Source organism: Haloarchaeobius caseinilyticus (assembly GCF_051207395.1).
In the GTDB taxonomy this organism is placed as follows: Archaea; Halobacteriota; Halobacteria; order Halobacteriales; family Natrialbaceae; genus Haloarchaeobius.
The window spans coordinates 669249-781707 of sequence record NZ_JBPJZC010000003.1 but is presented as its reverse complement, the minus strand read 5'-3'; the positions used below and the strand labels follow the sequence as shown (position 1 = coordinate 781707).

Below are 112459 nucleotides of genomic sequence, written 5' to 3'. Positions count from 1 at the left end.
GTAGACGCGCTGGAGTTCGTGGACCAGCGCGGGCGAGCCGCCGGAGCCGGTGCCGCCGCCGAGGCCGGCGACGACGAAGACGGCCTCGGCCTGTGCCGTAATCTTCCCGTCGAGGCTGTCCATCACTTCGATGGCGTCGGTCTGCATCACTTCGGCACCGAGTTCGTTGTCACCGCCGACGCCGTGGCCTTTCACCCGGTCCTGGCCGACGAGCTGTGTCTCGATGTCGAGGTTCTGGAGGTCCGCCTGGGCCGTGTTCACCGCGAGTGCACCCTGCACCGCGTCGAAGCCCATGTTGTGGTCGAACTCGGCCAGCGCCTGGGTAATCTTCCCACCGGCCTGTCCGACACCAATCAGGACGACTTTCATATCCTCGTGTACCGTGGAGGCAGGGGTAAAACGTTCCGACTGAGTGTTTATATAGCCGGACGCGGCAACCCTCGACATGTCTGCAGAACTGGACGACAGGCTTCGGGCGGTCGAGCGCGCCATCGACGGGGCGAGCGCGGCAGCGGGTGGTCCCGCCGTGCAAACTGACGACCGAACCGCGGCGCTCGCCGACCGACTCGCCGAGGTCGAGACGACCGTCGCCGAACTCGACGCCGCCGTGCAAGCGTTACGCGGCTACGCTGGAAACGTCCGGCACGTCGACGAGCGCGTCGAGCAGCGGGCGGATTCGGCACTGGCTGTCGTGGAGTCGCTGGAGGAACGGGTCGAGGAACTGGAGGAGCAAGTCGAGAATCGGGCTGGTGATTCGGAGCCGACAGTAGACCGTGTCACTGGGGCCGACCGTCAGCACTGGCAGCGCCACGCTGGATGCGACGACCGCCAGCCAGCTCGCGACATGGACTGGCCGACGCCTGCACCGCCGCGGTATCGAGAACCGGACCACGACGACGACCGGAAACGGCCGGGACTCGTCGCGCGACTGCGTGACGTTATCTGAGTGGTGTGTTGCTGGTCGTGACGGTTGGAAGTCGTTCGGTGTTGGTCGCAGTTTCTGGAACCCGTCTCGGTACTCCTGCGCAGTTCACGACTCACGACTCGGTTGTCGCTGTTTCTGGTTTCGGGAAGCAGTTCAGGAATCACGACGGTACATGACCGCACCGCAACCTTCCACGCAACTCGCGTCCACGACCTCCCCATCCGACTCCTCACTCGCCTCACTTCGTTCGACTCGTTCGTCGTCCCTCGCGCGATTTCTGCTCGCGGGCTTCGCTTCGCTCAGCCACACGAGCCAGCGCGCGCCAGACCGATTGCGTCGGCGACAGTCGCCCCGGAACCTTCGACTCTCGACGCCCACCACGAGTTTAAATCCGAATACGCGGCCACCCTCGCCATGCTATCGTCACTGTTCGGCACAGCCGATACCGCGGACTGTGCCTGCACGACCCGCTTCGACGAGGGTCGCCTGTTCGTCGACGCGAGCGACTGCGATGGCGGTGACCTCGCAGTCGACGCCGATTGCCGCGCGACGACCATCGCGGCGCTGGAAGCCGCCGACGTGGAGAGCATCGTGGTCCGCGACGACGGCGTCGAACGGGCGTACGAGGACGACGCGGCCGCGTTGCTCGTCGCCGCCGGGCGCTTCGCCGCTGCGGTCGCGTACCACGACGAGGTGTTGGCCGAGCGGACCAGACACGACCCACTGCGGGCCGCGGCGGACGCGACCGCCCGCGCGCCACCGGTCGGCGACATCGTCGCGGAAACTGGGCTGGCACTGCTCGCCGAGCGCGCGACAGGGCAGGAGTACGAGTCAGTCCTGCGGCCGTTCGTCGCCCCGACGCTCGCCCGCTCGCGGGTCGCGACTGGCCTCCCGTCCGGGGCGACTCTCCGGACGACCCGCGAGACCGACACTGGCGCAACCGTCCGCGAGTACGACGACGCGACCGGCCGGCGGTGCTACCACCTCGAACCGGTCGAGGCGCGACTCGACGCTGACGCCCTCGCCACGCTGGCGGCGGCCTACGAGTACCTCGCGGCGGGCCGTGTCGACGGCGGCGAGCGCGCCGCCGGGAAGGCGGTTCGGGCAGTCGCCGGGGAGGACACACCGGTCGAGACGCTCACCGCAGTCCTGCGAAAACACACCGCGGGCTACGGCGTCCTCACGGACTGCTTTGCGGACCCCCACGTCTCGGACGTGGTTGCCTCTGCACCGGTCACGGAGACGCCGCTTCGCGTGACGGTCGACGGTGAAGCACTCCCGACGAACGTCCGACTCACGGCCGACGGCGCGGCTTCCCTCGCGTCGCGCTTCCGCCGCGAAAGTGGCCGGGCGTTCTCCCGTGCGAGTCCGACGCTCGATGCGACGGCCACCATCGCTGGCGACCCGGTCCGCGTCGCCGGCGTCGCCGAACCAGTCAGCGACGGCTACGGATTCGCCTTCCGCCGTAACGGGACCGACGCGTGGACCCTTCCGCGGCTGGTCGCGGTCGGGAGCCTCTCCGCCGACGCCGCGGCTTTGCTCTCGCTCGCGGTCGAGCGTGCGGCCGCAACCCTCGTCGCGGGGACCAGAGGCGCGGGTAAGACGACGACACTCGGCGCACTCCTGTGGGAACTCCCCGAATCGACCAGAACCGTCTGTATCGAGGACACGCCGGAGCTACCGGTCGCCGCGCTCCACGCTGGCAATCGGGACGTGCAGGCGCTGCGAACCACGACCGGTGACGGCCCGAGTATCTCCCCGGCGCAGGCACTCAGAACTGCGCTTCGACTCGGCGAAGGCGCACTCGTCGTCGGCGAGGTCCGGGGCGAGGAAGCCCGCGTGCTGTACGAAGCGATGCGCGTCGGCGCGAGCGGAAGCGCCGTCCTCGGCACCATCCACGGCGACGGCGGCGAAGACGTGCGAGAACGGGTCGTCGGCGACCTCGGCGTCCCCGAATCCTCGTTCGCCGCGACCGACCTCGTCGTGACCTGTCGCGCAGTCGAAGACGAGAATGGAACGACACGCCGCGTCGCCCGAATCGAGGAGGTCCGTGCGGGTCCTGACAGCGTCCACTTCGCACCGCTGTTCGAACTCGACGGAACTGGCCTCGCCGACACTGGCCGCATCGGCCGCGGCGAGAGCGAACTGCTCGCAAGTCTCTGCGAGCCGGGCGAATCCTACGCGAACCTGCGAGCGGAGCTAGCGACGCGAACCGACCGCATCGACGCGCTCGTCGCAGACGGGCGAACCGCTCCTGCGGACATCGCGAACGACAGCGGCGGTACTCCGGAGGCAATCTGGTGAGCCGTATCGGTCGCCTCTGCCAGGGCCTCGCCAGAGCGTACCCGTGGCCCGTCGAGGCCAGCGACGATCTCCGGCGCGCACTCGACTTCCTCGCCAGCGACATCGGCCCAGCATCGGTCGTCCGGGCGGGCTACGTCGCGGGTGGTCTCGTCGCGCTGCTCGCCACGCTCTGTGGGTCGGTCGTCTCACTCACCCCTGCGACCCTCGCCCTGCTCGCGCTCGCCACCGGACTCTTGACGACACACGCCGTCCACACCACGCCGACTGTCCTCGCCAGTGTCCGGCGCACGACCGCCCTCGGCGACGCACCGGACCTCGTGGGTCGTGCCGTCCTCCGACTCCACGTCGAGCCGACCGCCGAGGGTGCGGCCGCCTTCGCCGCACGGACCGGTGACGGCCCGCTCGCGGCGAGTCTCGGCCGACACGTCGAGGGTGCGGTCGGCCGTCCCGCAGCAGGCTTCGACTCCTTCGTCGCGGAGTGGGGGGCGTCGTTCCCGGCCATCCGCCGGTCGTGTAACCTCGTCGTGGCCGCAGCAGATGCTCCAGACGGCGAGCGCGCCCGAACACTCGACCGAGCGATGGCGGCCGTGCTTCGGGGCACCCGCGAGCGACTCGCGGCGTTCGCAGCCGGGATTCAGGGCCCAGCGACCGGCGTGTATGCCTTCGGCGTTCTCCTCCCGTTGGCACTCGTCGCGGTGCTCCCGGCGGCCCGCGTCGCCGGCGTGCCCGTCACAATCGGGACACTCGTCCTCGTCTACGACGTTGCCCTCCCAGCCGGGCTTCTCGCGGTCAGTGCGTGGCTGCTTACGCGCCGGCCCGTGGCGTTCCCGCCGCCCACGGTCACGCGCGAGCATCCCGACGTACCGAATCGACCGTGGCGCGCGCTCGGCGTCGGCGCAGTCGCAGGCGTCCTCGCGGCGGTGACGGTCCCGCTATTCGCACCGGGCTGGACCCGGTCGCTCGTGGTGCCCGCTGTCGCCGTCGGAGCGGCACTGTTGGTCTGGTTCCAGCCTATCGTGGCAGTCCGCGACCACGCCCGGGCGGTCGAGTCGAACCTCGTCGATGCGCTCTACCTCACCGGTCGCCGGGTTTCCGAGGGGGAGGCGGTCGAGGCGTCCGTCGCCCACGCTGCGAGCGAGGTCGCAGGTGCGACGGGGGACACGTTCGCGGCCGCGGCCCGACGACAGCGCCAGCTCCGTGTCGGCGTCCACGAAGCATTCCTCGGTGAGCACGGCGCGCTCGCGACCGTCCCGAGCCCCCGCGTCAGAAGCACCGCCGCGCTGCTGGCACTGGCCGCGAGCGAGGGCGCACCCGCGGGCCGTGCTATCGTTTCGATGGCCGACCACCTCGAAGACTTGCAGGCACTCGACCGCGAGTGTCGCCACGATCTGTCCCGCGTTACCGGGACGCTCCGGTCGACTGCGACGACGTTCGGGCCGCTGGTCGCGGGTGCGACGGTCGCACTGGCCGAGGGGATGGGAGGTCGGAGTGCCGGGTTCGCCGACCCTGCAGCGACCGGTTCGACGGCCCTGCCCATCCCAGAACTCGGCCTCGCCGTCGGGACGTACGTCCTGCTCCTCTCGGTCGTCCTGACCGTCCTCTCGACCGGCCTCCAGTACGGGTTCGACCGCGCGCTGCTCGGGGTTCGCGTCGGTCGGGCGCTCCCGACCGCTGCACTCGTCTACGTCGTCGCGTTCGTCGTGGCGGGAACGGTCGTGTGACGAGAGTGTGTCGTCGCGTGTGTGTCAGGGTCGGGTGGCCGAAAAACGTCCTTTGGCTTACACTATAAACCGACGGCGGTCGCAGCAATCGCATACGATGGCTGTCGACTCCGGCCTACTCGGTCTCCTCGTCGTGTTCGCGTGCGGATTCCTCGCGTTACTGTACGGACTCCGTGAACTGTCGGTCGCGGTCCGTCTTCACCGGGCCGATGCGACACCGATTGGCGGTGTTACACCGGACCAACGAGTCGAAATCGAAGGCACTGCTCGCCCGTCCGAGGAGCCAATCGAGGCACCGTTCAGCGGCGAGTCGACGCTGTACGGGGAGTGGCGCGTCAAGCAACGACACACCGACGAGGCCGGAACCGAGTGGGCGACCGAGCAGTACGAGTACGACGGTGTCCCGTTCCTCGTCGAAGACCAGAGCGGGACGGCGCTCGTCTACCCGGCCGGTGTCGACACGCGACTCACGGAGGACGTCGTCGCCGAGGTCTCGTCCAGTGACTCACCACCGGACCGCATCGAGCGCGCACTCGACGACCGCGGCTGGTCGTCGGAAGACGGCACGCTCGACTCGGTGACCGAAGCCTTCCAAGGGCCGCGTCGGTTCGTCGAGGCACGACTGGACGCCGACACGACGGCCTACGTCGTCGGGAAGGCGAGGGAACCAACCCACGACGAGCCGTCGAAAGTGCACACGGTGTTCGAGCCTGACGAGTCGCTGTTCGTCCTCTCGGACGAGGAGGAACCACAGGTGGTGCGACGTGTCCTCCGAGACAGTGCGATGCCGCTGTTCCTCGCACTCGTGATGCTCGGTGCCAGTGTGTTCATCGGCTTCGTGATGTACGGCTGACGCGGCTCGCGTTTCCCGTCGTTCTTCTTGCTGTCTCCGGATTCAAGTACGAGGACGCGGCCACCGTCGGCATGTTCGACGTTCCGATGGACGCGTGGTACTGCTGGCTCGGGGTGGCCGCCGTGGGGCTGGTCGTCGCCGGGGTCGCGGTAGAGTTACCGACGACCGCTCCACCCGACGCGACTGGGGTCGCTGCCACGGTCGACGCCGTGGCCGGTGCGACCTACCCGAGTACCGCCGAGCACCCAGTCGACGCCGACGCGGCGAGACTCGGGCCGCACCGACTCGGCCTGCGCAACGACGGCGGCACGGCCCACGCACGCTTCGCCTTCGCGCCGGTCGTCCCGGTCGGCGACGGCGGGCCGCTGGCCCGGGTCGCCACGGGAGCGCACCCACGGCAGGTGTTCGACTCACCCGCCGCGTTCCAGCGGGCGGCGGACCGTCGCATCGCCAGCGTCGGCGAGGACCCACGCTGGCGACCGGTCGACGGGAGAATCGTCGTGAGACAGGTCCACTGGGAGGGTGTCCGTGTCACGCTCGTCGTCGTGTAGGGCACAGACCGAGCCGACGGCTGCGCTCGCCGCCGTCCTCGCGGTCTGTCTCGGCCTGACACTGTATGCGGGAACGCTCACCAGCACGCTCCAGTCGTTTTCGCCCGGCGACGACGACACGCAAGTCGCCGAGTCGACGCTCGGCAGAGCCTACGCGACAGTCGCGCAGGACGGCGTCGTCGACCCTGACCGACTCTCGCAGGCGGCGACGGTCGGGCCGGCGGGTTATCACGTCGCGGTGCGACTGACAGCTGACAGTGAGCACTGGCGTGCCGGGCCAGCATCGCCGGAAGCTGTCGCCACGGCAGTCCGGCCGGTCAGCGTTCGCCTCGCACCGGGCGTCGTCGTGAGCGGGACGCTACGGGTGGAGGTGTGGACGTGACGAGGCGACGCGCGCAATCCGACCGCGGCGTCAGCACCGTCGTCGACGTGGCGCTCTGTCTGTTACTCGTCTCCGCGAGCGTGGTCGTGCTCGTCGGCGTTGGCGGCCCCACAGAACCGGTCGATACGACCGCTGCCGACCACGCGGCGACCCTGCTGACGGGGACGACTGCGACGGCGAACTACTCGCTCGCGCCGGGCGCACGACGCGCCGACCAGTCGCTCGTCCCGTTCCCACAGACTGCTGGAACGGCGTTCGACCGGACAGCACACGGGTCAGTCGCACAGTTGCTCGCCCGAGCCGCGGTCGCCAACGCGACGATTGCTGGAACGCCTATCTCACACGCAAGCGACGACTTCGAGGTGGCGGTGTCGAACGCGACAAGAGTCAGACTCGACCCCATTAGCCAGGACTGGCAGGTCGTCTCGCTGTGGCGACCGACGCCCGGCGACAGCGTTCGTGGGCAGATCACGGTCGGTGCTGACCCGCCGCCCCGAGCAGCCGTCTCCACCGCGGTCGTCCGCGTTCGTGTCGGCGACAGTCGTCGGGTCGGCACAGGCGACGCCAGCCACTCGTTCGACACACTCGCCGCGGAGACTGCAGCCGACACGCTCCGGGTCCTGTACCCACCGCAGCAGTCTCACCTTGCCTTACTCGGCGACTATCCGACGGACCGACTGACGACCTATCGCTATCGCCGGGTAGCGGGCCTGCTCGGCGTCGACCTCGCCGGGACGGTCGCCGAGGCTGACGCGGCCCGCGCGAATCAGCGACTCGCTCGTGGACTCGCTCCACGTCTCGCACCAACTCTGCGCGACCGATTCGACTCGCCCCGTACTGCTCGCGCTGCCGTGGACCGCCGCGTCGGAACCGTCCTCGTCGTCGTCAGGACGTGGTCGGCGTGAGGTCGCGAGACACCGTGGGACTCGCGGACGACGACCGGGCACGCGTCCCGTTCGCACTCGTCGGCGTCTTCCTGCTCGTGAGCAGTGCGGCACTCGCCACTACCCTCTCGACGCGGGAACCGGGCGGCGCGACACCCGACGCGGACCTCGCGGTCGAACGCGCCGGCAGCGCCATCGTCTCCGCACTCCGCGGTGCAGTCGACACCGCGGCCAGCAACGCTGGCACGAATCCTGTCCTCTCGCCCGCGAACACGTCTGTTGGCCGGGTGTTGAACGAGTCAACACCGTTCCGCGACGCCCTCAGACTCCGCGTGTACCGGCAGGCCAGTACTGCACTCGCCGATGTCGACGTTCGGGTCGGCGACGCTCGCGTAACCGCGAGCCTGCCACCGGTCGAGCCGAACCGCGCGGCCTTCACACTCCGGCGGGCGAAGCAGCGTGTCCACCTCTCGCGGACCGGTAACGGTTCGCTCGCGGTCCGCATCGACGACGTGACCGTCTCGGTTCGCCACGAGGGGCAGGTCGTCGCCCGCGAAACCCGGTCCGTCTCGTTCACTGCGGCGACCCCAGTCCTGCTCGTTCACGACCGCGTCTCGTCGTTCGAGACGCGACTGAACCGCGGGCCGACCGAAGGCCGTGGCTTCGGCCGACAGTTCGCGGCCCGGCTGTACGCGTGGGCGTGGGCTCGGGGCTACGTCCAGTACGCCGGGGCAGCGCCGAACGCGAACCAGACCGTCGAGAACGTCGTCTCGCCCGAATACGTCTCGCTGTCGGCGAACGAAGCCGTCCTCGCCACGCAACAGGGTGATTTCGGTCGGGCCGACGACGCGGGGAAGCGCGCGCTCGGTGCGGCCCGCCTCCAGTTACTCGCTGGCGAACTCGTGGGGCGTGCCCCAGTGAGCACGCCCGGCATCTCGCCGTCGACGTGGGTCGACCTCGTCCTCGGCGACCCCGACGGGACGATGGCGAACGCGGCAACCGAGGTACCAGCACCGGGCACGGCGGGTGTCACGCCCGAAGACCCGCTCACCATCGGTGTGAACGAGTCGGCCAGCGACGCCTACGCCGCGCTCCTCGACGGCGAGGGCAGCTGGACCATCGACGAAGTCCTCCGCGAGACGTACAGTGCAGACGTTCGGGTCGCCGCGACCGTTCGCGGGCAGGCTTCGATGCCGGACCTCCCGTCGGCTCCCGATGGGCCGGGCTGGCAGCGGCTCGGGACGCGGACCGACCGTGACTTCCGCGCCGTGGGCGGGGACGCAACCGTACCCCGGGGCGGTCGTCGCGAGCACCGACTCGACTCGTCGACGCGGGTGGTCCTCGTCACGACGACGCGAACCAGCCGGTGGGTTCGCTGGAACGACTCCCGGAAGACGACTTCCAGCGCGACCGGCCGCTACCGAGTCGGCCTCGCCGTGTTGGCAGAGCCAGCGCCCGCAGTTCCCGGTCCCAGTCGACCCATCGAGGACGCGTTCGAGCGGGCTGCAGACGGCTCGCTGGTCGAAATCCGCCAGCGAGCACTCGCCCGCTTCGACGACCGCGGCAGTCACGACGAACTGGCCCGGCGCGCGGTGCTGGGCACGCTCGACGAGCAGCGAACCCGGCTGTACGCCACGCCGCCACCGGGTGCCGAGTCGGTCGTCTACGACGGTCTCTCTACGCTCCGTGAGACGACCCGAAACGTGTCGGTCGAAACCGCCCGCGGCGACCTCGTCACCAGTGCGACCCCCGCGGCGGAACTCCGTGACCGAGTCCGAGACCGACGCTCAGCACTGGTCGACGCGCCGGCCCGGTACGACGGCCTCGTAGACCGGGCCCGAGTCGCGGTCCGAGCGGCCTACCTCGACCACCTCGACCAGACGCTCGCGGCACGGGCCGAGGGGACCCAGCGCGGCCGAGCCGGTCTCGGTGACGCCCTCTCGGCGGTTGGCCTGTCGCTCGACGGTCTGGGCGAGACGATGGCTGCGAGACAGCGAGTCGACCGACCCGAAACACGCGAGTTCGGCCACGGCGGCCCTGCGGGTCCAGTCGAACTCCGGGTCGATGCGGTGCCCTCGTACCTCGTGCTGAACGAGATTTCGACCGAGCAGGCGTCGTCGATTCGGACACCGGGCTACCACCCGCTGTCGACGCGGAACCTGAACGTCTTCACGGTTCCCTACGGCCAGGCCGCAGACGCGGTCACGAGCAGCGCGAACGAGGACGCGTCTCCAGACTCGGCGGCCCTGTCGGTCGCGGTCCCGAGCCTGTTCGCCATGGAGGCCGTGAGCCGGGAACTCGCGACCGTGAGCGCTCGCCAGCAGCGCGACCGGCTCGAACGGGCCGTCGGCGACTGTCTCGACGCGATTTCGGCGCGGGTCGCGGCTGACTTCGCCGCGGAGACGGCCCTCACCCGCGACGAGGCCGACGCCGCGGTCGCGGCCGGACTCGCACAGTGGCCGACGACGAGCCACCGGGCACGGGCGGTCGTGAACGGGTCGGCAGTCGACCCCATCGCCGCGGCGGCGGTCGCCCGGAGCGACGCGCTCGACACCCAGTGGGAGCGAGATGCGGCCGGACTCCGCGTGGAATCGTCGCTCCGGGACGCCCGCCGAATCGAGGCTGCCCGCGTCGACGAGGACGTGCTGGCCGATTCGATGCCCTTCCTCCGAGAGCAACAACAGAACGTCGTCGCTGCCGCCGGGACGACGCTCCTCGCCGAAACAGACCGGACCGCACGCCAGACCCGTTTCGACAACGAATCGATGCGGACGATGTTCGCCGGGGTCCCGGTCCTCCCATACTACTCGTGGGTCGCCACGGCGAACGTCTGGGTCGTCGAGGTTCGCGGGACCTACGCCCGATTCACCGTCCGTGCCGACCGCGGAACCCCGGCGGCACCCGGCGGCGAGTTCGTCTACTCGCGTGACGGCGAGGCGGTCCGGTTCGACGCCGACGGCGACGGGGCCGCGGAGCGAGTCGGCTATTCGGACCGCGTCAGTTTCGAGAATTCTGTCGGAGTGCTCGTCGTCGTCCCGCCCGGTCGAACCGGCGTCGGCGATGTGGATGGAACCATGGACGAGACATCCGCCGGCTGGGGCTGTCCGCCGCCGACGGTGTGGCCGCCGCGAGGGACAGACGCCTCCGACGCCTCCGACGCCTCCGACGCGACCGGATGCAGCAAGCCCTTGTATCGCCCGGTCTAAGCCCGCGCTATGTTCCACGAGCAGCGGATGGACGTGTCGGGGCTGTCGCCAGCCGACCTCGAAGCCGAGTACGCCGACGACCTCGCGGCGGTCGTCGAGTCGCAGGGAGTGGACGCGGTCGTCGACGCGACGGACCTCGACACGGAGACGGTCGAGACGCTCGCCGGCGGCGAGGTCCCTGCGGGACTCTCGCTGCAGGACGCCGCCGCGGTGCAGGCGCTGGCCGAGGGCGTCGCTGACGCCGACACCGTCGTCGAAATGGCGTGTGAACACCTCCTGCTCGGGATGACGACCGGCGTCATGGACATCGAAGCGGTCGCCACCGACCTCGACGACGGCCTCGACTTAGACCCGACCGAAGTCCAGCAGAAGATAGAGCGCCGTGCGCCGATGACGTTCCACGAATTCGTCCACATCCAGCACGTCATCGCCAGCCGCCAGCCGTAGGACTGCCACGTTTCTCCGCGCTTTCGGCAAAGACACACCGACAGCGGTAGCGATTTCCCGCCCACTCCCGAAGCCACGGCCATGCGCGTTGCGATACTCGGCTGTGGCTACGTCGGCATCGAACTCGGTCGCCAGCTAACCGATTCGGGACACGACGTGGTCGGGGTCAGACGCTCCGACGAGGGCTGTGCCGCCATCGAGGACGCCGGGTTCACGGCAGTACAGGCCGACTTGCTCGCCCCCGACAGCCTCGCCGACGTGCCAGACGCTGACGTGCTCGTCTACGCCGCCAGTAGCGGCGGCCGCGGGGCCGACGCCGCCCGACGGGTGTACGTCGACGGACTCGACACGGTGCTCGCGCACTTCGCCGAGCGTGACGACTCGCCCGACAGACTCGTCTACACCTCCAGCACGGGCGTCCACGGCGACCACGGCGGCGACTGGGTGGACGAAACTACGCCGCTCACGCCAAGCACGCCGAAGACCGAGGTACTGGCCGAAGCCGAAGCAGTCGCGCTCGGAGCCGGCGACATCTACGGCATCGACGGGACAGTCGCTCGCTACGCCGGACTGTACGGCCCCGACCGCTACCGGCTGGAGCGATACGTCGAGGGGCCAGTCACGGAGGGCTACCTGAACATGGTCCATCGGGACGACGCCGCCGGAGCCGTCCGCTACCTGCTCGAAACAGACCTCGCCCGTGGCGAGGCCGTCCTCGTCGTCGACGACGAACCCGTCTCGAAGTGGGAGTTCGCGGACTGGCTGGCCGAGCAGTGCGGTGAACCGGAACCGCCGAAACAGACTATCGAAGACCGACTCGCGGCGGGCGACCTCTCCGAGCCGGCCGAGCGCCGCCTACGGACCTCCAAGCGGTGTTCCAACGCAAAAATCCGTGGACTCGGCTACGAGTTCGCGTTCCCGACCTACCGAGAGGGCTACCGGGCTGCAGTCGACATGTATCGGCAGCGACAGGCCTGAACCAGTCTCGTCAGCGACAGTCTGTCGACCTGTATCAGCGGCTACAGGCCTGAGAGACTTGGGGAACCTTCTTACCAGTCCACCGTGACGAAGTGGATATGTGGCTGGCTGGCACGCTGTCAGTCGACCAACTTCAGCCCGACGACGTGGTGGAAACGGCGGCGAGCGACCCCCAGTTGCTCGCCGCAGTCGTCGTCGGACTCGTCGTGGTCGGCCTCGGACTGAAACTCGCACTCGGCTACCTGCGCCGACCGGCCGGTGCGAAGTTCGTCCGTTCATTGAAGAAGACCGACGAGGTTTCGGTGCTGTTGCACCCGAACCCCGATCCGGACGCGATGGCCTGCGGGATGGCCGTCGCCCGACTCTGTGAACACGCTGGCGTCGACGCGACGCTCCAGTTTCCCGGCGAGATTCGCCATCAGGAGAACCGCGCGTTCCGCACGGTCCTCGAACTCGACCTCGTCCACGTCGAGAGCGCGGCGGACCTCGTCGCCGACGACGTCATCCTCGTCGACCACAACACGGCGCGGGGCTTCCAGGGCGCGCAGGGTATCGAACCCTACGCTGTCGTCGACCACCACCCCGGAAACGGCACCGGCTTCGAGTATACTGACATCCGCACCGAGTTCGGGGCCTGTTCGACCATCCTCGCCGAGTACTTCGACGACCTCGATGCGGCGCTCGGGAACGGCAACGGCGGTGACGACTCGGTCGTCCTGCCCTCTCGCACGGCGACTGGGATGGTGTTCGGTATCCAGTCCGACACCAACCACCTCACGAAGGGCTGTTCCGCCGCCGAGTTCGAGGCGAGCAGCTACCTCTACCCGGCCGTGAACGAGGACTTGCTCGACCGAATCGCCAACCCGCAGGTCCCAGCCGAAGTGCTCCAGACGAAGGCGAAGGCCATCTACGAGTGCGACGTGGAGAGCCCCTTCGCCGTCTGTGACCTCGGTGCGGTCTCGAACGTCGACGCGATTCCACAGGCTGCGGACGAGTTGATGCACCTCGAAGGCGTCTCGGCCGTCGTCGTCTTCGGCGAGAAAGAGGGAACCATCCACCTCTCCGGTCGCGCCCGCGACGACCGTATCCACATGGGTGAGGCATTGCGGGCGGTGGTCGCCGACATCCCGATGGCCGAAGCCGGCGGCCACGCCCGGATGGGCGGCGGGCAACTCTCGAAAGACCACATGGAGGGCATCGGGCCGTCGGATGGCGTCTCTCGGGAAGAGTTCAAGCAGTTCCTGTTCGACGCGCTTGCAGAAGGAAGACAGTAATCGGTCTCAGTTTGCTTGTGTCGATTTTGCGTCGTCGTTTCCGGTAGCGGTGTGTTCGGTCTCGTGAGTACTGACCATCGTTCCACGAAGCAGTTCACTATCGCCGATGGAACATGACCGCAGCCACACCCTCCCCATCCGATTCCGCTCCTCACCTCACTCGCTTCGCTCGCTCGGTTTCGGTGCTCATCCCTCGCGCGACTTTGCGTTGCGGCCTTCGGCACGCAACTCGGCGCGCGCCAGACCGGTTGTGAGGCAACAGTCGAACCACTTTCTACACCACCTCGAACTCCGTAATTCCGTGTCGGTAACGGACCCCTTTTCTTCGAGACGCGCCAACGCGCTCGCATGGTGACGAGTACAGCGACGTGGGAGTACCGCGACGCGTACCACGAGTCGTTCGGCCGGACCTACTTCCGGCGCTTCGCCGACGGGCTGGTGTCGAGCATCGGCGTGGGGACCTACCTCGGCGACCCGACCGACGAGGTGGACGCGAACTACCACGACGCCATCGTCCGGGCGCTTTCGTCGGGCGTGAACGTCGTCGACACGGCCATCAACTACCGCTGCCAGCGCTCGGAGCGCGTCGTCGGCGAGGCGTTCCGCGACGCCGACGTGGCCCGCGAAGCGGTGCTCATCTCGACCAAGGGCGGGTTCGTCCCGTTCGACGGCTCGCGCCCGGAGAACCCCGGACAGTTCGTCCAGACCGAGTACGTCGATTCGGGCATCGTCGACCCCGACGACCTCGTGCGCGGGAGCCACTGCATCGCGCCGGGGTACATCGAAGACCAGTTAGACCGGTCGCTCGACAACCTCGACCTCGATTCCATCGACCTGTACTACGTCCACAACCCGGAAACGCAACTCGTAGAAAAGTCGCGCGAAGCCGTGTACGACCAACTCGAAGCCACCTTCGAGCGACTGGAGAAACGGGCCGCGATGGGCGACATCCAGCAGTACGGGCTGGCGACGTGGGAGTGCTTCCGCGTCCCGAAAGAGCACGACTCGTACCTCTCGCTGGCCGAAGTCGTCGCTCGTGCCCGCGCCGCGGCGAAGGAAGTCGGCAACGCGGCGACGCACTTCGGCGCGATTCAGTTGCCCTTCAACGTCCACATGGCCGACGCGTTCACCGTCGCCGCGCAGGAGTCGGCCGACGGGACGGTCAGCACGCTCGAACTGGCGCACAACGCTGGCCTGAACGTGTTCACCAGCGCGTCGATTCTCCAGGGCGACCTCACCGAGGAGTTGCCCGAAGACGTAGCCACGCGGCTAGAAGGCGAGAGCACGGTCCAGAAAGCCATCAACTTCGCACGCTCGGCACCCGGTGTGACGAGTTCGCTCGTCGGCATGAGCCGCGTCGAACACGTCGACGAGAACGTCGCTGCCGGGACGTACGACCCGATGGGGGCGGACGCGTTCGACGCGACGTTCGAGTAGGCGGCCACCACCGCCACGGCCGCGCCACCTCGCGGCCTCGTCGTCTCGTCGCAGCCTCGTCAGCGAATCTCTTTCCACTCGCCGCCGCAGTCGGGGCAGGCACGAACCGTCCCGATCTCGTCGGGGTCGTTCTTCGTCTTCAGATTCTTCCCACATTCCGCACACGTGAGTCGTTCGTAGGTGTCCTTCTCCAGCGACCCGTCTCGCAACGCCTTGCGCACCGATTTCATGGAGGCGGCTACGAAGGGGGAGGGGAAAAGTACCGGGGTGGGACTCGCAGGGAACAGACTGCTTCACCGACAGGTTCGCCGAATCGCGCGTCGGACCGTGTATCTGTCGGGCCGCCCGCAACTCTCCGCGTAAGTCCCTGCTATCGTACCCTGTCGTGTGCGAACACGCACTCGGCTGTGTTTCGGTTCGAAAGCTTTGAACGCCTCGCACGGGAAGTAGCGTTCGTGACGGCACAGACTCCCGACCGGACGCGTCCGACCGATGGCCGACTGGGCCTGTTCGGGTCGCTCTGTGCCATGGTGTTTCTCGTCAACCTCGCGCGGGTCGTCTTCGCGCCGCTGCTCGACCCGCTGGGTGCGGCCTTCGGCGTCACGTCGGAGGGCGCAGTCGGCCTCATCGCGACGCTCGCCTGGGTCGGCAGCGCGCTTCCGCGTATCCCGACCGGCTATCTGTTGACTCGCGTGTCGCGCCATCGCGTCGTCCTCGGCACTGGCGTCGTCCTGACGCTCTCGACCACGCTCACGGCCTTCGCCGGGTCGCTCACGCAGGTGTACCTCGGCGCGTTCTGTATGGGTCTGGCCAGTGGAGCGTACTTCATCGCGGCGAACCCCCTCGTGAGCGAGTTGTTCCCGCATCGAGTCGGCCGCGCTATCGGGGTGCACGGGATGTCGAGCCAACTCGCGGCAGTCGGGGCACCACTGTTCGTCGGACTACTACTGGTCCAGTCGTCCTGGCAGGTGCCGGGACTCGGCTCGTTCGCGTCGTGGCGCGTCGTGATGCTCTGTATCGCTGCCGTCGCCGCAGTGACGACCGTCGGCTTCTTTTTCATCGCGCGCCGGTCGACGATGCCCAGCGCGGGGCAGGCCGACCGTGACTTGCTCGCCGCGGCCCGCCGGCAGTGGCCCATCATCCTGACCGGCTTCGTCATCCTCGGTGGGACTGGTTTCGTGTGGAACGGACTGTTCAACCTCTACGTCCGGTACCTCTCGGTCGAGAAGGGACTGGCCGCGAGTCAGGGCCGGACGTTGCTCACGCTGGTCTTCCTCGCCGGGGTGCCCGCGTTCTTCTTCGCGGGGAACCTCGCAGACCGGCTACCCCACGTTCCACTGCTCCTCGCGCTACTGGGCGGGTTCACGACCTGTCTGCTCGTGTTGACCGCGGTGTCCGGCTTCGTTCCCATCCTCGTCGTCACGCTGGTGCTTGGCTACCTCATCCACAGCACGTTCCCCACGATGGACACGTTCCTGCTTGAATCGCTGCCGGACGAGAACCGGGCGTCGGCGTACGCACTTTACTCCGGGTCGATGATGATTTTCCAGGCGACCGGGAGCGTCACGGTCGGTGCACTCGTCGACTCGGGACTCGGCTACGACGTGGTCTATCGCGGGATGGCGCTCGTGCTGGTCGCCATCCTGTTCTGTCTGTTCGCGCTGTATCTGACCGACCGGTTGCCGACCGGTGCCGCGACTGGCGAGTACTGACTCGACGCCGATTCGGCAAGGCGCGCCCGAGTCGGGGTCGTTTTTAGGTTCCGGTCCTGACACCCGCCCGATGGAGTACGTCCAGGAGCGGGTCGCCACGCTCCACGACCTGACTGACCCGCGGCCGGACGCGCCGACGGAACGAGCGGCCGTCGTCGTCCCGATGACGGAGCGCGAGTACGCCGGACTGGCCGCAGAGCAGGTGCTCTCGACGTTGGCGCGCGTCGACCCCGCGTCGGTCATCGTCCCACTCCGCGCCCCGGCCGAGTGCGTGCCCGACTTCCGGACGTGGCTGGACTCGTTCGACCTCGACATCGACCTGCTGTGGTGTTCCGCGGATTCGGTCTCAGACCTCCTGCACGAACACGGACTGGAGAACGGCTTCGGCAAGGGTCGCGACGTGTGGCTCGCACTCGGTCTCGCAGCCAAGCGCGCGGACTACGTCGTCGTCCACGACGCCGACGCGAAGACGTACTCTGACGCACACGTCCCACGGCTGCTCGCGCCACTCGCGGATGACTTCTCGTTCACGAAGGGCTACTACGCCCGCGTCGAGAACGACCGCCTGTACGGGCGGCTGTTCCGGCTGTTCTACGCGCCGCTAGTCCGCGCGCTCGACGACGCGCACGACGCGGCGATTCTGGACTACCTCGACTCGTTCCGGTACGCACTCTCTGGCGAGTTCGCAATGACGGCCGACCTCGCCCGCCGAGTTCGGACCCAGCGCGCGTTCGGCCTCGAAGTCGGTCTCCTTTCCGACACCTTCGCGCAGGCTGGCTTCGCGGGCACCGCACAGGTCGACCTCGGGCGACACGAACACGATCACCGGTCGGTTTCGGGGCCGACCGGCCTCTCGGACATGGCTGGCGAAGTCGGGCAGGCGTTGTTCAACACGCTCGCCGACCACGGTGTCTCACCCGACTTCGAGGCGCTCCCCGACCGGTACCACGACGCGGCGACCGCCCTCGTCCGGCAGTACGCCGCCGACGCGCGGTTCAACGGTCTCGACTTCGACGCCGCAGGCGAGCGCGAGCAGGTGGCCGCCTACGCCGAGTCTGTCCGCCCGCCGACGGCCGACACGCGGCTTCCCCCGTGGACCGACGCACCGCTCTCGCCCGACGAGGTCGCCGACGCTGCCAGCGAGGCGCTGGAACGCGTCACCGAGTGACACAATCCGGTCGCGTGGTCTGTCTCGGTCGAATGAATCTTTAGGGGGGACGCCGTGGCACCCACCATGCGAGTCAGCGAGGACGAACTCGCCGGGGTGGTGGACCTGTTCGGTGGCCTGACGCGCGACGAACTGACACAGGCGCTCACCGAAGTGGCCTACCGTGCTGGCGACGATATCGAAGAAGAGACCGTCGAATCGGCGATTTCTGGGGCACTCGCGAGCTATCATCTCGTCGAATACTGCGACGACGACCGAACGCTCATCGTGGCCGGTCCCCGCGCCTTCCCGGAACAACCGGACCACGCCGAGGACCTGCCGCACATCATGGGTATCGACCCCCGCGACGTGGACCGCCAGTCGCTCGGCACCCTCGTCCGCCAGCGCATGGGCGACGAAGCCTCGGCGGCACTGGCCGGCGCGAACGAAGACCGAATGCACGAACTCGTCGACGTGAGCTACGACCTCGAAGCGTGGGCTCCCGTCGACTGTACCGCGGTCCGGTCGCGTATCGACGCGCGACTCTGAACCAGGCGCGACTTTTCTGGCGTTCTTCGAGGACGACGACCAGTGGAACGACCGGCATGGCGCGCGCTGGCGAGCGTGTCCGAGCGAAGCGAGGGCCGCGAGATGTGGTCGCGCGAGGGATGAGGACCGCAGGCCGAAGGCCGAGGACCGGAATCGGATGGGGAGGTTGTGGCGGCGGTGCTGTGCGGTGGCGGTCATGTACCGTCGTGATTCGTCGTCTGCTCGTCGAAGACAGGAACAGAAACGTCGATTCCCGGGTGAACAGAAATGACGACAGAAGAAACAGCAACCCACACGACCGATAGCGAAGAATTTACACGATGAAGCCGTACAGACGACCGATGGACCTGGGTCGCGTGAACGAGTTCACCCCACGCCCGATAGACGACCAGAAGCACGACGCAGGCGTGCTCATCCCCGTCATCGAGCGCGAGGACGGCTACTACCTGCTGTTCACCAAACGCGCGGACCACCTCGGCAAGCACCCGGGACAGATGAGTTTCCCCGGCGGGGGCAACGAACCCGGCGACGAGGACATCCGAGAGACGGCACTCCGCGAGGCGTACGAGGAAATCGGCCTGCACCCCGACGAAGTCGACCTCGTCGGCCGCCTCGACGACATCCGCACGATTACGGAGTACGCCGTCACGCCGTTCGTCGGCGTCGTTCCCGACCGCGAGTACGAGCGCAACGAGCGCGAAGTGGCGGAAGTCGCCGTGCTTCCGGTCTCGGCGCTGGTCGACCCGATAAACTACGAGTACGACCGGCGTGACCACCCGCACTACGGCGACATCGTCATCCACTACTTCCACGTCGACGGCTTCACGGTCTGGGGCGCGACCGGGCGCATCCTCGTCCAGTTCCTCGAACTGACGACGGACTGGCGCGCGCCGGAGCGTATCGACCGGCGAATCTGACTGTAGCGACGATTCCATGGCACGCAAAGGATGCGTGTTTTCGGCACTGCTGAACTAGCGGCGCGTATGGAGCGCGACGACTCGGCCGAAGAACGAAATCCGAAGGAAGCGCAGGTCGAACAGCACGAATTGGCCGAGGAAGCCGCCGAGTCGCTCCGTGAGTCGACAGCAGACCAGCCAGCGGTTCTGAGTGTCGCCATCGGCGCGAGCGGTCCAGTAGTCGATGGTTTTCGGACGTGGGAGATTCACGTCCGGGTCGATGCTGACGCGCCGACTACGGTGAGCCTCCCGGAAACTGTCGACACCGTCCCTGTCGTCGTCTCGGAGGGAATTCGCTGGCGGAAAGAGGACGCAGAACGTGGCCTACCGTTTCGGCGGACAGTCACAGTCACGGCTGTCGACGACACACCAGAGTCGGTCGAGGTCCGGTACGACCTCGGTGTCGGGAGAGACGAGATATCGAGAGACGGAACGGCGATACTCGAAGCACGAGTCACGAACCTCTCCGAGTCCGTTCGAGAGGTTCGGCTTCCCTACCCGAAAGGGTCGAGCGAATCGTCGGGACCGCCGGGTGTCTATCTGTATTCGACCAGCGTCCCTGACGCGCCGACGCGAGACTACGCCCCGCAGTGCATCGACTCGCCCGGCAGGCAAGCCAGTGACCACGGCTGGACGATGGAGATGATTCCCTCGATACGGCTAGCTCCCGGGGAGACACTGACCGACGAACTCGTGCTGAGGGAAAGTCGGACGATGAACGCGTGTTTCCCCGTCGGAACGTATCGGTTTGAACATCCCCAGCAAATCGACGGAACATCGTTTCAGTGGGATTTCACGGTCGAAATAACCGACTCGTCTGTGTAGCAACTTACCCACCAGTCACACCGCTTTCACCGGCGATACTTCGTTCCCTCCGACACCCTTATCCCGAATGCTGGCATTCCTACCAATACATGGTCGCGCAGACGATGGATCGAGTTCCACTCGCCCGAAATTAGACTGTTCTGTCTCTCGGTATCCGGAGGTGTCCACTCATGTTAACGAGCGGTGTCTCTCTCGCCAAGACAGGTCTCGACGGAGTCGCATTGAAGCCGAAAGAAGTCGACGTCGCGCAGGCGGCCCATCTGGGCTCTGACCTGCTGGTCGTCGACTACGAAGGTCGTGAGCATCTGCCCGACGCGTCGACCCTGCGGTCGCTCTCGAAAGAGTCGACCGTCATGGTGACGACGCCGGTTCGCGCCGACGGGTTCGACCCGCTCGGAGACTGTTCGCTGGCGGCGACGCTCCCTGAAGACGTGAGTCGCATCCTCGTCGCGGGGCACCCCGCGTATCTCACCGACGAGGAGAAGGGCCGGGCAATCGCGCCACGACTCGGCGAGGCCAGGAAGGCTGACGCAGACGCGTGGGTCGGCACCGAAGGCGTCGAACGACTCGCGATGGCGGTCGGCGGGACGCAGTTCGAACTGCTGTCGCGCTCGACCGACCGGGACATCCGGGCGCTGCGGGCGGCCGGCTTCGACGGCGAAGTCGCTATCTACGCCCCGACGGTCCTGACCGACGACGACGACGCGGTCCTCGACGCGGTCGGCGGCTACGTCTCGCGCCGGGGTGCGGTCGCGCGGGCGCTGCCCGACGGCTGTGCCACCGACGCGAGCGCAACCGGCCGCGCTCGTGAAGTCCTCCTGAAGGCGAGCACCGACTTCGCACTCGTCGGCGACACGAAGACGGTACGCGAGCGCGTCGCCGAACTGAAAGACCTCGGTGCAGACTTCGTGGTCGGCTATCCGGCACGCGGGCTGGACGAGTTCCGCTGAGTCGCACTGGCTGACGCGTTTTCACTTCTCGGACGAGCGTCGGTGGCAGTTGGTGACCGTTCGACAGAGCTGCTGTCGAGAAACCAATAATTAGGCCCACCAGACGCTATTGAAAGCAGGAATATCCTTGCATCCGGAATGTCGAGGGAGGGTTGGCCAGTAGGCTTTTGCTTCTGCTTTCAACAAATTGGGCCAGTGGATGCACTTCGCCTGTTCGTCGGCTCGCTCGCGACACTGTTCGGTTCCGTCACTGCGACACTCGCCATCGTCGCACAGCAACTGACACTTTACACCTCGCTGGAACTGTTCTTCGGTGCTGCGCTCGTCATCGTCGGGGCGGTCGTTCTGCGAGAGGGCGAGACGACGACGGAGTGAGACAACGGCCGCGAGAGACACGGCGAAGCATCGTGTAGTCTCGGCCGTTCTAGGCGAACCGTTTATCAGACCGCCGGGAGCACGCCCGGTATGGACATTTCACAGGAGACGACGACGACGTTCGCGGACGGCCTCGACGACGTGGAGGTCGCCTTACTTCCGGTCGGGAGCGTCGAACAGCACGGCCCGGCACTCCCGCTCGGGACCGACTTCATGGCGGCCGAAGCCGTCGCCGAGGAAGTCGCCGAACGCGAAGATGCACTCTTACTCCCCACACTCCCCGTCGGCGTGAGCGAACACCACCGACAGTTCCACGGCACGCTGTGGACCGACCCGGAGACGTTCGAGAACTACGTCGCTGACGTGCTGTCGAGCGTGGCCAGTCACGGCGTTCGGAAGGCGGTCATCGTGAACGGCCACGGGGGCAACGAAGACGCCATCACCCGAGTCGCGCGTCGGCTTCGGGGCGAGGAGACGATGTTCGCCGCGCCGTGGAACTGGTGGTCGGACCTCGGTGGACTGGAGGAGGCCATCTTCGGCGAGGCGGGCATCGCCCACGCCGACGAAGTGGAGACGAGCATGATGCTCCACCTGCAGGGCGACCACGTTCGCGAGGACGCACTGGAGGAGGCGGAGGAAGGCGCGGCCCCGTTCTGGGGCGAGACACAGAACGGCGCACAGGTGAGTTTCGACACGACCGACTTCTCCGAATCTGGTGTCGTCGGCAATCCGACGCACGGTTCTGCCGACGCCGGCGAGCGACTGTTCGAGCGGTCCGCGGAGGAACTCGGCTCGCTCGTCGACTGGCTCGGTGACCAGGCGTTCGAGGCGCTCATGCCGGAGGAGCACCGATGAGCGACGACACCGACCGGCCCGACGAGGCGCACCCGGAAGGCGAATCACTCCCAGAAGACGCTCCGGAGACGGTCGCCGTCGTCGGCGGCGGTGCGATCGGCACCACGGCCGCGTTCGACCTCGCCAGCGCAGGCGTCGACGTGACGCTGTTCGAAGCGGGTGACATCGGCGGCGAGTCGACCAGTAGCACCGGCCGCGCGGCCGGTGTCGTCTACGATGCTTTCGCGGAGGACATCGACGCGGACGTGGCCGACCGCGCGCTCGAACGCTTTCGCGCCTTCGACGGCGAAGGTGACTTCACCTTCACGCCGTGTCCGTACGTCTGGCTGGCTCGCGAGGGCGACGAGAAACGGGCGAACGCTATCCGCGAGCAAGTGTCGCGGATGCAGACGAACGGGCGAAACGTCGAACTCGCCGACTTCGACGCGCTCACTGAGGCCTACGACGACCTCGTGCTCTCCGACGTTGCGGTCGCCGCGGTCGCCCACGACGCGGGCTACGTCGACCCGGCGGCCTATCCGCCGCTGCTCGCAAAGAAAGCCGAAGACGCGGGGGCGACGATACGGACCGAGACGCCGGTCGCCGTCAGCACAGAGCCGACTGGTGTCGTCCCGAAGGACGTCGACGGCGCCGACATCGAGCAGTTCGACGCGGTTCTCGTCGCGGCCGGGGCGCACACGAAGCGACTCCTCGCGGGTGCCGGCATCGCCATCGCGATGAAGCCCTACCGAGTGCAGGCGCTGACCGCGACCGACGACCGCGACGTGCCGATGGTGTACGACGCGACTGCAGGCTTCTACTGTCGCCCACATCCGACCGGCCTACTCGCTGGGGACGGCACCGAGGAGGTCGAAGCCGACCCAGACGACTGGAACCCGGATGCGGACGACTGGTTCCGCGCCGACCTCGACGCTGGCCTCGCCGAACGAATCGGCTGTGAGCCGTCGGTCGAGCGAGCGTGGGCCGGGCTCTGTACCGCGACGCCCGACTACGACCCACTGCTCGGCGAGTTACGAGACGGGCTGTACGTCGCCACCGGGTTCCAGGGCCACGGATTCATGCGGTCACCCGCACTCGCGGAAGCAGTCGTCGCGGACATTCTCGGCGAGGGCGGCCTCGACCCGTTCGACCCGACCCGGTTCGACGGCGACGAGGAGTTCGACATCGTGGAAGGGATGGCCGTCGAGTGAGGATTCAGAGACAGAAGAGAGCGAGCGGAGCAGCGCGGGAGAAATCGGTGCGGGACGAAGCTGACGGGGAGGAAGCCTGTCGACCCTTACTCCGCCGACTCGTCGGCGACGCTGACCGATTCGGAATCGTCAGGTTCCGACTCTTCCGGTTCGGCGATGGTCACCGTGTCGCTTTCCGCCGCATCGGCCTCGTCGGGTTCGGCCTTCGGGATGCGAATCTCCAGCGTTCCGTTCTTGCGAAGCGTCGCGGTCGCCTCTTCGGCCGTGACGAGCGCGTCCTTCGGTAGGGTGGCGTGGCCGTCGAGGGCCATGCCGCGGCCGGGGATACGCATCTCGTAGTCCTCGTGGAACTTGCGGAAGCGGTCGATACGGACCTGTACGGCACCGTCGATGTAGCGCACCTGCACGTCAGACTGGGTCGCACCCGGGGCGTCGAAGACGACCAGATACGCGTCGTCGGATTCGAGGAGGTCGACTGGGATGGGTCGATTCTCCTGCATCTGACTCGACGCCCGGCCGATTTGCCGGAGGACCGTGTTGCTCACCGACTTGCCGAAGCCGCGAACGTTCATAACTCGATTTCCTCCAGCGAGTCGGCCGCACGACAGTACGGACAGGCGAAGTCGTCGACGCCCACGTCGTCCGGCATATCGTACGTGTAGTGTAGCTCGAACATGTCGAGCTCGCAGTCCTCACTCGTACACTTGACCTCCATCGTTGCGGGCATATACGGAGTAGTTCGACCGTGAGGGGGAAGGGGTTTTCGGGGGCGGAACGCTTTTCCTGCGAATCGTGCGCCCCTCTCGAATCACTGATGTGACCGATGGCCGAACTATCTGGGGGCCATTTACGTCTTCCAGCCGAACAAGGGACCGATGGACGATTCCAGGTCCGCGCTCTTCGTTGCCCTCCTGCTCTCTCTCGCGACGGTTTCTGCGCCGGTCGCCGCCGCTGACATCGGTAACTCCCGGTCCGAGCAGGACCGGACAACCCCCGCAACAGGGTCAGCCGGGTCGGCTGAGCACGCCGTCGAACGGACGCTCTCGGTGAACCTCACACCCAACGACCCGGGAACGGTCGAACTGACTGCCTCCTTCGAGGTCACGGACGACGCCTCCAGCCTCTTCGTGCAGCTGCCGACCAACGCGACGGTCGTCGAACGACGAGGGTTCTACGACAGCAGCGGGTCGTACGGACAGCGATGGGACGAACGGACTGACGACCCGTCCATCACCATCGCACTCGACGTGAATCAGGAAAGCGCGCAGTTCGGTGGCCACGACTTCTACGACGCCGGCGAGTGGGCACTCGTGCCGACGCGGTTCCCGGCGAAGTACTACACGAACCTCAGTACGGTCGTCCACACGTCGGACGAGGGCCGGTTCCCGACCACGTACACGACGCCGGGCGAGGGCGTCGTCAGCGACCGGATGGCCTACCTCGGTGCGCACCAGTCGCTCGAATTCACCAGCGACGGCCGGACGATGACGCTGGTGGTGCCCGAGACGACGCAGGTCGACACCGAGTCGGTGTCACAGTCACTCACGAACGCGATGGCGGCACTCGACGTATCCGAGGCCGAGGGTGACCTGCACGTGTTCGTCGCCCCCGACGCCATCAGACGCGGTGGCTTGCAGTGGGGCGACCACGACATGTGGGTCAACCACGAAGAACCGGTGAACGACGACGACAACCCGTGGGTTCACGAGTACATTCACAGCCGTCAGCAGTACACCACCTCGAACCGGATGGACTGGGTCGACGAAGGCAGCGCCGAGTACTTCGCGGCGCTGTTGACCCACCAGGACGACCGAATCGACTTCGACGAGTTCTACCGACACGTCTCGACGAACCGCGACGCCGACGCCACACTGAGTTCGAAGGCGACGTGGTCCACCGACGACGCGGAGTACACCAAGGGCCGACGCGTGCTCGCGGCCCTCGACGCGCAGATACGGCGAGACACCGCCGGGACGAAGTCACTCGAAGACGTGTTCTCTCGGTTGAACACCCGCAACGAACGCGTCACCGTCTCACGGTTCGCTGAGGCGGCCGTCGACGTGAGCGGAAACGCGTCGATGCGCCAGTGGGTCGACCGCTACGTGACCACGGAGGCCGTGCCGAGTGTCCCCGAGGACCCGACACTCTATACAGACGATGCCGCGCAGCGAGACTCCGATGGTGACGGCCTCTCTGACGAGCGGGAAGTCGAACTCGGATTGAACCCGAACGCGGTCGACACGGACGGGGACGGACTCGACGACAAGGTGGAAGTCGAGGGCGAGACGGATCCACTCGACGCCGACACGGACGGTGACGGGCTCCTCGACGGTGAAGACGACGCGCCGCTCACGCCCAACACGACGACGCCGCCGACCACGACGCAGCCACCAGCCACGACGCAGCCACCAGCCACGACGCAGCCACCAACCACAACGCCACCGACTGCGACGACTGCCCCACCAACTGCGACGGCGGCTCCGCCCACGACCACGTCGAGTCCATCCACGACCACGGCAAATCCGCCTACAGACACGACGGCCGCGCCGCCCACGACCACGGAGAGAAACCCTGCGACGACACCACCGACGGCCTCGACGCCACCGGCGGAGACGACGCGGCCGACTTCGGCGACCCCCTCGACTACGTCGACCGACCGGCCAACGACGACGACGGCGTCACCGGCTACTGGGACGGCTGGAGCGACGTCGACAGCACCGTCGTCGGAGACGACGTCTTCGGCTTCGCCGGGCACTGCCGCGACGACCTCGGCGCCTGCACCGGCTGCGACCGGGACGGTCCAGGCGGGGACGCAACAGTCTGTCGACTCGACGACAGCGGGTGGCAATCCCGACGCTGACGATGCGGACCAGAGCCCTGCGACGCTTCCCGGCTTCGGTACCGTCGCGTCCGCCCTCGCACTGGTGCTGACCGCGGGACTGTTGGCTCGCAGACGAATCTGAAGTCGAACACTGGAGCTCTTTTGTTGGTCGATGTGACAGCGACACAGACAACGACCTGAATATCGGCGACGCCCAATCTGTGAGCACCCATTTGGGGGGCTACTATGTCAGCAAGGACGTATCTGCGTATCGGGCACTGCGCCCCGGACGACTCACCCGTCGACGTCTTCGTCGACGGGCGAGTGGTCGCCGAGGCAGTCGAGTTCGGGACCATCAGCGACTACCTCGAACTCGAGACAGGACACCACGACGTGAATCTGATGCCGGTCGGGGGACAAGACGAGACACTACTGCGAACGGTCATCGATTTCGACGCAGGCAGTGAGTACACCGTCCTCGCACTCGGTGCAGCCGAAGACCCCGACTCGCTCGTGTTGCAGGACCGAAACGAGGTCCACTCCCGCGCGGGCCGGCTCCGCGTCGTCAACGTCTGCCTCGACGTTCCCGCAGTCGACGTCGGGTTCGACGGGGCGATGAAGTTCTCCAACCTGCCAGCCGGGACGGCGAGCGAGTACGCCAACTTCGGTGCAGACGACTACACGATGCAGGTCGTTCCCACCGACGCGGGAGAACTCCTCTTCGAGGTTCCCGACGTGCGTATCGAAGATGGGATGACTTACACTGCGTTCATCGTGGGTGAAGTGGCCACCGGGTCGTTCGACGTGGTCGTCACCCACGACCATCGGCCGACCGCGAAGATGGCCTGACCGCCCACGGGCGCTGGGTCCGACTCGGAGCCCAGCAGTCGAGGACGGCGCTGCGAGCCCACCCAGAGGCCTCCGAGGCGACCTGACACGCTCCCTGACGATTGTCTGAATACCGCGGACCGCCACTAGAACGACACCCACAGAGGGGAGTATACCATGACATCGACAACGAACGTACGCATCGGGCACTGCTCACCGGACGCGCCGGCCGTCGACATCCACATCGACGGCAAACCCGTCCTCCACGGCGTCGATTTCGGGACCGTCACCGAGTACATCGAAGTTCCGTCGGGAGAGCACAGCATCAACGTCGTCCCGGCCGGGAAGCCCGACCAGTCGGTCATCGAAAAGTCGCTCGACCTGACCGACGACCACGACTACACCGTCCTCGCTATCGGCTCGCTGGCGGACATCGACACGCTCGTGTTGAACGACACGAACGAGGCGGTCTCTGGCGACAACGCTCGCATCCGGTTCGTCCACGCCAGTCCGGACGCTCCCGAAGTCGACCTCGCCTTCGACGGCGATGCGGTGTTCAGGGAGGTGCCGTTCGGCCGCGCGAGTCCGTACGGCCCCGTCACCGCGGGAACGTACGACCTCTCGATTCGCCCAGCAGGGGAGTCCGAGTCGGTCATCGACGTGCCCGGCGCGCAATTAGAGCGCGGCAGTACGTACACCGCCTTCGCTATCGGCACCCTAGCCGACGATGCCGTCGACGTGCTGGTGACCAAGGACTCGCAGCCGGCCGCCAAAGTGGCGTGAGGCGTCGCGGCGTCGATTGCTCGCCACTCGTCGTCCACGCCCACGACCACTACCAGCGACCCCGCGCTACGCTACCCAGCGCTCCTGCCGGTCGGCCGGCTCCCGGCTGACTGGCTTTCGCACTCGTTTTACCGCTTCGGCGTTCACAATGGTGTATGACCGACCCCGCGAGTCTCGACGTGACCATCGTCGACGGCTACGTCGACGAGCCAGCGCACTTCGGGGTACCACCCTACATCTCGACCTATCCGCGCTACACCGCGGGTGCGCTGGTCGACGCGGGCGTCGACCCCGCAAACGTCACGTACCACACCATCGACGAACTGCGCGAGGAGCAGTCGCGCTGGCTCGACGTGGAACAGGCCGACCTCCTGTGCTACCTCGGCGGGATGACCGTCCCCGGCAAGTACGTCGGCGGGACGCCAGCCGAACCGGACGAGGTCAAGAAGTTGGCGTGGACCGCACAGGGGACGACCCTGATGGGCGGCCCCGTCAAGTTCGGCGTCGGCGACGAGAACGCCGGTGCGACCGAGACCGAGCGTGACGATTTGGACTACGACTTCGTCGCGAAAGGCGACGTGGAGGCGGCCGCGTTCGATCTCGTCAAGTCCGGTATGGAGGGGTTCAACAACCGGATGCGCGACAATCGGGAGATCGACCGCTGGGCCGCGAAGGGCGCGTTCGTCATCGAACAGCACCCGAACCACCCCGAGTACCTCATCTGCGAGATGGAGACGAGTCGGGGCTGTCCGTACCGATGTTCGTTCTGTACCGAACCGCTGTACGGGAACCCCTCTTTCAGAGCGCCCGACTCGGTCGTCGGCGAAGTGGAACAGCTCTACGAGCGCGGTGCGCGTCACTTCCGACTCGGGCGACAGGCCGACATTCTGGCCTACGGCGGCGACGGCGAGAAGCCGAATCCGGACGCCCTTCGGGAACTGTACGGCGGCATCCGCGAGGTCGCGCCCGACCTCGGCACGCTCCACCTCGACAACATGAACCCCATCACGGTCGTCGAGTGGCCCGAGTTATCGCGCGAAGGTATCCGCATCATCGCCAAACACAACACACCCGGTGACACCGCCGCGTTCGGTCTCGAATCCGCGGACCCGCGGGTGCAGGAGGCGAACAACCTGAACGTCACCGCCGAGGAGGCGTTTCAGGCGGTCAAAATCGTCAACGAGGAAGGCGGCTGGCGTCCCGGCGACGAACCCGGAACCGGCCCCTCCACCGGACCCGACGCCCCGAAGCGACTCCCGAAACTCCTGCCCGGCATCAACCTGCTGCACGGTCTCAAAGAAGAGCGCGAGGAGACGTTCCAGCACAACCTCGACTTCCTCCACCGCGTGTACGACGCCGGCCTGATGCTCCGCCGGGTGAACATTCGGCAGGTGATGACGTTTGCCGGCACCGACATGAACAGCGAGGGCGCACACATCGCCCACGACCACAAGCGCCTGTTCAAGCAGTACAAGACGCAGGTTCGCGAGGAGATAGATAACCCGCTGCTCCAGCGTCTCGCCCCGCCGGGCACCATCCTCCCGAACGTCCACCTGGAGTACCACGAGGAAGGCACGACGTTCGGCCGCCAACTCGGTACCTACCCGCTGCTCGTAGGGATTCCGGGCGAGCGCGAACTCGGAAAAACCGTCGACGTGGCCGTCGTCGACCACGGCTATCGCTCCGTGACTGGACTCGTCCACCCGCTCGACGTGAACGCCGCGTCGATGGACGAACTGACTGCGATTCCGGGCATCGGTCGCTCGACCGCTGGCGACATCGTCGTCGACCGCCCGTACGACTCGCATGGCGAGGTTCCGACCGATGTCGACCTCGGGCCGTTCGTCGCGACCGACTCACCGAGCGGCGCAGACTGAACGACCCGGCGATTTTTACCCACTACGGCGGCCGTCGGTAATCGCTTCCTGCTTTTCATCCCATGCTTCAGCGGAAATTTGAAGACAACTGCCTCACACCATTCGCGTAGAGGCTCACTGTGGAAATCTCTGATAAACTGCTGTGTCTGTTCAGTGCGAAGGTCGACTCGGACGGTGACTCGTTCACAATCGAAGTACCCCGACAGGAGATCGAGACGGGGTCGGTCGAGTCTGGCGAGACGTATCGCGTCGCGCTCATCGCACGGGAGGAAGAGGAGGAAACGTCGACGGAGACGGAGGCGACTACGACGACGGAGACGCCGTCGGAACCGCAACCGCCGGTCGAGACGGGCGAGACCCGCTACGTCGAAATCGAAGATATCGGGAAACAGGGTGACGGTATCGCGCGCGTCGAACGCGGCTACGTCATTATCGTCCCCGGTGCGGACGTCGGCGAGCGCGTCAAGGTCGAAATCACCGAGGTGAAGTCGAACTTCGCCGTCGGCGAGATAATCGAAGATACGTTCTAAGTTTTCTCTTCGACGCTCGGCCCGTCCGGTCGCTTCGCCCCGGTCGAGTCGCGACGGTCGTGGTGGCCGCCGTGGCGTCGACGGGAGCCGTCTCTCACTTCGGAGCGTCGGCGTACGACTTGCCCACGTGGGAAAATTGGCGAACACTGATAGTTCTCCACGAAAGACAGGTGATGTATGAATCGCCGAGCGGTGGTGCAATCGGTCGCTGGGCTGCTGACTGGCGTGACTGCGGGGTGCAGTGCCGTCTCTGACACCGAGCCCACGACCAGTTCGACAGAAGTAGCGACGGGTGCGAGCGGCAACGAGGCACCGTGGGCCCGTGAAGGGAACCCGGCGGATATCGTCGTCCAAAATCGGCTATCGACCGAAATAGCGGTTACACTGACACTGAGTGACCGACGGCGGGAGTTGCAGGTCCCTGCGAAGGACCGATGGATTTCGGACGATATCGTCCCCGACGGCGAGTCACCGGACGTTCGAATCCAGACCGACGCGGGTCACGACACGACCGTCGAGTGGCTCGCAGAGGAAGACAACCTCCACCTGCTGTACGTCCAAGTGAAAGAAGACCAGCTGGTGACCGACTTCAGCAGCAAAGACGACGACGTCCATCTCGGCACGACCACCAGTGGTTGACTCGGCCGGTTTCGCTTTGGCCACTCACTCGACGCTCGACCCGTCCGGCCGCTTCGCCCCTTCTGAGTCGTGGACGACCACCGGTTCGCCCGCCGCCGCGTCCGGGTCGTAGTTGTCTCGCACACCGATTGCTTCCTCCAGTTCTCGCACGGCCCGCTCTTTGAGCGCCGCAGCGAGTTCCTCGGCGTCCTCGCGCGAGATGTCGCGGCCGAGTCCCTCGCATTCGTGAGCGCGGACGATGCCGGACTCGTCGCCGGTTTCACCGGCTTCCCGTTGCGCTTCCAGCGCAACGCTGTCGACGACTTCGCCCATCGGCTGGCTGGTGCCCGAGAGGGCGACGCTGAAGGGGTACGTCTGGCAGATGAGCGGGCGCGAGCCGTGGACCGAACACGCGCCGACCCCGTCGTCGTCTTCGGTGTAGAACGAACAGTCGCCACAGGAATCGGTCTGGAGCGCCCACTCGAACGTCTCGCCCGTGACTTCGCCGTCGGCCGATTCGTCCAGTCCGTAGGGCATCGGCCGGGCCACGTCGCGCCAGTCGTACTCGTCGCTCGTCGCCTGCACGTCTCGGACTTCGTCGGGGAAGACGGTCGCCGTGTGCGGGTCGTCGGCCTCCGACGTACAGCAGGCACCACAACGTGTGCACTCGAAGCCGATGGTCTCGATGGCGTCCGCGAGTTCAGACGTGTCGAGGTCTTTTGCCCTCGCGAGTTCGGATTCGAGCGACTCCATGGCTCTGCGTGAGTGGTCGTCGCGGGAAAAGGTCTCGGTCGTGGTCGGGTCGTCTCTCGGTGTTCGTACTTCTCAGCGCGAGCGCCCGATTCCGTACTTGGTGACGCCGAGTACGACCAGGCCGACAGTCGCGAGGGCCGCAGTGACGACGACGGCGAGCACGTTCGTCGTCGACGGCTCTGGCCCGCTCGAAAGTGCGACGATGACGGCCGCCCAGATGAGGGCGATGCCGACCACGAGGTCGCTCCGGTGACTCCCGAACAGCGGTCCTTCGTGTCGTTTCATACCACTTTCACGACGGCCAAGACGAAGTAGTTACCCCGGCAGTGCGGGGCTCACGCCACCGGCACGAATCGGTCGCCCTTCCGGTCGACCCGGCCCGCGGCGACGAGTTTGTCGAGGTGACAGTCGACCGTCGCGCGGGCGAGGTCTTCGACGCCCGTGAGGTCCTTCTCGTAGGCGGCGTCGAGGATTTCGTCGAGGGTCGACGCCCCGCCCTCGACTGCGGCGAGGACTTTCGCCTCGCGGTCGAGTCGGTGGCGAATCAGTCGCTCGCACGTCTCGCGTGGGTCCTTGATGACGGGACCGTGACCGGGGCACAACTCTGCCGGGTCGCGTGCCCAGACTCGCCGGAGGCTGGTCAGGTACGACCGCATGTCACCGTCGGGACCGCCGACGACGACGCTGCCCTGGCCCATGGCGAGGTCGCCACAGAGAATCGAGTCGTCGGCGACGAAGGAGACGTGGTCGCGGGCGTGGCCCGGCGTGTCGAGAACGGTCACGTCCACGCCTGGAATCGTCGTCCCCTCGCGGAACGTTCGGTCGGGAGTGACGCCAGTCGCGGCTTCGAAATGGTCCTCGTGGCCGTAACGCGCCCAGACAGTCGCCCCGGTCCGTTTCGCGTAGTCTGCGACCGCGCCGACGTGGTCAGGGTGTGTGTGGGTCACGGCGATGTGGCGAACGTCGTGGGTCACGCAGGCCTCGTCGAGTCGTTCGTTGTCGTCGGACGGGTCGACGAGGAGCGCAGCGTCGGCGTCGCCGACGACGTAGGCGTTCGTCCGGCCCGTCGGTGCTCGGGTCGGTGTCGAGACGGCGAATCGCGTGACTGCGGTCATGCCGAACCAGACGAGGCCCCGGACCTAAAACGTCTGGTCGTGACTCGGAAGCGGAGAAAAACGGATGGAATCGAGGAGTCGAGGAGTCGAGTGGCGGCGTCCGTGGCTGTCGAACCCGCCGACAGAATCGCGTTCAGACGTTCAGCGAGTAGACTTGCTTGCGCGCGTCCTGGAAGCTGTAGCGCGAGGTTACGAGGCCAGCGTCCTCCAGCCGGTTGAGGGCGTAGCGGACGGTGCGGTCGGGCAGCAGGGACTCCTCGGCGAGCTGGCCCTGCGAGAGCGGTGATTCGGTCTCCAGAACCTTCGATACGAGCTTCGCGCTCGGCGGCAGCTCACGAAGGCGGTCGCGGTACTCGGAGTCGGAGAGGAGATCGTCGGCGTTCTCTGCGCGGTCGTCTGCGGTACTCATGCTCATACCAGTACGAACAGCCGAGGTCAGTGTTAAGGATTAGCTATATGGAGGATGGTACAGTCCAGATAATATTAGGTGTTAATATACCATGCTAGTATCTTGTTCGTTCGTGAGGTATCTCGCTTTTTACTCGTCGTCACCTACACTATCGTATGGAAGCCATCCCTGACTCCTACCACGACCTGTTCGAGAAGCAGACCTTCGCGCACTTCGCGACGATGATGCCGGACGGGACACCGCAGGTGACGCCGGTGTGGGTCGGCTACGACGACGAGACGGGCCACGTGCTGGTGAACACGGCACGCGGGCGGCAGAAAGAGCGCAACGTCACCGAGAATCCGAAGGTGGGCATCGAGATGACCGACCCCGACGACCCGTACCGGTTCCTCTCGATTCGCGGTGAGGTCGTCGAGGTCACTGAAGACGGTGCCGTCGAGCACATCGACGAGTTGACGAAGCGTTACATGGGACGGGACACGTACCCGAACCACGGCGAAGAGGGCGGACCGCGCGTCATCGTCCGGATTCGGCCCGACGACGTCGTCGGGAACTGACGCGCCGGCAGGCCGCGCACGACTTCTCTCGCGGTCGCTCACTCCGGTTTGACACAGGGGTCTCGGTAGTGCCCCATGCAGCAGTGACACTCCGGGCAGTGCACGAACAGGAACCCGTCACGTTCGTGTCGGACGAGGTCGTCGGTCGAGACGGTCGATTCACAGGAAGCACACGTCGGCATACTTGTGGTATGCTAGCATCGTACTACAACGTTACCACACCGGGACGACTCCAACATCGTTTTATCCCAGTGCGGGAGTACATCCGGACAGTGTGAAGGGTCAGGAGTGGTACCAGACCGACGAGGTCGCTGAGGAGTACGAAGCGAAGCGTTTCTCCCGCGGTGGACGACTCATCGACCGCCGGGAGAAGCGAGCGGTGCTGGACGCGCTCGAACCCGTCGAAGGGAAAGACATCCTCGAAATCGCCTGTGGGACGGGCCGGTTTACCGTCATGCTCGCCGAACGCGGCGCGGACATCATCGGTCTCGACATCTCCGCGCAGATGCTCCAGCAGGGTCGAAAGAAGGCCCAGGCCGCTGGAGTCAGTGAGAACCTGGAGTTCATGCGCGGCGACGCCGCGCGTCTCCCGTTCCCGGACGACCACTTCGATACGGTGATGGCGATGCGTTTCTTCCACCTCGCCGACACGCCCGCGTCGTTCCTCTCGGAGATGGCCAGAGTCTCGAAGAACCAAGTGTTCTTCGACACCTTCAATCGGTTCTCGACGCGCAGCATCTACAACTGGGCGCTGCCGATGGGGTCACGACTGTACTCTCGGTACGAGGTCGACTCACTCGTCGAGAAGGCCGGTCTCAGGATGGACCACGAGTCCCACGACTTCGTCCTCCCGTACGGGTTCTACCGAAAGATTCCGGGCAGCCTCGCGAGTTCGCTCCGCGGCATCGACAAGGAGATAATCGACGCACCCGGCTTAGAGCGACTTGCGTCCGTTTCCTACTGGGACACAAGAGTCGAATAGAATATAACTCTGCGTTCGGTCACACTGGCTTTTAAGTATCAGAACCGCAAGGAACGCCTATGGACGTCTCGGTCGTCGTCCCGACGCTCAACGGGCGCGAGGAACTCCACGCGGCACTCGACGCGCTAGCGGCGCATGCACCGTCGGCGGAGGTCGTCGTGGTCAATGGGCCCTCGTCGGACGGCACGACCGGGATGGTACGCGACCGTGACGACGTCGACGTGCTCGTCGAAATCAGCGAGCGAAACGTCAACGTCGCGCGAAACGCCGGATTCGAGGTCGCCACCGGCGAGACGGTCGCGTTCGTGAGTTACGACCTCGCAGTCGAACCGACGTGGTTCGACGGTGTCACAGCCTCAATCGACGACGGCGCGGCCGTCGCGACAGGTCCGACACATCGAACGGTGCGAGCGGGGATGACGACCGAAGTCGAGGAGGCTACTTCTATCAGTGGACGTGACGTGACGTACTTCAGTGGCCACAACGTCGCGTTCCGCCGCGGCGTGCTGGAAGACCTGGACGGCTTCGACGAGTACCTCCAGACCGGCGGTGCACGCGACGCCGCGCACCGTCTCGCCGCGCTCGACCACGACGTGACGTGGGCCAGCGAGATGAGCGTCTGCGGCGAGTACGAGACCGACGGTGGGCGCACCCTCGAAGACTGGGAGTGGAAGTACCGCGCACTCGCCTACCGGATGGCCAAGAACTACGGCGCGCGACCGACTGTCCTCCGGCGAACCGCACGACACGCCGGACTCGACGCGTTCGGGGCGATGAAGGACGTGGTTCGTGGGTCCCGGACGCCGACCTCGTGGCTCGGGAGCGGCCGCTCGGTGGCGAAAGGACTGGTCGTCGGCGCGAAGGACGGTCTCAGTGCGCGAAAGGCCGACCGGACCGACCGACGCAACCCGAACGGTGTGTCGACGCGACAGGACCGGGCGGTGTGTCGGTACGAACTTTGAGCGAATCAGACACTAGTTTTCGAGCGCGACGTCCGACGATAGCTCGGGGATGACCCGACAGGCGTTCTTCGAGAAAGCGCGTCGCAACTTGTCCTCTGATACGTCGAGCGTCAGCAGTTCCATCACGCCGACGTTCGGGTGGGCCGAGGGCGCACCGGAACCGAACAGGACGCGGTCCGGATGTTCGAGCAGCGCGCGCTCCAGTTGCTCGCGGAAGCGGACGAACGAGGTGTCGAGGTACGTCTCGTCGTGTGTCTCCAGCAGGTCGATAGCCCGGTCCATCAGGTCGCGGTCGAGCGGGTAGCCGCCGAAGTGCGAGAGGATGACCGGAAAGCCTCGGCCGAGCAGCGTCTCGGCGACAACGTCCGGTGGGAACGCTTGCCCGGCCCGGACGAGGACCGGGAGGCCCACCTCGGCGAGTTCGTCGACGACGGCCTCGTCGGGGAGTCCGTCCCGGAAGGGGTCGAGGACGAAGCCGTGAAATCGGTCGTCGTAGGCGTACTGTTCCACGTCGGCGGGAGAAGTGTGATTCGGCCCGCGCGAGGACGTAAAGTTCCGGAGTCGTGCGGTCGCACCCGCACCGGGGTCGCGTGGCCCGTTGATTCGAGCGAACGCGACGAACGGCCGCTCGACGCTCAGCCGAGCGACGGCGTTGTTCGCGGTGACGTAAGAATCCGCGCCCGAGTCGGGGAACACGACGGCGCGAACCACACCGGCCTGCTTCATCTCCCGTTCGAGGTTCTCCGGTGAGATGGCTCGGCCGCGAGTCGTCGCGTGCTCGTCGGGCGAGAGGCGCGCGTGGACGTCGACGACGCGGAACTGGTGTTCCAACTCCAGCATCGACGCCACGTTTCGGCTACGGGTATTTCTCGTTACCGGTCGCCGGACTGTCTCGTACGAATGGCAGAAAAAGTATGGTTGTTTTTGAAACTGTGCTATTCTGGCCCAAGAGAAGCTGTGGCTGGGAAATTTATATATACTCAGAAAATCATTATCTGGACGAGGTTTCCCCAGTATGTCGCAACAATTCGCACAGCGTAGCATGGGTGGTCAGCCGATGTTCATCCTCGCCGAGAGTTCACAGCGAACACACGGTCGAAACGCACAGACGTCGAACATCATGGCCGGGAAAGCGGTCGCCGAAGCGGTACGCACGACGCTCGGCCCCCGCGGCATGGACAAGATGCTCGTCGACACGTCGGGTGAGGTCGTCATCACGAACGACGGCGCGACCATCCTGAAGGAGATGGACATCGAGCACCCCGCCGCGCAGATGATCGTCGAAGTCGCGCAGTCGCAGGAAGAAGAGGTCGGCGACGGTACCACGACCGCCGCCGTCCTCGCCGGTCATCTCCTCGCGCAGGCGGAGGACATGCTCGAAAACGACGTGCACCCGACGACCATCGTCGAAGGCTACCACGAGGCCGCACAGATCGCCCTCGACGCCATCGACGAGATGGTCCTCGACGCGACGATGGACGACGAGACGCTCCACCAGGTCGCCGAGTCGACCCTGACGGGCAAGGGCACCGGCGGGCTCACCGCCGACCAGCTCGCGAAGACCGTCGTCGAGGCCATCCGCCACGTCGAAGGTGAGGAAGGCATCGAGCGTGACAACGTCCGCATCCACACGAAAGTCGGCGCGTCGTCGAACGCGACCGAACTCGTCGAGGGCATCATCATCGACGAGGAACCGGTCCACGACAGCATGCCCCGCCACGTCGAGGACGCGAACATCCTCGTCATCGACTTCGACCTCGAAGTCCGCAAGACCGACGTCGACACCCAGTACCGCATCGACTCCATCGAGCAGTTGAACGCCGCGATGGAAGCCGAGGAGACGGAACTGCGTGGCTACGCGAAGACCATCGCCGAGGCCGACGTGGACGTCGTCTTCACCACCGACGACATCGACAAGCGCGTCGCCTCGTTCCTCGCCAACGAAGGCGTGCTCGCGTTCGAGAAGCTCTCGAACGAGGACGCCCGCTCCATCGCCCGCGCGACCGGCGCGAAGCGCCTCGGCACACTCGACGGCCTCGACTCGGAGGACTTCGGCCACGCCGACGACATCCGCGTGAAGCGCGTCGGTGACGACGACCTGACGTTCATCGAGGGCGGCGCGGCCGCCCAGTCCGTCACCGTCTTCGTCCGCGGTGGCACCGAACACGTCGTCGACGAACTCGAACGCGCGCTCGACGACGCCCTCGACGTGGTCTCCGTCGCGGCCGAGTCCGAGGAAGTCGTCCTCGGCGCGGGTGCCGCAGAAATCGCCATCGCTGACGCGGTTCGCCGCGCCGCCTCCGGCATCGAAGGCCGCAAGCAACTCGCTGTCGAGGCGTTCGCCGACGCGGTCGACGTGCTCCCTCGCACCCTCGCGGAGAACACCGGCATGGACCCCATCGACGCGCTGGTCGCCCTGCGCGCCGCCTACGAGGGCGGTGACGTGATGGGCGTCATCAGCGAAGGCGAGACCGGGTCCATCGACGACCCGACCAAGTACGGCATCTTAGACCCCGCCGACGTGAAGCGCGAAGCCGTCGAGTCCGCGACGGAAGCCGCGACGATGATCATCCGCATCGACGACATCATCGCCGCGAAGTAACGCGGACCGCGACACACTGTCGGCTTCGGTAGCTGACGCACGCTTTTCGACTGTTGACGGACTTTCGGTTTTTTCAGTACCGCAGTTCCGCCGAGCGACGATTTCTCCGAGTACGGTTGCGTCTTCGGCGGCGACGGTTTTTGGAGAGAGGGCGGCGACGCTCGGCCCGGGTACGGTTGCGTCCCCGGCGACGACAGAATCTGACCGTGTCTCGGCGCTTATTCCGACATTTGGTCGTAGACACTGACGCTGCCCAGACCGACCCCACCGACGACGAAGACGCCGCCGAGTCCCAGCATCACGAGACTCCGTTCACACCAGACACAGCCGTTGTAACGTTCGTAGGTCAACGAACCGAGGTCGATGCGGGTCTTCTCCTCGCCGTACTCGTACAGCCCTTCGCCCCACAGAGCGTCGGTGTGAAGACGAGGACGAGGACGCCGAGGAGGACGAGCAGCGCGGCGGCGACGAGGTGACTCATGGTCCACGCCTCACGCGGTGTCGGCAAAAGTGTCAGGGCGACGGGAGCGACCAATCGTACCGCATCGCGGCCAGTCGCAGGCCGAGCGCGAGGACCACACAGGCGATGGTGGCGACCGGTTCAGGACCGCCGACCTCACGAACGACCCAGAACGCCGCGCCGCCGAACAGGGCACAGGTCGCGTAGAAGTCCTCGTGCAGTATCGACGGGACCTCCTGTGCGAGCAGGTCGCGGATTGCTCCACCGCCGGTGCCGGTCAGCGTCGCCGTGATGACGACGCCGAACGGCGACAGACCGACCTCGTAACCGACGAGCGCGCCGGTCGCGGCGAAGGCGGCGAGGCCGATGGCGTCGGGAATCGTGAGTAGGAGCGAGTCCGCGATGTCGCCTGCTTCGGCGCGAGTGAGCACGATGGCGACCGCGACACCCACCAGCGCGAGCGTCATGTCCGATTCTGCGGTCAGCGCGCCCGGAACACGTCCGACAAGCAGGTCACGGGTGATACCGCCGCCGAGGGCCGTGACGACGCCGAGCACCGAGACGCCGAGGTAGTCGAGGTCGCGCTCGACGCCTTTCGAGGCTCCCGCCACGGCGAAGGCGACGGTGCCGAGGGCGTTCATCGCAGCGAACGGCGTCAGCATCGCTCTATCTCGACGGTGTCGCCTGGTTCGAGCCCGAACGCCTCGTCGCCACGGCCGCGGTTCACGTCGCACTCGACGTAGCCGTGACTGCCGACCGTGACGAGTCGCTCGCCGGGCGATACGGCCGCGAACGTGTCTCCGACGGGCGTCTGCAGTCCGTTGACCGTCACCGCGTCCACGCCCGCGAGGAAGTCGCCGGGGACGTTCGTGATGACGTTGCCGAAGTCGTCGACGACGAGGACCTCTCCGTCGGCGCTGCCGTCGCTGACTGTGGCTTCAGGAAGGGTGCAGTCGACGAGTGAATCCGGGTCTGTCGGTGTCAAGTCGGCCAGTTTCCCTGCTCGCTGGACACCGTTTTCGTGAATCTCCGCGGCGGCCGGCGCGAACACGTCTCGCCCGTGGAACGTCGTGCTGTCTGCGGCTGAGTCGTCGATGACGAAGGCCGACACGTCGGCGTCGGCCGACGAAAGTGAGTCGCCGGGTGCAACTCCAGCTAATCGACGTGCGACAGGCACGACGACGCCGTTATCTGGTGCGACGAGTGCGTGGTCACCCACAGTGAGAACGACTGCGTCGCGGTCGGTCCCGACGCCGGGGTCGACGACGGCACAGTGGACGGCCGGGGGGAAGTACGGCAAGACCTCGCGGAGCCAGAATGCGGCGGCGCGAACGTCCTGTCGGGGGAAATCGTGCGCGATGTCCTCGATACGGGCGTCGGTCCGCGAACAGATGACGCCCTTCATCGCCGCCGGGTACGGCGACCCGAAGTCGGAAGCGAGCGTAATCACGGTCCCTAGTCGCCGTTGCTGTCCGAGGCGGAGACCTGTTGGATGCGCTCGATACCGTCGATTTCGCGGATGATTTCGACGGCGGGGTCCGGGATGAGACGCTCCCAGTCGTCGCCGTGAATCATGCGCTCTCTGACCTCTGTCCCTTCGAGCACGTCGCGGTTGAACATCGGCGACTGGCGCACCTCGATGCCCGCTTCGGAGAACAGACGGATGACGAGCGGGTTGTTCGAGTACGCCACGTCGAACGACGGCGACATCGACTGGACGTGGCTGACCCACACCGAGTTCCGGTCGAGGTCCTCGATGGGGACCGAGTACGTCGTCAGATCGAACTCTTGGAGCGACTTGGTCAGCATCATGATTCGCTCGCCGGCGGTGAACGGGTCGTGCGTCGTGTGGGAGTCACCCGCGCTCCCGATACCGAGGACGAGTTCGTCGACCTCCTCGGCGATGGTCTTCACCATGTTGTGGTGGCCGTTGTGGTACGGCTGGAACCGTCCGATGTAGAATCCCCGGGCCATGCGTACAAAATCTCTCGTATCATTTATAAGGGTGGCGAGATGGGGTGATTTCGGTTTTCGGGGTATACAGAGCTTCTATCGGCTGAATTGCGGTAGTGCGCGGCAGGTTGCAGAGGGGAGAAAGTATATCAGTCGCGCTGCCTTCGAATCAGGTAGCAATCCGATTCTATGAGCAACGACAGTGATACCACCGACGGAATCCCGGAGACGGACGAGCACGACGAGTCCGTCGAGGACGGGGGTTCCGAGTCAGGCGGGTCGCCGATACCCGAGGCACCCCGGGACGACCACCCGGGTGCTGGGCCGACGACGCCGGAGGAGGAATCGTCCTCCGAGGGCCTCGACCGACTCGGCAGTGACGTGCAAGTCGAGATTGGCGCAGAAATCGACGAAGACGTCGCGGAGGACGACCTCCTCGGCGGGTTGATGATCGAGTCCACGGACGAAATCGAAGTTCCGGACCGACTCGTCGACCAGGTCATCGGGCAGGACGAAGCCCGCGACATCGTGAAGAAGGCGGCCAAACAGCGCCGCCACGTCATGATGATCGGCTCCCCGGGTACCGGGAAGTCGATGCTGGCCAAAGCGATGTCCCAACTTCTCCCCAAGGAAGACCTCCAAGACATCCTCGTCTACCACAACCCCGACGACGGAAACGAACCGAAGGTTCGCACCGTCCCCGCCGGGAAGGGCGACCAGATCATCGAGGCGTACAAAGACGAGGCTCGAAAGCGCAACCAGATGCGCTCGTTCTTGATGCTCATCATCATGGCCGTCGTCCTCGTCTACGCCGTCGTCACGCAGGAACTCTTACTCGGTATCCTCGCGGCCGGTGTCGTCTACCTCGCCTTCCGTTACTCCGGTCGTTCGACCGACTCGATGATTCCGAACCTCATCGTGAACAACTCCGACCAGCAGACCGCGCCGTTCGAGGACGCGACCGGTGCCCACGCCGGTGCACTGCTGGGCGACGTCCGCCACGACCCGTTCCAGTCCGGTGGCATGGAGACGCCGAGCCACGACCGCGTGGAACCCGGTGCCATCCACAAGGCGAACAAGGGCGTGCTGTTCGTCGACGAGATCAACACCCTCGACATCCGGTCCCAGCAGAAGCTGATGACCGCGATTCAGGAGGGCGCGTTCTCGATTACGGGCCAGTCCGAGCGCTCCTCGGGTGCGATGGTCCAGACCGAGCCCGTCCCGTGTGACTTCATCATGGTCGCGGCCGGGAACCTCGACGCGATGGAGAACATGCACCCCGCGCTCCGCAGCCGTATCAAGGGCTACGGGTACGAGGTGTACATGGACGACACCATCGAAGACACCCCGGAGATGCGCCGCAAGTACGCGCGCTTCGTCGCACAGGAAGTCGAGAAGGACGGTCGTCTGCCGGACTTCACGCGCGACGCCATCGAGGAGATCATCCTCGAAGCCCGTCGCCGTGCTGGCCGGAAGGGCCACCTCACGCTCGAACTGCGTAACCTCGGTGGCCTCGTCCGCGTCTCGGGTGACATCGCCCGCGCCGAGGACAAGGACTTCACGACGCGTGAGGACGTGCTGCGCGCCAAGCGCCGCTCGCGCTCCATCGAACAGCAGCTCGCCGACGACTACATCGAACGCCGCAAGGACTACGAACTGACCGTCTCCTCCGGCGACGTGGTCGGCCGCGTCAATGGGCTCGCCGTCATGGGTGAGGACTCCGGTATCGTCCTCCCCGTCATGGCCGAGGTCGTGCCCGCACAGGGTCCCGGCGAGGTCATCGCCACGGGTAAGCTGCAAGACATCGCGCAGGAGGCAGTCCAGAACGTCTCCGCCATCATCAAGAAGTTCTCCGACGAGGACATCTCGAAGAAGGACATCCACATCCAGTTCGTGCAGGCTGGCCAGCAGGGTGTCGACGGGGACTCCGCGTCCATCACGGTCGCTACGGCGGTCATCTCCGCTCTCGAAAACGTCCCGGTCGAGCAGAACCTCGCCATGACCGGGTCACTCTCCGTCCGTGGTGACGTGCTCCCCGTCGGCGGTGTGACCCACAAGATCGAGGCCGCCGCGAAGGCCGGTCTGACGAAGGTCATCATCCCGAAGGCGAACGAGCAGGACGTGATGATCGAAGACGAGTACAAAGACCAGATCGAGATCATCCCGGTCAGCCACATCAGCGAGGTCCTCGAAGTCGCCCTCGCCGGCGAACCGGAGAAGGACTCGCTCGTGGACCGGCTCAAGTCCATCACTGGCTCCGCGCTCGAACACAACGTCGGGCGCGGGAGTGGTTCCCCGAGTCCGCAGTAGATGGCTACCTGGGCGGCCTTCGCGCTCGCCCCCGATGCTGTTCTCGTTTCTTCCGCGTTCAACGCACCAGCGTTCGCGTCGGTCGCGCTCGTTCTCTGTGGCTTCCTGTTACTACTCGCCCGGCAGACGACGACGGCAGTGACGACGACCGACCCGGCGTTGCCCGCACCGGCAGACCTCGACAGCGAGACGCGCGAGCAACTGCCCGACTACGACGACATCTACGCGGAGTGGCACGCGCTCTCGAACCAGTCGCTCTCTCCGGGGCTGTTGCTGGTGAACGTTGCGCTGACGCAGGGCCTGTTCCTCGCCGTCCTCGTCGGGGCAGCAGTCCTCGCGGGCGTCCCGCGGTCAGCACTCGGCGTGGACGCGTCGGGGCTGAGCACGCTGGCGCTCGCTATCGGCGTCGGTCTCGGTATCGTCCTCTACGTGGCGAATCAGGTCGGTGCGTCGATGACCGACCGACTGGGGCTCGCGGCCAACGACGAGTTGCGGTCGTCGCTCGCGCCGGAGTCGGCGCGTGGCTGGGCAATCCTCCTCCTCGGCGTGTTGCCCACCGTCGCGCTGTTCGAGGAGGTCATGTTCCGGGCTGCGCTGGTTGGGGTACTCGCGGTCGGCTTCGGCATCTCGCCGTGGCTGCTCGCGGTGGGGTCGTCGCTCGTGTTCGCGCTGGGACACGGCGTCCAAGGGCCTGCAGGAATCGTCGTCACCGGCACGCTCGGGTTCGTCCTCGCCGCGGCGTTCATCCTCACCGAGAGTCTGCTCGCCGTGGTCGTGGCGCACTACCTGGTCAACGCGCTGGAGTTCGTGGTCCACGAGTGGCTCGGCGTGGAGTGGACGTAGCCACGGACAACACAGCGCGAGTCAGAGTTCTTCGACCGACCGGAGACGCTGTTCGACCTCGGGCGGGGCCGCGCTCGGGCCGTCACGGACACGATGGTCCGGAATCAGCAGCGGGACGGGATTCGCGTCGAGGGCCGTCCGCACGAGGATGAGGTCGTCCTCGTCCTCGGCGTCGAGGCCGGGCGTCATGCGAGCCAGTTGTTTCACGTCGACCTGCTCACTGTAGGGCACCTTCTCGCGGAGCGTTTCGAGGACGGACCGCTGGTCGGTCGGGAGGGTGAGTGCGACCTGCACGTCGTCGAAGCTGACCTCTTCCAGCCCATCAAGGTAGGTCTGGATACGGTCAAGCAGCGGGTGGTCGTCGGCTGCATCCGCGTCGGCGTGTTCGGGGAACGTTACCGAGATGATGCGGCCGCTAGCGACCCCCAGCTGTACGTTTCGGTCGAGAAAGGGGTAGTGTCTCGCGTAGATGCCCGCGTCTTCCATACAGGGGCGTCACGCGAGACCGACTTTAACGTTCCTCGTCCCCACTCGACCACGATTCACGGCCAATCGTGCGCAAGGTTTATGAACAGATTAGCACATCAATGTACATTGATGAACGCTACTGACGATATCGCGCCTGCGGTTCGGTCCATATTGGACGCCGCATCGCAGCGCACACCACCGAACGGTCGGGTTTCCGTCCGTTCACGGTCGCTGGTTGACGCGCTCGCGGCCGCCGACCGAGACGGGCGCACACCCGTCATCGCGGAGGTGAAACCGACCAGTCCGACGACAGCGGGCGTCCGCGAGGACGACCCGGTCGAACTCGCGCGCGAGATGGTCGCGGGCGGGGCGGCGGCCATCTCGGTGCTCACCGAACCCGAGCACTTCGGCGGGTCGACCGAGACCTTGACCAAGATTCGGGAAGCGGTCGATGTACCAGTCCTCCGTAAGGACTTCGTCCTCGACGAGGCACAACTCGACGCCGTCGAGGCCGACGCGATTTTGCTCATCGCGAGGTTCCTCGACGACCTCGACGGGATGCTCGCGGCCGCCAGAGAACGCGGCTTCGAACCGCTCGTGGAAGTTCACACCCGCGATGAACTGGACCGCGCACTCGCGGCCGGTGCGACCCTCGTCGGCGTGAACAACCGCGACCTCGCCGAACTGACCGTCGACCTCGGGACGTTCGAGGCACTCGCCCCGCACGTCCCCGACGACGTGACGGTCATCGCCGAGTCGGGCATCGCGACGCCCGAAGACGCGCGACGGATGCGCGACGCCGGGGCAGATGGACTCCTCATCGGCAGTGCGATTATGGCCGGCGAGGTCCGAGACACGACAGAGGAGTTGGTCAACGCATGAGTACGGACGAACAGCGAGGCGAGACAGGAGAACAGACCCGCCCGGGAACCTTCGGCCGCTACGGCGGTCAGTACGTCCCTGAAGCGTTGATGCCTGCGGTACTGGAGCTACAGGACGCGTACGAGCGTTACGTCCTCCAGAACGAGGACGGCTTCATGGACGAGTTCCGTCGTCGACTGCGCGACTTCGGCGGCCGGCCGACGCCGCTCCAGCGCGCCGACCGACTCAGCGAGGAGTGGGACACCGAGGTCTACCTGAAGCGTGAGGACCTGCTCCACGGCGGCGCACACAAACTGAACAACGCGCTCGGCCAGGTCCTGCTGGCGAAGTACATGGGCAAAGAGCGCATCGTCGCCGAGACTGGCGCGGGCCAGCACGGCACCGCGACGGCGATGGCCGCGGCCCACCTCGACTTCCCCTGCGAAGTGTACATGGGCACCCGCGACATCACCCGCCAGCGCCCCAACGTCTTCCGAATGCGCCTGAACGGGGCCGAGGTGAACCCCGTCTCCGCAGGCCGTGGCACGCTCAAGGAAGCCATCAACGAAACGATGCGCGACTGGGCGACGAACGTCGAGGACACCCACTACGTCATCGGCTCCGTGGTCGGGCCACATCCGTTCCCGGCGATGGTTCGTGACTTCCAGTCCGTCATCAGCGAGGAAGCCCGGAAGCAGATTCGTGAGCAGGCCGGTCGACTGCCCGATTCGGTCGTCGCCTGCGCGGGCGGCGGCTCGAACACGATGGGTGCGTTTGCCAATTTCGTCGATGATGACGCTGTCCAACTGTTCGCCGTCGAAGCCGGTGGCTCTTCCCTGACTGTCGACGAGGAAACCGGCGTCGCGCCGAACTCTGCCTCGCTGTCGACCGGTTCCGAGGGTGTCCTCCACGGCGCGCGGACCAAGCTCTTGCAGGACCGCGACGGGAACGTCGTCGAGAGCCACAGCATCTCGTCTGGCCTCGACTACGCGGGTGTCGGCCCGGAACTCGCACACCTCGTCGACACGGGTCGCGTGACCCCCGTGACGGTCGACGACGACGCGGCGCTGTCGGCGTTCCACCACCTGAGCCAGCACGAGGGCATCATTCCCGCACTGGAGTCGGCCCACGCGGTCGCCTTCGCCCGAGAGAACCCCGAGAAATTGGGCGACGTGACCATCGTGAACGTCTCCGGTCGCGGCGACAAGGACCTCGAAGCGGTTATCGAGGAGACGGAGAAGCGGGACATCCCGAACGCGCCCGACATGGATGTTTTTGCCGAGGTGGGCAAATGAGCGACCTCGACTCCGTGTTCGACGAACCCGCCTTCGTCCCGTACCTCTGCGTCGGCGACCCGAGCATCGAGCGCTCGAAGGAGTACGTCGAAGCCCTCGTCCGCGGCGGCGCGGACGTGGTCGAACTCGGCCTGCCGTTCTCGGAGCCCATCGCGGAGGGGCCGACGATTCAGGCCTCCGTGGTTCGCTCGCTCGAAGCGGGCGTCACGCCCGAGACGTACTTCGAGTTCGTCGACTCGCTCGACGTGGACGTGCCGCTCGTCTGCATGACGTACTACAACCTCATCTACCAGTACGGAGACGAGGACGGCCCGCGACCGTTCGTCGAGCGCGCCGCCGAAGTCGGTCTCTCGGGCTTCGTCGTGCCGGACCTGCCCGCAGAGGAGTCCGGCCCGCTCCGCGAAGCCTGCGACGAGTTCGGCCTCGACCTCGTCTTCATCGTCGCGCCGACGACGAAAGGCGAGCGACTCGAACGGATGATGGCACAGACATCGGGCTACGTCTACGTGCAGGCGAGACTCGGCACGACGGGCGCGAGAGACGACGTGAGCCACGAAACCGCCGACTCTCTCAGTCGCCTCAGTCAGTACGACATTCCCAAGGCCGTGGGGTTCGGAATCTCTACCGGAGACCATGCACGGGACATCGTCGCTGGCGGGGCCGACGGCATCATCGTCGGCAGCGCCCTCGTGGATATCGTCGCCGAGTTCGGCGACCCCGACGGCGACGACGTACCAGACCGCCTCGAAGCGAAAGCTTGCGAACTCAAGCAGGGCGCACTCGACGGGGCCTCGCAACGTGTACCCGAACCAGAAGGGAGATAACCCATTGTTTGCTAACTATTCACATACATGAACACAGACACAGGAATCCAGGCGCGGTTAGACCGCATCGGGACAGACGGCAAATACGTCATCGTCCCGATGGACCACGGTATCACACTCGGTGCAGTACAGGGGCTGAAAGACATCGAATCGACCATCGACGCGGTGACCCGCGGCGGGGCCGACGCGGTCCTGACCCAGAAGGGTATCGCACCGCGCGTCCACGGCAACAAGAACGGCGCAGGCTACATCGTCCACCTGAACGCCTCCACGACCATCGGACCGGACGCGAACGACAAGCGACTCACCGGCACCGTCAAAGACGCACTCCGCGTCGGGGCCGACGCCGTCTCGTTCCACATCAACGTCGGCTCGAACCACGAACCCGACCAGCTCGCCGAACTCGCCGAACTCACGAGCGAGGCCGCCGACTACGGCCTCCCCGTCCTCGCCATGGCCTACGCCCGCGGCCCGGACGTAGACAGCGCAGACCCCGAAGCCCTCGGCCACGCGGTCCGCCTCGCCGAGGAAATCGGTGCGGACATCGTGAAGACCGGCTACTCCGGTGACGGCGACTCGTTCCAGCACGTCGTCGAATCGACCCGGCTCCCGGTCGTCATCGCCGGCGGTTCCCGCGGCACCGACCGCGAGACCGTCGAGATGGTCCGCGGGGCGATGGACGGCGGCGCGGCCGGTGTCTCGATGGGTCGCTCCATCTTCCAGCACGAAGACCCCGAGGGCATCGCGCGTGCGGTCGCTGCCATCGTCCACGACGACGCGAGCGTCGACGAGGCGCTCAAGCGCGGCGGCTTCGCGATGGAAGTCTAACGCTCTCCTGACGCATACTCGATTCTCGCCGGAACCTTTACCCACCGAGCCTGCGCGCTCCGAACCGTGACGACCGGGACACCCGACCCCGACACGCCGGCCGACCTCTGCGCGTGGGCGCGGAGCTACGCCGCCACGGTCGACATCGACGTCGACCTCGACGCCGTCTCGTGGGAGGTGTCCAAACGTGCGAAACGACGCGCTGGAGCCTGTCGCTACAACCCCAGCGACGAGACCTGCACCGTCGTCCTGACGTGGCGCGCCTATCAGGCCTACGGCTGGCGCACCTTCACCGACACAATCCGGCACGAACTCGTTCACGTCTGGGAGTTCCAACAGTTCGGTGAGTCCGGACACGGCGCGCGCTTCCGCGAGAAAGCCGCCGAACTCGACGCGCCCAGACACTGTGACCCCTTCTCCGAACCGCGGTACGTCCTCGTCTGTTCGGCCGCCGACTGCGACTGGCGGGCGACCCGACATCGCGCCTCGGAACCGGTCAAACGACCGGCCGACGGCTACCGCTGTGGCGACTGTGGTGAACGGTATGCGGTCGAACACGTCGCCTCTGGCGAGCGCTGGCGAACGAACGACGGGTTCGAGCGGGCACGGCAAGCGCTCGGTGACGACTGGTGAGCAACCCGGCGAAGCTTCGGCCGCTCACTCGTCGAGGAACGCGCTGACGAGTGCTGACTCGGCCTTGCCGAGGTGATTCGACACGGTACTCGGCGCGATGTCCATCGCCTCGGCGATGGCTTCGACCGTCGTCTTTGCCGGAACTTCGTAGTAGCCCATCTCGTGCGCGCTGCGGAGGACTTCGCGCTGGCGGGCCGTCACCGTGGCACCTAGTGGATGCGTCCCATCGAAGTGACTCAGTCGTTGCACGTCGGTCTCCATCGCGTCCGGGAGGGCGTCAAGCGCCTGCTGGACCTCGCTCGCGTCGCCGACCATGCCGAACGTGAGCGCCCCGTCCGGCCCGAAGACGAGTGGCGGCAGGGCGACCAGACTCGTGGACGCGAACGCCTCGTAGAGGGCGACGCTGCCTGGAACTGGCTCCTCTACGACGTAGAGATAGAACGACTCCTCGTCGGCCTCGACGAGGTCGTACTCGACGACGGAGTCGACCGCGGCCAGTGCTGGCTCGTAAGGCCCACGCTCGCCGTACACGCGAAAGAGGGCGACGAACGCCGCCTCGTCGTCGACGTTCCAGTGCCACATCTCGCTTCGGTCGACCACGTCGGACCGGTCGACGAGTGCGTGCATCGGGTGGCGCTCTTCGGGCGGGTACCGCAGTCGAACCTGCACGTAGCGCATGGTTGTCCGTCCTTCCCGAGGGGAGTTAGCCCCACCGGAGACGACGACCGCAAGTACCACAAACGAGAAAGTCGGGACGAAGAAGTAGCCCCCGCGCACACTACGACACTTGCTCGTCGCCGAGAACGAGCCGAATCGCGAACAGGTCCGTCTCCCACGTCAGATACGCCGGTTCGAGATACCGCGGAACGGTCGTCGTCGGCTGAGCATTCTCGTACTGTTGGTTTCTGTGGTCTTGCACTCGGTCCGTGAGCGACTGCAGCGCGTCCGGCGACGGTGGACAGACTCGATACTCGCCTTCGTCGCGTGCCGTTTCGAGAATCGCTCGCTCCGATTCGGGGAGGTCCGAAAACACGATTGGCGCGATCTTCGAGCGTCGCTCGTCGTCGAGCGAGGCGTCGTCGAGCCTGAGCGTTCTCGCTTCCATCTCACCACAGCCGCCGGCGAGCGACTGGAGCGCAGAACAGCCAGAGAGCGCGGCGAGACTCGCACTCGTGGACAGGAGGAGGGCACGTCGGTTCACGTGTGGTCGTCTCCACAGGCCGGTAAATACTTTCAGTCAGACAGGTTTCGCCACCTGCCCTGCGACTCAGAACACCGACGCCAGTTCGCCCACGGAGTCGAGCGTGTGCGTCGGCTCGTGGTCGCCCAGTCCGCCCGTATCGTCGTACGGGACCCAGACCGAATCGATGCCCATCGCGTTCGCGCCGCCCACGTCCGCGTGCAACGAGTCGCCGACGTGAATCGTTTCGGCGGGGTCGGCGTCCAGCGCGGCGAGCGCGCGCTCGAACGGTGCCGGGGCCGGTTTCGGGTCGACGCCGTTTCGCGGGTCGACGTACACTGCGGCGTCGAAGGCGTCGGCGATGCCGAGCGAATCGAGTTTCGTGGTCTGGCTCGGTTCACCCCCGTTCGTGACGAGGCCGACCGCGTCTGCGTGGTCGCGGGCCGCGTCGAGGGCGTCCGTCGCTCCCTCGCGGAAGCGAACCTGCGAGTGGTCGATGCAGTCGGCGTGAGCGTGTGCGAGGGCGGGGGCAGGCACCTCGCCCGCGTCGGCCTGCTGGGCCACAGCGGTGAAGACGTTCTCGTAGAACTGCAGTTCGGTCTGAGCCGTCGGGAGGGTCGGGACGACCGCACCGAGGTCGTCGGGGTCACAGAAGCGCTCGACGCCGGCGGCGTCGAACGTCGCGGAGAGGAGCGCATCCGAGTCTTGCTCGGAGACGCAGAGGGTGCGGTCGAGGTCGAAGAGGACCGTCGTCATTTCACCACGCTTGGACACGGTCGACCAAAGACCTGTCCTGTCGCGCCGGGCGAGGCGCGACGTCCTGAATTCTTGAAATCTCTCGGAAAGTGATTAGTAGTCCGACCATGACTGTCCTGCCATGTCAAATTCAGATACCTCCACGGCGCAGTCGGACGTCGTCACCCTCGGCACCATCGCCGACGTGATGACCGACCGAAGCCTCTTGCGTCCCTTCTTCGCCGTCCTCCTCACTGTCACAGCCGTCGGTCTCGCGCTCGGCCTGTTGCCCGTCCTCCTCGGCGGATTCGGTGCAGACACGTTGTACCAGACCGCCGACAGCGAGACGACGCAGGTGAACGTCCAGCAGGTGACGCAGAATCAGATAGCCAGACTCGTCATCACGCTCGTCCCGTACTTCGTACCGATGGTCGCCGCGCTGGTCGCGTTCGTCGCGGGCCACCACGGTGAGGAGTCACGGACACGGACTGTCCTGCCGGTCGCTGCGGGAGCGTTCGTGGGCAGTCTCCTCTGCTTCGTCGTCGCGGTCGTCGTCGCGCACAGCCAGTACGTGCCGGGCGAGGAGACCATGCTCTTTCGCGACGGGGTCCCGCCCCTCGACATGGCGAATGTGTTCGTCAACGCGATACTCGTCTCCCTGACCGGGGCAATCGGCGCGCTGTTGTCGGGCCTGTCGGGTACCTTCCTGCGCTAACACTGGTTGGAGAGGAGAAGAGACGGTGTGCCGGGTCGTTCGCACTCACACCGCTTTCCTGTGTGAACGGGTCAAGAGATTCTGTGCAGGGGGAAGAGCGACCGACGCGTGACCGAACGGTCGTCTCCACCGCCCGTCCCGCGTGAAACGGGCAGACGGATATCCGCCACTTCCGCCACGTTCAAGCAACGTCCACACGCAGTCGGATGTATGACTACGGAGCGCGAAGTCTGGCTGAAAGCCGACGACACCGTCGGCGACTGGGACGCCCAGAAACGACGCATCACAGCGGGACTGGAAGCCGGCGTGGACTGGGTCCTCGTCGACGAGAAAGACGTGTCGAAAGTTCGTGAACTCGGGGCGGTGAACGTCGCGGCCTTCCGCGAACGTGGCGACGTAGACATCATCGCCGACGCCGAGAGCGACGACGAGGAGGTCGACGAGATAGAGCGCGATGGCGGCCACGCGGAACCGGACGCCTACGTCGTCGGCAAGGGCGGCGAGGGCGACGGCACCATCGACATCCCGAACGACCTCTCCGGCTCGGCCGACCTCACGACCATCCGCCGCGGCAACGCACAGGCTGCCTACGTCAGAATCGCGGGCAAAGAGTACGAGGCGTTCGCCGAGGCCGCTGCCGACGACGCCGACTACACCATCGTCGTCGGCGAGGACTGGAAGATTATCCCCCTGGAAAACCTCATCGCCCGTATCGGCGAGGAGACGACGCTCGTCGCGGGCGTCGAATCGGCCGCCGACGCTCGGACCGCCTTCGAGACGCTGGAGTCGGGGTCCGACGCGGTCTTGCTCGACAGCGACGACCCCAGCACGATTCGTGACACGGTCGCCGCTCGCGACGCCGCCGACCGTGAGAAGTTGGACCTGACGTGGGCCGAAGTCACGAGCGTCGAACAGACCGGCAGCGCCGACCGCGTCTGCATCGACACCGGGTCGCTGCTCGAACACGACGAAGGGATGCTCGTCGGCTCGATGGCGCGCGGTCTGGTCTTCGTCCACGCCGAGACGGCTGAATCGCCGTACGTCGCCTCGCGTCCGTTCCGCGTGAACGCCGGGGCGGTCCACGCCTACGTGCGGACCCCAGACGGCGGGACGAAGTACCTCTCCGAACTGAAGTCGGGCGACGAGGTACAGGTGACGGACACGGCGGGCAAGACTCGCGAGGTCATCGTCGGCCGAGCGAAGATTGAGACGCGCCCGATGTTCCGTATCGAACTCGCGGTCGAGACCGACGAGGGCGAAGACCGCGTCGAGACGCTGCTCCAGAACGCAGAGACCATCAAGGTCCACACGCGAGAGGGTCGAAAAGCGGTCACCGCGCTGGAACCCGGTGACGAACTGCTGCTGTACTACGAGGACACGGCCCGGCACTTCGGCGAGGCTATCGAAGAGTCCATCATCGAAAAGTAAGGGCCGAAGCAGTCGGTCTCAGTCGTCGTCTTCTTCGATTATCACCTGATTGTTGTCGATGCGAATCGAGAAGTCGCCGTTGCCGTCCCACGCCTGTTCGATGGTGACGAGGACGACCGCGTCGTTGTAGTCCGGGTCGCCGGAGCCCGACGCACTGTCGGGGTCGGCGTTCGGCTGTGAGAGTTCGTAGAGGAACACGACCTCGTTCTGTGGGAGGTCGAGTCGCCCGCTGTCGTCGATGCGCGAACCGAGGATAGCCGAGAGGTTACGCTGTTCCGGCCCTGCCTCGTTGAAGTCGGGCACCTGTTGCCCGTCGCGCAGGAGGACGAGGTTCGAACTCTGGCTGTTGGAACTGATGGCGATGCGTTCACCGCCGACGTCCGTACACCGATACTGGTCGTACGGCGAGCCGCCGACCATCGTGTCCTGCCCCGAATCGGCGTAGTTGCCACAGTACCACGAAGTGGCACGGACTGTGATGTTCGTCCCGGCGGGATACTCGGGAGTGTCGAACGACTGGCGCTCGGCGAGCGTCGGGTCGTTCACGTCGTCGTCGGCCGGTTCGCCTGCGAGCCCGTCGGCCGGATTCCCGTCGGGCCACGGCGTGAACACGTCCGGGCCGGCGACGGTGGTGAACGTCGTCGGACCATAGTAGATCAGGTCACCACCCAGCCCGGAGAGTTCCGTGCCGAGCACTTCGACAGTCGCCTCGAACCGCGTGTTGGCGCTGACGGAGTTGTTCGAGGAGTTCACCGAGAAGTTCTCGCTGTCGATGAAGAGACCGACCGATGCGGTCTCCGCGGCCGGGTCGACGCTCGTCGTCGACGCGTTGAGTTCGTCCTCGAAGTAGCGTCCCCACGCCCGATAGAAGTCGCTTCTGACCGTGACGGTCACGTTGTCGGCCGGGAAGCAGCCTGGACTGTCGTACAGGTCTGCGAGAATCCGACTGGTCGACCCAGAGTCGGTCCGCTCCTGTATCGCACGGAGTTCGCTCGCACTCCCGTCGACTTCGCCCGAGACGTTCGTGAGCGAGACGTGCAGTTGCCCGTCGAGGTAGCGGATGTCGGGCGGAGTGACCATCACGGCCCCGCTCTCGGTCTCTTTCCAGATACCGCCGACCTCGTAGGCGAGTTGGTTCCCGGCGTCGTCCCGATACCGTAGACTCCCGATGTCTACCGTGGCGGCACACGACGGCCGGTCGTTCACCTCGAACCAGAGGGTTCCGTTCTCTACGACGTGATACTCCCCGTCGGTCTGGCCGAGTCCGACGACGACCGGCTCGCCATCGGGGCCACCGAGACTCCCGTCGACCTCGTGTAGCGTCGACTCGGCTGCGTCGAGCGTCGCCTGTTCCTGGAGCGACGTCATCGCGACCGAGCCGAACAGGAGGAGCGTCGCCACCCCAATGGCGACCATCCCGAACAGCAACACGAGTCCGAGTATCTCGGAAATTGACCGCGTCCCACCCCCCGCTGAAATGTCAGTGGGAATTACCATTCTCTCTTGAACCTGGCATATCCAGGGTGGTGAAAGACCTTCAACCTAGGCGGATAATTCCGCCAAACCGAGGTTGAATCAATGATTAATGTCGGTGAATCTACTCGTCTTCGTCCGACTCCTCGACCACGATGGCGGTCTGGTCGACCCGCAGTGCGAAGTTCTCCGGTGACCCGACACCCTGTTCGACGATGGTGACGAGGACGATGGCGTCGTTGAAGTCGCCGCTCGACTCGTCCTCGTTCAGGTCGTACAGGTACAGCGCCTGATTCGACTCGAGGTCGACGTGCAAGTCGCCGTCGGCGTCGGTGTACAGGCGGTCAGACCCGAGGATGGTCGCCGGGTTTCGCTGGCCGCTGTACGCGTTCGTAAACCGTCCACTCGGGACGCCCAACTCGTCACCGTCGACGAGTAACTTGATGAGGTCCGAGTCGTCGGTCGAACTGAGGTTTCGCAGTTCGTGGTCGGCGGTCTGGTCCCACGCACAGACGTAGTCGTTGTACGTCGACCCGCGAACCGGGTTCCGTAGGCCGGTCCACTCGACGTTCTCGTTCGGTGGGTCCGTCTCGACGCCGTAGGGGCCACAGAAGTACGAGGTGGCGGTCACGGCGATGCGGGTCCCGCCCCGGCCGCGAACGTCGTAGGTGAAGTAGTCGCCGTTGGACGGGTCGTTCACGTCGTCGGCGAGTCCCGGTCCGCCAGCCTCGGGCGAGAGGTCGAGCGCGTCGTCCGGGTCGCCGTCGGGCCACGGCGTGTGCGACGTCCCGTTGACCGCGACCTCGAACGACACCGGCAGGTGGTAGTTGTCGTAGTAGTAGCCGGGGTCGTCGTTCCCGTGGTTCTGTACGGTCGAGAACGCGTGGCCCAGTACTTCGATGTGGGCCGTGAACGTCGTGTTCGCGGTCACCGTGTTGTTGCTCTCGTTCACGGCGAGCGACGACCCGCGCAGTGGTACCGTGACCGTCGCCGTGTTCGTCGCGTCCGTCACAGTCGCCGTCGAGGCGTTGAGTTCCTCGGCGAAGTATCGGCCCCACGCCTCGTAGAAATCGCTCTCGACTGTCACCGTCACGTTCTCCGGCGGCAGGCAGTCGTCGCTGCCGAACAGTTCGTCGCGGAGTTCGCCGTTCGCCTGCTTCCCGCGCGAGGTCGACTCGTACGCCGTCACGCCATCGACGCTACCCGAGACGCCACCGCTGACGTTCGTGACACCGAAGTAGAGTTGGCCGTCGTCGTAGCGAATCGTCGGCGGCGACACCAGCACGGTGCCGCTCTCGGTCTGTTTCCAGATGCCGCCAGCCTCGTACGCGAGGCGATTGCCGTCGCCGTCGCTGTAGCGCAGGCTTCCGACGCCGATGCTCCCCGTACAGTTGGCGTGACCGTTGACGGCGAACGTGAGCGAACTGTCGTCGACGACACGGTAGTTCCCACGCTGGCCGAGGCTAACGCCGACTGGGCTCGACCCCGCCGACGAAACGCGGCTATCGAACTGGGACATCGTCATCTCGGCGGCAGAGAGCGTCGTCCGTTCTTCCAGCGTATCCAGTGCGACCGTCCCGTACAGTAAGATAGCCGCGGCACCGATGGCGACGAGCCCGAACAGCAAGACGACACCGAGCAGTTCGGACGCCGCTCGTGTCTCGTCGTCGTCAGTGGGAGGGCCGGAGAGCATCGAACGTTCTTGGCCACAAGATACTCATACGAAATGATGAATGTATGCGAAAATTTCGCCGAGAGACTGCTGAGTAAAAAATTCCTGCGCTCGCTGTCGCCGGCGCGTCACCGACGGAGGTCGTTCAGCTCGTGGGCGCACCACGGACAGAAGTTGATGTCGCGGTCGAGTTCACGACCACAGCTCGGACAGCGTGGGCCGCCCTCGTCCGACCGGGCGGCCGTGGTCCCGACGAAGTAGGCGTCGGTCATCGCGGCGACCTGTACGATGGTCAGCGCGATACTCTCGCCGGTCGACACCTGCTCCATCGTCGACTCGGCGGCCTGCAACACGGCGTCCACCGACCCGACCGATTCGGTGGCCATCTGCGGGACCGCGAGTGTCGCAACGGTGACCGTGAAGCCGAGGAAGAAGAGCGCGCGTACCCAGCGCCGCAGGTAGAGATGCCCGGACCCCGGGAACAGAAACGAGAGGACGACTGCGACGATGACGCGAACTCGCACCATGGGCCGGCTTGACGACGCTCGTTCAATAGCGTTCGGGTTTCGCCGACAGGTCGTCCAGCGCGCGACCCATCGTCTCCAGGTCGAGTTGGCCCGGTGCGGTCGCCTTCGCCGGGTCGACCGGTGCGTAGCCGATGCGTGAGCCGTAGGCGGGGGCGACGACGCGCGAGTGACTGCCGATGGTCCCCATCGCCATCGTCGCCACACAGTCGCCCTCTGCGTCGAACTCCCGTGTCACGGCGAGCAACGAGAGCACGTCCAGTGGTTCGGTCGCGGTGACGGCGACCTTCCCCACGTCGCCGACCTCGCAGGCTGCGTCTAACATCTCGGCGATGTCTTCTGCGGCTGGCGTCCCGTCGAAGTCGTGCGCGGAGACGACGACACTCACGCCGTGGTCGCGGGCGTGTTCGACGACACGAGACGCGTCGTGGGCCGCTCCCGGCGCGTCCGCACTCGGACCACCGTCACCGACCGCGAGCACCACATCGGCGGTCTGGACGGCTGCTAGTTCTACGTCGATGGCTTCTACGGCGTCGAACTCGGCGGCGGCGGCGAGGTCGTCCAGTCGGCCCGCGTCGTCTGCTGCCTCGCCACCTTCCCACGCGACGCGGTTCGTCGCAAGAATCGGCAACTCGCCGTCGTAGTCGTCGAGTGCAGCCAGCGGGTCGTCCGCGAGGTCCATCCGGAACTCGACGGCATCGGCGTGTTCGCGTGCCGTCGGCTCCTCGCGCAAGTCGCTACTGCTCGCACACAGCACGAAGGAGTCGAAGTCCATACTGGCAGGTACTGCGGCATCGGGGAAAAGCGTGCGCGAAGCGTCAGTGTTCGCTCGGTCGGTGCGTCTGTGCGCAGCGAAGTACGGAACTCAGACGAGACCGAGGTTGTCCTCGGCTTCGAGGAGTTCGTGGTAGCGGTTGCGGATGGTGACCTCAGAGATGTCCGCGACGTCGCTGACTGCGGCCTGCGTCGTCTTCTCGTTCGTCAGGAGCGAGGCGGCGTAGACGGCGGCGGCGGCGAGGCCGACCGGCGACTTGCCGGAGTGGACGCCCTTCTCCTTGGCGTTCTGGAGCAGTGCACGGGCGCGGTGCTCGGCCTCGTCGGAGAGTTCGAGTCCGGACGCGAAGCGCGGGACGTAGCTCTCGGGGTCGGCCGGGCGGACTTCGAGCCCGAGTTCGCGGACGACGTAGCGGTACGTGCGCGCGACCTCGTTCTTCTCGACGCGCGAGACCTCGGCGATCTCGTCGAGGCTGCGCGGGACGCCAGCCTGTCGCGCGGCGGCGTAGACGGCGGAGGTTGCGACACCTTCGATGGAGCGACCGGGGAGCAGGTCCTCGTTCAGCGCGCGGCGGTAGATGACGGAGGCCGTCTCGCGGACGTTCTTCGGCAGGCCGAGCCCGCTGGCCATCCGGTCGATTTCGCCGAGTGCCTGCTTCAGGTTGCGCTCTTTGGAGTCACGGGTGCGGAAGCGCTCGTTCCACTTGCGCAGGCGCTGCATCTTCTCGCGCTGGCGCGAGCCGAGCGAGTTGCCGTAGGCGTCCTTGTTCCGCCAGTCGATGTTCGTCGACAGGCCTTTGTCGTGCATCGTGTTCGTCGTCGGCGCGCCGACGCGGGACTTCTCGTTCTTCTCCTGAGCGTCGAATGCGCGCCACTCCGGGCCGCGGTCGACGTTGTCCGTGTCGACGACGAGACCACAGTCGACACAGACGGTCTCGTTGCCCTCGTTGACGACTTTGCCGTCACATTCGGGGCACTGGACGCTGCTCGCTTCTGTTTCCTCCTCTTCGGTACTGCTGACTCGGGTTCTGGTTCGTGCGTTTGGCATGGGTGCGAAGGCGGGGGCTACCGGGGGATACTTCTCGGAAGAACCCGGAAGCGCTGGTGCTGTAAACAGGCGATGCAATGCCCCTTATTAAGACTTTTGGAATTCTTGTACGTATCCCCGGAATTGTCCCGTTATTCGTCTAATCTCTATCGAAACGCGAAAGGATTATATAGTGCTGTTCGAGGGGCGATGACAAGGCACATTTCGTCGGAGAACCGAGGTTGATTCATGCGAATCGGAGTCGGGAGTCAGAACCCCGTCAAGGTCGCGGCAGCCGAGCAGGCACTCGAAACCCTTCCCGGTGCAGTCGTCGAATCGGTTCGAGTAGACTCGGGCGTGCCCGAACAGCCACGCGGCCTCGACCAGACCGTCGAGGGTGCGGAGAATCGCGCCCGCGCAGCGTACCAGTCCGGCCCGTACGACCTCGGCATCGGCATCGAAGGCGGTGTCGCCGAACTCGTCGCCGACGACTACTCGCTGGTCATGTGGGCAGCCGTCTTCGACGGGAGTCGGTTCGAGCGCGCCGCCGGGCCGAGCATCCGGTTGCCCGACCGCGTCGCGCTGCGCGTCCGCGACGGCGAGGAACTCGGCCCCGTGATGAACGACGAGTTCGACCGCGACGACGTGGCCAGAAGCGAGGGTGCCATCGGCGTCTTCACCGCTGGTGCGGTCACCCGACAATCTGCTCTGGAGAGCGCCGTCTCGGGCGCGCTCGGTCCGTTCGTCTCGGGCCAGTACTGAGTCACGGGTCGCGGTTTCTCGAATCGTTCTTCGGCGGAATACGGCAGGACGAGCAACAGTGACGGTGAACGCTGGTAAAAACGAGTTCGGTCCGATTAGTCCTGCGCGACGGCTTCGGCTGCCTCGCGCGCTTCTGAGCTCTCTTCGACCGCTTCAGTGAGCGAGACGTTGAGCGAGACCATCGACGCCGCGCCGCCGAGGACCGTCACCACGTTCTTGACCGCGTGGTCGACGACCGCCGCCGCGAGCGCGAGTTCGACGCCGACACCGGGGGCGAGACCGACGACGAGCGCCGTGAACGCGCCCTCGTACAGGCCGATGCCACCCGGCGAGAGCGGGAGGACCTTGGCGAGGTTCCCGACGCTGACCGCGAAGAACGCGACCGCGAGCAGCGTCACGGCCGAGAGGTTCGTTCCGATGCCGAGTGCGAGCATGACGACGATGGCCGTCAGCACGTCGAACGTCCAGATGAGCAGGCTGCTCAGCCCGACGGTGGTGAACGCACGGGAGTCGCCTGCAACCGTCTGTACGTCGCCGACGAACCGTTCGAGCACGTCCGCGACCATTCCGGCGTAGGAGTCATCGGAGAGGCGCTCGACGAACGGCCGGACGAGGTTGCGGTCCGAGCGTGCGGATGCGACGATGGCCAGCACTGCGACGATGGCCGCACTACCCACGCCGACTGCGACGTAGGAGGCGTAGCGCGCCGCGGACTGGTACTCCGCGGGGACCGCGCTACCGGCCACGGCGGCGGCGATATCGTTCGCGTTACCCGTCGCAACCAGTCCGAGCATCACCGTCCCGGCGAGTGCCGTGATGGTGAGCAAGTCGAACACGCGCTCGACGGCGAGCGACGCGACCCCGGAGGAGTACGGGATGCTCCGCCGAGCTTTCATCACGTATGCCCGGACCCCGTCACCGAGACGGGCCGGGACGACGAGGTTGCCGGTCTGGCTGATGAAAATGGCTCCCGTGAGGAATCCCACGTCACCGTCGTAGCCAATTTCACGCAGGATGTCGCGGTAGCGCAGGCCGCGTAGCGGCCAGGAGACGAGGTAGACGACCGCCGACGCGGCGACGAGCGTCATGTTCGCGCCCGCCATGTTGTTCAACACCTTTTCGGGGTCGAGGTAGACGAACACCATCAGCGCGACCGCGAGTAGGCTGAGGACCGACCCGGCGACGATGCCCATCTGGCGGGTGGCCCGCGGCTGGACCGTCAGCTCCCACCAGGTACGGAAAATCTGACTGCCCATCCCGAACACGTCGCGGACGAGGTCGACTTTCGTGTCGCCTTTCGGCTCCCAGTCGACGGCGAACTCCTTGACGCGGTAGCCCCGACGCTGGGCCTTGACGAGCATCTCGGTGTCCCAGAACCAGTGTTCGTCCTGGACGTCCGGCATGAGGTCCATCAGCGCGTCCCGGTCGAACGCTTTGAACCCGCACTGGTGGTCGCGCAGGTCAGAGCGCAGGAACAGTCGCGTGAGGAAGTTGAACCCCATACTGGGGACGCCACGCTTCGCGGGCCGGTCGGCCTCGCGCCCGGACATCCAGCGCGACCCGGTGGCCACGTCGTACTCGCCCGAGCGAATGCTCTCGACGAGTTCTTCGAGGTGGCGCATGTCCGTCGCCATGTCCGTGTCGAAGTAGACCAGCGTCTGGCCGTTACTCGCCCGGAAGGCGTGTTCCAATGCGCCACCGCGGCCGAGGCGTTCGTCCGAGTGGAAGTGCCGAACGCGCTCGTCGGCGGCGGCCATTTCGTCTGCAATAGCTGGCGTCCGGTCGTCACAACCGTCTTCGGCGACGATGACTTCGAACGAATCTTCGGGGAGGAAAGACGAGAGCGTCGAGAGGGTCGTCTCGACTGTCTGTCGTATCGTCGCCTCCTCGTTGTACGCGGGGAGGACGACGCTTACTGCGACCGACTCCGTACTCATTACCACATATCTCCGGCAGCCGTTCGTAAGTAGCTTCTGAAGGTTCAAACGACCGTTTCGTTGGTCCCGTTAACCACCCGTACCAACGGACCAATCGAAACAGTTGCAATCGTGAATTGTAGCCCAGAAAATCGCAAGACAGCGTGGCATTAACTCCCTGTACCAAACCCCCTAAGGGAACACGTACCAATGACTGTAGTATGAGCACCAGTTCCGCCGCCCAACCAGACCTCTCGGACAAACAGCGACGCATCCTCGGCTACCTTCGCGAGAAGGGCCAGATGAAGACGTACTTCAAGTCGCGGCTCATCGGCGACGACCTCGGTATGACGGCGAAAGAGGTCGGCACGAACATGACCGCCATCCAGAACGGTGAGTTCGACGTGACCGTCGAGAAGTGGGGCTACTCCTCCTCGACGACGTGGAAGGTCTCGGTATAACACACTGATTGCCCCACGACACGACGTTTCGGTCCCCTGTCATCCTCCCCATCCCCCATCCGTTTTCACGCACCACAACTTGCGAGTACCTCGCTCGAAGCATGCAGATGTTGCCGGTAGACGGCAAGCTTAATAATGAATAATGATGAAGGATGTGTGGGGGAAGATGACTACCCATACACCCATCGAACTCGACGTCTACCTGCGAGCGTACGCTCCCGTTTCGGGCGCACAGGAGTCCGTCCTCTCGCAGGCACGCGACCTGGTCGACGCGGGCGTCGCCGAGTCGCTCGACGTCCACGACTGGCCGAGTGCAATCCGGGCCGACCGCTCGACGCCGGTTTCACGCCACTACGAAGACTTCCAAGACTGGGCGAGCGACGCTGGCGTCTGTATCGACCAGGCGTTCGCACACAGCCGAGCGTACAACCAGTTCACCGACGAGACGCGTGAGGTACTCCGCCCACCCATCGTCTCGCTCACGGTGCGACGAGGCGACGAGTTACGCGCGGTCCTCCCGTGTACGGTCGGCGATGCGCACGTCAGCGTCGGGCAGTATCTCGACGCGCTCGCTCGCGGTGACGATCTGCTCGGCACGCTCGACACGTCGTCGAACGAGCGCGAAGAAGAACGGCCGGTACTCACGGCCTAATCTCGGTTCGACCGCCGTTTCTTACCGTTCTATTCGGACCAGCGCATCGGCCTCACCGGCGAGACGCGCTGCGTTCGCGTCGAACGAATCCGCGTACCTGACGACGAGCATGAGGACTGTCTCCGGTCGTTCGACCTGATAGCCGTCGTCGCGCGAGAGCAAGCCAGCACTCTCCAGTTCCTTGGCGTACTTGCTCACCGTCGGACGAGACACGCCGAGTGCCTCGGCCAGCGAGGCACCGGTCGCCTCCGGGTCGCGGAGCAACTCGACCAGCATCCCGCGCGGCGTGTCGCGGCGGAGGTAGCCGAGTGCACGCTTCTGGAAGTCGGAGAACTGGTCTGCCGTGTACAGGCGCTTGTAGTCGCCGTCGCGGTACACCTCCACGGTGCCCCCATCGACGAGTCGGCGCAGGTGGTGCTGTGTCTCACCGGTGCCGAGCTGGAGGTCGTCGCGGAGTTTCGAAAAGTGGGCACCGGGCGTGGCGGCGAGATAGCCCGTTATCGCGTCGCGGACGTCGCTCTCGCCGGTGTCGTCAGCGCTGGCGCCGCCAACGAAGGGACTCGCGGCACCGAGCGCCGCGAACCGCCGGAGCGTCGCGCGTTTCTGTTCGTCGACGTCACCACCGCCTTGGCCCATGAGTTAGTGTTCGTTAAGCGACTCAGGAGATAAAAGGCTTCCCTACTTTTCCGTCTCCGTCTCTTTCTCCGGTTCGCCCATCTTCTCTTTCGCGTTCGTGAACGTGTCGGACATCTCGTCGCTCACGTCGTAGTCGCCGCCGGTCATCTCGTCGTCGGCCTCTTCGATGACCTCGTCGGCCTGCTTTATCTCGGATGGGTCCTTGCCGGCCTTGACGGCCTGGGCCTGCTTCTCCATCTTCTCGGTGTCGAGTTCTGCTTCCTCGTCGATGGCACCGATGATGTCTTCAATGTCGTCGAGACCGAGCATCTCGCGGGTGTCGGCGTCGAAGTCCCGACTGTCGAGGGCTGCCTCGGTCTCTTTGATGTCGCTGCCGGTCAGGTGCTTGCCATACCGACCGAGCATCGAGGAGAGTTCCTGCGGGAGCACGAACGTCGTCGAGTCGCTGGTACCGATCTCTGCGAGTGTCTCCATGCCCTTGTCGATGACGGCGCGCTCGCCCATCGATTCCGCGGACTTCGCGCGGAGGACGGTCGAAATCGCGTCACCCTGTGCTTCGAGGATCTGACTCTGCTTTTCACCTTGTGCGCGGATGATGTTGGACTGCTTCTCACCCTGTGCCTTCTCGACGGCACTGCGGCGTTCACCCTGCGCTTCGAGAATCATCGCACGGCGACGACGCTCGGCGGAGGTCTGTTGCTCCATCGCCTGCTGGACGTCTTTCGACGGGTTGACCTCGCGGACCTCGACGGACTCGACGCGGACACCCCACTCGTCGGTGGGTTCGTCGAGTTCCTCGCGGATTCGCGCGTTGATCTCCTGGCGCTTGTTGAGCGTGTCGTCGAGTTCCATGTCACCGATGACGGCACGGAGCGTGGTCTGCGAGAGGTTTCGGACCGCGTTCTCGTAGTCGTCGACTTCGAGGAACGCCTTCTTCGCGTCCATCACGCGGATGTAGACGATTGCGTCGGCGACGACCGGCGAGTTGTCGCGCGTGATGGCCTCCTGCGGCGGCACGTCGAGCGTCTGCGTACGCATGTCGAAGCTCTTCGTACTGGAGACGAACGGCGGCACGAGGTGGAAACCGGGTTCGAGCAGGCCGCGGTACTGGCCGAGTACCGTCAGCGTGCGTTTTTCGGTCGGCTGGACGATTTTGACTGCGGACGCCAGTGCGACGATTATCAGTACCCCGATAATCACACCGACGAACGCGAGTGCTGGTCCTACCTGCAACGGTATCGGCTGCATAATATCACCTCGCGAACCTGATTACAAAAGCCTTCCTGTTTACAATCCGACTTATTTGCTTTCGGATAAGGGTTCGAGACGTCCGCTGGCGATGGGGTAACCGGCCTATGCGAGTTCGTTCTCGCTCTCACGGTCGGTCTCGTCGCGGCCTTTCCGGAGTTCGCGGTCGATCTCGTCCTCGGCCTCGGCGGCCATGACGGTGAGAATGTTGCCACCGCCAGGGTCGGTGACGTACACGTTGGTGCCGACGGGAATCTCGTCGCCCAACTCGCTCCGGGCGCTGTAGTTCGGGTCGAATCCGCCCTCATCGAGTAGGCGAACGCTCCCGCTGGTCGAGGTCACGGTCTTCGTGACGCGTGCCCGCGCGCCGCGCAGGTCGTTCGAACTCTTCGTCTGGCCGGTGTCCGTCCCCTTGTAGAAGTCGAACTCGCGGTAGACGTAAAACGTGAGGAGGCCGACGCCGAGCACCATCGCGGCCAGCGCGAACGGCGACGCGAGCGGGCCGAACAACATTCCGGCGAGGCCAGCGACGAACAAGGCGATACCGATGACGATGAAGTGCGCCCCGGGGACGATCGCCTCGGCTATCATGAGTCCAGTTCCAGCGAGGAACAGGAGCATCGGCAACGTCTGCGCGTCGATGAGCGGGGCCATGTTGGTGCCTTGGGACCGTCGCGGATTAATATTTTGCTGACGATTCGGACGGGGAACCGATTAGACGAGCAGTTCGGCGACGTGGACGAACAGGCCGACCATGGCCAGCACGCCGACGATGACGAACAGCGCGTTCTCGGCGTCGATACTTCCCGCCTCGATTATCTCGTTGGGGTCGTACGGTGGCCGCTGCTCGACGGGCGTCGGGTCGATAGTGTCGTACTCCTCGTCGAACAGAGAGTCGTCGGTTCGCTGGTCGCCGTCGGCTTCACGCGCGTTCTCGACGCGCTCGGTGTCGTGGGCCGCGGCTTCGCGGTCGACTCCGTCGCCGTGGCGACTGCCCGGCGTCTCGTCGACAGAATCGGCGTCGTCAGTCACATCGTACCGTACGCGCTGTGGCTACAAGAACGCCGGGGTCGTCGGTGTGAAAAGGCAGCGCCGACCGGTGGTCACCCGTCCAAAACGACGGGTTCGTCCTCAGCGTGCCTGCTGGTTTCGCTGTCGGATGGCTCCCTCGTAGACGACGCCACGCTCGGCGTCGATGGTGACCGTCGTTTCCTCGTCGAGTCGGGTCAGGTCCGCGCCAGAAATCATCGGAATGCCGACCTCGCGGGCGATCATCGCCGGATAGCCAGTCATGCCGGGCCGGGCGTCGACGATGCCAGCTAGTTTGGACACGTCACCGGTGAACTCGCCGTCGAAATCGTGGTCGAGTGCGACGATACTGCCTTCCGGCACCTCGGTGAGGTCGCCGTCCTCGACGTGGCGAACCGGACCGGAGACGTACCCCGTGACGACACCGCGGCCGGTGGCGACCGTCTCGGCCGCGACGTGGACCTTCAGCATGTTGGTCGTCTGTGCGCCGTCGAGTTCGGTCATCATCCCGGAGAGGACGACGACGGTGTCACCACTCTCTGCGACACCCGCGTCCAGTGCGGCCTGCACCGCGTTCTGGACGACGGCGTCGACCCCGCCCTCGGCGAAGGGCGCGTACTGCGCGTTGACACCCCACGAGAGGGCGAGTTGGCGGCGGACGCGGTCGGTCGGCGTCGTCGCCACGACCGGCACACCCGGGCGGAACTTCGCGGTCTTCAGCGCAGTGTACCCGGACTCGGACGCGGCGACGACCGCGCTCGCACCGATGTCTCGCGCGAGGTAGCGCGCAGAGCGTGCCAGTGCGTCAGTGCGGGACTCGCTCGCCGCCGGGACGCGCTGTTCGCGGGTCTCGGCGTACTCCTCGCTGCCCTCGACCTGTCGGACGATGCGGTCCATCGCCTGCACGACGCGGACCGGGTGGTCGCCGACGGCGGTCTCCGCGGAGAGCATCACGGCGTCGGTGCCGTCCAGCACGGCGTTCGCCACGTCGGAGGCTTCGGCACGGGTCGGGCGTCGCTCGTGGACCATCGAGTCGAGCATCTCGGTCGCCGTGATGACCGGGGTGCCGTTGTTCCGGCACTTGCGGATGATACGCTTCTGTATCATCGGCACGTCCTCCATCGGGCACTCGACACCGAGGTCGCCGCGAGCGACCATGATGCCGTAGCTGGCCTCGATGAGCGCGTCGAGGTTGTCCACTGCGCCGGCACGCTCTATCTTCGAGACGATGGGGATGTCCGCCCCGAACGATTCGAGGACTTCGTTGACTTCGATGACGTCTCCGGCGTCGCGGACGAAACTCGCGGCGACGAAGTCCGCGCCGGTCTCGGCCGCGAGTTCGAGGTCCTTGCGGTCCTTCTCCGTCACCACGTTCACGTCGAGGTCGACGCCGGGGACGTTCACGCCCTTTCGTCCACCGAGTTCACCGCCCATCTCGACGGTGGCGACGACTTCACCGTCTTCGACGCGCTCGACGGTCGTCTCGATTCGCCCGTCGTCGAGCAGGATGCTGTCGCCGGGCTCGACCGCCGTGAGCTGATACGAGAGGCCGATACGCTCCGGCGTCGCTTCGTCACCCTCGTAGAAACGGACCGTCGAGTCGGTCTCGATGTCGATGGGTTCCTCCAGCGGGGCGGTCCGAACCTCCGGCCCCTGGAGGTCTATCATCGTCGCCAGTGGATTATCCGTCTCTTCGTCGACGCGTCGAACCCGGTCGACGAGCGTCTGTCGCTCCTCGTAGGTGCCGTGACTGGAGTTGATGCGCGCCACCGACATCCCGCCGTCTGCCAGTGCCCGGATGCGACTCACCGAGTCTGTCGCTGGGCCGAGCGTACAGACGATCTTCGCGTTTCTCATACCTCGGTCTACGACCCTCTTCGGCAAAAATCCCGGTGGTTAACTCGTTTCCGAGTACCAACACTGTTACCGATGAACGCCCTCGGCTGTCCGTCCGGGTTTCCGCAACGAACCCACCGCTTGCTTGCGATTCCCAATTCGGATTGGGTGGCGAATTACCAACGGTGGCGCGCTAGTCGCGGGCATGGGTACGTACACTTCCCTCGTCGAAGTCCGTGACCGAAACGTGAACAACGCACAGGAGCTGGCGACTATCTGGGGACAGTTGCGGACGGAAGTCGAGGAGTTCGACGCCGAGATTCAGGACACCTACGCCGTGCTCGGTGACTACGACTTCATCGTCGTCTTCGACGCCGAGGGCCGCGACGAGGCGTTCAAGGTCTCACTCGCGATGGAGCGACACGGCCTCGACATGCAGACGATGGAGGTCATCCCCACGGACGAGTTCGCGGAACTCGTCACGGACATCTGAGGCGGCGTGGGCGATTTTTCGTCTGGCAGCTACGACGACCGTTTACAGGCGTGACGAAAGTCACGGCCTCCAACACGAACGGCTGTCGAAAAACGTAGGGGTGGCCGCTGTCCGACTACTGAACCTTCGTGCCCGGCTCTGCGTCACCGTGGGTCGTCAGCAGGTCGGCCTCGTCGCCCGCCGCGAGGATCATCCCGTTCGACTCGACGCCGAACAGTTCGGCCTTCTCCATGTTCGCGAGCAGGACGACCTTCGTGCCGGGGAGGTCTTCGAGGTCGTGGAGCTGTTTGATGCCCGCGACGACCTGTCGCGTCTCGAAGCCGATATCCACTTCGAGTTTGGCCAGCTTGTCCGAGTCCTCGATTGGCTCGGCCGTCTCGATGCGGCCGACGCGGATGTCGAGGTCCTGGAAGTCGTCGAAACCGATGCGCGAGTCCAGCAGGGGTTCGAGTCCGTCGCTCATGTCGGCATCTCCACCCTCGCTCTTCTCGTCACTTTCGGATTCCTCCGCGTCCGAATCGTCGTCGTCGCTCGCCGACTCGGCGACGCGCTCGGCGAGTTTTTCGTTCAGCTCCTCGACGCGCTCGTCTTCGACCTTCTCGAACAGCTCCGAGGGCTCGTCGAACTCGGCCGCCGGCGGTTCGAGCACGGCGTCGGTCGTGAGGTCGTGCACGTCGCCCTCGCCGCCGAACTGCGCCCACGCCTCCTCGGCCTTCCCGGGCGCGATGGGTTCGAGCAGCAGGGTAACGGCCTTCGCAATCTGCACGCAGTCGCGGATGACCGGCGCGGCCTCGTCGTCGTCGAGTTTCCACGGCTCGTGGCCCTGGATGTACTCGTTCCCGAACTGGGCGAGTTTGACCGCGGCGTCGCCAGCGCGGCGAATCTCGTAGTCGTTGACCGCGTCGGTGAAGTCCGACACTGCCTGTTCGATGCGCTCTGCGACCTCGTCCGAAACCTCTGCATCCGGCGTGCCACCGTAGTTCCGGTGCGCGAACAGCAGGCTGCGGTAGAGGAAGTTCCCGACCGTGCCGACCAACTCGCCGTTGACGCGCTCCTGGAAGCGGTCCCAGCTGAAGTCGAGGTCCTGCTGGAAGCCGCCCATCGTGGTCAGGTAGTAGCGAAGCAGGTCCGGGTGGAAGCCCTCGTCGAGGTACTCCTTCGCCCAGATTGCGCGATTCCGGCTCGTCGACAGGCCCTTCCCGTTGATGGTGACGAAGCCGGTCGCACAGATGGCCCGCGGCGCGTTGAATCGGGCGACGTGGAGCATCGCCGGCCAGAAGATGGTGTGGTGCTGGATGATATCGCGGCCGATGACGTGGACGATCTCACCGCCGGACGAGTCCGGCGAGCCTCCGCTCGCTTCGCTCGCGGAGACGCCGTCGCCCTTCCACACCTGCTCCCAGTCGTACTCGTCCGCGCCGACGCGGTCGGAGTACTGCTTCGTGCTCGAAATGTACTCGATGGGCGCGTCGACCCACACGTACAGCACGAGGCCAGCCTCGTTCTCGCCGGGGTAGTCGATGCCCCAGTCGAGGTCGCGCGTGATACACCAGTCCTGCAAGCCGCTCTCTATCCACTCGCGCGGCTGGTTCTTCGCGTTGCTCGTCCCTTCGAGGTTGTCGAGGAACTCCGTCAGGTAGTCCGAGAGTTCGGACACCTCGAAGAACTTGTGCGGTCGCTCACGGTACTCGGCCGGGTTGCCCGTCACGGTCGAGACGGGGTCCTCGATTTCGCCGGGTTCGAGGTGGCGACCACAGCCCTCGTCACACTCGTCGCCGCGGGCGTGTTCGCCACAGTACGGGCAGGTGCCCTCGACGTAGCGGTCGGGCAGCGGCTGGCCCTCTTTCGGGTCCCACGCGACCTTTATCTCCTTCTCGTAGACGTAGCCTTCCTCCTCCAGTTTCCGGACGATGGACTGGGTGAGTTCGGTGTTCGTCTCGTCGTGCGTGTGGCCGTAGTTGTCGAACTCGACGTTGAACCGCGGGAACGTCTCTTTGTACTGTTCGTGGTAGCCCAGCGCGAACTCCTCGGGGGAGACGCCCGCTTTCTCGGCGTTGACCGCGATGGGCGTCCCGTGCATGTCCGAGCCACAGACGTATGCGGTCTGTTGGCCCAGTTTTCGGAGTGCTCGCGTGAACACGTCGGCGCTCGTGTAGCCGCGCAGGTGGCCGACGTGGAGGTCGCCGTTCGCGTACGGCAGCCCACACGTCACCACCGCGGGTTCGTCTGTCGGAAATGCGTCGTTGCTCATGGTGTTGTCTGCTATCGGTGCGGGCCTAAAACCCGCTGGTTCCGGTCGATTAGCTGTCGGTGCGGACTGTCGTCCGAATTTCAGACCGCGAGGAGAAATCGTATGACCGACCCGCGTTCCCCGGTCCGCCGTCCAGACGCACGGCTCACGCCATGCGCATACGGCGATTCTCGGGGACGTGACGGGTCGGTCGGGTCACGGTGTGTTGTAGGTGCTGTCTGGGTCAAAAAGGCTTCGCGCCTGTGTGGGTCGTTGGCAGTGAGTTCTGTCCGGAGTATCGTCGTCGCTGGCTGTTCCACGAAGCAGTTCACTCGTGCCGACGAAATATACCGCAGCCACATCCTCCCCATCCGATTGTGCTCCTCGGCCTCCGGCCTGCGGTGCTCATCCCTCGTGAGAGCAAACTCTCACTTGCAGTCGTTCGCAGGCTCACGACGACCTCGCGCGATTTCATGTCGGCCGTCTCACTGGGTTCGACGGCCGCCACAGCGCGCGCCATGCCGGTTGTGTCGATACAGTCGCCCGCTTTCGTTGGGTGTCGATGACTGAACCATGTTACCACTCCACGTCCTGGAAGGGTGGATTTTAATACTCACTACGGAGGCAATGCAGACGGACACGACAATGCGAATCGCCTTCGTCTCGCTCGAAACCGCATTTCACGACGATAGCGAGGCGAACGAGCGACTCAGGCGCGTCGCCGAGTTGTTGGCGTCGCGCGGCCACGACGTAACCGTCTTCTGTGCGAAGTGGTGGACAGGCGACATCCCCGAGTGGGAGCACGAGCGCGTCCAGTACCGCGGTCTCGTCGACGACGTGGCGGAGTCGCGAAAGTTCCGCTACAGTCTCGCGATGGCTTTGCCGAAGTTCGGCCCCGACGTGGTCCACGCCGCGGCCTGCCCACCGAAGCAGGTCTCTGCGGCGAGCAAGGGCGCGCGGATGGCCCGCGCGCCGCTCGTCACGGAGTGGTACGGCGACGTGGAACAGGTCGGGCGCGCGCACCGGAAGGTGTTCAAGAAGTCCGACGCGATGGTCACGCCCTCGCGGATGGTCCAGACCCGCGTCTGGGAACAGGGTGCCAGCGAGGACTCGGTCGAGGTCATCCCGAACAGCATCGACATGGGCCGGATTCAGGACACTGACCCGGTCGACTCCGGCGACATCGTCTACGCTCGCCGACTCGACGAGGGCGCGAACCTCGAATCGCTCTTGCTCGCCCTCGCCGAGTTGCGCCGCGTCGACTGGTCCGCGGTCGTCGTCGGCGACGGCCCGGAGCGTGAGAACTACGAGCGACAGGCCAGAGACCTGCGCATCGACGACCGCATCACGTGGTTGGGCGAGTGCGACCGCGAGCAGCGAATCGCGGTGTACCGCGGCGCGCACGTCTTCGCCCAGACCGCCCGCGAGTGTCTGTTCCCGACCGAACTGGTCTGGGCGCTCGCCGCTGGCTGTATCGGCATCGTCGAGTACCACGCCGACTCGTCGGCGCACGAACTGGTCGAACGCCGCGACGCGACCTTCGACCGCGGCTTCCGGACGACCAGCGAGCAAGAACTCGCCGACGCCATCCGCGAGTCGGCCGGAATGGAGCATCTGGACGTGGACGAGACCTTCACCAACTACGACCACGAGCCAGTACTGGAGCAGTACCTCGAACGCTACCGCACCGAGATGGAGACCGCCGGACTGTTCTAAGAGAAGACATAGGACCTGTCACCCGAGAGTGCAACCGATGCCCGACGACACCCGACCACGCTTCGACGAGTCGAGCGCCCTCTCGCTGCTGGCGAACGACATCCGTATCGGTATCGTCCGTGCCATCGGCGATGAGACGGTCGAAGCCGAACGACTGGGCTACCTCTCGTACTCGGCACTCAAACAGCGCGTCGGCGTCGACGACTCCGGGCAGTTCAACTATCACCTCAACAAGCTACTGGGCCCCTTCGTCCGCGAGTACGACGACGGCTACGGGCTGACGACACAGGGCCGCCTCGCGTTCCAGCACCTCGTCGCGGGTGGATTCACGACGGACCTGCGCGTAAACGCGTTCCCGGTCGAGCAGGACTGCTGGGAGTGCGGTAACGGTCTCGTCGCCGAGTACGGCATGGGCTGGGAACGTCCGCTCATGCCACTGTTCTACGTCAAGTGCTGGGACTGTGGGGCAGAGCACAGTCGGACCTACGTCCCGCCGCGCGGCGTCGAGGCGCGCTCGAACGAGGAACTGCTCGTCGCGGCCGACCGGCGCAACCGGATGGAGACCGCTTCGCTCGTCCGTGGCGTCTGCCCGTGGTGTGCTGGCCACGTGAACACGAGCGTCCACGAACGTGAGGGCGACCTGCCCGCGTCCGGCGACGGCACCCCGCTCGAAGTCGTCGTGGAACACCACTGCACGTCCTGTACCGGCTTTCACTACACACCAGTCGGCGAGACGTTGCGCTATCACGCCGACGTCATCGCCTTCTACGCGAACCGCGGCTACGACCTCCACGAGATTCCGAAGTGGGAACTGGAGTGGGCCGTCACCGACCACCGCCTGACCTGGTACGGGCCGAATCCGTGGGACCTCCGCGTCGAGGTGCTGCTCGACGGCGACGTACTCGAAGTCAGACTCGACGGCGACGCGACCGTCCAGTCGACCGAACTTCTGTAAACTTCCTTACCGAAACGGGGTTCGCAGAACCCTTTTAGAATCGCGTCGGTTCAGGCCAACTCGCCGATGGCATCCGCTCGAACGACCGTGCTGCAGTTCTACGCCTTCCGTGCCGTCACGACGCCGGGATTCATGTGGCCCGTGTCGGTCATCTATCTGGTCGCACACGACGTGTCCTACGCCACGCTCGCCCTCGGTGGCGCGGCGATGGCCCTCCTGACCGTCGTCGGTGAGGTCCCGACCGGCTACCTCGGTGACCGACTCGGCCGCCGAAACACGATTCTCGTCGCCCAAGCATTGTTCGCCCTGTATCCGCTGACGCTGCTGTACGCCCGAACGCCGCCGACAGTCGTCGGCGCGTTCTGTGTCCTCGGCCTCGCCGAAACCCTCCAATCCGGCGCGGGAAGTGCGTTCCTCTACGACGCGCTGGACTCGCACGGCGAGGCCGACCGCTACACCCACGTCGAAGGCCGCGCCACGGCGATCCGACTGTGGGTTCTCGCTGCGACGATGGTCGCCGGCGGCTTCATGTACGCGGTCGACACTGCCTACCCCTTCGTCGCCTCGGCCGGGATGGGCGTCGCTGGCTTCACCGTCGCGTCGACGTTCCCCGCGAGCGGTGAAGCACCCGAAGGGGACGACCCACTCGGTGTCCGCGAGGCGGTCGACGTGATTCGGAATCACCTGCTCAAACCCGAACTCCGGGCGTTCGTGGCTCTCGTCGCGGTCGCCGCCGCGGTCGGTCGGTCGGCACGCTCGTACTTCCAACCCATCGCCGTCGACTCGGTGACGCCGCTCGTCGCCGACGTGACGGTCGCTGGCGCGACACTGCCAGAGCCGGCAGTGCTCGGGGTCGCCTACGCGTCGTTCACCGTCTTCGGCGCACTCGTGAGCGACCGAGCTGACACCATCGAGTCGCTCGTCGGCCCGACGACCGGCGTCGTCGCCGCGTTCCTGTTCGACGCGATGGCGATGCTCGCCGTGGTAGTGTCACCGCTGTTCGTGCTGCCGATGATGGTGGTCCGAAGAGTGGTCATCTCCGTCACGATTCCCCTCCAGAAGAGCTACGTCAACCGTCACACCGGAGCCATCGGTCGTGCGACCGTCCTCTCCGCGGTGTCGATGCTCGGTGCAATCGCACGAGTTCCTGTCGGCGTGGCCGCCGGCCTCGGCGCAGACCGATTCGGACCGACAGTTGTTGTCGGCGCGCTCGGCGCACTGTTGCTCACGGTGACGATGCTGGCCGCTGTCGGCAGTTTCGGTGACGAACGAGCCCCAACAGACGGGCCATCGGCAGATTGAGACAGAGAGGCGTGACGGTGAGCGCAGGTGGTCTCAGACGGTCTGTGAGAGGACGACGAGCGTCGACGCGCCGACACTCTCGATGACGACGTCGACGACCGGTTCGAAGTCGGCCGCGCGGAACGGCGAGTGCGACTCGCTCTCGTCGACGCTCGCGAGCAGGTACCCGCCGGGGACGAGGACGCGGCGGTACTCGCGTAGAAGGCTCGGACTCGGGTTCGTCGCGATCGCTGCGTCCATCACGCAGTTGTCGAACGCCAACGTCTCGCCGTCGTGTTCTCGTAGCTGATACCCATCGGGCAAGCTCACGGAAGTGAGTGGGCCGTCGGTTCGGCCCGTGAGGATACGAGCGTTCTCCGGCAACACCGCCTCCATCGCGCTCGTCAGCGCGAGTGTGTTGGCGTGACGGAGCCGTGTCGGTCCCCCTGCTTCCGGCCGACTGCCCACCCGGCGGTCGCTCTCTGACGTGTTGGTCATGATACCACTAGCGGCTGGACGGTCGATTTCCCTTCTCCTTAATCTATTAGGGTGTTCGCTTGGCGAGCCAGTACTCGAACGCGCCGTCGCCCATCTCGTCGGCGATGGTCGTCGACCGTTCGACAGTGAACCCAGCGGCTTCCAGCCATTCTCGTTCTCGCTCGGGACCGTAGAGACTCCAGCGCATCTCGGTGCCGGAGTCGAGCCAGTCCGGATTCGACCCCTCCCACTCGCTGGTGCCTGTGGTGCAGAGGAGCCAGCCACCCGGTTCGAGAACACGGGCGAACTCCTCGTAGACGGTCGCGTGGTCTGTACGCGGCACGTGGATGACCGCGTGGAAGCACGTGAGGCCGGCGAACGCGTCGCTCGGGAAGGGGAGCGAGGCGAGGTCTCCCTGCACGAAGCGGGCGTCCGGAACGTGCCCGGTCGCTCGCTCGGCCTGGACGTGGGAGATGTCGAGACCGACCACGCCGAAGGTGCGAGCGAGGTAGGCACTTACTGGCCGGCCTTCGCCACAACCAGCGTCGAGGACGAGAGAGCCGTCGGGGACGCGGTCGCAGAACTCGTCGATGAGCGCGATTTCGTCGGGGTTCTCCGAGCGACTGTCGGCGTAGAACGGCGCGATGGCGTCGTACCCATCTCGGACCGCGTTGCGGTGCTCGTCAGTCACGGCGAGACAGTCATCGCAGTCCGTGAAACCGCTTGTGTGTCTGGCGGTCAGGCGGCGAAGAGCAGGACTCTTGGGCAGCACCCGTCGCGGTTCGCCACACACCAGCCTCGGCCGACGACGGGCAGGTCGTCAGGACATGCCGGCTGTGGCCGCGGTTTCGGTCAAAAAGGCTCGCACCAGTCGGGCAAGCCGGTCTGTCGATTGGTCGGTTTGTGTCCAGAGCTACTGGGCTACTCGCCTGCTGCGTCCGGGTCTCGCGTCGCCTGTGCGACGCGAACCGCGTCGACGTTCGGACGAACGTCGTGGACTCTGACGACGTCTGCACCGCGGTCGGCGGCGATTGCGGTTCCGGCGACCGTCGCGTGTTCGCGTTCGTTCGAGTCGCAGTCGATTCGGCCGAACATCGACTTGTGTGAGTGCCCGACGAGGATGGGACAGCCCAGTGCGCGGAACTCAGCCGTCCGGTCGAGCAGTTCGAACGATTCGGCAGCGGTTTTGCCGAAGCCGAGACCGGGGTCGACCAGTATCTGTTCGCGGTCGAGTCCCGCTTTCTCGGCCAGCAGGACTTGCTCGCGGAGTTGGTCCAGCACGTCTTCGACCACGTCGTCGTAGGCGATATCGTGGTCCGGGTCGACGGGCGTGTCGATGCTGTGCATCACGACGAGTGGGGCGTCGTACTCGGCCGCGACGAAGCGCATGTCCGGGTCGCCGAGGCCGGACACGTCGTTCAGGATGTCCGCACCGGCTTCGAGTGCGGCGCGACCGACGGCTGCCTTCCGGGTGTCGACCGAAATCGGCGTTTCGATACCGTCGTCGCGGATGGCTTCGACCACAGGGACGACCCGGGCTATCTCGTCTTCCGTGCTGACCGGGTCGGCTCCCGGTCGGGTCGATTCGCCGCCGATATCGATGATGTCGACGCCCGCGTCGACCATCTCGCGTGCTCGCTCGACTGCGGCATCGAGCGCGTCGTACTCGCCGCCGTCGTGGAACGAATCGGGCGTGACGTTCAGGATGCCCATGACGGCAGTGCCGTCCTGCCACGGGTAGGCTGGTTCGAGGCCGTCGTGAGGCTGCTGGATGTCGAGTGCTTCGCGAACCTCGGTCGCGACTTGTGCGAGACCGTAGGGCTGGCCGTCGAGTTTGTCGGCGAGTCGTTTGAACTGCGAGAGGGTGCCCATCAGGACGCAGTCGAGGTGTTCACCCTCGGTTTCGAGTCCGGAGACGGCACACTCCGCGCCGAGGCTCAGCATCTCCTCTTTCAGGTACGACGCCTGTCGCTTCTGGACGCGAGTTTTGAGCACCCGGTGGACGCCCTTGCCGCGCATCCGCCAGACGCCCGGTTCGGTGACGCTCGCGGCTTCGAGCGTCTCCCTCGCGTCGTCGAGGTCCCGGACCGTCTTCGGAATCTCGACGCGCGTCCAGCGCGTGCGAGCCTCGGCGACGGTGAACAGCGAGCCGGTGACGAGGACGCAGTCGTCTTCGTCGGCCGCCTCCAGTGCCCGGTCGAGTGCGGTGTCGACCGACGTTCTGACGGTTCGGTCGGCGACGCCGAGGGCTTCGAAGACGCGAGCGAGGACCGCCGAGTCCTCGGCCCGGTCGAGGTTCGGTTCGCAGGTGTAGACCGAATCTGGCGTCGGCAGGTTCGCCGCCATCTCGGCGTGTTCCTTGTCGTGCATCGCGCCGAAGACGAGGTGCAAGTCGACGTAGTCGAACGTGTCGAGGACGGTCGCGAGGTTCTCGCAGGCACCGGGGTTGTGCGCCCCGTCGAGGACAGTCAGGGGTGCTTCGGAGAGGACTTCGAACCGGCCGGGCCAGTGCGCGTTCCGGAGCCCGCGAGCGAGCGTGGATTCGTCGACGGCCGTCCCGAGGACCGTGGCCGAGACCTGTCTGGCGAGCACCGTGGCGATGCCCGCGTTGACGGCCTGATACTCGCCGAGGACCGGGATGCGCGTCTCGACGTGCCAGTCCTCCGCCTCGATGTCGATACCCGCTTCGCTGGCGTTTTCCCGGCCGAGATAGCGACTCTGTACGTCGGCATCGTCGTCGGGTCCGACCGTAATCACGTCGCCTGCCTGCTTTCTGACCGCGTCGAGGGCCGCGCCGGTCGTGCCCGTCACGAGTGGGGCGTCGGCCGGGGCGACGTGGGCCTTGTCCGTGGCGATCTCCTCGACCGTGTCGCCGAGGACTTTCGTGTGTTCGAGCGAGACGCTGGTGACCGCGCTGGCGACCGGGTCGACGACGCTCGTCGCGTCGAGTTTTCCGCCGATGCCTACTTCGAGGATAGCCACGTCGACCTGCTCGCGGCCGAAGTACCAGCACGCGAGGGCGGTCATCGCTTCGAAGAACGTCGGCGACTCGCCAGCCGCGCCACGCTCGGTGACGTAGTCCTCGATGTCCTCGGTGAACTCACAGAGCGCTGCGCGGGTGACCTTCCGGCCATCGACGCGGACTCGCTCGCGGACGTCCTCGAAGTGGGGCGAGGTGTACAAACCGACGGTCAGGTCCGTCTCGCGGAGGACGGATTCGACCATGCGGGCCGTACTCCCTTTCCCGTTCGACCCGGCGACCTGCACGAAGGTCACGCCATCGTGGGGGTCGTCGAGGTGTGCGAGGAGGTCCGCGGTCGACTCCGTGCCGGGGCGTGGCCCGTACCGGCGGAGGTCGAAGAGAAAGTTCGCGGCCTCGTGATACTGCATACCCGAAGGTCCGAGTCGGTCCGCTTTAGCGTGTCGGAGTCGTCGGATGGTACTTCCACTGCTGTGAGCGCAGACGGTTTCGGGCCAGCAATCGTCGAGTGACCGAACTTCGACGAGCAGCCCGCGAGTGTCGACAGCAGATGAGTGCACAGCATCACGCCACCTTCTCTCGTCGGCTGGCGACCATTCGTCGTGGTGTCGTGTCGACCCCGGTCACGTCACCCGGTTTGCACCTTCTGGCGGGTCAATAGTTAACCCCTCTCGGGCACAATCTCGTGGACATGGCCATCGACTACGAGCACGAGGTCGAGGCGTTCGAGTGGAACATCCCCGACGACTACTCTCTCCCGGGACTCGTGGAGGACCACGCCGACAACATCGGCGACCGTGTGGCCGTCCACTTCCGCGACGAAGCGGGCTTCGAAGACTCGCGAACGTACGCCGAAATCCGCGACGATGCGAACCGGTTCGCCAACGCGCTGGCCGACGTCGGCGTCGGGAAGGGCGACCGCGTGATGCACCTGCTCCCTCGCCATCCCGACGTGTTCGCGGTGCAGTTCGGTGCGGCTGCCCGCGGCGCGATTCTGGTGCCCTGCTCGTCCATGCTCAAAGCGAAGGACATCGAGTTCCGCGCCGAGGACTGCCGCGCCACGACCGTGGTCTGTCACGCTGACCTGACCGACATGGTCGACGACGTAGTCGAGGAGACACCCATCGAGAACCGCATCGTCCTCGACGGCGACGTCTCGGGCTGGACCCGCTTCGGGGACCTGCTCACGGGCGAGTCGACCAGCCACGACGGGCCGACGCTCGGGCCGCAGGACCCCCTCTCCATCAACTACACCTCGGGGACGACGGGCAACCCGAAGCCGGTCATGCACCGCCATCGCTGGACCTACGCGTTCGAACGCATCAATGGCCGATACTGGTGGGGCATCGACGAGGAGACGGACCTCGACGAGGAACTGCTGTGGGCCACGACCGGCACCGGCTGGGCGAAGTGGTTCTGGAGCCCAGTCGGCGTTGGGTTCACCAGCGGTGCAACCCAGTTGCTGTACCAGGGCGAGTTCGAGCCAGAGACGTTCCTCGACATCATCGAGCGCGAGGGCGTTACGCGGCTGTGTGCCGTGCCGACGCAGTATCGCATGTTCGCACAACACGACCTCTCCGAGTGGGACTTCGAGTTGACGGACATCCTCTCGGCCGGCGAGCCGCTCAACCGCGAACCCATCGAGGCCTTCCAGCAGGGCGCGGGCATCACGCCACGGGACGGCTACGGCCAGACCGAGACCGTCGCACTCGTCACGAACTACCCCGGCATCGACGTGAAGCCGGGCAGTATGGGCAAGCCCGCACCTGGGATGGGGACGACCATCATCGACACGCAGGAGGAGGCCGAAGTCGACCCCGGCGAAATCGGCGAAATTGCCGTCCCGGTCGACTGCCCGGGCATCTTCGACGGCTACTACGAGAAGCCGCACCTCGACGAGAAGACCTTCTCTGGCGAGTACTACCGAACCGGCGACCTCGCCTCGCGCGACGAGGACGGCCTGTTCTACTTCGAGGGCCGTGCCGACGACATCATCATCTCGTCTGGCTACCGCATCGGCCCGTTCGAGGTCGAAGACGCACTGGTGGCCCACGAGGCCGTCACCGAGGCGGCCGCGGTCGGTAGCCCACACGACGAGCGTGGACAGGTCGTCAAGGCCTACGTCGTCCTCGCCGACGGCTACGACGGCAGTGACGACCTCGTCACGGAGATTCAGGATTTCGTGAAGAGCGAGACGGCTCCGTACAAGTACCCCCGCAGAATCGAGTTCGTCGACGAACTACCGAAGACCTCCAGCGGGAAGATTCGCCGCATCGAACTGCGACAGGAAGAACAGGCGAACTTCGGCGACTAGCCACGAGACGGCCGTCTTTCTGGGCCTCGGTTCCTCGCCAGAAACCCCAACAGACTGAAAGCATTTACCGGGGAGCGACCTCCTACCCACATGGACAGACGCCGCCTCCTCGCGCTCTCCGCTGCCTCCCTCTCTTCGGTCACCGGCTTCGCTGGCTGTCTCGGACTCGGTGCCGACGGTTCTGGGGACCGAACAGAGTCGACGAACATCCCGACCGAGTCGTCGCGGACTTCGACTGAAACGGCGACGGTCGACGGGCCGACCCTCGTCCTCGATTCGCTGACGGTTCGCCGACACACGACGCGTGCCGCACAACACATCGACGTGGTCGCCGACCCGGACTCGCAGTACGTCGTCGTCGACCTCGATATCGTCTCGGCGGGGTCGAACGTGTCCGACGAATCTGCCGTCACTGTGTCCGACCGAGACGACCTTGACGCAGTCGAGTATGCGGTGGTCCTCGACGGTGACCGGTACGACGACTGGTTCGACAACATGCACCCGGCCGAAATCTCGCGTCACATCTCCATCCCGGTCCCGACCGGCATCGCTCCCGAGTCGGGCGAGTTCGAACTCTCGCTCGGCGGTGGCCAGTCGTCTCGGACCACGATTTCGAAGACTCATCTCGGCCGAATCGCGCAGGTTCCACGGTTCACGCTCGACGAGTTCACCGCCGAAGCCGGGAACGCCACGGTGCAGGTGACGCTCACCGTGACGAACGAGGGCGACCGCGGTGGCCGCTTCCTCGCCGACCTCGGACCGAGTACGATGAGTGACAGGCCCGAAATCTCGTTCGGCGTGCCCCCTGGGGAGACGGTCACGCAGCAAGAGAGCATCGGCATCGACGCGGGGGGAGCGGACGAAATGACCATCATCTGCGAATGGGGCGACGAGCGTCACAGTCGGACAGTCACGCTTTGAAGCCACTCGGGCGTCGTCCCGACGTGCTATCTGACTGAAAGTATTTACCAGCCACACTGGAAGACTGGCTATGCACAGACGCCGCCTCCTCGCCCGCTCTGCTGTCGCCCTCCCCGCAGTACTCGCTGGCTGTCTCGGCGCGGAGGACGGTCCCTCCAGCGGCCGAACCGACTCACTGGCGGACACCGACGGGAACGACGCACCATACCTCGCGTCCATCGCGTCGCTCGACGTCTACCGGCGAACGACGACTATCGAGCAAGGGAATCACGTCGACGTTCGCGCGACCGACGACGAACAGTACGTCGTCGTCGACTTCGACGTGTATCCCCCGTCGATGGCACCGCCCGCAGACCAGGAACTCGGCATCTCCGACCCAGACGATATCGAGGTCGTAGTCACACTCGACGGCGACGAGTACCCGGACTGGTTCCCGACCGACTTCGGCGAGCAGTACGGCCGAGGCGTGGCGGTACCGATTCCGACCGGTGTCTCCCCAAGTTCGTGCGACGCTCGAAGTCAGCAATCGCGGCGACCGGGCAGGTCGGGTTCTGGCCGAACTCGGCACGACCGAGAGAAGCGACACGGCAGAGGTCGCGTTCGAAGTGCCTGCTGGAGAATCGGTCAGCTACGAGGAGACCATCACCTCGTACAGAGGCGACCCGGACGAATTGACCGTCGTCTGTGGATGGATCGGTGCCAACTACAGCGAGACAGTCACGTTCTGAACTGAAACGGTGGTCGAACTCCCAAACTAGCCTTCGACCCGGCCCTGCAACCAGAACACACCTTCAACGTCGTCGCCTTTCTCGGGAACGTAGCCGTCACAGACGTGCTCGGCGGCGTACAGCATGATGTGGTACTCGCCGCCGTCGGGGTCGACGAACAGTGGGACGCGCAGTCGGTAGACGGTCGTGCCGTCGAACTCGCAGGTCGTCACCGTCTCGACGTGGGTCTGGAAGATGTAGTCGTCCACGTCACCGCCGTCGAACGGGACGAACGCGGCCATGCCTGCGGTGGAGAATTCGTTGCCCTCCTCGTCCGTGATGGTCTCGGCCTCGGCCGGATTGAGGTCGTAGGCGAACGCGGCCAGTTCGACCTGTCGCGGGCCACCGAAGTGGCCGTCCTCGTGGGCCCAGTAGTTCGTCGCGAAGAAGGAGACGGTCGCGTCGCCGAGGTCACCCGAAAGCTGTGCCTCGGCTCCGTTCGCCCACGGCAGCATGCCGTCGATGACGACCTCGTGGCCGATGCCCGCGCCGACCGGGTAGCCCGACCAGAGTTCGCCCGCTTCGCTGACGAGGGCGACCGTTCCGAGTGGCCCGCTGCCCGCCCGGTAACCGAGGACGTGTTCGTCGCCGACGGTTCGCCCGGGCGTCGACTCGCCGGTCTCGATGGTGCCCATGAGCGACTGCATGATGGCATCGTCGCCATGCACGACGGTGTCCCAGTGACTCCCGTGGCTCCCGCTCTTCTGGCCCTCGGCTGGCGCGTTCACGCCCGACCGGCCGCGACCCTCGACGTCACCGTGGGGTGGCGCGGCTTCGCCGCCGTCGTCCTGCCCACTGGTCTCGTCGACCCCACTGGTCGGATACCGCTGCGTCTCCTCGTCATCCATCGTTCCGGCACGGTCGTCGCCGCCACTACCGAAGAGGTCCCGTACCCGGTCGAACAGTCCCATAACGCACAGAAATATGTCGAGTGTTGAAGGTCTTGCCCTGTCTACTCGTGTGACTCGGTCGCCCCCCATGAGGCAGACCACCGTGTTCAGTGTCGCTCACGTTCCAGTCGCGATTCGCGCTCGCCGCCGGTGCCGTGAGCCTCTGCGTCGTCCAACAGCGTATCGAGATCGTCGCGGAACTGTGCCCGTTCCAGCCCTTCCTCGTCTTCGTACAACCGCTGGAGTTTCCGCTCGAACTCGGAATCGGACAGTTCGCCGTCGACGTAGCGCTCACGCAAGGCCTCGCGTTTCTCGTCGAACGTCGGCTCCGGCGGTGCCAGCCACTCCGCGATGCCGTACTGCTTCGCGCCGGGCACCTCGTCTTCGACGTAGCCGACGAGCATGGACAGTCGCTCGCTCTGGAGCGTCGGCATCGACACCTGATTCGCTGCCCGACCAGCCAGCACTGCCAGCAGTGAGAAGACGAAGACTACCGTCAGGAGCGACAGCAATATCCCGGCGACGATCCACGGCGCGGCGGCGGAGAGCATCGCGAAGAAGACCGGCGTAGACCCGGCGGTCCCGATGGCGGTGAGCGCCTGCAACAGCCCCCACGAGGACACGCCGACGAGGGCGAGCAGCGTTAGGACGATGGCGGCGGCCAGTCCTTTCACCTTGGTTCCGGAGAGCAGTCCCATTTGCCGATTCTAGGGCGTCGGGCTACTTCAAGGCGACAGGTCCAGTCGCACCGAAGACATTTATTCCGGGTAGCCACAGGTCAGTCCATGCGCCGTCGCGCTCTCCTCACGTCGGTTTCGGTCGGTCTCGTCGGTTCCGCCGGCTGTCTGGGACTGGACGACGCCGGGACGACGACGACCACTCGTTCGCGGACCCCGGCAGATTCGTCCCCACCATCTGTGACTGGCACCGCACCGACCGAATCGGCCATCGACACGGTGTCTGTCGGTGCCGGTGACACACTCACCTTCGAGCACGGGAGCGTCACGCTCGGGGACCTCGTGGCACAGTCCAGCTTCCGCCGACAGACGGCCGTCGTCCCGAGTATCCACGGCGACCCCGACCAACTCTTCGCCGTCCTCGACATCGATATCTCGCAGTACGACGAGGCGGTCGCAGAGTTGCCCACGATGGTCGTGGTCGACGGCTCGACAAACCCGGCTGGCGAACAGCCCCTCGCCTACACTACTTCCGGAGCAGATAGCGTACGGCTCGCGTTCTCGGTCCCGGCCGGGGAACCAGCCGACGCCGGCGGCATCGTCTTCTTCGGCCGCAACGACCGCTATCGGTACTCGTTCCCCGAATCACTCGTCGCGGCCATCGAGCAGCCACCCGCGTTCGACGTGTCCGTCTCGTTCCCTGACTCTGTCGGACTCGGCGCTCGGTACCACGCCGAGGTGACCGTCTCGAATACTGGTGAAAGGCCGGGAACGTTGCAGGGCTGTCTCTCCGACAGTCGGTCGCCCGACGCCTGTGCCGACTTTCAGGTGTCGGTCGATGCGGGGGCGTCGACGACGACCACAGTCGAAGGCGGCCACGCCCGTGGTGACCCGGGCGAACTGACGCTCACGGTCGACTGGGGGCTCGACTCTGCCTCGAAGACGGTCCCTGCCGAGTCGTCGGGAACTACGACCGATGAGTAGCCGGGATAGCTCGTGTGTCGTGCACGCAATTCTCGGAAGCGGCCGACACAACCGCTCTGGCGCGCGCTGGGTCGACCGTCGAACATCGTGAGACGGTCGACCTGTAGTCGCGCGAGGGATGAGGCAGACCGAGCGAAGCGAGGTCTGGCGAATCGTTTGGGGAGGGTGTGGCTGCGGACATGTACACCAGCAGTCGTGGGCTGGTAGTCGACAGCAGAAACAGGACCGAATCCGGATTCGCTATTCATTCCCTCGGCCTGCGGCCTCAGTCATGTCGGAAATCGCGTGAGACTCGCTTCGCTCGTCTCACTGACTTCCGTCACTCAATCGAACTCCGTGCTCAATCGTGACGGAAACACCTAGTCCCAGTCATGACCATCGTCATCCCGAGTTCGTCCGCGGCCGCGACGACCTTGTCGTCGTTCTTCGAGCCACCGGGCTGGATGACTGCCTCGACGCCCGCTTCAGCCGCCGCCTCGACCGCGTCCGGGAACGGGAAGAACGCGTCGCTGCCCATCACGGCACCGTCGGCAGACTTGCCCTCGGCGTCGCGCTCGGCCTTCATGGCCGCGATTTCCACCGCGTCGACGCGCGAGACCTGGCCGACGCCGAGGCCGACGGTCTCGGTTCCCTTCGCGAACACGATACCGTTGGACTTCACGTGCTTCTGGACCTTCCACGCGAACAGCATCGTCGCGAGTTCTTCCTCGGTCGGCTCACGCTCGGTTACGACTTCGAGGTCGTCGACGGTGACCTCGTCGAGGTCGCGCTCCTGGACGAGGCGACCGCCGACGATCTCCTTGCTGGTGAAGGTCTCCGTAATCTCTCCGAGTTCACCGACATCGAGCACGCGAAGGTTCTTCTTCCCGGTGAGCACGTCGAGTGCGTCGTCGGTGTAGCCGGGGGCGACGACGACTTCCTTGAACGAATCAGTAATCAGTTCCGCCGTCTCGGCGTCGCAAGCGCGGTTGAGCGCGACGATGCCGCCGAACGCGGACTTCGCGTCCGTCGCGAGTGCATCTGCGTAGGCTTCTGCGAGCGAGTCAGCCGTGGCGCACCCGGCCGGGTTCGTGTGCTTGATGACGGCCGCGGCGGGCTCGTCGAACTCCTTGATGAGGTTGAGCGCGCCGTCGGCGTCGTTGTAGTTGTTGTACGAGAGTGCCTTCGCGCCCTCGTTCAGCTGGTCGGCGTGGACGACGCTGGCCTCCTCGCAGGTGTTGTCGGCGTAGAGCGCGGCGTCCTGATGCGGGTTCTCGCCGTAGCGCAGGTCGGCGTGGCGGTCCTCGGTGACGACCCGACGCTGGGGCAGGTCGGCCGCCTCGTCGCCCTCGACGTGGGCTTCGTTGGCCTCCCAGTCGACCTCGACGCGGCCCTCGGCGACCCACTTCACGGCGCGCGGGTACGCCTTGAACTCACCTTCGTACAGGACGCGCGATTTGAGCGAGTCCACGTCGTCGCCCTCGTAGACGGGGACTGGCTCCTGCGTGAGGACGGGGCCGCCGTCGACCTCGCTCTCGACGACCTCGCCATTCGCGTCGACGCCGTTCGTGACCGCGTGGACCGTACAGCCGACAGTTTTGACACCGGCCTCCAGCGCGTCGCCCCAGGCGTCCATGCCGGGGAACGAGGGCAGGAGGCTCGGGTGGACGTTGAGCGTCAGGGGCATCTCGTCGAGGAACGTCTCCGAGAGGATGCGCATGTAGCCGTCGAGGCAGACGAGGTCTACGTCGTAGTCGGCGAGGGCGTCGACGACCCGGCGCTCGTGTTCGCGTCGGGATTCGTCGTCGGCAAGCGGGACGACTTCCGTGGGGATGTCGCGCGATTCGGCCTCGTCGAGGACCGGCGCGCCGGCGTTGTTGGTGAGGACGACCGCGAGTTCCGCCCCGCCCGGGCGGAGGTCGTCTACGTGCAGCAGGTTGCGACCGCGGTTCCCAGCGAGACCAGCGATGCGTGTCATACGAGATGGGCGTCGGGCGGGAAGGAAAGTAGTTGCGGTCGAGCGCGCCAGAGTATACAGATACGTGCATACAAAACTCGAAAACAGCCACTCGAAACCGCCGACTGTACACGAACACGGATGTTTCCGACAGGCTTTTGCGACCCGCGGGGGCAGTTCCGCCCATGCCGAACCCCCTTTCCGCCGTCTCGCCACTGGACGGCCGCTACGCCGGTCGAACCCGACCGCTCGCGCCGTACGCCAGCGAGTCTGCGCTCATGCGCGCTCGCGTGCGAGTCGAGGTCGAGTACCTCGTCGCGCTGGCCGACCTCGACGCCACACCCCTGAGCATCGACGACCAGCAACGCGCCGACCTGCGCGCCCTGTACGAGGACTGGGGCGACGCCGACGCCGAACTGGTCAAGCAGATCGAGACGGAGGGCTACGGCGAGTTCACCGCCACGAACCACGACGTGAAGGCAGTCGAGTACTTCGTTCGCGTGAATCTCCCAGAAGGCCTCGACGCGGCCCAGTGGATTCACTTCGGCCTGACGAGCGAGGACGTGAACAACCTCGCACACCGCCTGCTGGTCCGCGGCGCAGTCGCGGAGGTGCTCCTGCCGGAACTCGAAACCCTGGCCGACCAACTCACCGAGATGGCGCAGGCGTCGCGCGACCTGCCGATGCTGGCGCACACCCACGGCCAGCCCGCGACGCCGACGACCTGGGGCAAAGAGGTCGCGGTGTACGCGGCACGATTGGGTCGGACGACGGCCCGACTTCGCGGCGCGAACGACGCCCTCGCGGGCAAACTCGGCGGGGCCTCCGGCACCTACGCGGCCCACGTCGCGGCCTATCCCGATGTCGACTGGCGCGACTTCGCCCGCGAGTTCGTCACCGGTCTCGGGCTGGACTTCGCACCGGTCACGACGCAGGTGAACCCCTGCGACGATCTCGCAGAAGTCTTCGACGCGGCCCGCGGCGTCAACAACGTCCTGCTCGACATGGACCGCGACTGCTGGCTCTACGTCTCGAAGCGCTACCTCGGCCAGGAAGCGGTCGAAGGCGAAACCGGGTCGTCGACGATGCCGCACAAGGTCAACCCCATCGACTTCGAAAACAGCGAAGGCAACCTCTCGAAAGCGAACTCGGACCTGACCTTCCTCGCCGACTACGTCACGACTTCGCGACTCCAGCGCGACCTCTCCGATTCGACGGTCAAGCGCAACATCGGCGCGGCGTTCGCGCACTGCCTCATCGGCTACACGAAGGCGCAGAACGGGCTGTCGAAGGTCGTCCCGAACGAGCAGGTAATGCGTGACGACCTCAACGAGACCCCGGAAATCATCGGCGAGGCCGTCCAGACCATCCTCCGGCGGGAAGGCGACACCGCAGCCTACGAGCGCGTGAAGGAACTGACGCGAGGCAAGCGCGTCACCATCGAGGACTTCTACGACCTGTTCGACGACCTCGACGTGAGCGAGGAGGTGCGCGAAGAACTGAAAGCACTCACGCCAGAGGGCTACGTCGGCGTCGGGTCGGACCTCGTGGACGAACTGGAGTAAGACGAACCGAGCGCGCTTCGCCGGAAAATACTGAACCGCTACGAACTAACCAATCCCTTCGCGAACGCCCGAATCACGAGGTCTCGGGTCTCGTCGTAGCGCTCCGGGCCGATTTTGTCGCGGTGGAGTATCAACACGGGAATCGACCGGATGGCGTTCGCCACGATTTCGGGACTCGGGCCGTCGACTGTCCCGGCGTCGTACCACTCCTCGACGTAGGGGAGCAGGTAGTTGAGTCCCTCTTGTCGCGCCTCGGCGGCCTCGTCCTCGGGGAACTCACGCTGTAACCGCTCTACTTCTTGGGGGTCGAGTGCGACGGCGCGGATGAGTGGGTTCGTCTCGTACACCTCCATGAGTCCGGAGAGGAACTCGACGATGGCTTTCTCCGGGTCGTCGTTCGACTCTAGTGGCTCCAGCAGGACGTCTTCCAGCTGTTCCGCTTCCCGCCCCAGTATCTCGAAGTACAGTTCGTCCTTCGAGTCGAAGAACTGGTAGAACGTACTGGGCGCGATACCGACCGGTTCGGTGAGGTCGGCGATGGTCGTCTTCTTCAGCCCATAATGACTGAACAGGTCACGTCCTTCTTCGACCAGTCGTTCTTTGATGCGTTCGCGCTCGACCTCGCTGAATCCGCCGCTCATCTTCTCCCTCGGCTGTCAGGCATCACGCGATATCCTTCCGTCGGAACCACTCGCGGCTTGCCAGTACCAACACGGCAGTCGCACCGAGCAGGAGTGCACCACCGACCAAGTCGTACTGCCCGTGAACGAGAATCGCTGATGGCTCGTAGTACCGGTTCGGCGACAGTGCACCGACCCACGAGAAGTCGGTTCCGGCCGTGACCGACCCGACGAGGAACAGGCCGAAGACGGCACCCATCGCGGCCTTCTGTGCGACGCTCGCACGGTCGAGTGCGACCGACATCACCAGTCCGATGGCCGCACACGCGAGCAGGTACGGAATCGAGAGCACGTGGACCATCACGAGGTCGGCGACGGAGATGGATTCGCCGATACCGAGGACGCCGGCGTAGACGACGACGGGCATCACCGCGTTCACCACGAGCATCGGGACGAGCATCGAGGCGAACTTCTCCAGCAGCACCGTCGACCGCGAGACCGGCAGTGCGAGCGTCATGTCCATCCGGTCGTGTTCCACGTCGTCCGCGATGAGCGACGCCGCACTGTAGGCCATGTACAGGCCGAGCAGAATGACCCAGCCGAAGGCGTACAGTTCGGCCGCGAGGAAGCCCTCGATGGTCCCGAGGGACTCGGCACCGAACGCCTCGCGGAGCGCGGGCGGCCACGCCTCCATGTACTCGTCCAGGTCGACCGAGGACGTGATGGTCGGGAACATGTAGACGTACAGCGCGGTCATCAGGGCGAAACCGACGGTCATCACGGTCGAACCGCGAAGCCGCCGCTTGCCGTAGTATCGCGTGAACTCGAACATCAGTGTGCACCTCCGTTCGCCGCACCTGCCTCCTGTGACGCGTCGTCACCGTAGAACCGCATGAATATCTGTTCGAGCGGTGCTTCCTCGACGTTGAGTTCGAGGACGTGGAAGTCGCCGACGAATCGAACCAGCGAATCGTAGTCTCCGGTGTAGGTGAACGTGAGTTCCGTCGCCGACCCCGCAGCATCGCCGGCTTGTCCACCGTTCGCCATCGGTGCCTGTGCGTACACGCCATCGACCGGCCGGACCGAGACATCGTGTGCGCCGTCGAGGGTCACCGCGCTTGCGTCGACCTCGCTCGCGACGCGAACACGAACCGTCTTGCCGCTCCGGTGGAGCAAGTCCTCGACGCGCTCGACCGCGACGATTCTCCCGTCGCGGATGATGCCGATGCGGTCACAGACGTTGCGGACCTCGGTCAGCACGTGCGACGAGAGGAAGATGGTCTTCCCCGCTTCCTTCTCCCGTCGAAGGAACTCGTTGAACCGTCGCTGCATCAGTGGGTCGAGCCCCGAGGTTGGCTCGTCCATGATGACCAAATCCGGGTCGTGCATGAACGCCTGCACCAGCCCGAGCTTCTGTTTTTGTCCGGTCGAGTAGCTCCGAATCTTCCGGTCGACCGGGACTTCGAACAGGTCGAGTAGCTCCTCGCTCCGGGTGTCGCCCTTGACGCTTCCGTACAGGTCGAGTATCTCTCGGCCGGTCGAATTCTCGTCGAACGCCGGATTCGCGGGCAGGTAGCCGATTCGCTCTTTCGCCTCGATGAGCGCCGATTCGTCGCGAACGTCGGCACCGAGGACGGTCGCCGTCCCCGAGGTCGGCGACTGAAAGCCCATCAGCGTCCGGATGGTCGTCGTCTTCCCGGCCCCGTTCGGGCCGAGGTAGCCGAACACCTCGCCCGCCGCAACGTCGAACGAGACGTCGTCGTTGGCCAGTACCTCTCCGTAGTCTTTCGTCAGCCCCGATACCGATATCGCAGTCATACTTCACCGATACGATGAATGAACACATGAATGTACCGTTCATTTATTTTTGAGGGCTGTAAGTATCCAAAACAACTGCCTCAGAGTATTCTTCCGGTCGCCGATATTTTTCAGAAATCCGGTTTCCTATCGTCGACACTCCAGGCAAGAGGGTCATTGTTTATATACGAACACGCGGCCAGCGCCGGCGTGGTCTAACCAGCGTCGTACCGTGGCCGAGGCGGGTGCGCGGCACACCCGGTACGACTCGCGGCGTGCCGCCTGTTCGCCAACTACGCCAGAGAAATCACTGCACAGACTCGTTGTTCACGTGACTGACCACGAGCAGAATTAGGACAGCAGGATCGATAGCGTATCCGAAACCGCTGCCGCCGCCGCTTCGACCTGCGCCAACTCGACGTACTCACGAGGTGCGTGCGCGACCGCACCTTCGTCGTCGGCGAGGACGCCCGGCCCGAACACGACCGTCGGTGCCTGCGCCGCGAAGTAGGAAGCCTCCGTCGCCGCGGTGAACGGCCGTGTCGTCGAACCGGCAGCGTCGCAGAGCGCGCGAACCACGGCGGCCGATTCGTCCGTGTCCCACGCTTCGAGGAACGGTGTGTCCCGTTCAGTGAGTGCGAACTCGACGCACACGTCGTTGGGGACGTACTCGCGGAGGTGTTCGTTCAGCGCCGCGTGAAAGTCATCGGCCGACTCCGGCGGCACGCTCCGACGGTCTACGACGATGTGCGTCTCCGCTGGGACTTGGTTCGTCGCTGTACCGCCGTCGATCATCGTCGGAGTGAGTGTCGCCCCGCCCAGCTCCGGGTGGGCCGGCGGCGAATCCGATCGCTCTCCGAAGCTATCCAGCGCGTCCAGCACCTCACGAACGGCCCGAATCGCGTTTACGCCGGAATCCGGTTCGGCGGCGTGTGCGTTCTCACCGGAGAGGGTGATGGTCCCCTGAAACCGGCCCTTCGCGGTGGTACACACGTCGAGGTTCGTCGGCTCACCGACGATGAAACAGTCCGGGTCGTCGAAGTCGAGTGCGGCCGCACCGGTCGACAGCACTTCCTCGTCGGGTGTCACTGCGAGTGTGACTCGACCATTGCCAGGGTCGACCGAGAAGAAGCCAGACAGCAGCGCCGCCAGCGGTCCTTTCGCGTCGCACGAGCCGCGACCGCGGAGCACACCCGCGTCGTCGTCGCGCTCGTGGGGAACGTGTGGCGGGACCGTGTCGATGTGTGTGTTCAGGACGACGTGCGGACCCGCTTCACCTGTCCCGCGTGTCGCCAGTGTGTTGCCTGCGTCGTCGACTGTCGCCTCGACACCGTGGGCCGCGAGTGTCTCCACGAGGAACGTGCGCATCTCGGACACGTCCTCCGTGGAGTCGATGCGGACCGCGCGGTCGAGGAACGCGATGGGGTCGAACGCCTCGCCCATCAGTCGCTCGACGGCGGCGTGATTGCTGCTTCGCCGTCGAACTCGTGGACGACCGGGCCGTGGAGCACGGCCGGGCCATCGTCGGGAATCTCGACGGTCAGGTCGCCGCCCGGCGGCGACACGACGACTTCGTCGCGCGAGAGCTTGCCGAGGTGCTTCGCCACCGCGGCGATAGCGACTGCGCCCGTTCCACAGGAGCGCGTCTCGCCCTCGACACCGCGTTCGAACGTGCGTTGGTCGTAGCCACCGTCGTCGCGTTCGCTCGCAAACGTGACGTTCGCGCCCTCCGGGAACACGTCGTGGTGACGAATCGGCGGTGCGTCGGCGTCGAGGTCGACTTTGTCGACGTCGTCCACAAAGACGACGGCGTGCGGAACGCCCGTGTTGATGCCCGTGACCGAGTAGCCTTCGAGCTGTTCGGCGACGAGCGGTTCGTCGCGGTCGAGTGGGACGACTTCAGGTGCGAAGGACGGTTCGCCCATCTCGATGGCGATGTCGCCGTCGACCAGCCACGCGTGACGGGTGCCCGCTTGCGTGTCGATCATCACCTGCGTCGCGCCGGTGCGCTCCATGGCCCACTGCGCCGCGACGCGTGCGCCGTTGCCGCACATTTCGGCCGTCGAGCCGTCGGGCTGGACGAGCGTCATTACTACCCGCGGTGGTCGGTACTTCTCTTCCAGGTGCAGGAACAGGACGCCGTCTGCACCGGCAGTGGCGTTCGTCTCGCCGATATCGTCCGCGCTTACACCGTCCACGCGGTCGCAGTAGCGCGTCGCGAAGTCGAAGCGGTCGGGGACGTACTCGTCCGCGTCTACTACGATGAAGTCGTTTCCGGTGCCGTGGTACTTGTCGTACGGAATGTTGCGTTGTGAGATGCTCATTGGTCTACCTCCAGTCTGGTCACGTCGGCGATGGTCTCGCGTCGCCGTGCGAGCGATGCGGACCCGGCCGCGAGCGTGACCGTCGCAGGTCGCGGCCGTGAGTTGTAGTGGCTCGCCATCTCGTAGCCGTATGCGCCGGCGTTGCCGATGGCGAGGATGTCGGTTCGCTCCGGTCGGAGGAGCGGTCGGTTCGAACAGAATGAGTCGGAACTCTCGCAGATGGGGCCGACGACCGTCTGTGAGACGGTCTCTCTGTCGTCCTCCGCGAGGTTCCGCATCGGGTGATAGGCGTCGTACATCGCCGGGCGAAGCAGGGTCGTCATCCCAGCGTCGACGCCAGTGACGGTCGTCTCCGGCGTCTCCTTCACGGTGTTCACCGTCGTCAGGAGGACGCCCGCGTCGGCAACCATGTATCGTCCCGGCTCGATTCGCAGGGTCGCGTCGCAGTCGCCGAGTGCTTCGCGGGTCGCATCGGCGACCGAATCGAGGTCAAGTGCGGGTTCGTCCTCGTGGTACGGGACGCCGAAGCCGCCGCCCACGTCGACGAATTCGAGTGGAACCGGCGACTCGCGCGCGAGGTCACCCATGCGCGCGACGAGCTCGCGGTGGTTGGCGAGGTCATCCGGCCCCGAAATACCGGACCCGGCGTGGGCGTGGATACCGACCACGTCGAAGCCGCGGTCCAGCGCGTCGGCGAGCAGGCCGGCTGCCTCGTCGTACGGGACACCGAACTTCGCGTCCGCGCCGGTTCGGACCTTCTCGTGGTGGCCCGCGCCGACGCCCGGATTGACGCGGACGCAGAGCCGACCGTCGTAGCCCCGTGCGTCGAGGCGGTCGAGGGTGTCGGCCGCGCCGACCGTGACGGTCAGGCCGGGGTAGTCCTGCCACAGGCCGAGGACCGTCGTGAGGTCCCCGTCCGGCGGGTTGACTGCGGTGTACTGGACGCGCTCGCCCGGAACTTCGGCCTCGGCGGCGTCACTTTGTTCCAGCGCGTCGAGCGCGCGGGCGACTTCGCCTGCGCTCGCGCACTCGATGCCCGCGCCTTCGTCGGCCAGCGCGGTCAGACAGCGCCCGAGCGTGTTCGCCTTCGCCGCGTAGTACACGTCGGCGTCGGGGAACGCGGCGGCGACTCGCCGGTAGTTCTGCCGGACGCGGTCGAGGTCGAGCGCGTACAGTGGACTGCCGAATTCGGCTGCGAGGTCGCGGAGAGCCGCGGCGTCCCAGTCGGCCAGTCGGAGGACTGCCGGCCCGGTCTCGTCGTCTGCCGCAGGGGCCGCGACCTCGCCGCTCATTCGCGCAGCACCTCCTCGCGCTGGGTCGCTTCCAGCGTCTCGGCTTCGAGGTCGGTGGCGACGACGGCGGGCTTGTACGCCCCGCCGGGAATCAGGTCGTGGTCGCCGAGCGACGACTCGACGAAGCGCTGGAACGCCCGGCGGTTCGGCGGCAGTTCACCGTAGTACACTTCCTCGTCCACGAGGTCGTAGACGGGAATTCTCGGCGTGAGAAGGGTATTCTCGCCCACGACCGAGTTCTCCCCGACGACGAAGCCCGAGGTGACGCGACAGCCAGCGCCGAGCGAGACATCGTCTTCGACGACCACCGGCGCGCCCTCGACCGGTTCGAGGACGCCGCCGATGAGCGTGTTCGCGCCGAGCTTTACGTCCGCGCCGATTTGCGCGCACGAGCCGACCGTGTCACAGGAGTCGACGAGCGTGCCGTCGCCGACGTGTGCGCCGATGTTGACGAATGCGGGCGACATCAGGATACAGTCGGAGCCGATGTGTGCGCCGGCCCGGACGACCGTGCCGTCGGGCGTGTTTCGGCTGCCACGTGCGCCGTACTCGCTCGTGTCCTGCAGCGGGAGCACGTCGTTGTACACCACGTCGCCGTACTCGTAGGTCGAGATGTCGTTACAGACGAAGTTGAGCAGGACGCCCTGCTTGACCCACTCGTTCGCTTCCCACGAGCCGTTCCGCTTCTCGGCGGCGCGGACCTCGCCGGATTCGAGCGCGTTGAGCAGGTCGTCGAGGACCGCGTGGACCCCGGAATCTGACGCGTCGAGGTCGTCGTTCTGGTGTCGATGCCACAGGTCGTCGATGTCGGATTCCAGACTCATGCTCCTCCCTCCAGTACGTCGTCGAAGTCGTACCAGCCAGCGTCGCGGCCGGCCAGCCAACTCGCTGCGTCGAGTGCGCCTTCGGCGAAGACGCCTCGCGATTCGGCGCGGTGACTGAGTCGCAGTTCCTCGTGACCGCCGGCGAGCCACACCTCGTGGAGTCCGGTTACGTTGCCGGCCCGGACCGCGTGGACACCGACTTCGCCCTCGCTTCGGGGTGCCTCGCCCTCGCGGCCGTGGACGCGTTCGGACTCGCCGCGGACGGCGTCGATGTCGTCCAGCAGCGAGTTCGCGGTGCCCGAGGGGGCGTCTCGCTTCCCATTGTGGTGGGCTTCGACGAGTTCTACGTCGTAGTCGTCGAGCGTCCCCGCGGCCTCGCGGACGAGCGACCGAAGGACTGCGATACCCTTCGAGAAGTTCGCCGCCTGTAGGACGGCGGTCTCCTCGCTGGCAGCTTGGAGTGCTGCTTGCTGCTCCTCGCCGAGGCCGGTCGTTCCGGTGACGAACGCGGTCCCGGTCGCGGCGCAGGCGCGGGCGTACTCGACACAGGATTCAGGCCCGGTGAAGTCGATTACTGCGTCGACCTCGCGTTCGGCGAGGATGGATTCGAGGTCGGCCGCCGGTTCGATGTCGACGCCAGCGATGGTCGCTGACTCGTCGCCATCGGCTTCTGCGCCGCCCCGGTTCACCGCGGCGACCACGTCGAGGTCGGCTCGGTCGGCGACGGCGGCGAGGACTTCCTGTCCCATCCGGCCGGTCGCACCGGTGACGGCGAGTCGTCCCATCAGCGTTCCACCTCCGCGAGTCGTTCGTCGTACTCGGCGTCGTCGTCGAGGTCGGCCAGCACGTCTGCCAGCGGTTCGACGTACTCGTCCGACAGTCGCGTCAGGGGCAGGCGCATGTGCGCCGGGCCGTAGCCGCGGATGCGCATGGCTTCCTTCACCGGAATCGGGTTCGTCTCCCAGAACAGGGCGCGGAAGAGCGGCCCGAGTTCGTGGTGGATGTTCTGTGCGCGTTCGTAGTCGCCAGCCAGTCCCGCACCGACCATGGCACAGGTGCGCTCTGGTTCGACGTTGGCGGACACCGAGATGGTGCCGGTCGCACCGACCGAGAGCATCGGGAGCGTGAGCGCGTCGTCGCCGGAGAGGACCGCGAAGTCCTCGTCTCGGGTGCGCTCGACGATTTCCGTTATCTGGCCGAGGTCGCCCGAGGCGGCCTTGAAGCCCGCGATGTTCGGGTGACTCGCCAGTTCGGCGGCCGTCGCCGCTTCGATGTTCTGTCCCGTGCGCGAGGGCACGTTGTAGACGATTTGGGGCACGTCGACCGCGTCGGCGATGGTCTCGTAGTGCTCCACGAAGCCGCGCTGTTCGGGCTTGTTGTAGTACGGCGAGATGAGGAGCAGCGCGTCTGCCCCGGCCTCGACCGAGCGTTCCGAGAGCGACAGTGCTTCCGCGGTGTTGTTCGACCCGGAGCCCGCGATGATGGGCACGCTTTCGGCTGCGGCGGCGACGGCTTCGACCACCTCGACGTGTTCGTCGTGGCTGAGCGTGGCCGATTCACCGGTCGAGCCGACGGGCACGATGCCGTCGACGCCGGCCGTTTCGAGCCGGCGGACGTTCGCTCGGAGGTTGTCGAAGTCGATGCTGCCGTCCTCGTGGAACGGTGTAGTGATCGCTGGATAGACGCCGCTGAGTTCGATGTGGTCGGTCATTGGGTTCGTGTCGGATTGTGTCGGGAAAGTCGTCTGTCGTGCAGTTCAGCGGCCAAACGCACCCGGAACGGGGGTGCCAACCCCGCACCGAGCGCTCTACTGCACGAATTTTTTCCCTGTAAAACGGAATTTGCCACTCATAGGTCGTCGGACCCGGACTGGAGTGGCGTCAGTCATCATCAGGTAGACTGGCCCGGATAGACATAACACTTGTGCCGCTCGCAGAACCTGCCCGTGGCGGCGTTTGCTACCACGACACAGACTCTCGCGGAGGGCGTCATTTATCTGCTGGCAGTCGTAACGCCCGACCATGCAACACACTGGACTCAAACTGCGGATGGCGTTCGTCGGTACCATCCTGTTCGCGTTCTACGCGGCGCTCGCCGGCGTCGCCCTGGCGATGTTCGGAACGGGAATCTGGCCCATCGTCGCCGTCGGGACGCTCCTATTCGTCGGCTTCCAGTACAAAGTCGGCAAGTGGGCCGCGCTGCGAAGCGTCGGCGCGCAGGATATGCCCGAAGACCAGTATCCCGAGATACACCGGATGGTCGAACGACTGTCCGACGACATGGGCATCGACAAGCCGACACTCAAGGTCGCCCAGATGGGCGTCCCGAACGCGTTCGCCACCGGCCGACGCGGCGCTGGCGTCGTCGTCGTGAGTACGGAACTCATGCAGATTCTGACTCGCGACGAACTAGAAGGCGTCATCGCGCACGAGCTCGCGCACATCCGCAACCGTGACGTGGTGACGATGGTGCTCGGCCAGTCCATCGCGGCGATGGTCGGCATCGCCGTGCAGTGGGTCGTCATCCTCGCCGGTGACAACGACTTCGCCGACTTCATCCTCGGCTGGATTGCGGGCATCGTCGCACAAATGCTCGTGATGGTGTTCGTGTTGGCCATCTCGCGCTACCGCGAGTACGTCGCCGACGCGGACGCTCGGGAGCACATCGGTAGCGGCGAACCGCTCGCACGCGCGTTGGAGAAGATACAGTCGGGCAGCCAACACGCCGACCAGACCCGCATCGACGACAGCACTGCCGCGCTGTGTATCTTCGACAGCGAGAAAGGCCTGCTTCGGTCCATCCTGGCGACGCACCCGCCGGTCGAGAAGCGAATCGAGCGTCTGCGGGCATAAAGGGCTTTCACCCCGGGACTGGTGGTGAAAGATATGACGGAGATTCATCCGGGCCAGCGTGTCGCCATGCTCGTCGACGCGCAAAACCTCTATCACACGGCCCAGAGCATCTATACGCGGAATATCGACTATTCGGCCTTACTCGATAAGGGTATCCAGAACCGGACGCTGACGCGCGCCATCGCCTACGTCATCCGCGCGGACTCGCCCGAGGAAGAGTCGTTCTTCGACGCACTCGTCGACATCGGCTTCGAGCCGAAAATAAAGGACATCAAGACGTTCGCTGACGGGTCGAAGAAAGCTGACTGGGACCTCGGCATGGCGCTGGACGCGGTGACGCTCGCGAGCCACAACGACACCATCATCCTCTGCTCTGGCGACGGTGACTTCGCGCGGCTCTGTTCCCACCTGCGTCACGAAGGCGTCCGCGTCGAAGTCATGGGCTTTCAGTCGTCGACGGCGGACGAACTCGTCGAGGCGTCCGACGCGTTCATCGACCTCTCCGAACGACCCGATACGTTCCTCCTGTAACTGTTCGAAAAACGGGGCCGACCGTCCGTCTGGTCGGGAACGCCCCAACCAGGTCGACGCACGCGAGTACTGGGCGAACAATCTTCGGCCGAATTTTCGCCGACTCGGCTGGCGGTGTCCGGCTACAACACGATTCCGAACAGTGACCGCTCTACCCGTGCGATTCGGTTGAGGATAGTGGACTCTGGGAGTTGGAGCGAGGTGGCGAGGTCGGCGGCGTTCGTCTTCGGTGGCTCGTCGAAGTAGCCAGCGAAGAAGGCCGCTTCGAGCGTCGCGCGTTCGGGCTTCGAGAGGTCCGCCGAGTCGAAGACTTCTGCAAACGCATCCGCAGCCTCTGGTTCGAACAAGTGTTTCTTCGCGAGTAGCTCGACGGACTCACCTGCGTCCGCGACCTCGGTGAGTAGTCGTTGCAGTCCAGCGTCCGGAAGCGTGGCCTCGACCTCGGTACCGTCCGCAGCCAGGTCGACTTCGACCCGCTGTCCGAGCCGTGCGACGACAGCGAGCAGCGGGTCGGACACCCGACACTCGTAGCGTCCCGGCGCGATTGTGCGAACGTGGTCGACGTGCTTCGACTGCTGTACGTCCGACTCGTCGACGAGCGCTGGCGACCCGGAGAGATACGCGAGAACGACGTCGTCCGTCCCGACGACTCGCTCGACGGTCCAGTCGTCGACCGGAATATCCGCGAACGACATCTGTGTCCGTAGACGAACGCGAAGCGCGCTCACGGCCGTGTCTCACCCCTATTGTCATCGCTCACCGATAATCCCACCAATAACATCGCCTACTAGTAGACACGCATCACGCCTCAACCTACTGCAGGGAGACCCCGGGAGTTCAAGTCGGATCCCTGAGGGTGTTCGAGAGCAGCCGCGCAGTCCCTCGACGGAGGAGTTCGGAGATGGCCGAGTCGGAGATATCGAGTTCCGAGGCCAGTTCCGGTTGGGTGACGCCACGGGGGACTTCGAAGTAGCCGCCTTCGAGTGCCGCCAGCAGCGCCTCGCGCTGGCGGTCGGTCAGCCCGTACGACTTGTGGTTCGGGCCGCCGTCCAGGGATTGGATGCGTTTGAGTTCGTTGTCGATACCGGTGTTCGCACAGTACTCGTGGAACTCCGCGAGGACGTCGTGGTCCGGGAACCGGACTGTCAGCGACCAGCGGTCCGCGGAGCTCACGCCCTCGAGGATACTGCCGTCGAGGGAGGCGACACCGTACAGGAGGCTCTCGACCGGCTCGGACCACTCCACGTGGAACAGGGCTGCCTCGTTAAACGTGGCCTGCTGTTCCACGTTCTGGATCGTGGGGTCGGCCCGTAGCATCCGGGCGAACCGGTCGAGTTTCTCACCGCTGACCCAGAAGTACGGGATGGTGCGGTCGCCCGTCGGCACGGCCTCCTCGAGTTCGACGACCACCTCGTCGTCGACGGAGAGGGTGCGACCGAGTGCGAACGAATCCGCCGGGACCGAGAGTTCTGCTACGATGCTCATCGAGTGTCCGTTGCAGCCAGAGGAGCAAGGCAACTCGACCAAACTACTTTGGGTCGCGTTCCTACTTTGTTAGGGTCATTCCCCCTCCCCCATCTCAGAACTACTTCGACGCACGTCGAAGACGGCCGCGCGAGCGTCCGTACTGACGCCGTAGACGGCGTCTGCGACACTTTCTGGTGGCACCAGATTCGCGTAGCGAGACTGAAAGGAGGCCCGAACTGCGTCTCTGACACAGGCCCTGGCAGCGGCTCCGACCCGAGTCGCGCTTCCGGAAAAGGTCGCTGGGTCGCCGTCGGGGTCCGAGGCGACGACGACCGCGTCCGAGGTCGTTCCGGGAACTCCGGCGAGGTCGAGCAACGTCGCGGCCTTCGCCTCGGCCGCGACCGCGACGAGGTTCGAGAGCGCGCCCGGCGAACAGGCGCGGGTGGTCCCGACGACGACGTTCACCGTGCCGGCGACGAGCGAACCGTCAGGCAACTCGCCGCCGTCCGGGTCCATCGGCAGTGCGGCCGGGTTCGAGACCCCTGCGGTCGCGTAGGCCGTGACTGGGCCACAGCGCGCCCCGCGCGCGTGGTCGAGGTCGACGCCAGTGAGGAGAACTGGGCAGGAGTCCGCGTCGCCGGCGGGTCGTTCGAAGTCCGCCTGCGCCAGTCGCTCGGCGACGTACGCGTCGAGGTCGTCGGCGTGCCACCCCTCCGGCACACTGATGCTGTACGTCGCGTCCGCCCGCGACCGACCGCCGCGCCAGCCAGTCGACAGCCACTCGGTCGCTTCCCGGGCCAGTCGCAAGACGCCGTCACTCGTCGTCGACTCGAACATCGAGCACCTCCGAATCGAGCACCGCCAGCAGTCGGTCGGTCGCGGCGGCGTCTTTCACCGCGACTCTGAGATGCGAGTCGAGGCCGCGGAACGTCCGGGCGTCGCGGAGCACGACACCCGCCTCGCGGGCAGTCGCCAGTAGCGCATCCACGTCGCGGTCGCCACAGTCGAGCAGCAGGAACGGCGCGTCGGACGGGGCCACGTCGCAGGCCGGTTCGAGCGCCGTCCGGAGTCGCGCTCGTTCGCGTCGGACTGTCGCTCGCGTCTCGTCGACGAACGTCTGACACCCCAGACAGTGTGTCCCGACGGCGGCCGCCGGCGTCCCGAGGTTCCACGTTCGCCGGGCGGTCTGCAGGTCGGCCAGCGCCTCACCTGTGGCAACCGCGTAGCCAGCCCGCAGGCCCGGCAATCCGAACAGTTTCGTGAGTGAGCGCGCGACGACTGCACCCTCGTGGCCGGTCAGCGACGGTCGGTCGGTGTAGCCGAGGAAGGCTTCGTCCACGAGCAGTCGCGTCCCGGCGTCGACACAGCGGTCGGCGAGCGCGACCAGTCGGTCGTGTGCGGGACAGGTACCAGTCGGGTTGTTCGGCGTACAGACCACGACGAGGTCGTACGCGGCGGTGTTCACGTCGACGATTTCGGCCGCTGGCACGAACACCGGTTCCGCGCCCTGGAGTTCGACTTCGCGGGCGTATTCGCCGAAGCTCGGGTACGGTACTGCCACGCGGTCACCCGGTTCGAGCGCGGTCTCGATGGCCAGCCGAATCGCAGCCAGTCCGCCCGGCGTCGGCACGACCTGCTCGGGCAGACAGCCGACGAACTCGGCCGCGGCGGCCCGGAAGTCCGGATAGTCGTCGTCTGGATAGCGCGTCGCCGCCGGGAGGGCATCTTCGTACGCCGAGTCGACACCCGGCGGGGCTTCGGGGTTCGTGTTCGCACTCAGGTCCAGTACGGCTGGGTCGGTCGACCCGCCGTGGGGCACCCGTTCGGCGCGTCGAACCGCGTCAGGGTCCACGCTCGCCCTCCGGTGGCTCCGGCGCTAGCCCACCGTCGTCGTCTTCGTCCACGACCGCCGCGTAGGCGGCCGGAATCGCGTCGCGGACCGCGGCGAGTGCGTCTCGCTCGTCGGCGAGTGCGAGGACGCCGCCGAGGCCCACCCCTTCTTTCGCCTCGCCGAGTGTGTAGCGGTTCATGGCGACGTGGTCGGCCGACGAGAAGCCGGGGTCGGTGACCGTCAGGTCGAGGTCGAGTCGTCGTGCTGCGGCCCGGATGTCGGTACTCGGGTCGGCCGCGACGAAGCTGGTGGTCGCAAGCGAGAGCGGGTCGTCGACACCGGCGTGACGGACGACTGCACCCGCGGTCAGCAACTGCGTCCCACCACCGAGTGTGACTTCGGTCCCGGTTTCGAGCGCACCGACGGCGATGCCTGCGACGACGGCCAGCACCGGGTCGCCCATGCGTCGAACCGCCTCGTGCGGGTCGTTCGCGCAGTCGCCCGATTCGAGGCCAGAGGCAGCCAGTCCCTCGCGAACGACCTCACGCTTCAGTTCGAGCGGGTTCTCCGGGAACGACGAGGAGACGGTCGCGTCCTCACCGAACGCCTGGAGGACACCCAGCGCGGTGGTCGTCCCACCCGGGACAGTCTCCGCGAGCAGCAACTCGTCGTCCGGGAGCGCACGACCGAACTGCCGTGCCGCGGCGAACGCGCCCGGCGCGGTCGGAACCGGGTCCCGCTCTCGGATGTCGTCGCCAGCGAGCGCACCGACCGTCACGGTCGGCGCGGCAGTCGGTTTCGCGAGGCCTGCGTCGACGACGGTCACGTCGAGGTCGAGCACCTCGGTGGCGGCGCGGGTGAGCACCGCAGGTGTCGGACAACCCGTCGGACTCACCGGGACGACGGGCGCGCGCACTGGCGTGCCGTAGGTCAGTATCTCGGCGTCGGCACTCGGCGTGTGGCCGAGTAGGGTCGGGTTCGCCCCCGCGGCGCTGATACCGTCGATGCTGGCGGTCCGGGTCGACCCAGCACACAGAATCAGTCGCACAGTGCCTCCGCGAGGTCGGCGTCTGCTGGTCGATTCACGTTCACGGCAAGTCGGGCGTCGTATGTGGTGTACATGGTTTCTGCATCGGTGTCGGCGACGACGTTCACGCCGGTCGGGGCGCGCCCGTCGAACGCGGTATCACAGCTCGCCCCGAGCGCGTCTTTCAGTGCGGTCGGGACGACGACAGTCAGATTCCGTCCGTCGAACCGGTCCAGCACGCGGTCGACGAGAACCGCGTCGAGCAGTGGGAGGTCGGCGGCGACGGTGAGTATCGGGGTGTCGAGTCCTGTGAGTGCATGCTGGAGGTCGGCGACGTAGCCAGAACCAGGCGTGTCGACTGTGGTTGCCGCCTCGTTTTCCTTCAGGTACTCTCGCGTCGCGGGCGCGTGTGCGGAGACGGCGGCGTACACCGTCTCGATGCGGCTCGCTTCGAGCGCGGTCAGCACCCGCTGGACCATCGGCACGTCGTCGATGGTGTAGCGTGGCTTCTCTGTCTCACCGCCGAGTCGGGTGCCGCGGCCACCACACATCACCAGAGCGTCCACAGGACCACCCCCGCGTGCAGACCCGCGACTCTTGCCAGTTCGTTCGCTGCGCCGAACACGTCGCCGTTGACGCCACCGAGATGGGTGGCTGCCCAGCGGTGTGCCACGACCGCGACGGCGAGGGCCGCGACGAGTGAGCCGACCGGCGCGGGCGTTCCCGCGCCGAGTCCGATGAATCCGACAGGGACTGCCAGTACCAGTCCGAGGGCTGCAGTTCCGGCTCCAGATTGGCTGGTCAACGCCTGCCCGAATCCCTCGTGTGGGGCATCGCCACGGCCGACTAACCACGTCATCGCGGTCTTCGAGCCGACCTCGCTGGCGACGACGATTGCGACGGCAGCCAGCAGGGGGAGCGCGGTGACGGCGAGAAAGCCAGTCGCCAGTCCGGCCAGAACGAGGCCAACAGCGGCGAGCGCGCCCACGCCGGTCGTCGTGTCCTTCAGCACCTCGCGGCGGTCTGCTCGGTCACCGTGGACGACGGCCGCGTCGCCACAGTCGGCCACCCCGTCGAGGTGGGCGATACCGGTCAGCGCGTACACCGAGACGAGCGCGGCGAACGCGGTCACGGGTGTCGGAAGCCCGAGCTCGATACCGGCGACCACTGGCACGGCGACCAGCCCACCGACGAGGTAGCCAACGAGAACCATCGCGGCTGGCGTGTCAGTGTAGGCATCCCACGCCGACTCGTCGTGCCCGACTGGAAGCCGAGTCAAAAATCCGAGTGCGCCGCGGACCGCCCTGGTCAGACCCACGCGACCACCCCGGCGTACAGCACGGCGACGACGGCTGCCGCGCCGACAAGTTCGACGCCACGGCGGGCGTCCTGTGGCGACGGGAGGCTGGCCCCTGCGTTGAGGATGTAGGTGTTCGGCTTCTCCAACCGAACGTCGAGGACGGCCGCGAGGGTCCCCATCGGCCAGCCAGAGTTCGGTGAGGGTACCTCGTCGAGCCAGTAGCGTGTCCGAAACAGTGCCCGCGGCTTGCGCGCGACCTGTGCGATGAGCACAGCCGACACTCGCGCAGGGAGCCACATCACGAGGTCGTCGAGTTTCGCGGGGGCGAACCCGACCGGCTTCGACCGGTAGCCGAGCATCGAGTCGAGCGTGTTGACCGCCTTGACCCACGCGGCCGCGGCGGTCGCCATGGGGAGCGACACCGAGACGAGTAGTGTGAATGCGAGCAGTGGTGCGACGAACCCGTCGGCGAGGTTCTCCCCCACGCTTTCCACTGCCGCGCTCCGAACCGCGCCCTCGTCGAGGTCGCTCGCGTCACGCCCCGCCAGCGACAGCAACGCTTCGCGGGCGGCGGGGAGGTCCGTCTCCGTCAGCGAGACGACGGTGAGCGCTTCGGACAGCAGCATCCGCAGACTGGTCGTCACGTACAGCGCGAGACCGCCGGCGACCATGTCGGTCCACGGGTGCCACGGGTCGTACTGGACGGCGAGCAGGACGCTCACCCCGACCACCGTGGCGGCGACCAGCGGCAGGACGAGCGCGACCATCGACCCGACGAGTCGCGGGAACTGCCAGTCGCGGTCGAACGGCGCGACGAGGCGACCGAACAGCGCGACAGGGTGGACCGACGTCGGTGGTTCGCCGGTCAGCACGTCGAGGACGAACCCGAGCGTGACCGCACCCGCGGCCGCGACGGTCACTCCGGCCACCCTGTGTTCGACTCGACGCGGGTCGCGAAGTCCGCGAGCGATGTGTCCGCCACGTCGACGAACGTACCACCGATGGCTTCGATGCCACCGTCCGTCTCGGGGTCGTCGCCGACGTGGACGAGGTCGTCGGGGGCGACGCCGAGGCGGTCTGCGACCGTCTCGAACATCTTCGGGTGTGGTTTTCGCCAGCCACAGGCGACGCTCGAAACGATACAGTCGAAGTCGTCGCGCGAGAGGTCGGAACGGACGAGCGTCCGCCCGACGAGTTCCGGCACTGCACAGTTTGAACAGAGCGCGACGGGACCTGCGTCGGCCGCTGCTGCGACTGCCTCGACTGCGCCTGGTCGGGTCTCGACCGCGGGGTCGAACGCCGACACGACAGCCCGCCGCGGCGTGTTGCCCGGCGCGTCGACGCCACGACTCCGTAGTGCGGTTGCGACGTGCGCCGGGAGCGGGACCTCTGCGCCTTCCGGGGCGTCGATGTGGACCTCGCGGTACGCGGTCCGCCAGTCGTCGGGCACCGGCACGTCGCGGTCACGCAGTGCTGCGGCGACCGCATTCGCAGGAACGGTCGGTCTGTCAACGGTCACGAGCGTGCCGAACAGGTCGAACGAGACTGCCACTACCGTGAGACTAGCGCAACTCTACTTGAACGCCGCGGTCTATCCACCGACTATCGTGTTGTGGTCGATCTTCGCTTCTCGTATTTTTACGCCTTTTTACGCCTTGGCGGTTGTATACACAATAATTACTCAAAGAAGAAATGAATACGGTGGTCGAATTTCTAACAGTAGATACAGAATGGTGGTGATGGATTGTGGAACGGTGGGCAACTGTATCGACTTCTCACGGTCGCGGTCACGGTGATGGCCGTGACGACGACGGCGACGCCGGCACTCCTCGTGGGGCAGGTGAGCGTATCGGCAGACGGCGTGAACGGCGGCGGAACGGGTGGCCAATCAGACGCGTTTGTCGTGTCACCGACGCCCGTCATCGGGCAGACGGTGACCGTGTCCGAACGTGGCACTGAGACGGATACGATTTCTGCCGACGGCTGACGCGGCCGAAACAGGGCTTTCTCTGCCCCAGACAACGCTGTAATACCCTTATAGGCCGACAGACCGTCCGCTCGCGTAGGCGGGTTCGTCACCATCTCGCCTCGTCAGACTGGTTCAGGACTGGCCCCGGACCAGACCGCACCCCCTTGTCTGGTGTCTCCGTCGACGGGCGTAGCGAAACACGTGTCACTCTCCGCCGCGAGTGTTGGAAAAGTTTAATTAGTCTTCTAACGTGTGTGCGCGAGGCCGACGTCGCTGGTCGACGGCATCATTCGTTTTTCTCGACGACACCCAGCTAGAAGGCGAACACGACAAGCAGGAGACGATAACGACGGCGAGCACGATGGCTGCAACGTAGCCTCGGAGCGTGTCTCCACCACGAGAGCACTGGCCGAAGTCAGCTTCAGTAAGAGTCCGTCCTCCCCGATTTGAACTCGCCGAGACAGTCCTGCTCGGTTCGCTTCGCTCACCTGTGCGGGCTGCGACTCGTCTGCTCAAATCGGCTCGGTTGGACGTGCTCACTGCTCACGGTCTCACTTCGTTCGACAGTTCGCAGAGAAGCAGACCGCCCTCCCCGATTTGAAACGCGTGAGACTCACTTCGTTCGTCTCACTGTTCCCCGCTCGCTACGCTCGTGGGGACGGGGGACAAGTCGTACAACGCCTCGGCCCCAAATCGGCTTCGGAAGAAGTCCGCCCTCCCCGATTTGAACGGGGGACAAGTCGATCTACAGTCGACTGCTCTACCAGTCTGAGCTAAGGGCGGGCGTACTCAATTGTACAACCCGCACTGGATTTAAGGGTTATCATCTCACTGTCGTGCGATACAGGATACCAGTGCGACCGCCCTTGGGAGGTCATGGTGAGTACGACGCGCGTCAGACGAAGCAGTTAGATTGAAATAGTTAGAAGCCAGTAAGTAGTCCAGAACGACGCGTGAGTAAGATTACCGTGCGAGCGGACGACGAACTGGTGGCGCAGTTGGAAGCCAGAGAGGAGTCCAAGAGCCAACTCGTCCGTGACGCGCTCCGTCAGTACCTCGCTGCCGACGCGACGGCCGCCGGCGTCGAGTGCGACCGGAGCCGCGACACGCGCGGACCGACCACACTCGACGACTTCCTCGACGCGCGCGTGGAAGAATTGGTCGAGGCGCGACTCGACGAACTGATAGAGGCCCGCGTCGACGATGTCTTGACGCGACGGCAACAGGACGTGAACGTGACAGTCAATCTGTCCGACGAACGGGTGTCAGACACTGACGACAAGCGCGTGTCTGACGCGGTGTCTGACGACCCGGCTGCCACCCAGTCGCCGGACGCACACGACACGGCGTGTACGCAGTGCGGCGAGTCGCTCGACGAGGGGCACGTGTACTGTCCGAACTGCGGGGAGAAGGCGTCCCGTCGGGCGTTCTGTGACTGCGGCGACGAGGTTCGGTCGGACTGGGCGTTCTGTCCAAGCTGTGGTCGGCGGACACCTGCCGCCGACGTTCTCGATTCGCCGTCGGACGGTAGGTCGCCGTAAACGCCGTTTTACGGGAATCACCAATTGTATTCGGCGGTATCTTTATTACGTATGACACTGTGCATACAGTCGCGTAAGACGGTTGTCTTACACGCGTCGATTCGAGGGAATACGGGGCCCTCGGCTGTCGATTCGGCGTGTAAGACGAAGTGCGTGCGAACATCTCTCAAACGCCGCGTCTTACCCAAGGGGAAATACGAACATGGAGCGTGTGACACTGCGAATTCCAAAACAGCAGATAGAAGAGGTAGAACAGATGGTCGAAACGGGAGAGTTCCCGAACCGAAGCGAGGCCATCCGTTCGGCAGTACGCGAGATGCTCAACGATCAGAGTGAGCGCTCGGGTGCGAATGAGAACAAACACAGCTGGGCGAAGGTGTAACGATGCAGGATATCGTCCAAGACGCCCTCGAACACGAGGAGCGTGAGAAGAAACAGAAGCAAGAGGTAACCGGCGACGACTTCGGGGACCCCCGAATCGTCATCGTCGGCTGTGGCGGTGCCGGTAACAACACGGTCAATCGCCTGTACAACATCGGCGTCGATGGAGCCGACACGGTCGCCATCAACACCGACAAGCAGCACCTCAAGATGATCGAGGCCGACACGAAGATACTCGTCGGCAAGTCTCTGACCAACGGACTCGGCGCGGGTGGCGACCCCTCGATGGGCGAGCGCGCGACCGAGATGGCACAGGGAACGGTCAAAGAAGTGCTCGGTGACGCGGACCTCGTGTTCGTGACAGCCGGCATGGGCGGCGGGACGGGTACCGGTGCGGCACCGGTCGTCTCGAAGATCGCCAAAGAGCAGGGCGCAATCGTCGTCGGCATGGTCTCGACACCGTTCAACGTCGAGCGTGCCCGGACGGTCAAGGCCGAGGAAGGACTGGAGAAGCTCCGCGACGAAGCGGACTCCATCATCGTCCTCGACAACAACCGTCTGCTCGACTACGTGCCGAACCTGCCCATCGGCAAGGCGTTCTCGGTGATGGACCAGATCATCGCCGAGACGGTCAAGGGTATCTCCGAGACCATCACACAGCCGAGCCTCATCAACCTCGACTACGCCGACATGTGCGCCATCATGAACCAGGGTGGCGTCGCGGTCATGCTCGTCGGCGAGACACAGGACAAGAACAAGACACGAGAGGTCGTCAACGACGCGATGAACCACCCACTGCTGGACGTGGACTACCGTGGTGCATCCGGTGGTCTCGTCCACATCACAGGTGGTCCGGACCTCACCCTCAAGGAGGCCGAGGGCATCGCGAACAACATCACGGAACGGCTGGAGGCCAGCGCGAACGTCATCTGGGGCGCGCGCATTCAGGAGAACTACAAGGGCAAGGTCCGCGTCATGGCCATCATGACGGGCGTCCAGAGCGCGCAAGTGCTCGGTCCGAGTACGCAGAAGCAGGCCGACCGCTCGCGGCAGGCCATCGACGGAAGCTTCGACGCTGCCGACAACGCCGACTTCGGCGGGTCGTCGGGCAGCGCAAGCTCGCAGTCCTTCGGTAGCACACAGAGCGACGGCGGGCAAGACCAGCTCGAGAAGAACAACGGCCTCGACGTCATTCGGTAAGACAGTTCGAGCCGCTACGGGAAGACAGACCTCACTCCCTTTCCGCGATTTCACACCGTCAGCGACGGCCAGTTTCGTCGAGAACGTCCAGGACGAACCGGCGCACGTCGGGGGGCCCAGAGAACGCCTCGGCGGTGATACGGAACACGTCCACGGTAGCTTCGCCGTCGGGCCCGGCGACCACGACGACCCAGCGGTTGCCAGCGTCGCCCCACGTCGCGTCACAGTCACGGACGAGCGTCTCGCCCAGGTAGCTCCCGAACTGTTGGACGACGCCGTAGAACGCACGTTCGTCGCCGGTTCCAGCGGGGTCGGGCTCGACCCCGGCGAACCGACTATCGGTCCAATTTTCGGCGACGAGGCTGTCGAGGTGTGCGAGTGACTCGACAGTGAAGTCGAGCGGGTAGTCGTGCCAGAAATCGGTGCACTCGACGGCTTCGTACGCGAAGAGTTCGGGTGGGTCGGTCGGCGGCGTGTCGGACGCGTCGGGCCGGTCGTCGGAGTCAGAGGTCTCGACTGTGTCGTCGGCACCGTCGGGCCGGTCGTCGGGAGCACTCGCGTACATCCGGTCCGGGTCCGCGGCCGGCGTGGACCGCGACTGTGGCTCTTCGTGGTCGGAGCCTTCGGGTGGCGACCGAAACAGTCGGACGAGCGAGTCGAGCAGTCCCATAGGTCGGGTTACGGACGTTCCGGGAAAGCGGTTTCGAGGGCGGGGCGTGGTCAGCAGTCGACGGTCTGTGCGATGATGCCGTCGACGGTCTCCCAATGTCGGACGACCTGGTCGGTCGGGAGGAACACTGCGCCGTAACCGCCGCCACTGTCCTCGACGACGTCTTTCTCGACGAGCACGTCGAGGTGATGCTCGACCGTCTTGTAGTCGAGGTCGAGGACTTGTGCGAGTTGGTTCGTGTTTCGTGGACGGTCTCGCAGTGACCGGAGAATGCGTGCCCTGTTGGTACCGCCTCTCGTGCCGGACAGCACCTGCCAAAGCGTCGCTTCCATCGAGTAGAAGTAGTAACTGGTCGGACCTACCTGTTCACCCTAACTAGTCCGGTACGATTGGTTGGAAAAGAGAACAGTCGGGGTCAGACTGCCTCGAGTGCGGCCAACAGGTCGCACTTTCGGCAGCGGCCGCCGGTCGTCGTCGTCGAACCACACTCGTCACACTCGTGGAGGTCGGCCTTCGTCCCGTCGTCGCGGTAGCGTTCGGCGACGATGCCAGCGAGTTCCTCGTAGCCGGCCATGATGGAGTGGCGGGTTCCGGGGTGGTTCTCCTCTAAGTCGAACAGGAGTCGCTGAATCTCGCCGCGGTAGGCTTCGCTCGAATGCGGGCACTCGGTGATGTGTGCTGGGAGGTTCTGGAGGTGGCAGTACAGCGCGACCTCTTTCTCGGGCACGTCGCGCAGCGGCTTCGCGCGTGGGATGAACGCGTCCTGTTCTTCACGTTCGTCGAAACTCCCGATGCTCGCGTCGAAGTGCTTCGCCATCTGGCGCACGTCGCCTTCGAGGAAGTTCATCAGCGCAGTCTGTGCTTCGTCGTCCAGATTGTGGCCGGTCAGGAGTTTGTCCGCGCCGAACTCGTCGGCGTAGGATTCGAGCAGGTCTCGGCGGAACACGCCGCAGTAGGCACATGCGGCCATACCCTCGGGGTCGTCTTCGACCACGTCGTCCATCCGGACGCCGAACTCGTCCTCGTAGGTCACGAGTTCGTGGCGCATGTCGAGGTCTTCGGCGAGTTCGACGCAGGCGTCGACGCTCTCGTCGCGGTAGCCCTCGATGCCTTCGTGAATTGTCAGCGCGACCATCTCGATGCGGGGGTCCTGCTCGAAGATATCGTCCAAAATCGTGGTGAGGACGACGCTGTCCTTGCCGCCGGAGAGGCCGATGACCCACGTTTCCGGGTCCTCTGGCGTGGCGTCTCCGGGCACGAGGTCGTCCTCTCGAATCCGCCGGCGGACCCGTTTCTCGACGGATGCACAGAAGTGAGTCTCGCAGAGGTGCGACCCGGAGTAGGCGGCGTGCATCACCGCCTCACGGTCACACTTCGTACACTCGGTCATCGCCACAGGGTTGTTCCCGTGGTGGGATACGGGTTTCGTCTTACGCCCGGGTGCGCTCGTCGACACCCGCGAGACCGTCCGCGACGGCCGCCAGCAGGGTATCGACGTACCCCGTCCGACACGGCGAAGAGAACAGTTCGTGGCCGCCGTCGTACAGAACTATCTGGTCGACGTCGGCTGCCTCACCGATGGCGTGCGTGCTGACGACTCGGTCGCGAAGCGTACAGAACACCACCGCGTCGTCGTCGATTGCCGGCCGGTCGCGATGGCCACGACGCGTCTCGCGGACGAACCGTGGCGAAATTTTCTCCGGACCGTCGGACAACTGCTGGGTGGTCGCTAACTGGCCGATGCTTTCGGGCGTGGAGATACCGGAGGGGATGAACCGGCGCTCGATGCCGAGTCTCGCGACGAGGTCGAGGGTCCGGTCGGAGAAGTCAGCGGTGTAGCCCCACCACGGGCTGAGGTACGTGGTCGTCTCGGCTCCATCGAGGTACGCCGCGATGAGGCCGCCCGTACTGTGGCCGACGAGGTGGAACGAGTCGAGGTCCGCGACGTAGTTCCGAACCGGATAGACCCAGCCGCTGTAGAAGTCAGACACGAAGTCCGGAATTTGGAAGGTATGGACCCGGTAGTTCGCTTCCTCGAACTGCTCGACCAGCCACTCGACGTTTTGGTGTTCGAGTCGGTTTCCCCAGCCGAGGACCAGCACGAGGTCGGTGTCGCCGTCCTCGTTCGTGACGCGGTGTTCCATCGTCGAGAGTCACGACGGCCGCAAGTATAAACCTCCGAGAACCGGGGCTCGCCGTTCGAAGTTTTCGTCGTCGCGCGGCCCTCTCGACAACCTCAGTCCACGCACTGCGCGTTCCACAGCGCTAAGGTGGCCGGCCCGTCTGTCTGCGTTCGATGAACGAATCCTGGCGAACACGATTGTTCCGCCACCTGTTCAACCTGTGGCCCTCGTATCGCGGGACCGGTGGCCGCGTCAGATACATCGCCGACGACTGGCAGGAGATTCGAATCGAGATTCCGAAGGGGTGGCGTACGCGCAACTACATGGGCACCACCTTCGGCGGGAGCATCTACGGCGCGTGCGACCCGATGTTCGCCATGATTCTCATTCAGGCGCTCCCGGACGAGTACGCCGTCTGGGACAAGGCGGCGACGGTCCGGTTCAAGAAGCCCGGGACCGAGGACCTGTACGCTCGGTTCCGAATCGACGACGACGAATTAGCCGCCATCGAGACGGCACTCGAAACCGAGGACTCGGTCGACCGTGAGTACACGGCCGACGTCATCGCCGCCGATGGGACTGTCCACGCGACGGTCGAAAAGACGGTCTACATCGGCCACGACGACTGACGCTCGCCGCGCGCGTCGTCTACAAACCAGGCGACGAGCGACTGAATGTTGCGTGCGAACGGCGAGAAGATTCAATGTCGTCCACGAGAACTGTTCACAACCAATCGCCTATGGCACTCCAGTGGACACCGTACCATCCGCTTCTCGTCGTGTCGGTCGTCCTCGCTGGAGTCATCGCTATCCTCGCCTGGCGTCGCCGCGAACACGCCGGCGCGAAGCCACTCACTTTCTTCGCACTGGCCGCCGGCGCGTGGACAATCGCCAAATTCGGTAGTCTGGCGTCGCCGACCGCCGCGGGAAAGGAGACGTGGATGCTCGCAGAGGTCGTCTGTTCGACGGCCGTGCCGGCCACGTGGGCATTCGTCGCGCTTGAGTACAGCGGCCGCGAATCGCTGGTGAACCGGCAGACGCTTGGCCTCTTTGCGGTCGAGCCACTGCTCGTGCTGGCCGCGGTGCTACTCGCCCCGGAGACCGTCTTCCAGGCAGTCGGTCGTGAACAGGTCGCCGGCGGGTACTACCTCGCGACAGAGTCGCTTGGGACGGGGTTCGTCCTGCACGTCGCGTACTCGTACACGCTCGTCCTCGTCACGACCGCACTCGTGTTCGTCGTGGGCCTCCGCGAACGCGACCTCGCGTGGCAGTCCCTCGTCGTCGGTCTCGCGGTCGTTCCGCTGCTCGTCGCGAACGTGGCGTGGCTGCTCGAACTGACGCCGCAGGGGACGAACCCCACGAACGTCGCGTTCGTCCTCTCCGCCCTCCTGCTACTGGTCGGCATCTACCGGCACCGCGTCCTCGACGTGATGCCCGCGGTCCGGTCGACGGCCAGACGGCAACTGTTCGCCGACCTACCGGACGCCGTCGTCGCCGTCAACACGTCCGGGACGGTCGTCGACGTGAACCGACTCGCCGCGGACGTGTTCGAGGTCGATCGCGAGGCTGTGGTCGGCACGAACATCGTGTCGTCCTTTCCCGAACTCGCGGACGACGCACCTGA

Annotated in this window: 118 protein-coding genes and 1 tRNA gene (2 of these 119 only partly in view); 60 read left to right on the top strand and 59 right to left on the bottom strand. The window is 65.7% G+C overall.

Going from position 1 to position 112459, the window contains the following annotated elements; translation table 11 throughout:
- Positions 1-369 carry the 5' portion of a tubulin/FtsZ family protein gene (locus ACSC1P_RS16540; protein ID WP_435361299.1) on the bottom strand. The gene continues 711 nt to the left of window position 1, outside the view, so the window shows 369 of its 1080 coding nt (coding positions 1-369); the start codon lies at positions 367-369; its stop codon lies beyond the left edge, outside the window.
- 76 nt (positions 370-445) lie between these two features.
- Between ACSC1P_RS16540 and ACSC1P_RS16535 the strand changes: the two genes are divergently transcribed.
- From ACSC1P_RS16535 to ACSC1P_RS16480, 12 genes are all read left to right on the top strand, one after another.
- A complete protein-coding gene (locus ACSC1P_RS16535; RefSeq protein ID WP_435361298.1) occupies positions 446-946 on the top strand; it encodes a DUF7310 family coiled-coil domain-containing protein in 501 nt (166 codons plus the stop codon).
- A 393-nt stretch (positions 947-1339) separates the two neighbouring features.
- The gene (locus ACSC1P_RS16530) at positions 1340-3229 is read left to right on the top strand and encodes an ATPase, T2SS/T4P/T4SS family (protein ID WP_435361297.1); all 1890 of its coding nucleotides are present in this window, start codon (positions 1340-1342) and stop codon (positions 3227-3229) included.
- Positions 3226-4950 (top strand): type II secretion system protein, encoded by a 1725-nt coding sequence (locus tag ACSC1P_RS16525; protein WP_435361296.1) that lies wholly within the window; start codon positions 3226-3228, stop codon positions 4948-4950. Before ACSC1P_RS16530 ends, ACSC1P_RS16525 begins: the two co-directional genes overlap by 4 nt.
- Before the next feature lie 97 nt (positions 4951-5047).
- Positions 5048-5803, top strand: a complete 756-nt coding sequence (locus tag ACSC1P_RS16520) for a hypothetical protein (protein WP_435361295.1) — start codon at positions 5048-5050, stop codon at positions 5801-5803.
- Positions 5804-5874: 71 nt separating this feature from the next.
- Complete coding sequence (locus ACSC1P_RS16515) at positions 5875-6354, top strand: DUF7283 family protein (RefSeq protein ID WP_435361294.1); 480 nt, start codon at positions 5875-5877, stop codon at positions 6352-6354.
- The gene (locus ACSC1P_RS16510; protein WP_435361293.1) at positions 6332-6736 is read left to right on the top strand and encodes a DUF7285 family protein; all 405 of its coding nucleotides are present in this window, start codon (positions 6332-6334) and stop codon (positions 6734-6736) included. Before ACSC1P_RS16515 ends, ACSC1P_RS16510 begins: the two co-directional genes overlap by 23 nt.
- Positions 6733-7641: a DUF7284 family protein gene (locus ACSC1P_RS16505; protein ID WP_435361292.1), complete on the top strand. Its 909-nt coding sequence runs from the start codon at positions 6733-6735 to the stop codon at positions 7639-7641. Before ACSC1P_RS16510 ends, ACSC1P_RS16505 begins: the two co-directional genes overlap by 4 nt.
- Positions 7638-10826 (top strand): DUF7286 family protein, encoded by a 3189-nt coding sequence (locus ACSC1P_RS16500; RefSeq protein ID WP_435361291.1) that lies wholly within the window; start codon positions 7638-7640, stop codon positions 10824-10826. The genes ACSC1P_RS16505 and ACSC1P_RS16500 overlap by 4 nt, the downstream gene beginning before the upstream one ends.
- Before the next feature lie 9 nt (positions 10827-10835).
- Complete coding sequence (locus ACSC1P_RS16495) at positions 10836-11273, top strand: DUF5791 family protein (RefSeq protein WP_435361290.1); 438 nt, start codon at positions 10836-10838, stop codon at positions 11271-11273.
- A gap of 81 nt (positions 11274-11354) precedes the next feature.
- Positions 11355-12251 carry an SDR family oxidoreductase gene (locus ACSC1P_RS16490; protein ID WP_435361289.1) on the top strand — a complete coding sequence of 299 codons (897 nt, stop codon included), beginning with the start codon at positions 11355-11357 and terminating at the stop codon, positions 12249-12251.
- A 98-nt stretch (positions 12252-12349) separates the two neighbouring features.
- A complete protein-coding gene (locus tag ACSC1P_RS16485) occupies positions 12350-13525 on the top strand; it encodes a DHH family phosphoesterase (protein ID WP_435361288.1) in 1176 nt (391 codons plus the stop codon).
- A 348-nt stretch (positions 13526-13873) separates the two neighbouring features.
- The gene (locus ACSC1P_RS16480; protein WP_435361287.1) at positions 13874-14962 is read left to right on the top strand and encodes an aldo/keto reductase; all 1089 of its coding nucleotides are present in this window, start codon (positions 13874-13876) and stop codon (positions 14960-14962) included.
- 59 nt (positions 14963-15021) lie between these two features.
- Here the strand turns inward: ACSC1P_RS16480 and ACSC1P_RS16475 are convergent, their stop codons facing one another.
- The gene (locus tag ACSC1P_RS16475; RefSeq protein ID WP_435361286.1) at positions 15022-15192 is read right to left on the bottom strand and encodes an HVO_0758 family zinc finger protein; all 171 of its coding nucleotides are present in this window, start codon (positions 15190-15192) and stop codon (positions 15022-15024) included.
- A 297-nt stretch (positions 15193-15489) separates the two neighbouring features.
- Between ACSC1P_RS16475 and ACSC1P_RS16470 the strand changes: the two genes are divergently transcribed.
- The 9 genes from ACSC1P_RS16470 to ACSC1P_RS16430 all read left to right on the top strand — a co-directional run bounded on the left by ACSC1P_RS16470 (position 15490) and on the right by ACSC1P_RS16430 (position 23521).
- Entirely contained in the window at positions 15490-16674 is a 1185-nt protein-coding gene (locus tag ACSC1P_RS16470; RefSeq protein WP_435361523.1) for an MFS transporter, read from the top strand.
- Between the two features lie 70 nt (positions 16675-16744).
- Positions 16745-17842 (top strand): glycosyltransferase family protein, encoded by a 1098-nt coding sequence (locus tag ACSC1P_RS16465; RefSeq protein WP_435361285.1) that lies wholly within the window; start codon positions 16745-16747, stop codon positions 17840-17842.
- Positions 17843-17908: 66 nt separating this feature from the next.
- Positions 17909-18370 carry a DUF7109 family protein gene (locus ACSC1P_RS16460; protein ID WP_435361284.1) on the top strand — a complete coding sequence of 154 codons (462 nt, stop codon included), beginning with the start codon at positions 17909-17911 and terminating at the stop codon, positions 18368-18370.
- A 341-nt stretch (positions 18371-18711) separates the two neighbouring features.
- Positions 18712-19287 (top strand): NUDIX hydrolase, encoded by a 576-nt coding sequence (locus tag ACSC1P_RS16455; protein WP_435361283.1) that lies wholly within the window; start codon positions 18712-18714, stop codon positions 19285-19287.
- Positions 19288-19353: 66 nt separating this feature from the next.
- On the top strand, positions 19354-20151 hold the full coding sequence (locus tag ACSC1P_RS16450; RefSeq protein ID WP_435361282.1) for a hypothetical protein: 798 nt from the start codon (positions 19354-19356) through the stop codon (positions 20149-20151).
- A gap of 170 nt (positions 20152-20321) precedes the next feature.
- Entirely contained in the window at positions 20322-21101 is a 780-nt protein-coding gene (locus ACSC1P_RS16445) for a DUF7388 family protein (RefSeq protein ID WP_435361281.1), read from the top strand.
- 195 nt (positions 21102-21296) lie between these two features.
- On the top strand, positions 21297-21476 hold the full coding sequence (locus ACSC1P_RS16440) for a hypothetical protein (protein WP_435361280.1): 180 nt from the start codon (positions 21297-21299) through the stop codon (positions 21474-21476).
- 90 nt (positions 21477-21566) lie between these two features.
- Positions 21567-22331, top strand: a complete 765-nt coding sequence (locus ACSC1P_RS16435; RefSeq protein ID WP_435361279.1) for a creatininase family protein — start codon at positions 21567-21569, stop codon at positions 22329-22331.
- Positions 22328-23521 (top strand): NAD(P)/FAD-dependent oxidoreductase, encoded by a 1194-nt coding sequence (locus tag ACSC1P_RS16430; RefSeq protein ID WP_435361278.1) that lies wholly within the window; start codon positions 22328-22330, stop codon positions 23519-23521. Before ACSC1P_RS16435 ends, ACSC1P_RS16430 begins: the two co-directional genes overlap by 4 nt.
- Before the next feature lie 86 nt (positions 23522-23607).
- Here ACSC1P_RS16430 and ACSC1P_RS16425 read toward each other — a convergent pair whose 3' ends face one another.
- On the bottom strand, positions 23608-24093 hold the full coding sequence (locus tag ACSC1P_RS16425; RefSeq protein WP_435361277.1) for an Hsp20/alpha crystallin family protein: 486 nt from the start codon (positions 24091-24093) through the stop codon (positions 23608-23610).
- The gene (locus ACSC1P_RS16420) at positions 24090-24248 is read right to left on the bottom strand and encodes a DUF7559 family protein (RefSeq protein WP_435361276.1); all 159 of its coding nucleotides are present in this window, start codon (positions 24246-24248) and stop codon (positions 24090-24092) included. The genes ACSC1P_RS16425 and ACSC1P_RS16420 overlap by 4 nt, the downstream gene beginning before the upstream one ends.
- Before the next feature lie 148 nt (positions 24249-24396).
- On the opposite strand from ACSC1P_RS16420, the gene ACSC1P_RS16415 reads away from it, so the two are divergent.
- From ACSC1P_RS16415 to ACSC1P_RS16390, 6 genes are all read left to right on the top strand, one after another.
- On the top strand, positions 24397-26484 hold the full coding sequence (locus tag ACSC1P_RS16415; protein WP_435361275.1) for a hypothetical protein: 2088 nt from the start codon (positions 24397-24399) through the stop codon (positions 26482-26484).
- Between the two features lie 104 nt (positions 26485-26588).
- Positions 26589-27191 carry a DUF4397 domain-containing protein gene (locus ACSC1P_RS16410; RefSeq protein ID WP_435361274.1) on the top strand — a complete coding sequence of 201 codons (603 nt, stop codon included), beginning with the start codon at positions 26589-26591 and terminating at the stop codon, positions 27189-27191.
- 156 nt (positions 27192-27347) lie between these two features.
- Positions 27348-27953 (top strand): DUF4397 domain-containing protein, encoded by a 606-nt coding sequence (locus tag ACSC1P_RS16405; RefSeq protein WP_435361273.1) that lies wholly within the window; start codon positions 27348-27350, stop codon positions 27951-27953.
- A gap of 155 nt (positions 27954-28108) precedes the next feature.
- Complete coding sequence (locus ACSC1P_RS16400; protein ID WP_435361272.1) at positions 28109-29830, top strand: radical SAM protein; 1722 nt, start codon at positions 28109-28111, stop codon at positions 29828-29830.
- 119 nt (positions 29831-29949) lie between these two features.
- On the top strand, positions 29950-30360 hold the full coding sequence (locus tag ACSC1P_RS16395; RefSeq protein WP_435361271.1) for a TRAM domain-containing protein: 411 nt from the start codon (positions 29950-29952) through the stop codon (positions 30358-30360).
- 177 nt (positions 30361-30537) lie between these two features.
- Entirely contained in the window at positions 30538-30999 is a 462-nt protein-coding gene (locus ACSC1P_RS16390) for a hypothetical protein (protein ID WP_435361270.1), read from the top strand.
- A 24-nt stretch (positions 31000-31023) separates the two neighbouring features.
- On the opposite strand, the gene ACSC1P_RS16385 is transcribed toward ACSC1P_RS16390, so the two are convergent.
- From ACSC1P_RS16385 to ACSC1P_RS16370, 4 genes are all read right to left on the bottom strand, one after another.
- Entirely contained in the window at positions 31024-31731 is a 708-nt protein-coding gene (locus ACSC1P_RS16385) for a YkgJ family cysteine cluster protein (RefSeq protein WP_435361269.1), read from the bottom strand.
- A gap of 72 nt (positions 31732-31803) precedes the next feature.
- Positions 31804-32016, bottom strand: a complete 213-nt coding sequence (locus tag ACSC1P_RS16380) for a hypothetical protein (protein ID WP_435361268.1) — start codon at positions 32014-32016, stop codon at positions 31804-31806.
- A gap of 50 nt (positions 32017-32066) precedes the next feature.
- Complete coding sequence (locus tag ACSC1P_RS16375; RefSeq protein WP_435361267.1) at positions 32067-32846, bottom strand: MBL fold metallo-hydrolase; 780 nt, start codon at positions 32844-32846, stop codon at positions 32067-32069.
- Positions 32847-32979: 133 nt separating this feature from the next.
- Complete coding sequence (locus ACSC1P_RS16370; RefSeq protein ID WP_435361266.1) at positions 32980-33261, bottom strand: helix-turn-helix domain-containing protein; 282 nt, start codon at positions 33259-33261, stop codon at positions 32980-32982.
- A 149-nt stretch (positions 33262-33410) separates the two neighbouring features.
- Here ACSC1P_RS16370 and ACSC1P_RS16365 point away from each other — a divergent pair, with 149 nt between their 5' ends.
- Positions 33411-33812, top strand: a complete 402-nt coding sequence (locus ACSC1P_RS16365; protein ID WP_435361265.1) for a PPOX class F420-dependent oxidoreductase — start codon at positions 33411-33413, stop codon at positions 33810-33812.
- Positions 33813-33850: 38 nt separating this feature from the next.
- Here ACSC1P_RS16365 and ACSC1P_RS16360 read toward each other — a convergent pair whose 3' ends face one another.
- Complete coding sequence (locus ACSC1P_RS16360) at positions 33851-33994, bottom strand: hypothetical protein (protein ID WP_435361264.1); 144 nt, start codon at positions 33992-33994, stop codon at positions 33851-33853.
- Positions 33995-34086: 92 nt separating this feature from the next.
- Between ACSC1P_RS16360 and ACSC1P_RS16355 the strand changes: the two genes are divergently transcribed.
- Together ACSC1P_RS16355 and ACSC1P_RS16350 are read left to right on the top strand one after the other, a co-directional pair.
- The gene (locus ACSC1P_RS16355) at positions 34087-34794 is read left to right on the top strand and encodes a class I SAM-dependent methyltransferase (protein WP_435361263.1); all 708 of its coding nucleotides are present in this window, start codon (positions 34087-34089) and stop codon (positions 34792-34794) included.
- Positions 34795-34853: 59 nt separating this feature from the next.
- Entirely contained in the window at positions 34854-35756 is a 903-nt protein-coding gene (locus tag ACSC1P_RS16350; RefSeq protein ID WP_435361262.1) for a glycosyltransferase family 2 protein, read from the top strand.
- Between the two features lie 12 nt (positions 35757-35768).
- On the opposite strand, the gene ACSC1P_RS16345 is transcribed toward ACSC1P_RS16350, so the two are convergent.
- Entirely contained in the window at positions 35769-36596 is an 828-nt protein-coding gene (locus tag ACSC1P_RS16345; RefSeq protein WP_435361261.1) for an amidohydrolase family protein, read from the bottom strand.
- A 217-nt stretch (positions 36597-36813) separates the two neighbouring features.
- On the opposite strand from ACSC1P_RS16345, the gene thsA reads away from it, so the two are divergent.
- A complete protein-coding gene (gene thsA, locus ACSC1P_RS16340; protein ID WP_435361522.1) occupies positions 36814-38358 on the top strand; it encodes a thermosome subunit alpha in 1545 nt (514 codons plus the stop codon).
- 346 nt (positions 38359-38704) lie between these two features.
- On the opposite strand, the gene ACSC1P_RS16335 is transcribed toward thsA, so the two are convergent.
- The 4 genes from ACSC1P_RS16335 to ACSC1P_RS16320 are packed head-to-tail and all read right to left on the bottom strand — an operon-like array spanning position 38705 to position 40792.
- The gene (locus tag ACSC1P_RS16335; RefSeq protein ID WP_435361260.1) at positions 38705-38839 is read right to left on the bottom strand and encodes a hypothetical protein; all 135 of its coding nucleotides are present in this window, start codon (positions 38837-38839) and stop codon (positions 38705-38707) included.
- Positions 38840-38871: 32 nt separating this feature from the next.
- Positions 38872-39480: a trimeric intracellular cation channel family protein gene (locus tag ACSC1P_RS16330; RefSeq protein ID WP_435361259.1), complete on the bottom strand. Its 609-nt coding sequence runs from the start codon at positions 39478-39480 to the stop codon at positions 38872-38874.
- Positions 39474-40268 (bottom strand): SAM hydrolase/SAM-dependent halogenase family protein, encoded by a 795-nt coding sequence (locus ACSC1P_RS16325; protein WP_435361258.1) that lies wholly within the window; start codon positions 40266-40268, stop codon positions 39474-39476. The genes ACSC1P_RS16330 and ACSC1P_RS16325 overlap by 7 nt, the downstream gene beginning before the upstream one ends.
- A 5-nt stretch (positions 40269-40273) precedes the next feature.
- Complete coding sequence (locus ACSC1P_RS16320; protein ID WP_435361257.1) at positions 40274-40792, bottom strand: nicotinamide-nucleotide adenylyltransferase; 519 nt, start codon at positions 40790-40792, stop codon at positions 40274-40276.
- 168 nt (positions 40793-40960) lie between these two features.
- On the opposite strand from ACSC1P_RS16320, the gene lonB reads away from it, so the two are divergent.
- Together lonB and ACSC1P_RS16310 are read left to right on the top strand one after the other, a co-directional pair.
- Positions 40961-43081, top strand: a complete 2121-nt coding sequence (lonB, locus tag ACSC1P_RS16315; protein WP_435361256.1) for an ATP-dependent protease LonB — start codon at positions 40961-40963, stop codon at positions 43079-43081.
- The gene (locus ACSC1P_RS16310; protein ID WP_435361255.1) at positions 43082-43924 is read left to right on the top strand and encodes a CPBP family intramembrane glutamic endopeptidase; all 843 of its coding nucleotides are present in this window, start codon (positions 43082-43084) and stop codon (positions 43922-43924) included.
- 21 nt (positions 43925-43945) lie between these two features.
- On the opposite strand, the gene ACSC1P_RS16305 is transcribed toward ACSC1P_RS16310, so the two are convergent.
- Positions 43946-44410, bottom strand: coding sequence for a methylated-DNA--[protein]-cysteine S-methyltransferase (locus ACSC1P_RS16305; protein ID WP_435361254.1), 465 nt, complete (start codon positions 44408-44410; stop codon positions 43946-43948).
- 111 nt (positions 44411-44521) lie between these two features.
- Between ACSC1P_RS16305 and trpC the strand changes: the two genes are divergently transcribed.
- From trpC to ACSC1P_RS16280, 5 genes are all read left to right on the top strand, one after another.
- Entirely contained in the window at positions 44522-45274 is a 753-nt protein-coding gene (gene trpC, locus ACSC1P_RS16300) for an indole-3-glycerol phosphate synthase (protein WP_435361253.1), read from the top strand.
- A complete protein-coding gene (gene trpB, locus ACSC1P_RS16295) occupies positions 45271-46548 on the top strand; it encodes a tryptophan synthase subunit beta (protein ID WP_435361252.1) in 1278 nt (425 codons plus the stop codon). The genes trpC and trpB overlap by 4 nt, the downstream gene beginning before the upstream one ends.
- Positions 46545-47372 carry a tryptophan synthase subunit alpha gene (gene trpA / locus ACSC1P_RS16290; protein WP_435361251.1) on the top strand — a complete coding sequence of 276 codons (828 nt, stop codon included), beginning with the start codon at positions 46545-46547 and terminating at the stop codon, positions 47370-47372. The genes trpB and trpA overlap by 4 nt, the downstream gene beginning before the upstream one ends.
- A 27-nt stretch (positions 47373-47399) precedes the next feature.
- A complete protein-coding gene (locus ACSC1P_RS16285) occupies positions 47400-48200 on the top strand; it encodes a 2-amino-3,7-dideoxy-D-threo-hept-6-ulosonate synthase (RefSeq protein WP_435361250.1) in 801 nt (266 codons plus the stop codon).
- Positions 48201-48266: 66 nt separating this feature from the next.
- Positions 48267-48833, top strand: a complete 567-nt coding sequence (locus ACSC1P_RS16280) for a SprT family zinc-dependent metalloprotease (protein ID WP_435361249.1) — start codon at positions 48267-48269, stop codon at positions 48831-48833.
- Between the two features lie 24 nt (positions 48834-48857).
- Here the strand turns inward: ACSC1P_RS16280 and ACSC1P_RS16275 are convergent, their stop codons facing one another.
- The 3 genes from ACSC1P_RS16275 to ACSC1P_RS16265 all read right to left on the bottom strand — a co-directional run bounded on the left by ACSC1P_RS16275 (position 48858) and on the right by ACSC1P_RS16265 (position 50769).
- Positions 48858-49511: a helix-turn-helix domain-containing protein gene (locus ACSC1P_RS16275; protein ID WP_435361248.1), complete on the bottom strand. Its 654-nt coding sequence runs from the start codon at positions 49509-49511 to the stop codon at positions 48858-48860.
- A gap of 100 nt (positions 49512-49611) precedes the next feature.
- Positions 49612-50034: a hypothetical protein gene (locus ACSC1P_RS16270; protein ID WP_435361247.1), complete on the bottom strand. Its 423-nt coding sequence runs from the start codon at positions 50032-50034 to the stop codon at positions 49612-49614.
- A 66-nt stretch (positions 50035-50100) separates the two neighbouring features.
- Entirely contained in the window at positions 50101-50769 is a 669-nt protein-coding gene (locus ACSC1P_RS16265; protein ID WP_435361246.1) for an HAD family hydrolase, read from the bottom strand.
- A gap of 121 nt (positions 50770-50890) precedes the next feature.
- On the opposite strand from ACSC1P_RS16265, the gene ACSC1P_RS16260 reads away from it, so the two are divergent.
- Positions 50891-51463 (top strand): hypothetical protein, encoded by a 573-nt coding sequence (locus ACSC1P_RS16260; RefSeq protein ID WP_435361245.1) that lies wholly within the window; start codon positions 50891-50893, stop codon positions 51461-51463.
- Positions 51464-51673: 210 nt separating this feature from the next.
- Positions 51674-52891 carry a 3-dehydroquinate synthase II gene (locus tag ACSC1P_RS16255; RefSeq protein ID WP_435361244.1) on the top strand — a complete coding sequence of 406 codons (1218 nt, stop codon included), beginning with the start codon at positions 51674-51676 and terminating at the stop codon, positions 52889-52891.
- Between the two features lie 18 nt (positions 52892-52909).
- On the opposite strand, the gene ACSC1P_RS16250 is transcribed toward ACSC1P_RS16255, so the two are convergent.
- From ACSC1P_RS16250 to ACSC1P_RS16230, 5 genes are all read right to left on the bottom strand, one after another.
- Complete coding sequence (locus ACSC1P_RS16250) at positions 52910-54388, bottom strand: DUF7289 family protein (protein ID WP_435361243.1); 1479 nt, start codon at positions 54386-54388, stop codon at positions 52910-52912.
- Between the two features lie 100 nt (positions 54389-54488).
- A complete protein-coding gene (locus ACSC1P_RS16245; protein WP_435361242.1) occupies positions 54489-56057 on the bottom strand; it encodes a DUF7289 family protein in 1569 nt (522 codons plus the stop codon).
- Positions 56058-56164: 107 nt separating this feature from the next.
- Positions 56165-56563, bottom strand: a complete 399-nt coding sequence (locus ACSC1P_RS16240; protein WP_435361241.1) for a DUF6677 family protein — start codon at positions 56561-56563, stop codon at positions 56165-56167.
- 22 nt (positions 56564-56585) lie between these two features.
- On the bottom strand, positions 56586-57335 hold the full coding sequence (locus ACSC1P_RS16235; RefSeq protein ID WP_435361240.1) for a type I 3-dehydroquinate dehydratase: 750 nt from the start codon (positions 57333-57335) through the stop codon (positions 56586-56588).
- A 90-nt stretch (positions 57336-57425) separates the two neighbouring features.
- Entirely contained in the window at positions 57426-58382 is a 957-nt protein-coding gene (locus ACSC1P_RS16230) for a transcription initiation factor IIB (RefSeq protein WP_435361239.1), read from the bottom strand.
- A 228-nt stretch (positions 58383-58610) separates the two neighbouring features.
- Here ACSC1P_RS16230 and yjjX point away from each other — a divergent pair, with 228 nt between their 5' ends.
- Positions 58611-59123 carry an inosine/xanthosine triphosphatase gene (yjjX, locus tag ACSC1P_RS16225; protein ID WP_435361238.1) on the top strand — a complete coding sequence of 171 codons (513 nt, stop codon included), beginning with the start codon at positions 58611-58613 and terminating at the stop codon, positions 59121-59123.
- A gap of 95 nt (positions 59124-59218) precedes the next feature.
- Here yjjX and ACSC1P_RS16220 read toward each other — a convergent pair whose 3' ends face one another.
- Positions 59219-61060, bottom strand: a complete 1842-nt coding sequence (locus ACSC1P_RS16220; RefSeq protein WP_435361237.1) for a flippase-like domain-containing protein — start codon at positions 61058-61060, stop codon at positions 59219-59221.
- A 200-nt stretch (positions 61061-61260) separates the two neighbouring features.
- Here ACSC1P_RS16220 and ACSC1P_RS16215 point away from each other — a divergent pair, with 200 nt between their 5' ends.
- Both ACSC1P_RS16215 and ACSC1P_RS16210 read left to right on the top strand, forming a co-directional pair.
- The gene (locus tag ACSC1P_RS16215; protein ID WP_435361236.1) at positions 61261-61500 is read left to right on the top strand and encodes a DUF7123 family protein; all 240 of its coding nucleotides are present in this window, start codon (positions 61261-61263) and stop codon (positions 61498-61500) included.
- Positions 61501-61666: 166 nt separating this feature from the next.
- Positions 61667-62152, top strand: coding sequence for an HTH domain-containing protein (locus ACSC1P_RS16210; RefSeq protein WP_435361235.1), 486 nt, complete (start codon positions 61667-61669; stop codon positions 62150-62152).
- Between the two features lie 21 nt (positions 62153-62173).
- Here ACSC1P_RS16210 and ACSC1P_RS16205 read toward each other — a convergent pair whose 3' ends face one another.
- The 5 genes from ACSC1P_RS16205 to pyk all read right to left on the bottom strand — a co-directional run bounded on the left by ACSC1P_RS16205 (position 62174) and on the right by pyk (position 66922).
- The gene (locus ACSC1P_RS16205) at positions 62174-62788 is read right to left on the bottom strand and encodes a winged helix-turn-helix transcriptional regulator (RefSeq protein WP_435361234.1); all 615 of its coding nucleotides are present in this window, start codon (positions 62786-62788) and stop codon (positions 62174-62176) included.
- Between the two features lie 42 nt (positions 62789-62830).
- Positions 62831-64036 (bottom strand): SPFH domain-containing protein, encoded by a 1206-nt coding sequence (locus tag ACSC1P_RS16200; protein WP_435361233.1) that lies wholly within the window; start codon positions 64034-64036, stop codon positions 62831-62833.
- A 105-nt stretch (positions 64037-64141) separates the two neighbouring features.
- Positions 64142-64690 (bottom strand): NfeD family protein, encoded by a 549-nt coding sequence (locus ACSC1P_RS16195; RefSeq protein WP_435361232.1) that lies wholly within the window; start codon positions 64688-64690, stop codon positions 64142-64144.
- A 60-nt stretch (positions 64691-64750) separates the two neighbouring features.
- Positions 64751-65068 carry a DUF7312 domain-containing protein gene (locus tag ACSC1P_RS16190; protein ID WP_435361231.1) on the bottom strand — a complete coding sequence of 106 codons (318 nt, stop codon included), beginning with the start codon at positions 65066-65068 and terminating at the stop codon, positions 64751-64753.
- A 99-nt stretch (positions 65069-65167) separates the two neighbouring features.
- The gene (gene pyk / locus ACSC1P_RS16185) at positions 65168-66922 is read right to left on the bottom strand and encodes a pyruvate kinase (RefSeq protein ID WP_435361230.1); all 1755 of its coding nucleotides are present in this window, start codon (positions 66920-66922) and stop codon (positions 65168-65170) included.
- A gap of 184 nt (positions 66923-67106) precedes the next feature.
- Between pyk and ACSC1P_RS16180 the strand changes: the two genes are divergently transcribed.
- Positions 67107-67394: a GYD domain-containing protein gene (locus tag ACSC1P_RS16180; RefSeq protein ID WP_435361229.1), complete on the top strand. Its 288-nt coding sequence runs from the start codon at positions 67107-67109 to the stop codon at positions 67392-67394.
- 115 nt (positions 67395-67509) lie between these two features.
- On the opposite strand, the gene metG is transcribed toward ACSC1P_RS16180, so the two are convergent.
- Complete coding sequence (gene metG / locus ACSC1P_RS16175) at positions 67510-69645, bottom strand: methionine--tRNA ligase (RefSeq protein WP_435361228.1); 2136 nt, start codon at positions 69643-69645, stop codon at positions 67510-67512.
- A 624-nt stretch (positions 69646-70269) separates the two neighbouring features.
- Here metG and ACSC1P_RS16170 point away from each other — a divergent pair.
- From ACSC1P_RS16170 to ACSC1P_RS16160, 3 genes are all read left to right on the top strand, one after another.
- Positions 70270-71340 (top strand): glycosyltransferase, encoded by a 1071-nt coding sequence (locus tag ACSC1P_RS16170; RefSeq protein WP_435361521.1) that lies wholly within the window; start codon positions 70270-70272, stop codon positions 71338-71340.
- Positions 71341-71377: 37 nt separating this feature from the next.
- Complete coding sequence (locus ACSC1P_RS16165; RefSeq protein ID WP_435361227.1) at positions 71378-72295, top strand: DUF7351 domain-containing protein; 918 nt, start codon at positions 71378-71380, stop codon at positions 72293-72295.
- A gap of 66 nt (positions 72296-72361) precedes the next feature.
- Positions 72362-73597, top strand: a complete 1236-nt coding sequence (locus tag ACSC1P_RS16160) for an MFS transporter (protein WP_435361226.1) — start codon at positions 72362-72364, stop codon at positions 73595-73597.
- A gap of 33 nt (positions 73598-73630) precedes the next feature.
- Here the strand turns inward: ACSC1P_RS16160 and ACSC1P_RS16155 are convergent, their stop codons facing one another.
- From ACSC1P_RS16155 to folP, 3 genes are all read right to left on the bottom strand, one after another.
- Positions 73631-74074: a class I SAM-dependent methyltransferase gene (locus ACSC1P_RS16155; RefSeq protein ID WP_435361225.1), complete on the bottom strand. Its 444-nt coding sequence runs from the start codon at positions 74072-74074 to the stop codon at positions 73631-73633.
- A 46-nt stretch (positions 74075-74120) separates the two neighbouring features.
- Positions 74121-74744, bottom strand: coding sequence for a class I SAM-dependent methyltransferase (locus ACSC1P_RS16150; RefSeq protein WP_435361224.1), 624 nt, complete (start codon positions 74742-74744; stop codon positions 74121-74123).
- 230 nt (positions 74745-74974) lie between these two features.
- Complete coding sequence (gene folP / locus ACSC1P_RS16145; protein ID WP_435361223.1) at positions 74975-77443, bottom strand: dihydropteroate synthase; 2469 nt, start codon at positions 77441-77443, stop codon at positions 74975-74977.
- Between the two features lie 281 nt (positions 77444-77724).
- Here folP and ACSC1P_RS16140 point away from each other — a divergent pair, with 281 nt between their 5' ends.
- The 3 genes from ACSC1P_RS16140 to ACSC1P_RS16130 all read left to right on the top strand — a co-directional run bounded on the left by ACSC1P_RS16140 (position 77725) and on the right by ACSC1P_RS16130 (position 81001).
- Positions 77725-79347, top strand: a complete 1623-nt coding sequence (locus ACSC1P_RS16140; RefSeq protein WP_435361222.1) for an acetate--CoA ligase — start codon at positions 77725-77727, stop codon at positions 79345-79347.
- A 90-nt stretch (positions 79348-79437) separates the two neighbouring features.
- Positions 79438-80268, top strand: a complete 831-nt coding sequence (locus ACSC1P_RS16135; protein WP_435361221.1) for a hypothetical protein — start codon at positions 79438-79440, stop codon at positions 80266-80268.
- Between the two features lie 70 nt (positions 80269-80338).
- A complete protein-coding gene (locus ACSC1P_RS16130) occupies positions 80339-81001 on the top strand; it encodes a hypothetical protein (RefSeq protein WP_435361220.1) in 663 nt (220 codons plus the stop codon).
- Positions 81002-81022: 21 nt separating this feature from the next.
- Here the strand turns inward: ACSC1P_RS16130 and ACSC1P_RS16125 are convergent, their stop codons facing one another.
- Together ACSC1P_RS16125 and ACSC1P_RS16120 are read right to left on the bottom strand one after the other, a co-directional pair.
- Positions 81023-81946, bottom strand: a complete 924-nt coding sequence (locus ACSC1P_RS16125; RefSeq protein WP_435361219.1) for a hypothetical protein — start codon at positions 81944-81946, stop codon at positions 81023-81025.
- 86 nt (positions 81947-82032) lie between these two features.
- Positions 82033-82623 carry an SHOCT domain-containing protein gene (locus ACSC1P_RS16120; protein WP_435361218.1) on the bottom strand — a complete coding sequence of 197 codons (591 nt, stop codon included), beginning with the start codon at positions 82621-82623 and terminating at the stop codon, positions 82033-82035.
- An 87-nt stretch (positions 82624-82710) separates the two neighbouring features.
- On the opposite strand from ACSC1P_RS16120, the gene ACSC1P_RS16115 reads away from it, so the two are divergent.
- Complete coding sequence (locus ACSC1P_RS16115) at positions 82711-83586, top strand: hypothetical protein (protein WP_435361217.1); 876 nt, start codon at positions 82711-82713, stop codon at positions 83584-83586.
- A 340-nt stretch (positions 83587-83926) separates the two neighbouring features.
- Here ACSC1P_RS16115 and purH read toward each other — a convergent pair whose 3' ends face one another.
- A complete protein-coding gene (gene purH / locus ACSC1P_RS16110; RefSeq protein WP_435361216.1) occupies positions 83927-85543 on the bottom strand; it encodes a bifunctional phosphoribosylaminoimidazolecarboxamide formyltransferase/IMP cyclohydrolase in 1617 nt (538 codons plus the stop codon).
- Between the two features lie 164 nt (positions 85544-85707).
- On the opposite strand from purH, the gene purB reads away from it, so the two are divergent.
- Complete coding sequence (gene purB, locus ACSC1P_RS16105) at positions 85708-87087, top strand: adenylosuccinate lyase (protein ID WP_435361215.1); 1380 nt, start codon at positions 85708-85710, stop codon at positions 87085-87087.
- A gap of 38 nt (positions 87088-87125) precedes the next feature.
- On the opposite strand, the gene ACSC1P_RS16100 is transcribed toward purB, so the two are convergent.
- The 9 genes from ACSC1P_RS16100 to dapA all read right to left on the bottom strand — a co-directional run bounded on the left by ACSC1P_RS16100 (position 87126) and on the right by dapA (position 95655).
- Complete coding sequence (locus ACSC1P_RS16100) at positions 87126-87728, bottom strand: TetR/AcrR family transcriptional regulator (protein ID WP_435361214.1); 603 nt, start codon at positions 87726-87728, stop codon at positions 87126-87128.
- A gap of 22 nt (positions 87729-87750) precedes the next feature.
- A complete protein-coding gene (locus ACSC1P_RS16095) occupies positions 87751-88539 on the bottom strand; it encodes an ABC transporter permease subunit (RefSeq protein WP_435361213.1) in 789 nt (262 codons plus the stop codon).
- Positions 88539-89525 carry an ABC transporter ATP-binding protein gene (locus tag ACSC1P_RS16090; protein WP_435361212.1) on the bottom strand — a complete coding sequence of 329 codons (987 nt, stop codon included), beginning with the start codon at positions 89523-89525 and terminating at the stop codon, positions 88539-88541. Before ACSC1P_RS16090 ends, ACSC1P_RS16095 begins: the two co-directional genes overlap by 1 nt.
- 330 nt (positions 89526-89855) lie before the next feature.
- Complete coding sequence (locus tag ACSC1P_RS16085; RefSeq protein ID WP_435361211.1) at positions 89856-90947, bottom strand: M20 family metallopeptidase; 1092 nt, start codon at positions 90945-90947, stop codon at positions 89856-89858.
- Positions 90947-91828 carry a diaminopimelate epimerase gene (gene dapF, locus ACSC1P_RS16080; protein ID WP_435361210.1) on the bottom strand — a complete coding sequence of 294 codons (882 nt, stop codon included), beginning with the start codon at positions 91826-91828 and terminating at the stop codon, positions 90947-90949. The genes ACSC1P_RS16085 and dapF overlap by 1 nt, the downstream gene beginning before the upstream one ends.
- Positions 91825-93120: a diaminopimelate decarboxylase gene (lysA, locus tag ACSC1P_RS16075; RefSeq protein WP_435361209.1), complete on the bottom strand. Its 1296-nt coding sequence runs from the start codon at positions 93118-93120 to the stop codon at positions 91825-91827. The genes dapF and lysA overlap by 4 nt, the downstream gene beginning before the upstream one ends.
- Positions 93117-93944 (bottom strand): 2,3,4,5-tetrahydropyridine-2,6-dicarboxylate N-succinyltransferase, encoded by an 828-nt coding sequence (locus ACSC1P_RS16070; RefSeq protein ID WP_435361208.1) that lies wholly within the window; start codon positions 93942-93944, stop codon positions 93117-93119. Before ACSC1P_RS16070 ends, lysA begins: the two co-directional genes overlap by 4 nt.
- The gene (gene dapB / locus ACSC1P_RS16065; RefSeq protein WP_435361520.1) at positions 93941-94732 is read right to left on the bottom strand and encodes a 4-hydroxy-tetrahydrodipicolinate reductase; all 792 of its coding nucleotides are present in this window, start codon (positions 94730-94732) and stop codon (positions 93941-93943) included. Before dapB ends, ACSC1P_RS16070 begins: the two co-directional genes overlap by 4 nt.
- A complete protein-coding gene (gene dapA, locus ACSC1P_RS16060) occupies positions 94729-95655 on the bottom strand; it encodes a 4-hydroxy-tetrahydrodipicolinate synthase (protein WP_435361207.1) in 927 nt (308 codons plus the stop codon). The genes dapB and dapA overlap by 4 nt, the downstream gene beginning before the upstream one ends.
- Positions 95656-95965: 310 nt before the next feature.
- Here dapA and ACSC1P_RS16055 point away from each other — a divergent pair, with 310 nt between their 5' ends.
- Together ACSC1P_RS16055 and ACSC1P_RS16050 are read left to right on the top strand one after the other, a co-directional pair.
- Entirely contained in the window at positions 95966-96796 is an 831-nt protein-coding gene (locus ACSC1P_RS16055) for a M48 family metallopeptidase (RefSeq protein WP_435361206.1), read from the top strand.
- Between the two features lie 33 nt (positions 96797-96829).
- Positions 96830-97327, top strand: a complete 498-nt coding sequence (locus ACSC1P_RS16050; protein ID WP_435361205.1) for a LabA-like NYN domain-containing protein — start codon at positions 96830-96832, stop codon at positions 97325-97327.
- A gap of 122 nt (positions 97328-97449) precedes the next feature.
- On the opposite strand, the gene ACSC1P_RS16045 is transcribed toward ACSC1P_RS16050, so the two are convergent.
- The 9 genes from ACSC1P_RS16045 to ACSC1P_RS16005 all read right to left on the bottom strand — a co-directional run bounded on the left by ACSC1P_RS16045 (position 97450) and on the right by ACSC1P_RS16005 (position 104504).
- A complete protein-coding gene (locus ACSC1P_RS16045) occupies positions 97450-98022 on the bottom strand; it encodes a helix-turn-helix domain-containing protein (protein WP_435361204.1) in 573 nt (190 codons plus the stop codon).
- 142 nt (positions 98023-98164) lie between these two features.
- A complete protein-coding gene (locus ACSC1P_RS16040; protein WP_435361203.1) occupies positions 98165-98812 on the bottom strand; it encodes a helix-turn-helix domain-containing protein in 648 nt (215 codons plus the stop codon).
- 75 nt (positions 98813-98887) lie between these two features.
- A complete protein-coding gene (locus ACSC1P_RS16035) occupies positions 98888-99631 on the bottom strand; it encodes an adenosylcobinamide amidohydrolase (protein WP_435361202.1) in 744 nt (247 codons plus the stop codon).
- On the bottom strand, positions 99609-100646 hold the full coding sequence (gene cobD, locus ACSC1P_RS16030; protein ID WP_435361201.1) for a threonine-phosphate decarboxylase CobD: 1038 nt from the start codon (positions 100644-100646) through the stop codon (positions 99609-99611). Before cobD ends, ACSC1P_RS16035 begins: the two co-directional genes overlap by 23 nt.
- Positions 100636-101673, bottom strand: coding sequence for a nicotinate mononucleotide-dependent phosphoribosyltransferase CobT (gene cobT, locus ACSC1P_RS16025; RefSeq protein WP_435361200.1), 1038 nt, complete (start codon positions 101671-101673; stop codon positions 100636-100638). The genes cobD and cobT overlap by 11 nt, the downstream gene beginning before the upstream one ends.
- Positions 101664-102218, bottom strand: a complete 555-nt coding sequence (locus ACSC1P_RS16020) for an NTP transferase domain-containing protein (protein WP_435361199.1) — start codon at positions 102216-102218, stop codon at positions 101664-101666. The genes cobT and ACSC1P_RS16020 overlap by 10 nt, the downstream gene beginning before the upstream one ends.
- The gene (gene cobS, locus ACSC1P_RS16015; RefSeq protein ID WP_435361519.1) at positions 102203-102964 is read right to left on the bottom strand and encodes an adenosylcobinamide-GDP ribazoletransferase; all 762 of its coding nucleotides are present in this window, start codon (positions 102962-102964) and stop codon (positions 102203-102205) included. The genes ACSC1P_RS16020 and cobS overlap by 16 nt, the downstream gene beginning before the upstream one ends.
- Positions 102961-103872: a CobD/CbiB family cobalamin biosynthesis protein gene (locus tag ACSC1P_RS16010; RefSeq protein WP_435361518.1), complete on the bottom strand. Its 912-nt coding sequence runs from the start codon at positions 103870-103872 to the stop codon at positions 102961-102963. The genes cobS and ACSC1P_RS16010 overlap by 4 nt, the downstream gene beginning before the upstream one ends.
- The gene (locus ACSC1P_RS16005; RefSeq protein WP_435361198.1) at positions 103869-104504 is read right to left on the bottom strand and encodes an HAD family hydrolase; all 636 of its coding nucleotides are present in this window, start codon (positions 104502-104504) and stop codon (positions 103869-103871) included. The genes ACSC1P_RS16010 and ACSC1P_RS16005 overlap by 4 nt, the downstream gene beginning before the upstream one ends.
- 192 nt (positions 104505-104696) lie before the next feature.
- On the opposite strand from ACSC1P_RS16005, the gene ACSC1P_RS16000 reads away from it, so the two are divergent.
- Positions 104697-104939, top strand: a complete 243-nt coding sequence (locus tag ACSC1P_RS16000) for a hypothetical protein (RefSeq protein ID WP_435361197.1) — start codon at positions 104697-104699, stop codon at positions 104937-104939.
- A 691-nt stretch (positions 104940-105630) separates the two neighbouring features.
- Here ACSC1P_RS16000 and ACSC1P_RS15995 read toward each other — a convergent pair.
- A tRNA-Tyr gene (locus ACSC1P_RS15995) sits at positions 105631-105704 on the bottom strand.
- 170 nt (positions 105705-105874) lie between these two features.
- Here ACSC1P_RS15995 and ACSC1P_RS15990 point away from each other — a divergent pair.
- From ACSC1P_RS15990 to ftsZ, 3 genes are all read left to right on the top strand, one after another.
- Positions 105875-106462 carry a double zinc ribbon domain-containing protein gene (locus ACSC1P_RS15990; RefSeq protein ID WP_435361196.1) on the top strand — a complete coding sequence of 196 codons (588 nt, stop codon included), beginning with the start codon at positions 105875-105877 and terminating at the stop codon, positions 106460-106462.
- A gap of 202 nt (positions 106463-106664) precedes the next feature.
- Positions 106665-106844: a transcriptional regulator CdrS gene (gene cdrS, locus ACSC1P_RS15985; RefSeq protein WP_435361195.1), complete on the top strand. Its 180-nt coding sequence runs from the start codon at positions 106665-106667 to the stop codon at positions 106842-106844.
- Positions 106845-106846: 2 nt separating this feature from the next.
- Positions 106847-108043 (top strand): cell division protein FtsZ, encoded by a 1197-nt coding sequence (gene ftsZ / locus ACSC1P_RS15980; RefSeq protein WP_435361194.1) that lies wholly within the window; start codon positions 106847-106849, stop codon positions 108041-108043.
- A 58-nt stretch (positions 108044-108101) separates the two neighbouring features.
- Here the strand turns inward: ftsZ and ACSC1P_RS15975 are convergent, their stop codons facing one another.
- The 4 genes from ACSC1P_RS15975 to ACSC1P_RS15960 all read right to left on the bottom strand — a co-directional run bounded on the left by ACSC1P_RS15975 (position 108102) and on the right by ACSC1P_RS15960 (position 110857).
- A complete protein-coding gene (locus ACSC1P_RS15975) occupies positions 108102-108713 on the bottom strand; it encodes a hypothetical protein (protein WP_435361193.1) in 612 nt (203 codons plus the stop codon).
- Positions 108714-108763: 50 nt separating this feature from the next.
- Positions 108764-109045, bottom strand: a complete 282-nt coding sequence (locus ACSC1P_RS15970) for an ArsR/SmtB family transcription factor (protein ID WP_435361192.1) — start codon at positions 109043-109045, stop codon at positions 108764-108766.
- An 83-nt stretch (positions 109046-109128) separates the two neighbouring features.
- On the bottom strand, positions 109129-110103 hold the full coding sequence (ncsA, locus tag ACSC1P_RS15965; RefSeq protein WP_435361191.1) for a tRNA 2-thiolation protein NcsA: 975 nt from the start codon (positions 110101-110103) through the stop codon (positions 109129-109131).
- A 40-nt stretch (positions 110104-110143) separates the two neighbouring features.
- The gene (locus ACSC1P_RS15960) at positions 110144-110857 is read right to left on the bottom strand and encodes an alpha/beta fold hydrolase (protein WP_435361190.1); all 714 of its coding nucleotides are present in this window, start codon (positions 110855-110857) and stop codon (positions 110144-110146) included.
- A 152-nt stretch (positions 110858-111009) separates the two neighbouring features.
- On the opposite strand from ACSC1P_RS15960, the gene ACSC1P_RS15955 reads away from it, so the two are divergent.
- Both ACSC1P_RS15955 and ACSC1P_RS15950 read left to right on the top strand, forming a co-directional pair.
- Positions 111010-111465 carry a DUF4442 domain-containing protein gene (locus ACSC1P_RS15955; protein WP_435361189.1) on the top strand — a complete coding sequence of 152 codons (456 nt, stop codon included), beginning with the start codon at positions 111010-111012 and terminating at the stop codon, positions 111463-111465.
- A 110-nt stretch (positions 111466-111575) separates the two neighbouring features.
- Positions 111576-112459 carry the 5' end (the start) of a histidine kinase N-terminal 7TM domain-containing protein gene (locus ACSC1P_RS15950; protein ID WP_435361188.1) on the top strand. Its footprint extends 1192 nt past the window's final position, so the window shows 884 of its 2076 coding nt (coding positions 1-884); it begins with the start codon at positions 111576-111578; its stop codon lies beyond the right edge, outside the window.

Coding starts and splice junctions, on each gene's coding strand:
- ACSC1P_RS16535 (WP_435361298.1), top strand. CDS start 446: ATGTCTGCAGAACTGGACGACAGGCTTCGGGCGGTCGAGCGCGCCATC.
- ACSC1P_RS16530 (WP_435361297.1), top strand. CDS start 1,340: ATGCTATCGTCACTGTTCGGCACAGCCGATACCGCGGACTGTGCCTGC.
- ACSC1P_RS16520 (WP_435361295.1), top strand. CDS start 5,048: ATGGCTGTCGACTCCGGCCTACTCGGTCTCCTCGTCGTGTTCGCGTGC.
- ACSC1P_RS16515 (WP_435361294.1), top strand. CDS start 5,875: ATGTTCGACGTTCCGATGGACGCGTGGTACTGCTGGCTCGGGGTGGCC.
- ACSC1P_RS16495 (WP_435361290.1), top strand. CDS start 10,836: ATGTTCCACGAGCAGCGGATGGACGTGTCGGGGCTGTCGCCAGCCGAC.
- ACSC1P_RS16490 (WP_435361289.1), top strand. CDS start 11,355: ATGCGCGTTGCGATACTCGGCTGTGGCTACGTCGGCATCGAACTCGGT.
- ACSC1P_RS16485 (WP_435361288.1), top strand. CDS start 12,350: ATGTGGCTGGCTGGCACGCTGTCAGTCGACCAACTTCAGCCCGACGAC.
- ACSC1P_RS16480 (WP_435361287.1), top strand. CDS start 13,874: ATGGTGACGAGTACAGCGACGTGGGAGTACCGCGACGCGTACCACGAG.
- ACSC1P_RS16475 (WP_435361286.1), bottom strand. CDS start 15,192: ATGAAATCGGTGCGCAAGGCGTTGCGAGACGGGTCGCTGGAGAAGGAC.
- ACSC1P_RS16470 (WP_435361523.1), top strand. CDS start 15,490: ATGGTGTTTCTCGTCAACCTCGCGCGGGTCGTCTTCGCGCCGCTGCTC.
- ACSC1P_RS16465 (WP_435361285.1), top strand. CDS start 16,745: ATGGAGTACGTCCAGGAGCGGGTCGCCACGCTCCACGACCTGACTGAC.
- ACSC1P_RS16460 (WP_435361284.1), top strand. CDS start 17,909: ATGCGAGTCAGCGAGGACGAACTCGCCGGGGTGGTGGACCTGTTCGGT.
- ACSC1P_RS16455 (WP_435361283.1), top strand. CDS start 18,712: ATGGACCTGGGTCGCGTGAACGAGTTCACCCCACGCCCGATAGACGAC.
- ACSC1P_RS16450 (WP_435361282.1), top strand. CDS start 19,354: ATGGAGCGCGACGACTCGGCCGAAGAACGAAATCCGAAGGAAGCGCAG.
- ACSC1P_RS16445 (WP_435361281.1), top strand. CDS start 20,322: ATGTTAACGAGCGGTGTCTCTCTCGCCAAGACAGGTCTCGACGGAGTC.
- ACSC1P_RS16435 (WP_435361279.1), top strand. CDS start 21,567: ATGGACATTTCACAGGAGACGACGACGACGTTCGCGGACGGCCTCGAC.
- ACSC1P_RS16430 (WP_435361278.1), top strand. CDS start 22,328: ATGAGCGACGACACCGACCGGCCCGACGAGGCGCACCCGGAAGGCGAA.
- ACSC1P_RS16425 (WP_435361277.1), bottom strand. CDS start 24,093: ATGAACGTTCGCGGCTTCGGCAAGTCGGTGAGCAACACGGTCCTCCGG.
- ACSC1P_RS16420 (WP_435361276.1), bottom strand. CDS start 24,248: ATGCCCGCAACGATGGAGGTCAAGTGTACGAGTGAGGACTGCGAGCTC.
- ACSC1P_RS16415 (WP_435361275.1), top strand. CDS start 24,397: ATGGACGATTCCAGGTCCGCGCTCTTCGTTGCCCTCCTGCTCTCTCTC.
- ACSC1P_RS16410 (WP_435361274.1), top strand. CDS start 26,589: ATGTCAGCAAGGACGTATCTGCGTATCGGGCACTGCGCCCCGGACGAC.
- ACSC1P_RS16405 (WP_435361273.1), top strand. CDS start 27,348: ATGACATCGACAACGAACGTACGCATCGGGCACTGCTCACCGGACGCG.
- ACSC1P_RS16400 (WP_435361272.1), top strand. CDS start 28,109: ATGACCGACCCCGCGAGTCTCGACGTGACCATCGTCGACGGCTACGTC.
- ACSC1P_RS16390 (WP_435361270.1), top strand. CDS start 30,538: ATGAATCGCCGAGCGGTGGTGCAATCGGTCGCTGGGCTGCTGACTGGC.
- ACSC1P_RS16385 (WP_435361269.1), bottom strand. CDS start 31,731: ATGGAGTCGCTCGAATCCGAACTCGCGAGGGCAAAAGACCTCGACACG.
- ACSC1P_RS16380 (WP_435361268.1), bottom strand. CDS start 32,016: ATGAAACGACACGAAGGACCGCTGTTCGGGAGTCACCGGAGCGACCTC.
- ACSC1P_RS16375 (WP_435361267.1), bottom strand. CDS start 32,846: ATGACCGCAGTCACGCGATTCGCCGTCTCGACACCGACCCGAGCACCG.
- ACSC1P_RS16370 (WP_435361266.1), bottom strand. CDS start 33,261: ATGAGCATGAGTACCGCAGACGACCGCGCAGAGAACGCCGACGATCTC.
- ACSC1P_RS16365 (WP_435361265.1), top strand. CDS start 33,411: ATGGAAGCCATCCCTGACTCCTACCACGACCTGTTCGAGAAGCAGACC.
- ACSC1P_RS16360 (WP_435361264.1), bottom strand. CDS start 33,994: ATGCCGACGTGTGCTTCCTGTGAATCGACCGTCTCGACCGACGACCTC.
- ACSC1P_RS16350 (WP_435361262.1), top strand. CDS start 34,854: ATGGACGTCTCGGTCGTCGTCCCGACGCTCAACGGGCGCGAGGAACTC.
- ACSC1P_RS16345 (WP_435361261.1), bottom strand. CDS start 36,596: ATGCTGGAGTTGGAACACCAGTTCCGCGTCGTCGACGTCCACGCGCGC.
- thsA (WP_435361522.1), top strand. CDS start 36,814: ATGTTCATCCTCGCCGAGAGTTCACAGCGAACACACGGTCGAAACGCA.
- ACSC1P_RS16335 (WP_435361260.1), bottom strand. CDS start 38,839: ATGAGTCACCTCGTCGCCGCCGCGCTGCTCGTCCTCCTCGGCGTCCTC.
- ACSC1P_RS16330 (WP_435361259.1), bottom strand. CDS start 39,480: ATGCTGACGCCGTTCGCTGCGATGAACGCCCTCGGCACCGTCGCCTTC.
- ACSC1P_RS16320 (WP_435361257.1), bottom strand. CDS start 40,792: ATGGCCCGGGGATTCTACATCGGACGGTTCCAGCCGTACCACAACGGC.
- lonB (WP_435361256.1), top strand. CDS start 40,961: ATGAGCAACGACAGTGATACCACCGACGGAATCCCGGAGACGGACGAG.
- ACSC1P_RS16310 (WP_435361255.1), top strand. CDS start 43,082: ATGGCTACCTGGGCGGCCTTCGCGCTCGCCCCCGATGCTGTTCTCGTT.
- ACSC1P_RS16305 (WP_435361254.1), bottom strand. CDS start 44,410: ATGGAAGACGCGGGCATCTACGCGAGACACTACCCCTTTCTCGACCGA.
- trpC (WP_435361253.1), top strand. CDS start 44,522: ATGAACGCTACTGACGATATCGCGCCTGCGGTTCGGTCCATATTGGAC.
- trpB (WP_435361252.1), top strand. CDS start 45,271: ATGAGTACGGACGAACAGCGAGGCGAGACAGGAGAACAGACCCGCCCG.
- trpA (WP_435361251.1), top strand. CDS start 46,545: ATGAGCGACCTCGACTCCGTGTTCGACGAACCCGCCTTCGTCCCGTAC.
- ACSC1P_RS16285 (WP_435361250.1), top strand. CDS start 47,400: ATGAACACAGACACAGGAATCCAGGCGCGGTTAGACCGCATCGGGACA.
- ACSC1P_RS16275 (WP_435361248.1), bottom strand. CDS start 49,511: ATGCGCTACGTGCAGGTTCGACTGCGGTACCCGCCCGAAGAGCGCCAC.
- ACSC1P_RS16265 (WP_435361246.1), bottom strand. CDS start 50,769: ATGACGACGGTCCTCTTCGACCTCGACCGCACCCTCTGCGTCTCCGAG.
- ACSC1P_RS16260 (WP_435361245.1), top strand. CDS start 50,891: ATGTCAAATTCAGATACCTCCACGGCGCAGTCGGACGTCGTCACCCTC.
- ACSC1P_RS16255 (WP_435361244.1), top strand. CDS start 51,674: ATGACTACGGAGCGCGAAGTCTGGCTGAAAGCCGACGACACCGTCGGC.
- ACSC1P_RS16250 (WP_435361243.1), bottom strand. CDS start 54,388: ATGGTAATTCCCACTGACATTTCAGCGGGGGGTGGGACGCGGTCAATT.
- ACSC1P_RS16245 (WP_435361242.1), bottom strand. CDS start 56,057: ATGCTCTCCGGCCCTCCCACTGACGACGACGAGACACGAGCGGCGTCC.
- ACSC1P_RS16240 (WP_435361241.1), bottom strand. CDS start 56,563: ATGGTGCGAGTTCGCGTCATCGTCGCAGTCGTCCTCTCGTTTCTGTTC.
- ACSC1P_RS16235 (WP_435361240.1), bottom strand. CDS start 57,335: ATGGACTTCGACTCCTTCGTGCTGTGTGCGAGCAGTAGCGACTTGCGC.
- ACSC1P_RS16230 (WP_435361239.1), bottom strand. CDS start 58,382: ATGCCAAACGCACGAACCAGAACCCGAGTCAGCAGTACCGAAGAGGAG.
- yjjX (WP_435361238.1), top strand. CDS start 58,611: ATGCGAATCGGAGTCGGGAGTCAGAACCCCGTCAAGGTCGCGGCAGCC.
- ACSC1P_RS16220 (WP_435361237.1), bottom strand. CDS start 61,060: ATGAGTACGGAGTCGGTCGCAGTAAGCGTCGTCCTCCCCGCGTACAAC.
- ACSC1P_RS16215 (WP_435361236.1), top strand. CDS start 61,261: ATGAGCACCAGTTCCGCCGCCCAACCAGACCTCTCGGACAAACAGCGA.
- ACSC1P_RS16210 (WP_435361235.1), top strand. CDS start 61,667: ATGACTACCCATACACCCATCGAACTCGACGTCTACCTGCGAGCGTAC.
- ACSC1P_RS16205 (WP_435361234.1), bottom strand. CDS start 62,788: ATGGGCCAAGGCGGTGGTGACGTCGACGAACAGAAACGCGCGACGCTC.
- ACSC1P_RS16200 (WP_435361233.1), bottom strand. CDS start 64,036: ATGCAGCCGATACCGTTGCAGGTAGGACCAGCACTCGCGTTCGTCGGT.
- ACSC1P_RS16195 (WP_435361232.1), bottom strand. CDS start 64,690: ATGGCCCCGCTCATCGACGCGCAGACGTTGCCGATGCTCCTGTTCCTC.
- pyk (WP_435361230.1), bottom strand. CDS start 66,922: ATGAGAAACGCGAAGATCGTCTGTACGCTCGGCCCAGCGACAGACTCG.
- ACSC1P_RS16180 (WP_435361229.1), top strand. CDS start 67,107: ATGGGTACGTACACTTCCCTCGTCGAAGTCCGTGACCGAAACGTGAAC.
- metG (WP_435361228.1), bottom strand. CDS start 69,645: ATGAGCAACGACGCATTTCCGACAGACGAACCCGCGGTGGTGACGTGT.
- ACSC1P_RS16170 (WP_435361521.1), top strand. CDS start 70,270: ATGCGAATCGCCTTCGTCTCGCTCGAAACCGCATTTCACGACGATAGC.
- ACSC1P_RS16165 (WP_435361227.1), top strand. CDS start 71,378: ATGCCCGACGACACCCGACCACGCTTCGACGAGTCGAGCGCCCTCTCG.
- ACSC1P_RS16160 (WP_435361226.1), top strand. CDS start 72,362: ATGGCATCCGCTCGAACGACCGTGCTGCAGTTCTACGCCTTCCGTGCC.
- ACSC1P_RS16155 (WP_435361225.1), bottom strand. CDS start 74,074: ATGACCAACACGTCAGAGAGCGACCGCCGGGTGGGCAGTCGGCCGGAA.
- folP (WP_435361223.1), bottom strand. CDS start 77,443: ATGCAGTATCACGAGGCCGCGAACTTTCTCTTCGACCTCCGCCGGTAC.
- ACSC1P_RS16140 (WP_435361222.1), top strand. CDS start 77,725: ATGGCCATCGACTACGAGCACGAGGTCGAGGCGTTCGAGTGGAACATC.
- ACSC1P_RS16135 (WP_435361221.1), top strand. CDS start 79,438: ATGGACAGACGCCGCCTCCTCGCGCTCTCCGCTGCCTCCCTCTCTTCG.
- ACSC1P_RS16130 (WP_435361220.1), top strand. CDS start 80,339: ATGCACAGACGCCGCCTCCTCGCCCGCTCTGCTGTCGCCCTCCCCGCA.
- ACSC1P_RS16125 (WP_435361219.1), bottom strand. CDS start 81,946: ATGGGACTGTTCGACCGGGTACGGGACCTCTTCGGTAGTGGCGGCGAC.
- ACSC1P_RS16120 (WP_435361218.1), bottom strand. CDS start 82,623: ATGGGACTGCTCTCCGGAACCAAGGTGAAAGGACTGGCCGCCGCCATC.
- ACSC1P_RS16115 (WP_435361217.1), top strand. CDS start 82,711: ATGCGCCGTCGCGCTCTCCTCACGTCGGTTTCGGTCGGTCTCGTCGGT.
- purH (WP_435361216.1), bottom strand. CDS start 85,543: ATGACACGCATCGCTGGTCTCGCTGGGAACCGCGGTCGCAACCTGCTG.
- purB (WP_435361215.1), top strand. CDS start 85,708: ATGCCGAACCCCCTTTCCGCCGTCTCGCCACTGGACGGCCGCTACGCC.
- ACSC1P_RS16100 (WP_435361214.1), bottom strand. CDS start 87,728: ATGAGCGGCGGATTCAGCGAGGTCGAGCGCGAACGCATCAAAGAACGA.
- ACSC1P_RS16095 (WP_435361213.1), bottom strand. CDS start 88,539: ATGTTCGAGTTCACGCGATACTACGGCAAGCGGCGGCTTCGCGGTTCG.
- ACSC1P_RS16090 (WP_435361212.1), bottom strand. CDS start 89,525: ATGACTGCGATATCGGTATCGGGGCTGACGAAAGACTACGGAGAGGTA.
- ACSC1P_RS16085 (WP_435361211.1), bottom strand. CDS start 90,947: ATGGGCGAGGCGTTCGACCCCATCGCGTTCCTCGACCGCGCGGTCCGC.
- dapF (WP_435361210.1), bottom strand. CDS start 91,828: ATGAGCATCTCACAACGCAACATTCCGTACGACAAGTACCACGGCACC.
- lysA (WP_435361209.1), bottom strand. CDS start 93,120: ATGAGCGGCGAGGTCGCGGCCCCTGCGGCAGACGACGAGACCGGGCCG.
- ACSC1P_RS16070 (WP_435361208.1), bottom strand. CDS start 93,944: ATGAGTCTGGAATCCGACATCGACGACCTGTGGCATCGACACCAGAAC.
- dapA (WP_435361207.1), bottom strand. CDS start 95,655: ATGACCGACCACATCGAACTCAGCGGCGTCTATCCAGCGATCACTACA.
- ACSC1P_RS16055 (WP_435361206.1), top strand. CDS start 95,966: ATGCAACACACTGGACTCAAACTGCGGATGGCGTTCGTCGGTACCATC.
- ACSC1P_RS16050 (WP_435361205.1), top strand. CDS start 96,830: ATGACGGAGATTCATCCGGGCCAGCGTGTCGCCATGCTCGTCGACGCG.
- ACSC1P_RS16045 (WP_435361204.1), bottom strand. CDS start 98,022: ATGTCGTTCGCGGATATTCCGGTCGACGACTGGACCGTCGAGCGAGTC.
- ACSC1P_RS16040 (WP_435361203.1), bottom strand. CDS start 98,812: ATGAGCATCGTAGCAGAACTCTCGGTCCCGGCGGATTCGTTCGCACTC.
- ACSC1P_RS16035 (WP_435361202.1), bottom strand. CDS start 99,631: ATGTTCGAGTCGACGACGAGTGACGGCGTCTTGCGACTGGCCCGGGAA.
- cdrS (WP_435361195.1), top strand. CDS start 106,665: ATGGAGCGTGTGACACTGCGAATTCCAAAACAGCAGATAGAAGAGGTA.
- ftsZ (WP_435361194.1), top strand. CDS start 106,847: ATGCAGGATATCGTCCAAGACGCCCTCGAACACGAGGAGCGTGAGAAG.
- ACSC1P_RS15975 (WP_435361193.1), bottom strand. CDS start 108,713: ATGGGACTGCTCGACTCGCTCGTCCGACTGTTTCGGTCGCCACCCGAA.
- ACSC1P_RS15970 (WP_435361192.1), bottom strand. CDS start 109,045: ATGGAAGCGACGCTTTGGCAGGTGCTGTCCGGCACGAGAGGCGGTACC.
- ncsA (WP_435361191.1), bottom strand. CDS start 110,103: ATGACCGAGTGTACGAAGTGTGACCGTGAGGCGGTGATGCACGCCGCC.
- ACSC1P_RS15960 (WP_435361190.1), bottom strand. CDS start 110,857: ATGGAACACCGCGTCACGAACGAGGACGGCGACACCGACCTCGTGCTG.
- ACSC1P_RS15955 (WP_435361189.1), top strand. CDS start 111,010: ATGAACGAATCCTGGCGAACACGATTGTTCCGCCACCTGTTCAACCTG.